This is a genomic window from Ralstonia sp. 1138, assembly GCF_040544795.1.
In the GTDB taxonomy this organism is placed as follows: Bacteria; Pseudomonadota; Gammaproteobacteria; order Burkholderiales; family Burkholderiaceae; genus Ralstonia; species Ralstonia flatus.
The window spans coordinates 1,010,611-1,108,028 of record NZ_JBEPKQ010000002.1 but is presented as its reverse complement, the minus strand read 5'-3'; the positions used below and the strand labels follow the sequence as shown (position 1 = coordinate 1,108,028).

At 64.6% G+C, this 97,418-nt stretch carries 89 protein-coding genes (1 of these 89 running past the window's edge); 41 read left to right on the top strand and 48 right to left on the bottom strand.

Annotated features, from left to right (window positions below):
• The 3 genes from ABIC76_RS12905 to ABIC76_RS12895 form a co-directional block, all read right to left on the bottom strand.
• Positions 1 to 587: electron transfer flavoprotein subunit beta/FixA family protein (locus tag ABIC76_RS12905; RefSeq protein ID WP_354534199.1), on the bottom strand; the 587-nt coding region annotated here is incomplete at its 3' end.
• 20 nt (positions 588 to 607) lie between these two features.
• Complete coding sequence (locus tag ABIC76_RS12900; protein ID WP_354534198.1) at positions 608 to 1,993, bottom strand: FAD-binding oxidoreductase; 1,386 nt, start codon at positions 1,991 to 1,993, stop codon at positions 608 to 610.
• Positions 1,990 to 3,327, bottom strand: a complete 1,338-nt coding sequence (locus tag ABIC76_RS12895; protein WP_354534197.1) for an MFS transporter — start codon at positions 3,325 to 3,327, stop codon at positions 1,990 to 1,992. Before ABIC76_RS12895 ends, ABIC76_RS12900 begins: the two co-directional genes overlap by 4 nt.
• Positions 3,328 to 3,452: 125 nt before the next feature.
• Here ABIC76_RS12895 and ABIC76_RS12890 point away from each other — a divergent pair, with 125 nt between their 5' ends.
• Positions 3,453 to 4,388, top strand: a complete 936-nt coding sequence (locus tag ABIC76_RS12890; RefSeq protein WP_354534196.1) for a LysR family transcriptional regulator — start codon at positions 3,453 to 3,455, stop codon at positions 4,386 to 4,388.
• 74 nt (positions 4,389 to 4,462) lie between these two features.
• On the opposite strand, the gene ABIC76_RS12885 is transcribed toward ABIC76_RS12890, so the two are convergent.
• Entirely contained in the window at positions 4,463 to 5,443 is a 981-nt protein-coding gene (locus ABIC76_RS12885) for a LacI family DNA-binding transcriptional regulator (RefSeq protein WP_354534195.1), read from the bottom strand.
• Between the two features lie 286 nt (positions 5,444 to 5,729).
• Here ABIC76_RS12885 and ABIC76_RS12880 point away from each other — a divergent pair, with 286 nt between their 5' ends.
• Positions 5,730 to 7,088, top strand: a complete 1,359-nt coding sequence (locus tag ABIC76_RS12880; RefSeq protein ID WP_354534194.1) for an MFS transporter — start codon at positions 5,730 to 5,732, stop codon at positions 7,086 to 7,088.
• Between the two features lie 51 nt (positions 7,089 to 7,139).
• Positions 7,140 to 8,297, top strand: a complete 1,158-nt coding sequence (locus ABIC76_RS12875) for an L-talarate/galactarate dehydratase (RefSeq protein WP_354534193.1) — start codon at positions 7,140 to 7,142, stop codon at positions 8,295 to 8,297.
• Between the two features lie 453 nt (positions 8,298 to 8,750).
• On the opposite strand, the gene ABIC76_RS12870 is transcribed toward ABIC76_RS12875, so the two are convergent.
• From ABIC76_RS12870 to ABIC76_RS12845, 6 genes are all read right to left on the bottom strand, one after another.
• Positions 8,751 to 9,752, bottom strand: a complete 1,002-nt coding sequence (locus ABIC76_RS12870) for a transketolase family protein (protein ID WP_354534192.1) — start codon at positions 9,750 to 9,752, stop codon at positions 8,751 to 8,753.
• Positions 9,749 to 10,600: a transketolase gene (locus ABIC76_RS12865; protein WP_354534191.1), complete on the bottom strand. Its 852-nt coding sequence runs from the start codon at positions 10,598 to 10,600 to the stop codon at positions 9,749 to 9,751. The genes ABIC76_RS12870 and ABIC76_RS12865 overlap by 4 nt, the downstream gene beginning before the upstream one ends.
• A 49-nt stretch (positions 10,601 to 10,649) precedes the next feature.
• Positions 10,650 to 11,975, bottom strand: a complete 1,326-nt coding sequence (locus ABIC76_RS12860) for an MFS transporter (RefSeq protein WP_354534190.1) — start codon at positions 11,973 to 11,975, stop codon at positions 10,650 to 10,652.
• Between the two features lie 92 nt (positions 11,976 to 12,067).
• Complete coding sequence (locus tag ABIC76_RS12855) at positions 12,068 to 12,817, bottom strand: SDR family NAD(P)-dependent oxidoreductase (protein WP_096745282.1); 750 nt, start codon at positions 12,815 to 12,817, stop codon at positions 12,068 to 12,070.
• A 149-nt stretch (positions 12,818 to 12,966) separates the two neighbouring features.
• On the bottom strand, positions 12,967 to 13,860 hold the full coding sequence (locus ABIC76_RS12850; protein ID WP_096745283.1) for a LysR substrate-binding domain-containing protein: 894 nt from the start codon (positions 13,858 to 13,860) through the stop codon (positions 12,967 to 12,969).
• A gap of 355 nt (positions 13,861 to 14,215) precedes the next feature.
• On the bottom strand, positions 14,216 to 15,178 hold the full coding sequence (locus tag ABIC76_RS12845; protein ID WP_354534189.1) for a LysR family transcriptional regulator: 963 nt from the start codon (positions 15,176 to 15,178) through the stop codon (positions 14,216 to 14,218).
• Positions 15,179 to 15,315: 137 nt separating this feature from the next.
• Here ABIC76_RS12845 and ABIC76_RS12840 point away from each other — a divergent pair, with 137 nt between their 5' ends.
• Positions 15,316 to 16,050, top strand: coding sequence for an SDR family NAD(P)-dependent oxidoreductase (locus ABIC76_RS12840; protein ID WP_354534188.1), 735 nt, complete (start codon positions 15,316 to 15,318; stop codon positions 16,048 to 16,050).
• Positions 16,051 to 16,131: 81 nt separating this feature from the next.
• The gene (locus tag ABIC76_RS12835) at positions 16,132 to 16,620 is read left to right on the top strand and encodes a RidA family protein (protein WP_354534187.1); all 489 of its coding nucleotides are present in this window, start codon (positions 16,132 to 16,134) and stop codon (positions 16,618 to 16,620) included.
• 98 nt (positions 16,621 to 16,718) lie between these two features.
• Here ABIC76_RS12835 and ABIC76_RS12830 read toward each other — a convergent pair whose 3' ends face one another.
• Positions 16,719 to 17,288, bottom strand: coding sequence for a TetR/AcrR family transcriptional regulator (locus tag ABIC76_RS12830; RefSeq protein WP_354534186.1), 570 nt, complete (start codon positions 17,286 to 17,288; stop codon positions 16,719 to 16,721).
• A gap of 133 nt (positions 17,289 to 17,421) precedes the next feature.
• Here ABIC76_RS12830 and ABIC76_RS12825 point away from each other — a divergent pair, with 133 nt between their 5' ends.
• On the top strand, positions 17,422 to 17,889 hold the full coding sequence (locus ABIC76_RS12825; protein ID WP_354534185.1) for a nuclear transport factor 2 family protein: 468 nt from the start codon (positions 17,422 to 17,424) through the stop codon (positions 17,887 to 17,889).
• A 413-nt stretch (positions 17,890 to 18,302) separates the two neighbouring features.
• Here the strand turns inward: ABIC76_RS12825 and ABIC76_RS12820 are convergent, their stop codons facing one another.
• Positions 18,303 to 19,202, bottom strand: coding sequence for a LysR family transcriptional regulator (locus tag ABIC76_RS12820; RefSeq protein ID WP_354534184.1), 900 nt, complete (start codon positions 19,200 to 19,202; stop codon positions 18,303 to 18,305).
• 103 nt (positions 19,203 to 19,305) lie between these two features.
• On the opposite strand from ABIC76_RS12820, the gene ABIC76_RS12815 reads away from it, so the two are divergent.
• Together ABIC76_RS12815 and ABIC76_RS12810 are read left to right on the top strand one after the other, a co-directional pair.
• Entirely contained in the window at positions 19,306 to 20,169 is an 864-nt protein-coding gene (locus tag ABIC76_RS12815) for an SDR family oxidoreductase (protein WP_354534183.1), read from the top strand.
• Positions 20,170 to 20,418: 249 nt separating this feature from the next.
• The gene (locus ABIC76_RS12810) at positions 20,419 to 21,921 is read left to right on the top strand and encodes a GGDEF domain-containing protein (protein WP_354534182.1); all 1,503 of its coding nucleotides are present in this window, start codon (positions 20,419 to 20,421) and stop codon (positions 21,919 to 21,921) included.
• Positions 21,922 to 21,946: 25 nt separating this feature from the next.
• On the opposite strand, the gene ABIC76_RS12805 is transcribed toward ABIC76_RS12810, so the two are convergent.
• Positions 21,947 to 23,209: a hypothetical protein gene (locus tag ABIC76_RS12805; protein ID WP_354534181.1), complete on the bottom strand. Its 1,263-nt coding sequence runs from the start codon at positions 23,207 to 23,209 to the stop codon at positions 21,947 to 21,949.
• Positions 23,210 to 23,675: 466 nt separating this feature from the next.
• On the opposite strand from ABIC76_RS12805, the gene ABIC76_RS12800 reads away from it, so the two are divergent.
• Positions 23,676 to 24,593, top strand: coding sequence for a LysR family transcriptional regulator (locus tag ABIC76_RS12800; RefSeq protein ID WP_354534180.1), 918 nt, complete (start codon positions 23,676 to 23,678; stop codon positions 24,591 to 24,593).
• Positions 24,594 to 24,641: 48 nt separating this feature from the next.
• On the opposite strand, the gene ABIC76_RS12795 is transcribed toward ABIC76_RS12800, so the two are convergent.
• The 3 genes from ABIC76_RS12795 to ABIC76_RS12785 form a co-directional block, all read right to left on the bottom strand.
• Positions 24,642 to 25,424 (bottom strand): substrate-binding domain-containing protein, encoded by a 783-nt coding sequence (locus ABIC76_RS12795; RefSeq protein ID WP_354534179.1) that lies wholly within the window; start codon positions 25,422 to 25,424, stop codon positions 24,642 to 24,644.
• Positions 25,425 to 25,486: 62 nt separating this feature from the next.
• A complete protein-coding gene (locus tag ABIC76_RS12790; protein ID WP_102064622.1) occupies positions 25,487 to 26,782 on the bottom strand; it encodes an MFS transporter in 1,296 nt (431 codons plus the stop codon).
• A gap of 132 nt (positions 26,783 to 26,914) precedes the next feature.
• Positions 26,915 to 27,943 carry a GlxA family transcriptional regulator gene (locus ABIC76_RS12785; RefSeq protein ID WP_354534177.1) on the bottom strand — a complete coding sequence of 343 codons (1,029 nt, stop codon included), beginning with the start codon at positions 27,941 to 27,943 and terminating at the stop codon, positions 26,915 to 26,917.
• An 83-nt stretch (positions 27,944 to 28,026) separates the two neighbouring features.
• On the opposite strand from ABIC76_RS12785, the gene ABIC76_RS12780 reads away from it, so the two are divergent.
• Positions 28,027 to 29,127 carry a DJ-1/PfpI family protein gene (locus ABIC76_RS12780; protein WP_219588308.1) on the top strand — a complete coding sequence of 367 codons (1,101 nt, stop codon included), beginning with the start codon at positions 28,027 to 28,029 and terminating at the stop codon, positions 29,125 to 29,127.
• Between the two features lie 149 nt (positions 29,128 to 29,276).
• Here the strand turns inward: ABIC76_RS12780 and ABIC76_RS12775 are convergent, their stop codons facing one another.
• The gene (locus ABIC76_RS12775) at positions 29,277 to 30,863 is read right to left on the bottom strand and encodes an isocitrate lyase (protein ID WP_027678070.1); all 1,587 of its coding nucleotides are present in this window, start codon (positions 30,861 to 30,863) and stop codon (positions 29,277 to 29,279) included.
• Positions 30,864 to 31,305: 442 nt separating this feature from the next.
• On the opposite strand from ABIC76_RS12775, the gene ABIC76_RS12770 reads away from it, so the two are divergent.
• Positions 31,306 to 32,550 carry a saccharopine dehydrogenase family protein gene (locus tag ABIC76_RS12770; protein ID WP_354534176.1) on the top strand — a complete coding sequence of 415 codons (1,245 nt, stop codon included), beginning with the start codon at positions 31,306 to 31,308 and terminating at the stop codon, positions 32,548 to 32,550.
• A 30-nt stretch (positions 32,551 to 32,580) separates the two neighbouring features.
• Here the strand turns inward: ABIC76_RS12770 and ABIC76_RS12765 are convergent, their stop codons facing one another.
• On the bottom strand, positions 32,581 to 33,630 hold the full coding sequence (locus tag ABIC76_RS12765) for an AI-2E family transporter (RefSeq protein WP_102064619.1): 1,050 nt from the start codon (positions 33,628 to 33,630) through the stop codon (positions 32,581 to 32,583).
• 252 nt (positions 33,631 to 33,882) lie between these two features.
• Here ABIC76_RS12765 and ABIC76_RS12760 point away from each other — a divergent pair, with 252 nt between their 5' ends.
• The 3 genes from ABIC76_RS12760 to ABIC76_RS12750 all read left to right on the top strand — a co-directional run bounded on the left by ABIC76_RS12760 (position 33,883) and on the right by ABIC76_RS12750 (position 37,102).
• On the top strand, positions 33,883 to 34,164 hold the full coding sequence (locus ABIC76_RS12760; protein WP_354534175.1) for an antibiotic biosynthesis monooxygenase family protein: 282 nt from the start codon (positions 33,883 to 33,885) through the stop codon (positions 34,162 to 34,164).
• Positions 34,165 to 34,490: 326 nt separating this feature from the next.
• Positions 34,491 to 36,248: a GGDEF domain-containing protein gene (locus tag ABIC76_RS12755; RefSeq protein ID WP_102064618.1), complete on the top strand. Its 1,758-nt coding sequence runs from the start codon at positions 34,491 to 34,493 to the stop codon at positions 36,246 to 36,248.
• Between the two features lie 185 nt (positions 36,249 to 36,433).
• Positions 36,434 to 37,102, top strand: coding sequence for a glutathione S-transferase family protein (locus tag ABIC76_RS12750; protein ID WP_102064617.1), 669 nt, complete (start codon positions 36,434 to 36,436; stop codon positions 37,100 to 37,102).
• 30 nt (positions 37,103 to 37,132) lie between these two features.
• Here ABIC76_RS12750 and ABIC76_RS12745 read toward each other — a convergent pair whose 3' ends face one another.
• Positions 37,133 to 38,935, bottom strand: coding sequence for a methyl-accepting chemotaxis protein (locus tag ABIC76_RS12745; RefSeq protein ID WP_102065135.1), 1,803 nt, complete (start codon positions 38,933 to 38,935; stop codon positions 37,133 to 37,135).
• A 228-nt stretch (positions 38,936 to 39,163) separates the two neighbouring features.
• Here ABIC76_RS12745 and ABIC76_RS12740 point away from each other — a divergent pair, with 228 nt between their 5' ends.
• Together ABIC76_RS12740 and fghA are read left to right on the top strand one after the other, a co-directional pair.
• Entirely contained in the window at positions 39,164 to 40,270 is a 1,107-nt protein-coding gene (locus ABIC76_RS12740; RefSeq protein ID WP_102064616.1) for an S-(hydroxymethyl)glutathione dehydrogenase/class III alcohol dehydrogenase, read from the top strand.
• A 22-nt stretch (positions 40,271 to 40,292) separates the two neighbouring features.
• Entirely contained in the window at positions 40,293 to 41,156 is an 864-nt protein-coding gene (fghA, locus tag ABIC76_RS12735) for an S-formylglutathione hydrolase (protein ID WP_102064615.1), read from the top strand.
• Between the two features lie 18 nt (positions 41,157 to 41,174).
• On the opposite strand, the gene ABIC76_RS12730 is transcribed toward fghA, so the two are convergent.
• Positions 41,175 to 41,687: a hypothetical protein gene (locus ABIC76_RS12730; RefSeq protein ID WP_102064614.1), complete on the bottom strand. Its 513-nt coding sequence runs from the start codon at positions 41,685 to 41,687 to the stop codon at positions 41,175 to 41,177.
• Positions 41,688 to 41,924: 237 nt separating this feature from the next.
• Here ABIC76_RS12730 and ABIC76_RS12725 point away from each other — a divergent pair, with 237 nt between their 5' ends.
• From ABIC76_RS12725 to ABIC76_RS12710, 4 genes are read left to right on the top strand one after another with little or no spacing between them, the layout of a single operon-like run.
• Complete coding sequence (locus ABIC76_RS12725) at positions 41,925 to 42,704, top strand: paraquat-inducible protein A (RefSeq protein ID WP_102064613.1); 780 nt, start codon at positions 41,925 to 41,927, stop codon at positions 42,702 to 42,704.
• On the top strand, positions 42,701 to 43,438 hold the full coding sequence (locus tag ABIC76_RS12720) for a paraquat-inducible protein A (protein ID WP_027678083.1): 738 nt from the start codon (positions 42,701 to 42,703) through the stop codon (positions 43,436 to 43,438). The genes ABIC76_RS12725 and ABIC76_RS12720 overlap by 4 nt, the downstream gene beginning before the upstream one ends.
• On the top strand, positions 43,435 to 45,078 hold the full coding sequence (locus ABIC76_RS12715) for a PqiB family protein (protein ID WP_027678084.1): 1,644 nt from the start codon (positions 43,435 to 43,437) through the stop codon (positions 45,076 to 45,078). Before ABIC76_RS12720 ends, ABIC76_RS12715 begins: the two co-directional genes overlap by 4 nt.
• A complete protein-coding gene (locus tag ABIC76_RS12710; RefSeq protein WP_354534173.1) occupies positions 45,075 to 45,743 on the top strand; it encodes a PqiC family protein in 669 nt (222 codons plus the stop codon). The genes ABIC76_RS12715 and ABIC76_RS12710 overlap by 4 nt, the downstream gene beginning before the upstream one ends.
• A gap of 14 nt (positions 45,744 to 45,757) precedes the next feature.
• On the opposite strand, the gene ABIC76_RS12705 is transcribed toward ABIC76_RS12710, so the two are convergent.
• Entirely contained in the window at positions 45,758 to 47,221 is a 1,464-nt protein-coding gene (locus ABIC76_RS12705; protein ID WP_354534172.1) for an aminotransferase-like domain-containing protein, read from the bottom strand.
• Positions 47,222 to 47,438: 217 nt separating this feature from the next.
• On the opposite strand from ABIC76_RS12705, the gene ABIC76_RS12700 reads away from it, so the two are divergent.
• Positions 47,439 to 47,780: a hypothetical protein gene (locus ABIC76_RS12700; RefSeq protein WP_354534171.1), complete on the top strand. Its 342-nt coding sequence runs from the start codon at positions 47,439 to 47,441 to the stop codon at positions 47,778 to 47,780.
• Positions 47,781 to 47,993: 213 nt separating this feature from the next.
• Here the strand turns inward: ABIC76_RS12700 and ABIC76_RS12695 are convergent, their stop codons facing one another.
• Positions 47,994 to 48,299: a hypothetical protein gene (locus ABIC76_RS12695; protein WP_354534170.1), complete on the bottom strand. Its 306-nt coding sequence runs from the start codon at positions 48,297 to 48,299 to the stop codon at positions 47,994 to 47,996.
• Positions 48,300 to 48,450: 151 nt separating this feature from the next.
• Here ABIC76_RS12695 and ABIC76_RS12690 point away from each other — a divergent pair, with 151 nt between their 5' ends.
• Together ABIC76_RS12690 and ABIC76_RS12685 are read left to right on the top strand one after the other, a co-directional pair.
• A complete protein-coding gene (locus ABIC76_RS12690; RefSeq protein ID WP_354534169.1) occupies positions 48,451 to 49,038 on the top strand; it encodes a hypothetical protein in 588 nt (195 codons plus the stop codon).
• Positions 49,039 to 49,177: 139 nt separating this feature from the next.
• Positions 49,178 to 49,810 (top strand): hypothetical protein, encoded by a 633-nt coding sequence (locus ABIC76_RS12685; protein WP_027678091.1) that lies wholly within the window; start codon positions 49,178 to 49,180, stop codon positions 49,808 to 49,810.
• 54 nt (positions 49,811 to 49,864) lie between these two features.
• Here the strand turns inward: ABIC76_RS12685 and ABIC76_RS12680 are convergent, their stop codons facing one another.
• The 3 genes from ABIC76_RS12680 to ABIC76_RS12670 form a co-directional block, all read right to left on the bottom strand.
• Complete coding sequence (locus ABIC76_RS12680) at positions 49,865 to 52,048, bottom strand: TonB-dependent receptor (RefSeq protein WP_102064607.1); 2,184 nt, start codon at positions 52,046 to 52,048, stop codon at positions 49,865 to 49,867.
• An 87-nt stretch (positions 52,049 to 52,135) separates the two neighbouring features.
• Positions 52,136 to 52,552 (bottom strand): hypothetical protein, encoded by a 417-nt coding sequence (locus tag ABIC76_RS12675; protein ID WP_354534168.1) that lies wholly within the window; start codon positions 52,550 to 52,552, stop codon positions 52,136 to 52,138.
• Positions 52,553 to 52,657: 105 nt separating this feature from the next.
• Complete coding sequence (locus tag ABIC76_RS12670; protein WP_027678094.1) at positions 52,658 to 53,644, bottom strand: DUF6685 family protein; 987 nt, start codon at positions 53,642 to 53,644, stop codon at positions 52,658 to 52,660.
• Between the two features lie 230 nt (positions 53,645 to 53,874).
• Between ABIC76_RS12670 and ABIC76_RS12665 the strand changes: the two genes are divergently transcribed.
• A complete protein-coding gene (locus ABIC76_RS12665) occupies positions 53,875 to 54,033 on the top strand; it encodes a hypothetical protein (protein ID WP_354534167.1) in 159 nt (52 codons plus the stop codon).
• A 25-nt stretch (positions 54,034 to 54,058) separates the two neighbouring features.
• On the opposite strand, the gene ABIC76_RS12660 is transcribed toward ABIC76_RS12665, so the two are convergent.
• On the bottom strand, positions 54,059 to 55,273 hold the full coding sequence (locus ABIC76_RS12660; protein ID WP_354534166.1) for a cyclic di-GMP phosphodiesterase: 1,215 nt from the start codon (positions 55,271 to 55,273) through the stop codon (positions 54,059 to 54,061).
• A gap of 343 nt (positions 55,274 to 55,616) precedes the next feature.
• On the opposite strand from ABIC76_RS12660, the gene ABIC76_RS12655 reads away from it, so the two are divergent.
• Complete coding sequence (locus ABIC76_RS12655) at positions 55,617 to 55,958, top strand: hypothetical protein (RefSeq protein ID WP_027678096.1); 342 nt, start codon at positions 55,617 to 55,619, stop codon at positions 55,956 to 55,958.
• 73 nt (positions 55,959 to 56,031) lie between these two features.
• Here the strand turns inward: ABIC76_RS12655 and ABIC76_RS12650 are convergent, their stop codons facing one another.
• From ABIC76_RS12650 to ABIC76_RS12640, 3 genes are all read right to left on the bottom strand, one after another.
• Positions 56,032 to 56,547, bottom strand: coding sequence for a MarR family winged helix-turn-helix transcriptional regulator (locus ABIC76_RS12650; RefSeq protein WP_354534165.1), 516 nt, complete (start codon positions 56,545 to 56,547; stop codon positions 56,032 to 56,034).
• 73 nt (positions 56,548 to 56,620) lie between these two features.
• Positions 56,621 to 57,754: an ABC transporter substrate-binding protein gene (locus ABIC76_RS12645; RefSeq protein WP_354534164.1), complete on the bottom strand. Its 1,134-nt coding sequence runs from the start codon at positions 57,752 to 57,754 to the stop codon at positions 56,621 to 56,623.
• Positions 57,755 to 57,794: 40 nt separating this feature from the next.
• Positions 57,795 to 59,060: a flavin-dependent oxidoreductase gene (locus ABIC76_RS12640; protein WP_354534163.1), complete on the bottom strand. Its 1,266-nt coding sequence runs from the start codon at positions 59,058 to 59,060 to the stop codon at positions 57,795 to 57,797.
• Between the two features lie 175 nt (positions 59,061 to 59,235).
• Here ABIC76_RS12640 and ABIC76_RS12635 point away from each other — a divergent pair, with 175 nt between their 5' ends.
• The 4 genes from ABIC76_RS12635 (at position 59,236) to ABIC76_RS12620 (ending at position 63,566) form a co-directional block, all read left to right on the top strand.
• Positions 59,236 to 59,952, top strand: coding sequence for a GntR family transcriptional regulator (locus ABIC76_RS12635; RefSeq protein WP_027678100.1), 717 nt, complete (start codon positions 59,236 to 59,238; stop codon positions 59,950 to 59,952).
• A 48-nt stretch (positions 59,953 to 60,000) separates the two neighbouring features.
• A complete protein-coding gene (locus ABIC76_RS12630) occupies positions 60,001 to 60,678 on the top strand; it encodes a DUF2848 domain-containing protein (RefSeq protein ID WP_354534162.1) in 678 nt (225 codons plus the stop codon).
• A gap of 27 nt (positions 60,679 to 60,705) precedes the next feature.
• Positions 60,706 to 62,064, top strand: coding sequence for an amidase (locus tag ABIC76_RS12625; RefSeq protein WP_354534161.1), 1,359 nt, complete (start codon positions 60,706 to 60,708; stop codon positions 62,062 to 62,064).
• 179 nt (positions 62,065 to 62,243) lie between these two features.
• Entirely contained in the window at positions 62,244 to 63,566 is a 1,323-nt protein-coding gene (locus tag ABIC76_RS12620) for an MFS transporter (RefSeq protein ID WP_102064601.1), read from the top strand.
• 328 nt (positions 63,567 to 63,894) lie between these two features.
• On the opposite strand, the gene ABIC76_RS12615 is transcribed toward ABIC76_RS12620, so the two are convergent.
• Entirely contained in the window at positions 63,895 to 65,307 is a 1,413-nt protein-coding gene (locus ABIC76_RS12615) for a methyl-accepting chemotaxis protein (RefSeq protein WP_102064600.1), read from the bottom strand.
• Between the two features lie 162 nt (positions 65,308 to 65,469).
• Complete coding sequence (locus tag ABIC76_RS12610; RefSeq protein ID WP_180815158.1) at positions 65,470 to 68,193, bottom strand: sensor domain-containing protein; 2,724 nt, start codon at positions 68,191 to 68,193, stop codon at positions 65,470 to 65,472.
• A 170-nt stretch (positions 68,194 to 68,363) separates the two neighbouring features.
• On the opposite strand from ABIC76_RS12610, the gene ABIC76_RS12605 reads away from it, so the two are divergent.
• The gene (locus tag ABIC76_RS12605) at positions 68,364 to 69,539 is read left to right on the top strand and encodes an alpha-D-ribose 1-methylphosphonate 5-triphosphate diphosphatase (RefSeq protein WP_102064598.1); all 1,176 of its coding nucleotides are present in this window, start codon (positions 68,364 to 68,366) and stop codon (positions 69,537 to 69,539) included.
• An 8-nt stretch (positions 69,540 to 69,547) separates the two neighbouring features.
• Complete coding sequence (locus tag ABIC76_RS12600; protein WP_354534160.1) at positions 69,548 to 70,336, top strand: DUF1045 domain-containing protein; 789 nt, start codon at positions 69,548 to 69,550, stop codon at positions 70,334 to 70,336.
• Here the strand turns inward: ABIC76_RS12600 and ABIC76_RS12595 are convergent.
• The 3 genes from ABIC76_RS12595 to ABIC76_RS12585 all read right to left on the bottom strand — a co-directional run bounded on the left by ABIC76_RS12595 (position 70,326) and on the right by ABIC76_RS12585 (position 72,944).
• Positions 70,326 to 71,138 carry a hypothetical protein gene (locus ABIC76_RS12595; RefSeq protein ID WP_102065134.1) on the bottom strand — a complete coding sequence of 271 codons (813 nt, stop codon included), beginning with the start codon at positions 71,136 to 71,138 and terminating at the stop codon, positions 70,326 to 70,328. The genes ABIC76_RS12600 and ABIC76_RS12595 overlap by 11 nt on opposite strands.
• Positions 71,139 to 71,157: 19 nt before the next feature.
• Positions 71,158 to 71,547 (bottom strand): hypothetical protein, encoded by a 390-nt coding sequence (locus ABIC76_RS12590; RefSeq protein WP_102064596.1) that lies wholly within the window; start codon positions 71,545 to 71,547, stop codon positions 71,158 to 71,160.
• A gap of 212 nt (positions 71,548 to 71,759) precedes the next feature.
• Positions 71,760 to 72,944 (bottom strand): MFS transporter, encoded by a 1,185-nt coding sequence (locus ABIC76_RS12585; protein ID WP_354534159.1) that lies wholly within the window; start codon positions 72,942 to 72,944, stop codon positions 71,760 to 71,762.
• A 156-nt stretch (positions 72,945 to 73,100) separates the two neighbouring features.
• Between ABIC76_RS12585 and ku the strand changes: the two genes are divergently transcribed.
• From ku to mobB, 4 genes are all read left to right on the top strand, one after another.
• Positions 73,101 to 74,015: a non-homologous end joining protein Ku gene (gene ku / locus ABIC76_RS12580; RefSeq protein WP_343549865.1), complete on the top strand. Its 915-nt coding sequence runs from the start codon at positions 73,101 to 73,103 to the stop codon at positions 74,013 to 74,015.
• A gap of 18 nt (positions 74,016 to 74,033) precedes the next feature.
• Positions 74,034 to 76,637, top strand: a complete 2,604-nt coding sequence (ligD, locus tag ABIC76_RS12575; RefSeq protein WP_354534158.1) for a DNA ligase D — start codon at positions 74,034 to 74,036, stop codon at positions 76,635 to 76,637.
• A gap of 139 nt (positions 76,638 to 76,776) precedes the next feature.
• Positions 76,777 to 78,315 (top strand): D-alanyl-D-alanine carboxypeptidase/D-alanyl-D-alanine endopeptidase, encoded by a 1,539-nt coding sequence (dacB, locus tag ABIC76_RS12570; RefSeq protein WP_102064592.1) that lies wholly within the window; start codon positions 76,777 to 76,779, stop codon positions 78,313 to 78,315.
• On the top strand, positions 78,312 to 78,839 hold the full coding sequence (gene mobB / locus ABIC76_RS12565) for a molybdopterin-guanine dinucleotide biosynthesis protein B (protein WP_354534157.1): 528 nt from the start codon (positions 78,312 to 78,314) through the stop codon (positions 78,837 to 78,839). Before dacB ends, mobB begins: the two co-directional genes overlap by 4 nt.
• 182 nt (positions 78,840 to 79,021) lie before the next feature.
• On the opposite strand, the gene ABIC76_RS12560 is transcribed toward mobB, so the two are convergent.
• The 11 genes from ABIC76_RS12560 to ABIC76_RS12510 all read right to left on the bottom strand — a co-directional run bounded on the left by ABIC76_RS12560 (position 79,022) and on the right by ABIC76_RS12510 (position 90,059).
• Positions 79,022 to 80,068 (bottom strand): SGNH/GDSL hydrolase family protein, encoded by a 1,047-nt coding sequence (locus ABIC76_RS12560; RefSeq protein ID WP_102064590.1) that lies wholly within the window; start codon positions 80,066 to 80,068, stop codon positions 79,022 to 79,024.
• Positions 80,069 to 80,230: 162 nt separating this feature from the next.
• Complete coding sequence (locus ABIC76_RS12555) at positions 80,231 to 81,235, bottom strand: L-threonylcarbamoyladenylate synthase (RefSeq protein WP_354534156.1); 1,005 nt, start codon at positions 81,233 to 81,235, stop codon at positions 80,231 to 80,233.
• Between the two features lie 14 nt (positions 81,236 to 81,249).
• Positions 81,250 to 82,485 carry a 5-(carboxyamino)imidazole ribonucleotide synthase gene (locus ABIC76_RS12550; protein ID WP_354534155.1) on the bottom strand — a complete coding sequence of 412 codons (1,236 nt, stop codon included), beginning with the start codon at positions 82,483 to 82,485 and terminating at the stop codon, positions 81,250 to 81,252.
• 19 nt (positions 82,486 to 82,504) lie between these two features.
• Positions 82,505 to 83,014, bottom strand: coding sequence for a 5-(carboxyamino)imidazole ribonucleotide mutase (purE, locus tag ABIC76_RS12545; RefSeq protein ID WP_147214432.1), 510 nt, complete (start codon positions 83,012 to 83,014; stop codon positions 82,505 to 82,507).
• 15 nt (positions 83,015 to 83,029) lie between these two features.
• Complete coding sequence (locus tag ABIC76_RS12540; RefSeq protein WP_354534154.1) at positions 83,030 to 84,004, bottom strand: phosphoribosylaminoimidazolesuccinocarboxamide synthase; 975 nt, start codon at positions 84,002 to 84,004, stop codon at positions 83,030 to 83,032.
• A gap of 70 nt (positions 84,005 to 84,074) precedes the next feature.
• Entirely contained in the window at positions 84,075 to 85,139 is a 1,065-nt protein-coding gene (gene fba / locus ABIC76_RS12535; protein ID WP_027678119.1) for a class II fructose-bisphosphate aldolase, read from the bottom strand.
• A gap of 87 nt (positions 85,140 to 85,226) precedes the next feature.
• Complete coding sequence (gene pyk / locus ABIC76_RS12530) at positions 85,227 to 86,666, bottom strand: pyruvate kinase (RefSeq protein WP_027678120.1); 1,440 nt, start codon at positions 86,664 to 86,666, stop codon at positions 85,227 to 85,229.
• 48 nt (positions 86,667 to 86,714) lie between these two features.
• Positions 86,715 to 87,926, bottom strand: coding sequence for a phosphoglycerate kinase (locus ABIC76_RS12525; RefSeq protein WP_354534153.1), 1,212 nt, complete (start codon positions 87,924 to 87,926; stop codon positions 86,715 to 86,717).
• A 119-nt stretch (positions 87,927 to 88,045) separates the two neighbouring features.
• Positions 88,046 to 88,942 carry an EamA family transporter RarD gene (rarD, locus tag ABIC76_RS12520; RefSeq protein ID WP_354534152.1) on the bottom strand — a complete coding sequence of 299 codons (897 nt, stop codon included), beginning with the start codon at positions 88,940 to 88,942 and terminating at the stop codon, positions 88,046 to 88,048.
• A gap of 2 nt (positions 88,943 to 88,944) precedes the next feature.
• Positions 88,945 to 89,268, bottom strand: a complete 324-nt coding sequence (locus tag ABIC76_RS12515) for an AzlD domain-containing protein (RefSeq protein WP_354534151.1) — start codon at positions 89,266 to 89,268, stop codon at positions 88,945 to 88,947.
• Entirely contained in the window at positions 89,265 to 90,059 is a 795-nt protein-coding gene (locus ABIC76_RS12510; protein ID WP_354534150.1) for an AzlC family ABC transporter permease, read from the bottom strand. Before ABIC76_RS12510 ends, ABIC76_RS12515 begins: the two co-directional genes overlap by 4 nt.
• Positions 90,060 to 90,384: 325 nt before the next feature.
• On the opposite strand from ABIC76_RS12510, the gene ABIC76_RS12505 reads away from it, so the two are divergent.
• From ABIC76_RS12505 to ABIC76_RS12485, 5 genes are read left to right on the top strand one after another with little or no spacing between them, the layout of a single operon-like run.
• Entirely contained in the window at positions 90,385 to 90,582 is a 198-nt protein-coding gene (locus ABIC76_RS12505) for a zinc-finger domain-containing protein (protein WP_343549856.1), read from the top strand.
• A gap of 49 nt (positions 90,583 to 90,631) precedes the next feature.
• Positions 90,632 to 91,657, top strand: coding sequence for a lipopolysaccharide heptosyltransferase II (gene waaF, locus ABIC76_RS12500; protein ID WP_354534149.1), 1,026 nt, complete (start codon positions 90,632 to 90,634; stop codon positions 91,655 to 91,657).
• Between the two features lie 25 nt (positions 91,658 to 91,682).
• Positions 91,683 to 92,123, top strand: a complete 441-nt coding sequence (locus tag ABIC76_RS12495; RefSeq protein ID WP_009239042.1) for a YybH family protein — start codon at positions 91,683 to 91,685, stop codon at positions 92,121 to 92,123.
• A gap of 34 nt (positions 92,124 to 92,157) precedes the next feature.
• Complete coding sequence (locus ABIC76_RS12490; RefSeq protein ID WP_354534148.1) at positions 92,158 to 93,234, top strand: YheT family hydrolase; 1,077 nt, start codon at positions 92,158 to 92,160, stop codon at positions 93,232 to 93,234.
• A complete protein-coding gene (locus ABIC76_RS12485) occupies positions 93,227 to 93,808 on the top strand; it encodes a DUF2946 family protein (RefSeq protein WP_354534147.1) in 582 nt (193 codons plus the stop codon). The genes ABIC76_RS12490 and ABIC76_RS12485 overlap by 8 nt, the downstream gene beginning before the upstream one ends.
• Positions 93,809 to 93,823: 15 nt before the next feature.
• On the opposite strand, the gene ABIC76_RS12480 is transcribed toward ABIC76_RS12485, so the two are convergent.
• Complete coding sequence (locus tag ABIC76_RS12480) at positions 93,824 to 95,521, bottom strand: beta-barrel assembly-enhancing protease (RefSeq protein ID WP_354534146.1); 1,698 nt, start codon at positions 95,519 to 95,521, stop codon at positions 93,824 to 93,826.
• Between the two features lie 105 nt (positions 95,522 to 95,626).
• On the opposite strand from ABIC76_RS12480, the gene moaC reads away from it, so the two are divergent.
• Positions 95,627 to 96,103 (top strand): cyclic pyranopterin monophosphate synthase MoaC, encoded by a 477-nt coding sequence (gene moaC / locus ABIC76_RS12475; RefSeq protein ID WP_354534145.1) that lies wholly within the window; start codon positions 95,627 to 95,629, stop codon positions 96,101 to 96,103.
• Positions 96,104 to 96,164: 61 nt separating this feature from the next.
• Here moaC and ABIC76_RS12470 read toward each other — a convergent pair whose 3' ends face one another.
• Positions 96,165 to 96,674, bottom strand: a complete 510-nt coding sequence (locus ABIC76_RS12470; protein WP_354534144.1) for a pilin — start codon at positions 96,672 to 96,674, stop codon at positions 96,165 to 96,167.
• A gap of 148 nt (positions 96,675 to 96,822) precedes the next feature.
• Positions 96,823 to 97,418 carry the end of a PglL family O-oligosaccharyltransferase gene (locus ABIC76_RS12465; protein ID WP_354534143.1) on the bottom strand. Its footprint extends 1,171 nt past the window's final position, so the window shows 596 of its 1,767 coding nt (coding positions 1,172–1,767); the start codon falls outside the window, past its right edge; the stop codon is at positions 96,823 to 96,825.

The following is a 97,418-nucleotide window of genomic DNA, read 5'->3' as shown; positions in this document are numbered from 1 at the left end:
TTCTTCGCCTTCATGATGTTCGGCAGCGTCACGTAGCGCGGCTCGTTCAGGCGCAAGTCGGTGGTGACCACGGCCGGCAGCTTGACCGACAGGGTTTCCAGGCCGCCGTCCACTTCACGCGTGACCGAAGCCTTGCCGTCAGCAATCTGCACCTTCGAGGCAAACGTGGCTTGCGGCAGGCCAGCCAGTGCAGCCAGCATCTGGCCGGTCTGGTTGGCATCGTCGTCAATCGCCTGCTTGCCGAGGATGATCAGTTGCGGCTGTTCCTTGTCGACCAGCGCCTTGAGCAGCTTGGCGACCGCCAGCGGCTGCAGCTCTTCAGTGGTTTCGACCAGAATGCCGCGATCGGCACCGATGGCCATGGCGGTGCGCAGGGTTTCCTGGCACTGCGTCACGCCGCACGAAACGGCGATCACTTCGGTAGCGACGCCCGCCTCTTTCAGGCGAACCGCCTCTTCCACGGCGATCTCGTCGAACGGGTTCATGCTCATCTTGACGTTGGCCAGATCGACACCGCTGCCGTCCGTCTTCACGCGAACCTTCACGTTGTAATCGATCACGCGCTTGACTGCGACCAGGACTTTCATCGTGCTTCCCCTCTTGCTGTTTATAGAATCCGGCCGCTGTTGAGAATCGAATTCGGGTCGAACAATGCCTTGAGGCTGCGCATCAGCGAGATTTCCTCCGTGGACCGGCTGTTGTGCAAGAACGCCTTCTTGATGACGCCGATGCCATGTTCCGCAGAGATGGAGCCGCCCACGTCCCGAACCGCGGTGTAGACGATGTCCTCGACGCAATGCAGGTTCTCGTCTGTCGAATGGGGGCCCGACAGAACGTGCAGGTTGCCGTCGCCGATGTGTCCGAAGAACAGATGCTGCTGATCTGGGAACCTTCGCGTCAAAACCTCTCGGGTCGAACTCACGAACGTCTCCATGGCGGCCATCGGGATTCCCACATCAAACGCAGCGTGGGGTTTCATCTGCGCCAGAAGTTCGCCGACAGTTTCCCGGTATTGCCACAGCCGTTCCTTGTCATCGAGCGACTGCGCAACGATGACGTCCATCACCGTCTCCGCTTCCAACGCGTCGCCCAGGAAGGTCTCGAGTTGCCGACGCTCTTCATCCTCGTTGGCACCCTGCGTTTCAATCAGGACGTAGACGGGCGCCTCTGCTGTAAATGGCTGGCGAAAGGATGCAATCTGGATAGCCGCTGCCATGAAATCGGCCCACATCACCTCAAATGCCGAGAGGCTTGGCAGCGCCATACGCGCTTGTTTAAGGAGTCGAGCGGCGGACGAGAATGAAGGCAGTGCGCACAACGCGGTGCACGAACTGGTCGGCTTGGGGGTCAGCTTCAAGACGAGCCGCGTGATGACACCCAGCGTCCCCTCACTGCCAATGAAAAGATGCTTCAGGTCGATGCCGGTGGTGTTTTTCTCCACTCGGTTGAGCATCGTAAGGAGGGTGCCGTTGGGCAACGCAACCTCGATGCCCAGCACCATCGCGCGCATGGTTCCGTAGCGGATGACGCGGTTTCCCCCCGCATTGACGGCCGCGTTTCCGCCCAGTTGGCAGGATCCTCGCGCACCGAGGTCCAAGGGGAATGACCACCCGTGCTCTTCAACGCTCTTCTGCAGCGCTTCAAGGACCACCCCAGCTTGTACGACGGCGATACCGCCAACCGCATCGATCTCTTCAATGCGGTTCAGCCGCGAGAGCGAAAGCGCAATCTCGCCCGGGCGCGGCGTGCCTCCACCGGCAAGCCCGGTCAGGCCGCCTTGCACCACAACAGGCTGCGAAAAGCGCGAACACACGTCGAGCGCCGCCGCCACCTGTTGCGGCGTTTGCGGCAGCAGAACCAGTCCGGGCAACTGCCTTGGCGCTTCGCTCCAGTCGCCGGCGTACGCCGACACGAGGTCCTCGTCACGGACGATGCAAGCCTCTCCGAGCACGTCGACCAGGGCGGCGTACAAGTCTTCTAGGTGGTGTTTCATGATGCAGATTCCTGATTGAGCAGGCTGGCAGCGGCCTTGTGCGACTGGTCTCGAAGCGCGAATACGATGGCGCCCGACGCAAAGAGACATCCGGCAATGACGTAGAGCGCCAGGTTCGTACTGCCGGTGTGATCGACAATCCAGCCGACCATGTAAGGGCTCAGGAAGCCGGCGAGATTGCCCACTGAGTTGATCAACGCGATGCCAGCAGCGGCTGCAACGCCGCCCAGCAGGGAAGTTGGAATTCGCCAGAACACAGGCGCAAGACACTGCAGACCCATGCAAGCCAGCGTAAGCGCCACAATTGAGACGGCTCGATGATCGCTATATGCAGCACTCAAGGCCAACCCGGCCGCTCCCGCAATCGCCGCCACCAAGTAGTGCCAACGATGCTCGTTTCGATGATCGGCACTGCGTCCGACAACGAGCATGGCCGCAATACCAAACGCATACGGAATCGCGGACAGCAGCCCGACTTCAGAGGGCGACTTCACACCCAGATTTTTGATGATGGAAGGAAGCCAGAACCCGAATCCGTACTGGCCCATGGCTGCCCCGAAGTAGACGAGTGCCAAGACCCAGACAAGGGGTCGTCGAAACGCAGCAGACAATGAAACCGTCGTTTTGCGTTGGCTATCCGCTTGAATGTTGGCAACCAGCAGTTGCTGCTCCGCCGGGGTCAGCCATTTGGCGGCATGAATGCTGTCGTCGAGATAAAAAAGGGCGGCGATGCCAATGACGAGCGAGGGAACGCTTTCGACAAGAAAGAGCCACTGCCAGCCGGCCAACGCGTGATAGCCGTCGAGCGCAGTCAGGATCCACCCCGATAGCACACCCCCACTGACCCCAGCGATCGGGATGGCCGTCATGAAGATGGCGATCACGCGGCTCCTTCGGTTGGCGGGATACCAGTAGGTCAGATACAGGATGATGGCGGGAAAAAACCCCGCTTCGGCCGCCCCGATCAAAAAGCGCACTACGTAGAACGCCGTGGTGGAGTGTGCGAACGCCATGACGCCTGTGAGCAACGCCCACGTGATCATGATCCGCGCGATCCAGCGCCGCGCGCCTACGCGATGCATGACGAGGTTGCTCGGAACCTCGAACAGGAAATAGGCGAGAAAGAAAATGCCGGCACCGAAGCCATAGGCCTGCTCGCTCCATCCCAACTGGGAGACCATCTGAAGCTTGGCAAAAGCAACATTGACGCGGTCTAGAAACGCGATCACGAAGCACAGGCAAAGAAACGGGACCAACCGCCACGTGACTTTTCTGTAGGTGCGTTCTTCAGAATCGCCCGTCGTGGCGAGGGCCGCAATGGTGGGGGGCGCCATGGTGTCTCCTTGGGTGGAATCGCTTATTTTTTCTTTGGACTGGCGCGAGCATGCGGCACGACATAGAACAACACAATCGATGAATAGTGGCCTATTATGAAGCTTGTCTTATTAATCGGTCGAACATGTCTCAAGCGCGTTTCACCCCGCGACAACTCAGCGCCTTCCTGACCGTTGCCGACGTTCGTAGCTTTGCCAAAGCGGGTGAGCGAATGAGTCTGTCAGCCTCGGCGATCAGCCAACTCGTGGCGGAACTCGAGGCGGCGGTGGGTTTTCGACTGTTTGATCGGACGACCCGCAGCGTGATGCTGTCCCCAGCGGGACGCGAGTTTTTGGCGCCGGCCAGAAGCGTGCTCAAGCACATTGAACTGGCCCAGTCATCCGCGGATGACATCCGCAATCGCGCGGCGGGCATCGTGCGCGTCGCTGCGCCCCTGGTGGTTGCCAGCACCATCCTGCCCGCGGCAATCAAGGCCTATGTGAAAGATCACCCTAAGGTCGTGATTCGCATCCGCGACGCGGCGGTGGACGATCTCATCAACATGGTGGTCAATGCTGACGTTGATCTCGCCATCGGACCTGACCAGGGGGTGTCGGAGGATGTCGCGAGCGTCGGCCTATTCCAAAGTCCTTGGGTGCTTTGGTGTGCGCGCAGCCATCCACTCGCCAAGCGGCGGGAAATTGCATGGGCAGACTTGCGTCATCAGCCGCTCGTTGCGGCGGGGCGGGACTACGAACGCAACGTATCCCTGATGCGAGCCGGCGCAGACGAACACGAGCGCATTGCACCCATGGATATCGTGGACAACATCAGTACAGCGCTGGGGATGGCGGCCGAGGGGTTGGCGCTTACGCTTGCACCGGCCTATGTTGGCCTATTGGGCCGCCCGCTTGGTCTGGTGATGCGACACATCGTCGATCCAGAGGTGATGCGGCAAGTGTGTCTCTACCATTCCACTAGCCGGACAGTGTCGCCTGCGGCTGAAGGGTTTCGCGATCATCTAGTCGACTGGCTCATGGGCAAAGACGATCTCGGGATGGCGGCGAGCAAAGCTAAATGATCTTTCGCTAGACGCTGGCAGCCGAGAATCTTCCAGTTATGCGATCGTGTCGCCGCACCCGGACGATTGCTGCACTAGGCACTCTCCCGATCAATGATGGAGAAACCGGTATCGATGCACACCGGGCCTCGGGCGGCGGCCATCTGGAACCGTTCAAGCAAAGCTGCTGCCGTCCGCTTGCCGATATCCGCACCGCCGACCTTGACCGTGGATAGCGCGGGGTGCAGTTGCGCCGCCATGGTCAGATCGCCGAAACCCATTACCGCCAAATCGTCAGGCACGTGCATGCCCCGGCTGGCTGCTTCCATCAGGACGCCCTCAGCAAGCGTGTCGGAGCTGCAGACGATGATGTCAGGCCTTGTGTATTCGAGCATGCGCCACAGCCCGCGCCGCCCGCCCTCAAGCGTTGCCGGTGCGGGCAGTGTTTCGAACGGACAGTCGCTGATGCCTTGTCTCGCAAGCTCTGCCTTGAAGCTTTCACATCGCCGCAAGCCGCGTGGGTCGTTGACCGAGATGACGCCGAAGCGGCGATAGCCCTTCTTCACTAGGTGGCGAGCAACGTCCCGTCCGACCTGTTCGTGTGAGAAACCGATGGCCATATCGATGGGCTTCTCGGTCAGATCCCAGATTTCCACGACGGGGATGCCGGCCCTGGTCAAGCGGTCGACAGTCGTGCTGGTGTGGTCGGTTCCCGCGAGAACGATGGCATCTGGCCGACGCCCTAGCAGTGCCTCGACCAAGGCTTCTTCACGACTGGCGGAGTAGCCCGTCAAACCTATCAGCGTCTGGTAGTTCGCCACCGACAATCCATCCATCAATGCCTGGACTGTCTCGGCAAAGATGGAGCTGGCAATGGTAGGCAGCAGAACAGCCACCAACCGGCTGCGGCTGCTGGCAAGGCCGCCGGCAAGCATGTTTGGCACATATCCCGTTGCCCGCACAGCCGCCAATACCTTCTTCTGCGTCTCCTCTCGGACGAGTTCAGGACGATTCAGAGCGCGCGAAACCGTCATGGGCGCGACGCCGGCCATACGAGCCACATCGATGAGTGTCACGCTGGACGTCCCGTCGGCAGACGTGCCTTGCGACCGGCTTTTCGGCTTTCTGGCCATATTGCCCTCCCGGCAGAGTCAGTGGGGGATGGAGGGAGGACGTTTTCGTCACCCTCGGTAACCGCAGGGTAAACGAGGATGATTGCGCAATCAATTCCGCTTGAATGATTGCGCAATCATCTAATAATGGCTTCGTCGGGTGCCGTATTTCACATGACACCGAAGGCGGCCCCGCAAAGAAAGATCTCGCTCAATTAGAAGCGAGCCTGGCATCCCACAGGAGACCCGTATGACCGTGCCAACTCAACTCGCGCATCGAACCCGGGTGCGATGGTTCATCTTGTCGATGATCTTCATCGTGACGGTATTCAACTATGTGGACCGCGCCACGCTGTCTATCGCGGCACCCGCGATGCGCCACGACCTCGGCTTTGACGCAATGGCCATGGGCATCGCGTTTTCGGCTTTCGGATGGGCCTACACGGCAATGCAGATCCCCGGCGGCCTGCTTCTCGACCGGTTCGGTGCGCGAATCGTGCTTGGAGTCAGCCTGCTTACATGGTCTGCCCTGACATTCCTCCAGGGCTACGTGCACCTGTTTGCTGCGTCAGCCTTCATCGTCCTCTTCGCGCTGCGCTTCCTGATGGGAATAGCCGAATCGCCAGCGTTCCCTTGCAACAGCCGGCTGACGGTGATGTGGTTTCCCACGCAGGAACGGGGGCTAGCGACATCAGTGTTCCAGTCAGCCCAGTACTTCGCGCTGGCAGCATTCACGCCCATCATGACGTTCACCGTCAGTACATGGGGATGGCAGTACGTCTTTTTCACTACGGGCGCCGTAGGTGTTTTGCTCGGACTGGTATGGCTACGCGTCGTCCGTGAACCATCCAGGCATGCCCGGGTGAACGCCGCAGAACTTCAGTACATCTCCACCGGCGGCGGCCTGCCCACCATGACAGATGGTCCGAGTCCGTTCAGCTGGCGTCAGTTGAAAGCGATCTCGGCCAATCGCATGATGGTGGGCATCTATATCGGTCAGTTCTGCCTGACGTCTATTACGTGGTTCTTTCTGACATGGTTCCCGACCTACCTCATCGAGGCGAAGGGCATGTCGATCTTGAAGGTGGGCGTGGTGGCCGCGATTCCCGCCGTTGCCGGTTGCCTGGGCGGAATGATCGGGGGCCTGTGGTCTGACTGGATGCTCAAGCGTGGCTTCAGTCTGACCGCTGCCCGCAAGATCCCGATCATTACCGGGCTGGCCCTGTCCAGCAGCATCGTCATTGCCAACTACGTGCAGTCGACCGCCATCGTGGTGCTCGTGATGTCGATCGCCTTCTTCGCCAAGGGTATTGGAAATCTCGGCTGGTGCATCGTGGGCGATGTCTCGCCCAAGAAAGCCATGGGCGTCAGCGGCGGCATCTTCAACCTGTGCGGCAATCTCGCAAGCATCGTTACGCCGTTGGCCATCGGTTGGATGATCAAGCAGACCGGTTCATTCGAGGCTGCGCTCACCTACGTTGCAGGCGTCGCTCTGGCGGGTGCGTTCTCTTATCTCTTGGTGGTCGGCAAGCTTGAGCGCCTTCCCTCCGAAGCCGCACCCGATATCAATTCGATTTCATCAACGGCTGCCGCGAAATCGTTGCCCTGATCTCGATGTAGCAGCAGTCAAACTTTCCATTTCTTCTCTTTAGCAATCACCATGAATCATCCTGACAGCCTTCTTACCCGCCAGCTCGCTCGCGACCGCATCGAGCACATTCGCATCAGTTCTGTTTTCCTGCCCCTTGCTGCCCCAATCAGCGACGCGAAAGTCCTCACCGGCCGCCAAAGGCCGATGACGGAAATCGCCATCCTGTTTGTCGAGATCAGCACGGCAGACGGCCATCGCGGTCTGGGCTTCAGCTATTCCAAACGTGCAGGTGGGCCAGGCCAGTTTGCGCATGCCAAAGAGATCGCGCCAGCACTCATCGGCGAAGATCCGAATGACATCGCGCGCCTGTGGGACAAGCTCGCTTGGGCTGGCGCATCGGTGGGCCGAAGCGGCTTGGCTGCCCAAGCTATCGGCGCCTTCGATGTCGCCTTGTGGGACATGAAAGCGAAACGTGCCAATTTGTCGCTTGCAAAGCTACTGGGTGCGCAACGTGATTCCGTTCGCTGCTACAACACCTCGGGTGGGTTCCTGCATACCCCACTTGATCAGTTGCTCGTCAATACCGACATCTCGCGCGCCAAGGGCATCGGGGGTATTAAGCTCAAGGTTGGTCAGCCGGATCGCGCCTTGGATGTGAAGCGTGTCGAAACGGTGCGGAAGCATCTCGGCGATGACTTCCCGCTCATGGTGGACGCCAACCAGCAGTGGGACCGACCGACTGCACAGCGTATGTGCCGCACCTTCGAGCAATTCAACCTGGTTTGGATCGAAGAACCGCTTGATTGCCATGACGCAGAGGGCCATGCCGCCCTGGCCGCACAGTTCGACACGCCGATCGCCACGGGGGAGATGCTGACCAGCGTGCCAGAGCACTGGGAATTCATCCGACAGCGCGGGGCGGATTACCTCATGCCGGATGGCCCGCGCGTTGGAGGCGTCACCCCCTTCCTCAGGATTGCCGCGTTGGCGGACCACGCGGGCCTCATGCTTGCGCCGCACTTTGCAATGGAACTACACGTTCACCTTGCGGCGGCATATTCCCGGGAACCGTGGGTCGAGCATTTCGAGTGGCTGGAGCCCCTGTTCAACGAGAAGCTGGACACCCGCGATGGGCGGATGATTGTCCCCACGCGCCCGGGCCTTGGGTTGTCCTTGAGCGAGCGGGTCGCAGGTTGGACCGCTCAGGCGACTGAAATCACAAATTGACAATAGAGGAAGTAGGACCCGCGTTCTTCCGGAATGGAAACGACGCCATCCTGTGAGCGCGGGGAGAGCGATATTGTTGCTAGAGGTCTTATCGATCCGATCTTTTGCCATAAACGAAGAAAGGCAGGGAAGCGACGGGAGAAGATTCCGCCCCGCGAAGCACTCTTGCAAATGCTCGCGATGCAACAGTCAAAGACGGTTCAGCGCGAGTGTCGGCGTTGTCGGGACTGTAAATGTGACCCCTTCGAGGACTTGCCACGACTGCTTACGCGGCGCCAACCTCGCTTGGCATAAGTTGACGAACGTTATCGCCAAGCGATGAAAGCCAGCAAACTGAAACTTACGAAGGCGAAATGCGCTTTCGTCGCGTCAGATACTCAGTATCCGACGAATGCGAAGAAATTCGACCCTGAATGGCAAAGACGCCTCCACCGACGGGCGGAGGCGTTTTTGTTAGTCCAGCCATCCCCGAATCGTGGATGCCATGACATTGGTGGAAATGCCGTAGCGGTCATGCAGCGTCGGCAGTGCACCGGCATCCAGGAACGCATCCGGCAGTCCCACCTGGCGGAACGGCACGCTGACGCCGGCGCGCATCAACGTGCCTGCGACCGCCTCGCCCAGCCCGCCGATCACGGTGTGGTTCTCTGCCACCACCACGAGCCGGCCTGAGCGTCGTGCCTCGCGCAGGATCGTCTCCGTATCGAGCGGCTTGATCGTCGGCACGTGCAGGACGCCCACGCCAATGCCATCGCCCTCCAGCGACTTGGCCACTTCGAGCGCGCGCATCGTCATGATGCCCGACGAGATGACGAGCACCTCGGCGCCGTCGCGCAGCAGCTTGGCCTTGCCCAGCTCGAACTGATAGCCGTATTCGTCAAGCACCACCGGCACGTTGCCGCGCAGCAGGCGCGCATAGACAGGCCCTTCATGCGCCGAAATGGCCGGCACCATCTGCTCGATCTCCAGCGCGTCGCATGGGTCGATGACGGTCATGTTCGGCATGGCGCGCATCAGCGCGAGGTCTTCGGCGGCCTGGTGGCTCGGCCCGTAGCCGGTGGTCAACCCAGGCAGCGCGCAGATGATCTTTACGTCGAGGTTGTCTTCGGCAATCGTCTGGTGCATGAAGTCGTATGCGCGACGGGTGGCGAAGACAGCGTAGGTCGTCACAAACGGCTGTGCACCTTCATTGGCCAAGCCGGCGGCGGCGCCCATGAGCAACTGCTCAGCCATGCCCATCTGGTAGTAGCGGTCCGGAAATTCCTTGGCGAAGATGTGCAGATCGGTGTATTTGCCCAGGTCCGCGGTCATGCCGATGATGTTCGGCTTTACGCGCGCCAACTCGGCCAGCGCATGCCCAAACGGTGCTGGGCGGGTTGCCTGCCCTTCCCCGGCGATCGACGCGATCATGGCCGAGGTCTTCAGCTTGGGCTTGTTGATGACGGTGCTGCTCATGCGGTCCTCCCGGCTTCCAGTGCTTGCAGCGCGAGCTGCCATTCGTGCGCATCAACGCGGATGAAGTGATTCTTTTCGCGTTGCTCCAGGAACGGAACACCGCAACCCATGCGGGTATCGCAGATAATCATGCGCGGCTGCGCACCCTTGTGTGCGCGCGCTGCATCGAAGGCGGCCTTGACCGCATCGATGTCGTTGCCATCCACGCGCTGGGTGAACCAGCCGAACGCTTCAAGCTTCGGCAGCAACGGCTCGAACGCCATGATCTGCGTCGACGGGCCGTCGGCCTGCTGGTTGTTCACGTCCACCACGGCGATCAGGTTGTCCAGCTTCCAATGCGCGGCGGACAGCAACCCCTCCCATACGGCACCCTCGTCCAGCTCGCCATCTGAGAACAGCGTGTAGACGAACGCGTCGGAGCCCTTGCGTTTGAGGCCGAGGCAGCGGCCGACTGCAATCGTGAGCCCCTGCCCCAACGAGCCACCAGACATCTCCATGCCGGGCGTATAACTTGCCATGCCGGACATGGGCAGCCGGCTATCGTCACTGCCGTACGTCGCCAGCTCTTCGGCCGGCAGGATGCCGGCTTCGAGCAGCGCGGCGTAGAGCGCAATCGCATAGTGGCCGTTGGAGAGCAAAAAGCGGTCGCGGCCCTCCCAGTCGGGGTCTTCGGGCCGGTAGCGCATGGCGCCGAAGTAGGCGACGGCCAGCACGTCGGCAATGTCCAGCGCTTGTCCGATGTAGCCCTGGCCTTGCACTTCGCCCATCAAGAGCGCGTTGCGGCGGATGCGGTAAGCGCGCTCGGCCAGGGGCACGGCGTCGGTTGGTGGCAATGATGTGGAAGTCATGATTGTTCCTGGATTGATGCGGAAACATGAGGCACAGACAGCAGCCAACTCAGCGGTTGACGGCCTTGGCCGGCACAAAGAACACCAGCACGGCGCCGAGCACGATGGCCGAAGAGATGAAGATCAGCCCCGCTGTTGATTTGCCCGTCAGATCGTTGAGCCAGCCGACAATGGCCGGAGAAAAGAACCCTGCGAGGTTGGCGAAGCAGTTGACTGCAGCGATGCCTGCAGCGGCCGACATGCCGCCCAACATGGCGGTGGGCAACGACCAGAACTGCGATGACGAAGACAGGATCCCAGCGGCAGCAATGCTCAGGCAGACCAGCGCGGCGCCTACGTTGCCAATCAACGGCAGCGCTGCGAACCCGGCGGCGGCCACCACCATCGGCACGGCAAGATGCAGGCGGCGCTCGCGGTGGCGATCAGCGCTCATGCCGATCAGCGGCAGCGCGACGATGGCGCATACGTAGGGCACGGCGGTGAACACGCCCACCAACAGCGGATCCGCCACGCCAGCCTTGCGGATCAACGTCGGCAGCCAGAACGTTAGCCCGTATTGCCCAAGCACCACGCAGAAGTAGATGGCGGCCAGCAGCCACAGGCGGCGGTCTGCGATGAAGGCGCCCACCGAACCATGTGCGGTTTTCTGTGCGTTGTCGCCGGCGACGTTGCGCTCGAGCAGCGCCTTTTCCGCATCGGTCAGCCACTTGGCGTTGGCAATCCCGTTGTCGAGATAGAAGAGAATCGCCACACCCAGCAGCAGCGAAGGCAAGGCTTCGATGAGGAACAGCCACTTCCAGCCGGCCAACCCCGCCGCACCGTGGAACGTATGCAGGATGTAGCCCGACAGCGGCCCGCCGACGATGCCTGCCAGCGGGATCGCCATGAAGAACATCGACAATGCCTTGGCCCGGCGCTGCGACGGGAACCAGTACGTCATGTACAGAATGACGCCCGGCGCGAAGCCCGCTTCGGCGACCCCGAGCAGAAAGCGCAGCACGTAGAACGACGTCGGCGTGCTCACGAACGCAAAGCCCGCTGAGATGACGGCCCACGTCAACATGATGCGCGCCAGCCAATTGCGCGCGCCCACCTTGTGCAGGATCACATTGCTTGGCACTTCAAAGAGAAAGTAGCCGAGAAAGAAGATGCCGGCGCCCAAGCCATACACCGTCTCGCTGAACCGCAGATCATTGAGCATCTGGAGCTTGGCGAAGCCCACGTTGACGCGGTCCAGATAGGCGCCTAGGTAACAGATCATCAGGAAGGGAATGAGCCGACGCGCAACCTTGGCGTAGGTGCGGGACTCGAACGTGGCCGCATCCGCGCGCGCCGACTCGTCGCCCGGCAAGGGCGATGCAAACTTCGTGGTCATGGTGTCTCCTACCATGTGCCCCGGGTGGGCCCGGGTGCCTGTGTCTCGAAGAAGTCCACGGCCGGTATGCCAGCCATGGCGGTGTGGGTCGTTCAGTGGATCAGCATGCCGCCGTTCACGTCGAGCGTGATGCCTGTCAAGTAGGCAGACAGATCGCTGATGAGGAACAGGCACGCGTTGGCAACGTCGGCCGCATCGCCAAGCCGGCCGAGCGGAATGCCCTTGATGATCTCCGCGCGCATCTCGGGTGTGAGCTTGTCCCCGGTGATGTCGGTCTGGATGAGCCCCGGCGTGATGGAGTTGATGCGGACATTGTCGCCACCAAATTCCCGTGCCATGGCCTTGGCCAGCCCCAGCACGCCCGCCTTTGCGGCGCTGTAGTGCGGGCCACCGAAAATACCGCCGCCACGCTGTGCGGATACCGACGACATGCAGACGATGCTGCCGCCCTTGTGCGCCTTCATGTGCGGCAACACAGCCTGCGACATATAGAGCGTGCCGCGCAAGTTCACATCGACCACAGCGTCGAAATTGCCGGCCTGGATGTCCAGCGTGCGCAGCGGCTGCGTGATCCCGGCGTTATTGATGAGACCGTCAATGCGGTCGTATTTGGTGAGAGCGGCTTGCACAGCGGCATCGCAGGCGCTGCGATCGGTTACATCGCAGGCGAGGCCCAGATGCCCTTCCCCCAGATCGCGCGCCGCCTGCTCTGCATCTTCAAGCCGCAGATCCAGCACCACCACCCGTGCACCGTGTGCAGCAAGCGCCTTCGCCGTCGCCTTGCCGATACCGCGGGGCGAGGCCGCCCCGGTCACGATGACTACCTTGTTCTCGAGCAACATCGTTGTCTCCTGCTTGTTGGAATCTTGTTGGCTGCAGTGTTGTTCCCGCAGGCCATTCGATCAACGCAGTTGGATTCAACTATGGCTGAGAAATTTTCAGATATGGGCCGCGGCGGCCTTGGTGCGCGGCACCAGACAAGCCCGCGGCGCTATGTCGTCGGATGCAGCGTCAGTTGCCGGTCGACCCAGGCAAGAAAGCGCTTCACGCGGGGCAGGTCGGCGTTCTGTGGTGGAAACACGATGTGGTGTCCAGCGACCTCAAGCGCGTGGTCGTCGCCAAACACTGGCGCCAGCCGTCCCTGCGCCACGAGGACCGAGGCCAGCAACGTGCTCTCCAACGCCACGCCAAGCCCGAGTGCCGCGGTCTCAAGCGACATGTATGAGCGGTCGAACGCAAAGTCGAACGCCACATGCATGTGTTCAACGCCCACACGCGCGAACCACTGTTGCCACTGCACAAGCGGCGTTTCGGATCGAATGAGTCGATGCGCGAGCAAATCCTCTGGGGATGACACCGGGTGTTTGTCTAGATATGCGGGCGACGCCAGCGGGACAATGCGTTCGCCGCGCAGCGTCTTGATCTGGACGTCGCGCCAATGTGCGTGTCCATAGCGGATATCGATGTCGTAAAAGCCGCTGGTAAACGAGACATCCTCATACGAACACGAGACATTCAAGCGGATGTCGCTGTGGTCCTCCTGGAACGCCGCGAGCCGGGGCAACAGCCACATCAGGCCGAAGCTCGGGCTGGAGTGCACGCGCAAGATCTCGACTTCGGCGCGGCTGGAGGCGCGCTCAGTGGCACGGCCCAAGTCGGCAAGCGCCCCCGTGATGTCACGCAAGTACTGCTCGCCTACGGGCGTCAGTACTAAGCCGCGCCCTTGCCGGAAGAACAAAGGCTGGCCAATCGCCGCCTCCAGATTGCTGATCTGGTGGCTGACAGCCGAGGCTGTCAGGCCAAGCTCTTCGGACGCGCGATTCACGCTCTTCGTCCGCGCGACGGATTCGAATGCGATGATCGCCTTCATTGGGGGAATACGCATGTTTGGCATCGCGGGCCGCGGCGAGCAGTTGACGAAATACGAAGCCTAGCCTCTTTTGCTGTGCGGCATGGACAGTTCCACACTCGGTTGTCGGCTAATCCCTGCTCTCTTCCACTGTTTCGATCCCGAGAGCGTGCCAGACAGCTTGGGACTTGTGCTCGCCTAGTGCGTCGGATTTCCGGAGAGGTTGTATCAGGACGTCCGGGGCCGACGGGCACCCGCAAAAATTCAGAGTTGCGTGAACGTCCGGCAACCGCTTCAAAAATCCAGGGGGAGATCCGATCGGGATCCGTTCGGGCCGAACCAGCGGCACGGATTCCACTGTCGGAACGCAACCTTGGCGCAAGCAAGACCTCTATTTCCGCTTGCTTCGAACCCGCGCCGCAGCTGCACGCTGATGCGCCAGCGCCGCAGCCCGCTCCACCAGAAACTCCACGAACACCCGCACGCGCAATGGCAACAAACGGCCATGCGGGTACACCAGACTGACTGGCCGAGACCTGCCTGCATACGCCTGCAGCACTTCCACCAGCGTGCCATCGGCCAGGTCTTTCTCGACGATGAAGCGATAGGTCTGGAACAACCCCGCACCGGCCCTGGCCAGGGTCACGCCGGCCAATACGTCTTCGGCACACAGGTAATGGCCTTCGGTGGGCAGCACCTCCCGATCCCTGCCTTCATCCGAAAACAACCACGCGATCGGCCGGCCGCTGCTGGGCAGATCGAACTGGATGCACTCGTGCTGCTTCAGGTCCTCCAGCGTGTGAGGGCGCCCCGCTCGCTGAAGGTAGGCGGGACTGCCGACCACGACGAGTTCGGCGTCCTCCAGATGGCGCGAGACCATGGTCGAATCCGGTTGCGTGCGAAACCGGATCGCCACGTCAAAATTTTCCTCATGAAAGTCGATATTGCGGTTGCCGATGTGGAGTTCGAACTTGAGCAGAGGAAATGCCTCCCGCAGTGCGGGCAGCAACGGCAGGAGCCGGTAGTGCCCATACGTGGTCGGCGCACTGATGCGCAGGGTGCCCGACGGCTGCACCTGTTCGCCCGTCACCTTGCGCTCCGCCTCGATCAGCTGGTTGAGCGCGGCGCGGCATTGCTCGAAGTAGTCTCTGCCGCCTTCGGTCAGACGGAGACTGCGCGTCGAGCGCACGAACAGACGTACGCCCAGGCGTTTCTCCAGACGCGCGATCGAGCGGCTCACCGCTGCCGGCGTCACCCCTGCGGTGTTGGCCGCCGCAGTAAAGCTGCCGGCCTCGGCGGCCAGGCAAAACAGCTCGATGCTGCCAAGCAGGATGTCGTCGAATTGCCGGTGCATATTTGTTACCCCATGTAATAGGACAAGTGTAGCCGACCCTATTTTTTGCTTTCCAAGGCGGCAATACAGTGCATTCCACCGGCGGCGCTCTTCCAACACGGCGCCGGCCCCATCACCCCATGCACTGGAGATTCATCATGAGCAACGCACATCCCACCGTCATCATCACGGGCGCGACAAGCGGCATCGGCCTTGGTCTGGCCGAAGCTTTTCTCAACGAGGGTTACAACGTCGTCGGCTCGGGTCGCTCGGCGCAACGCCTGCAGTCGGCTGCCGACCGCCTGAACGCCGGCGATCGCTTCCTGGGTGTGGCTGGGGATGTCGGCAAGCCCGAATCTGCGCGCGAGCTTTTTGCCCAGGCCATCGCCCGCTTCGGGCAGGTCGATGTGCTGGTGAACAATGCCGGCATCTTCGCTGCCAAGCCCTTCGTGCAGTTCACGCCCGAAGAAATCGAGGAGCAGATTTCCACCAACCTGAAGGGCACGTTGTACGCGTCGCAGGAAGCCGCCAAGCACATGAGCGAGCGCAAGCGCGGCAAGATCATCAACATCACCGCCTCGCTGGCCATGCAGCCGCACGGCAGCGTGCCGGCACTCCTGGCGGTAGCCCTGAAGGGCGGCATCAACCAGGCAACCCGTGCCTTGGCGCTTGAGTTGGCGCCCCTCGGCGTGACTGTGAATGCGGTGGCCCCTGGCGTGACAGACACGCCGATGCATCCGGCCGATACACATGCCGCACTCGGCAGCATGCACCCACTGGGCCGCATCGCACGCATCGATGAGGTCAGCGCAGCCGTGCTCTACCTCGCCAACGCAGAGTTCGTGTCGGGCACCGTGCTGCCCGTAGACGGTGGTTTCAGCGCCGGCCGCTGAGGCCTTGCACCTACCACTGACTGAAGACCGAGGACTGCCGTGAAGGTATCGCGGCAGCCCCGATCAACAAGGAGTCGCGTCATGAGCAACGCAACCGCTTTTGAGTCGTCCGTACAGCAACGGCTTGCAGCGCGCGGGCTGGCCTTGCCCGATCCGCCCAAGCCGTTGGGCAGTTACACGGCCGTCGATCAGGCAGGCCATCTGCTGTTCATTTCTGGGCAATTGCCGCTGGCCGAGGGCAAGGTCGTCTGGCAAGGCCAAGTCGGCAACCATCTGACTCTGGATGAAGGCCGACGCGCGGCCGAGCTTGCGGCGTTGAATGTGCTGGCGCAGATCCATGCCCATCTGGGCGGTCTCGAACGACTGGACCACATCGTGCGGCTGGAAGGCCATGTCACAAGCGCTGAAGGCTGGCTGCAGCAGCCCGCCGTCATCGACGGGGCATCGGATTTCCTGGCGGACGTGCTTGGCCCCCGGGCCGGCCATGCACGGGCGATCTATTCGCATTTCCAGCAGCCGGCCAACGCAGCCGTGATTCTGGTGGCGATTGCACAGGTTCGCGGCGCTTGAACCTTCCATAACTTCGGGGCTGCACGGCTGCCGCCATCGTTGCGCCACTCAAACTCTGCTGACCGGCTCTTCCAGCCGTGTGCAGCTGAGACACAGGCCTACGCTTTCCCCTTGAGGAGCGGCTCAGCAACCAGCTTGAGCGCCTCGAGAACGGTACGCAAAGGCTGCCCCATCTGAGCGTGGATGATGGCGCCATCCACGGCCAAACTCAGCGCTCTCGCCCGAGCCGGTCGTCCTGCTCCGTGTAGCAGAAGCGTCTCGAACGCCGCGGTCATTTCCTCTTTGTGGCGCCTCGCCAATTCAACCGCTTCTGGAAGTTCGACGGCGGCGTTGATGAACGCGCAACCGCGAAAGTCCGGGTGACGCCACCACTCATTGAAGGTCGCCAGCAAGGCATCCAGCGGCGGGCTTCCCGAACCGAGATGTCGCTCCAACGTTGCCCGAAGCCACCGCATCCAGTTGTCGTGGCGGAAATCCAGATAAGCCGTGATGAGGTCGTTCTTGCTCGGGTAGTGCCGATAAAACGTCGCTTTCGCAACCTGGGATACCTCAATGACGCGGTCAATCCCGGTTGCACGAATGCCTTCACGATAGAAGAGGTCGTGCGCAGTCAACAGGATGCGCTCACGGGCAGAGAAATCGCTGGGGGCACGGGTTTCAGAGGTCATAGGGGCATTGTAGACAAGTTTGTCTGCCCCAACCGTGTAGCGGCAATCTCGACCTAGACAGATCTGTCTCTATGCGCTACCTTCGCACATAGACAGATCTGTCTACATCCACCAACAACCGCATGGAGTTGCCATGGAAGCGCGCCCGCCCCTCCCCCCCTTCACCCGCGAGACCGCCATCCAGAAGGTTCGGCTGGCAGAAGACGCGTGGAATACACGTGAACCCGCCCGCATCGTCCTGGCATACAGCCTGGATACCCGCTGGCGTAACCGTACGGAGTTTCCTGTCGGTCGAGAACAAGCGCAGGCGCTCCTCGAGCGGAAGTGGAAGCGCGAACTCGACTATCGCCTGATCAAGGAGTTGTGGGCGTTCGAAGGAAACCGTATCGCCGTGCGCTTTGCCTACGAGTGGCACGACGACGCTGGTCAGTGGTATCGCAGTTACGGCAATGAGAACTGGGAATTCGACGAACAAGGCCTGATGACGCATCGCCATGCGAGCATCAACGACCTCCCTATCAAGGAAGCCGACAGGAAGTTCTTCTGGCCCCTTGGGCGCCGCCCGGAGGATCATCCCGGTTTGTCTCAACTGGGGCTCTGAGTTTCGCGAGGGCGACGATCTTGCCGAGTGTGGCCGCACTGGTAGGGCGGCCAGCGCATGTTGTGACGATGGTCGGCAACTTCACTCCCAAACAGTGAAGTTCCACTCTCAAACACTGGCGCTTCACCCTCAAACACTGAAGCTCCACCCTCAAACACTGAAGCTCCACCCTCAAACACTGAAGCTTCACCCTCAAACACTGAAGCTTCACCCTCAAACACTGAAGCTTCACCCTCAAACACTGAAGTTTCACCCTCAGACACTGAAGCTTCACCCTCAGACACTCGAACCCCACGGTCCAAGCCTCGCGTTCCACGCTTAAACACTGGCGCAGCGAACGGGAAGCCCGTCACCCATTTCGTCTTCAAGGCCGGCGTCTCCTGGAACTGCCGTGGCAGCTTGCCACCCGCGTTTTAAGGCGACGAACGGATAAAGGCCGCCAGCTCTTGCGGCTCGCCCGTCGGGAACGCGTCTTTGAGATGGTCGAGAAAAGCGGAAACGCGGGCGCTCAGCAACCGTCTGGACGGATACAGCGCCCAGACCGAGATATCAGAACCCTCCACATCGCCCCAATGCACCAGCGTGCCGGCCTCCAGGTCCTGTGCGACCAGTGACACCGGCAGGCAGGCGGCGCCCACGCCCAGACGGACCGTGTCGCGCACCATGATGAGCGACGACAACTGCGCGATCGGCCTGATGCCGATGCGCGACTTGCCCTCCGGCCCAGTGATGTCCCAGGCGGCGGTCCCACTGCCCGGGCCACGGACAACGGCTGGCGTCACGGCTTGCCCCGACGGGCGCTCCAGTGCGGGCGCGGCTACGACGACCAGGCGGTCATGCAGGAACACGCGTCCGATCAGGCTTTCGTCCGGGTCCGGGTTGACACGGATCACAAGGTCATACCCCTCTTCGATCATGTCGACGCTGCGGTCTTCGGTCGTCACCTCCAGCTGCACCTCGGGATACTTCAGCGCAAACGTGGCCACCAGCTTGCCCATGGCGACCTGCGAAAACAGCATGGGCGCGCTGATGCGCAGACGTCCGCGCGGCTGTTCGCTGCCCGATGCAATTGCCGCGGCGGTTTCCGCGATCTCGGCGAGCAGCGTGCCCGTGCGCTCATACAGCGCATGGCCCTCCTGCGTCAGCTTGAGCCCGCGCGAACCGCGCTCGAACAGCCGCAGATCGAGACTGCCCTCCAGCTCCGAGACCCGGCGAGAAAGCGTCGCCTTCGGCCGCCCCGTCGCCCGGGCGGCCTCGCCAAAGCTTCCATGTCGGGCAACGAGGTTGAAATCCGCAAGCGCCAGCAAATCCATGTGTTCCACCTTTGAGACACGCTGTCTATTTATAGCATCTTCCGGACCATAGATGGATCACCTACCTTAGCTGGGAACCCAACCCACTCAAGGAGTGAACATCATGACCATCCTCGTTACTGGTGCTACGGGCCGCGTCGGCCGCCAAGTCGTGCATCAACTGGCCAACCGCGGTGCGGACGTGCGCGCGCTGGTTCGCGACCCCGCAAAAGCCGACTTCCCGGGCGGCGTGAACGTCGTGCAGGGCGACATGCTCGATCTGGACTCCCTGCGGCGTGCCTTTGCCGGTGTCCGGACCCTGTTCCTGCTCAATGCGGTCGCCGGGGACGAATTCACGCAGGCCTTGCTTGCGCTGAACGTGGCACGCGAATCCGGCGTTGAGCGCGTCGTCTATCTGTCGGTCATGCACGCCGAGCGTTTCGTGAACGTGCCGCACTTTGCAGTGAAGTCCGGCGCGGAACGCATGATCGAGCAGATGGGCTTCAGCGCCACCATCCTGCGTCCGGCCTACTTCATGGACAACGAACACATGGTGAAGGACGTCATCGTCAACCATGGCGTCTACCCGATGCCGATCGGCAGCAAGGGCGTTGCGATGGTCGACACGCGCGACATCGCAGAAGTCGCGGCCATCGAGGTGATCCGCCGGGATGCGGCGCCGGGCAAGCTGCCGATCGAGACCATCAACCTTGTGGGGCCGGATACGCTGACGGGCCCAGAGCTGGCCTCGATCTGGTCAGAAACGCTCGGCCGCCCCGTGGCCTACGGCGGCGACGACCCGACCGGATTCGAGCGCAACCTGACGAACTTCCTGCCCAAATGGATGGCTTATGAGATGCGCCTGATGGCCGAACGGTATGTCAGCGACGGCATGGTTCCGCAGGCGGGCGATGTCGAGCGTCTGACCACCCTGCTGGGCCGGCCGCTGGGCTCGTATCGTGATTTCGCTGCAGCGCTCGCAGGTTGAGCCGGGTGCGGATGTGGGCGGACCGACGCCGACTGGCGAGCGGCGGATGCCCCGCCCGCCTCCGCACTTTGTGTCCGGCGGGCTGGGCTTCCAACAGAAACCGGTCGCTGGACTGCAGTTTTGCTGTCTTGTGCCGATAACCAGCGGTGACGGCGTGCCCCACACCTATCAATACCGTCCCCAAGATCGACCGCACGATGCCCCGTCGACCCGGCAGCGTTGCGGTTTGTCGTCGCCCAAGACCACGACATGCCCCTTCGTCCCTTTGCCCAACGGCTGGCCACATTGGCAGGCCACCATCCCCTGATCGTTGGTGCACTTGGAACGTTGCTGACATTCATTGTCCTGGCAATCAGTGTGCTGACGCTGTGGGCCAATCGGGAAACGGCCATCGAGCATGCTCACGACACCTCGAAGAATGTCGCCGCCGTTCTGGCCAGCCACATCTCGCGCACCGTTGAGTCGGCTGATCAGTCATTGCAGACGCTGATCGCTGCGCTCGATAAACCCGGCATCCGCAACCTCGATCCGGAGGTCCGGCACGATCTGCTGTTCAGCCCGACGGCTTCTGCCCGGTACGTCACCGGCATGGGCGTGACCGACGACAAGGGCCGGCTCGTGGACGGCTGCTGCTCCTTGACGCACCGGTGGGATTTCAGCGACCGCGACTACTTTCTCGTCCATCGCGACCACGCAAACGTTGGCCTCTACGTGTCCGCCGTCTACAAGGCCCGGTCACGCGCGGGGGTGGAGGCCATCGCCTTGAGCCGAAGGATGAACCGACGGGATGGGACGTTTGCCGGCACCGCGCTGGTGGCGATCGACCTCGACTACTTCCGGCAGCTTCTTGAAAAGCTCGATGTCGGGCCGCGCGGCGTCACGGCCATCGTCCGCACGGACGGAACGCTGGTGGCGAGAAATCCGCCGCCCAGCGCAGCGCGCGCGCTCAATCTCAACAAGTCGCTGACGTTCCCGCGCATGGTCAACCAGGAGTCCGGCTTCTATGTGGCGCCGTCGGCCAGCGACGGCGTGCTCCGCCTCTATACGTTCCAGCGCGTGCCGGGCACACCGTTCATCGCCGTGGTCGCGCCGGCCATGAGCGATGCGCTTGCCCCCTGGCAGCGGCTGTCGTGGATCGTGGGGCTGTCGTCGCTGTCGGTGAGTCTTGCGTTCTGTGCAGGTGTCTGGCTCCTGGCTTTTGCGCTGCGGGGCCGCGTGATGGCGGAAGACCACCTGCGGGAGCTTACGCAAACCGACCCGCTCACCGGGCTGAAGAACAGGCGCGCTCTGGATGTCGCGCTGGAAAACGAGTGGGATCGCCTGCAACGCAATGACAGTCGGCTCTCCGTGCTCTTTGTCGATGCCGATCACTTCAAACGCTATAACGACGAGCACGGCCATGCTCAGGGCGACATCGCGCTCCAGTACCTCGCCCAGTGCATCTCCAAGCATGCGCGACGACGCGGCGATCTCGCGGCCCGATATGGCGGTGAGGAATTCGTGGTGCTGTTGCCCGATACGGGCGAGGCCGGCGCCACGCGCATCGCAGAAGCCATCCGTGCCGAAGTGGAAGGCACAGGCGCGTCCGTGGGCAACACAGGCTTGGCCCCGTTCACCGTGAGCGTCGGTTGCGCGACCGCGCGGCGCTCGAGCTTCCCGTCGCTGGCCGCATTGACCAAGGCTGCGGACGATGCGCTCTACGAAGCCAAGCGCAAAGGCCGCAACCGCGTTGACTACGCCACGGTTGCCTAGCCTCGCATGAGCGCCGCCCGCCCGGTTATTGCAGGGTGGCGCCGCCCCCACCGAGATACAGACCGAGCAGCCGCGCGAACTGGCCGCCGTCGGTGTTGATCGTCGTCTGGTACGTGCCGCCCGAGCCAAAGACGATGGCAAAGGTATGGCCGGTGCCGTATTCCTGCGTGTTGCGCAGCATGTAGTCGACGCGGTTGTCGCGGTAATGCTGATTGGTGCCGCCCGGCGTGCTGGACGGCACGCCCAGCGGCGTCTGCCACCACAGAATGGGCAGCCCATTCCCCAACGCAGTCCGATAGTCCAGGTAGCTGGTTTGCGACTGATGGAAATTGGGCGTGTTGACGTTGTTCTCATCCCAGTAGAACGTACCGCCGCGGCCCGTGCACTCCGACACGGCGGCAGCTTCCAGGCAGCCGGCGTCACGGTCGCTGGTCTGGGCGACGATGAAGTCAGCCTGGTGCGCGGCCGCAGCGCGCATTTCCCCCGCAACCGCAGTCGGCGATCCCGACCAGAACGCGGGCGGGAATCCGATCAGCGCCTTGGGTGCAATCTGGCGGGCCATCTGCACCAGGCACTGCCCGATGCCGGCGGCCGTGTTGGGCAGGCTGCTGCATTCCGGCTGGCTGTTCACCACCGCCGCCATCTGCGTTGGATCATGGCTCGGGGCCTGCGCCCACACATAGCCCCAGAAGTCGGGCTCGAGGTTGATCAGCACGGGCGCATTCAGCGCAGCGATGCGTTGATACATCAATCGCGCCTGGCTCCAGTACGTGTTCATGAACGTCGCATCGGTGATGCCGCTCAGGTTGCCGTCCCCGTTCTGCGCCATCTGATAGAAGGTGAACATCGGGGTGGCGCCATAGGTCTGGGCAGCTTGCGCGGCATACGTGATGTACGCGCCGTCAGGGCTGTTCCAGTAGGGCCACGAACCCGGCCCGGCCCCGACGAGGTAGACGTCGATGATGTCAGGCCGAATGCCCTGGCTCTGCATATCCGAAATCGACTGGCCCGAACCCAGGCCGACGAGCACGCGCGAAGGCTTGCCCATCTTGGCGACGAGCGCGGCGCTTGCCGACAGGCTGGGCGTGCCGCCGCCGGTGTTTCCGCCGCCATTCCCGCCGGTCTGGCCGCCAGGGCTGCCTCCGTTAGTGCCCCCGTTGGAGCCGCCTTGCGTCCCCGTGCCACCACTCGCGCTGCTGGCCTGCGTGCTGTCGGATCCGCCGCCACACCCCGCGAGCGCAAATGCAATCGCTGCGACGGCAATCCATCGTTGAGAAAACACGATCATCAAAGACATCCTTGAAAGAAGAGATCCATCTGGTATCTGGTTGCTCGGCCTCATCGAGCCCGCAGTCGTCAATTCGCCATGCGCAAGGCCGTCTGTGCAACGCTCTCTTCCAACAGTGGTGCCCCGGACACCCGCTTGTTTCGCATACACCCTCCCAACGTTTTTGTTGTCGTCGAACCGTGCGCAAGGCTGCACGAACCGTGCCATACCCCCCTACGAAAGAGGGGTGACGTGGCTTGGTGCGACATGTGACACGAAGCGTCGGCGCATTTCAACGCATTGGCAGGTTTGATGAGCTTTTTTGATAAAGCGCTCGCGCGCTGTCGGGCGTGGCCGCTTGCAATCTGCACCCCGTTTCGGTGCCCAGCACGCAACTGATCGAGCCATGCCGTGCGCCGCTGGAGACGTGTCACCCCTGCGATAAATCGCGCAAAATGCTGCGCATCTGGGATGTGGAGGCTGGCCGGTGGGCATCAATTTCGATTTGACGGACTTGCAGGCGTTTCGCGCGGTGGTGGAGTTGGGCAACTTCCGCAAGGCCGCCGAGGCGATCAGCATTTCCCAGCCCGCGTTGAGCCGTCGAATCGACAAGCTCGAAAGCGCGCTCGGCGTGCCCCTGTTTGAGCGCACCACGCGCAGCGTCACGCTCACCACCGTCGGCCGCGTGTTCGCCCGCAGTGCCGAACAACTGCTCGACGACCTCGACGTCGCGCTGCTGGGCATCCGCGATGTTTCATCGAGCCGCCTGGGGCAAGTGACCATCGCCTGCGTGCCGTCAGTGGCCTACTACTTTCTGCCGAACCTGATTGCGCGCTATCACCGCCGCTTTCCGCGCATCCGTGTCAAGCTGCTGGATGCAAGTGCGAACGAAGTGCTGGGCGCCGTCATCAGCGGCGAAGCCGACTTTGGCCTGAGCTTCATGGGCAGCCAGGAGCCCGAGATCGAATTCAAGATGCTGCTGCAGGAGCGGTTTGTTGCCGCCTGCCGGCGCGATCATCCGCTCGCCCGAAAGAAGCGCGTGACGTGGAACGAGCTTTACGCGCACGACTACGTGTCGGTGGACAAGACCTCGGGCAACCGGCTGCTGCTCGATCAGGCGCTGTCGGCTGTGGCTCCGCGTGCGCCCAGCGTCTGTGAGACGCGGCACGTGACGACCATGCTGGGATTGGTGGAAGCGGGGCTGGGTGTCGCCGCAGTGCCCTCGATGGCCATGCCGGGGCATGACCATCCGATCCTCACGAGCGTGCCTCTGGTGGAGCCTGTCGTGAAGCGGCGCGTGGGCATCGTGAAGCGGCGCGGCCGGGCATTGACGCCCGCCGCGGAGGAATTTCACCAGATGATCATTGAAGCGAAGCGCAGCGGCGTGACGGCAGGCGATGCATGAAGAACAAACAAACGCGCTTGGCTTGACCCGCCGCGCGGGCGCGCCATCTCAATGCGCCGGCACGGAATCGAGCCCGGTTGATTTCACATCGGCCTGCACGGCGGGCGAAGCGAGGTAATCAAGAAGCGCCTTGGCTTCCTTCGGATGCTGTGCGCCAACGGGGATGCCCGCAGCAAAGCGCGTCACAGATTGGAGCGACTCGGGAATCTTCCCGACGAAGGTTGCACCCGGCACCGGCAGCAGTTCGCTCACTTGCTGGAAGCCGATTTCGTAGTCGCCCGTCGCCACCACCGACGCCACCGGAATACGCGGAATCATCTTCGCCCTTGCCTTGACCTGCTCTTCAATGCCCAGCTTCTTGAACAGCTCGCGCTCGATATAGACGCCGCTTGCGCTGTCCGAGTAGGCGATCGACTTGGCATGCAGCAGCACTTGCCTGAGGGCCTCGGGTGAACTGATATCGGGCTTGGCGGCACCTTCGCGCACCACCATGCCGATGCGCGAGTCGGCCAGTTCCACGCGCGAATCCGGGATGACCTTGCCTTGCTTGATCAGATCGTCGAGTGCGTAGCCGACCATGATCACGGCATCGGCAGGTTCGCCGCGTGCGAGCCGATTCGGAATCGCTTCGGGCGACTTGCCCATCGACGGGCCGAGTGCAGTGTCGAGCGTGTTGCCCGTCTGCGCGGCGAACTTGGGCCCAAGCAGCTTATAGGCGGCCGTAAAGCCACCGGAACTCATGACGTGCAATTCAGCAGCGTGGACGGTGGCTGCCACCGCCGAGGTTGCGACGAGCGCGGCTGCGCACAGGTTCCGAAACAGAGTCTTCATGGTGAGGGTCATGCCAGGTCGTACGTGTTTGTGAATAGGCGGGGCGCGGGATACGTTGGGCGTCAGTGCGCCGGCACCAGTGTCACTGCACGGCGGCGATAGAGCATCAACGTCGCCAGGAGCGCGCACGCGGCGGCAAGACTCATCCAGTAGCCGGGAGCGGCCTTGTCGCCGGTCATATGGATGGCCGCTGTGGAGATGGCCGGTGTAAAGCCGCCGAACACCGCCGTGGCGAGGCTATAGGCGAGCGAGAACCCGGCAACGCGCACCTGCACGGGCATCACTTCGGTAAGCGCGACGACCATCGCGCCGTTGTAGATGCCGTACATGAACGACAACCACAGCAGCACGAGCAGCATGTTCATGAAGCTGGGCGCGTGCGCGAGGAACGAAAGCGCCGGGTATGCCGTGGCGATGGTCAGCACCGTCATGCCGATCAGCAGGGGCCGACGGCCGATCCTGTCGGAAAGCGCACCGCCAATCGGCAGCCACACAAAGTTCGACACCCCGACGCACAGCGTCACGAGCAGGCTGTCGGCCGTACTCAGATGCAAGACGGTTTTGCCGAACGTCGGCGCATAGACAGTGATGAGGTAGAAGCTCGTCGTGGTCATTGCCACCAGCATCATCCCGGCGAGCACGACGCCCCAGTTTTGCAGCAGCGTGCCGAACACCTCCTTCATGCTCGGACGATGCTTGCGCGCCTTGAACTCCTGCGTTTCTTCAAGATTGCGGCGCAGCACGAAGATGAACGGCACGATCATGCAGCCGACGAAGAACGGCACACGCCATCCCCATGCGGCGATGGCCGGTGCGCTCAGCCATTGGTTGAGCGCGAAGCCCAGACCTGCCGCCACGACGATGGCGACCTGCTGGCTGGCAGACTGCCAGCTCGTGAAAAAGCCCTTGCGGCCCGGCGTGGCCATCTCGGCCAGATAGACCGATACGCCGCCCAGCTCCGCACCAGCCGAGAAGCCTTGGAGGAGACGCCCCAGCAACACGAGCGCCGGTGCCAGGAGACCAATCGTGGCGTAGCCGGGAACGAACGCGATCAGCACCGTCCCGCTTGCCATGATGGACAGCGTGACGATGAGCCCCTTGCGGCGGCCAACGTCGTCAATGTAGGCGCCGAGCACGATCGCGCCCAGCGGCCGCATCAGAAAGCCGGCGCCAAAAACAGCGAACGTCATCATCAGCGAGGCGAACTCGCTTTCGGTCGGAAAGAAGACGTTGGCGATCTGCGTGGCGTAGAAGCCGAACAGGAAGAAGTCGAACTGCTCCAGGAAATTCCCGGCGGTGACGCGGAAGACCGCAGCGGCCTTGGATTGCCCGGTCGACAGGCTGGACGGGGGGTGCATCGAGGTGTCTCCTGGAAGCCAAAAAAAAGAATACGCCGTTGGACGGCGTTTGTCGTTTTGGCAATGTTCGCCGGGAGACCGACAAACGAGAAGTGCAATTTTCGGAAGGATTGATGTGCTTTGGTTATCAATCTATCCATCGATTGGGGCAGCGGTGCGCCGCGCTTGCCGCACGCTGAAGCGCTCCCGATACAGACCTGGCGTGATGCCAAGCCGCTTCTGGAACACCCGGTGCAATGCGTGGACGCTGCCAAAACCGGCGCGCTCGGCGACACGCGCCAAGGGCCAGTCGGACGTTTCGAGCAGGGCCTTGGCACGCCCGATTCGTGCGGATTCGACGAACTGGGCCGGCGTCATGCCGATTTCCTTGCGGAACGCGCGAGAGAACGTCCGCTCGCTCATATCGACACGCGCCGCAAGCGCGGGACCCGACAGATCGCCGGTCGGATCTTCCACAATCCTGGTCGCCAGATTGCGCAAGCGCGGCACCGCTGCAGCCTGCATGGTCAGCGCCGAACTGAGCTGGGACTCGCCGCCCGGCCTGCGCATGAAAAGCACCATTTGCCGCGAGACCGCCAACGCTGTTTGTGCATCGCAATCCGCTTCGACCAACGCCAGGCACAGGTCGATGCCGGCCGTGATCCCTGCCGAGGTGTAAATGGGCGGTTCGGCCACGAAGATGACATCCGACTGCACGTCGATCTGCGGACGCAGTTCCTTCAGGAGCGCGAGCGAGTTCCAATGTGTCGTAGCGCGCTTGCCGTCCAGGAAGCCGCCTGCAGCAAGGACAAAAGCGCCCGTACAGACACTTGCAAGGCGGCGGACTTCGGGCGCACGCGATTTCAGCCACGGAATCAGTTCGGTTTCGAAGATGACCTTTCGGAGCCCCTCTTCGCTTCCGCCCGCGACGATGACCGTATCGATATCGCTCGGCAGGTCGGCGAGCGCCACCGTATCGCCAAGACAGAGCCCGCCCGCTGAACTGCAAGTCACGGCACCGCCTGCAGGAGAAGCAAGAGCGATCTCATAGGGCGCGACGTGCTGCGGCTTGTGATGGTTTGCCATCGCGAAAACTTCCATCGGCCCGACAACGTCGAGGGCCTGCACCCCGTCGTAGGCAATGACGGCGATGCGCCTTGGCTTGAGAGTCCACGCGTGCATTGGCGAAAAATGCGATCAATTTGTCGTTTCGGGCGGCAGTGCTCAGCCGCTAGAGTGGCGGTCCTGCTCTCCGGAATCTTTCCATGTACCGCAGACTTCTGAAAGCCGCTCTGCTCGCTCTCATGGTCATGCTGACGCTCATGCATGGCACGAAAGCCGCGCCTGCCGTGACCAATGACCTCCGGTTACCACCGCTCAAGGCAGGACGAACCCGGCCGCTGATTGCGATTGTGGCCGACAACGCGGGCACGGAGACCACTGATCTTCTTGTTCCTTACGGCGTGCTGAAAGAGGCGGATGTTGCGGATGTCGTCATCGTGTCGACGCACCCGGGAGCGGTGAACCTGATGCCCGCGTTGAGAATCGAGACCGAAAAAACCCTGGGGGCATTCGACTCGGCACATCAAACCGGCGCGGACATTGTAGTCGTCCCCGCCCTGCACGATGACCGGAATGAAACCGTCATCCGCTGGGTCCGCACGCAGGCAGACAAAGGCGCATTCGTGCTTTCCATCTGCGAAGGTGCGTGGATTCCGGCGCGAGCGGGCCTGCTTGAAGGACGCTCGGCCACGACGCACTGGTACGCATTCGACAGCATCTCCCGAGCCTTTCCGCAGGCACGTTGGACTCGAGACCGGCGCTATGTTGTCGACGGCAACATCATGACGACAACCGGTGTCTCGGCCTCCATTCCTGCAAGCCTCTCGCTTGTTGAAGCGATGGCCGGACGCGCGAAGGCGGCCGCAGTGGCATCAACGCTGGGCATCGACGGTTGGGGGGCTGAGCACGACTCCAGCGCGTTCCATCTCACGGCCGGGCGCATGGGGTCCATTGCCAGAAATGCCGTCTTGTTCTGGAAGCATGAAACGTTGGCCATCCCGATCGCAGACGGTGTCGATGAAATCGCCTTGGCGCTGACCGCAGACGCATGGTCCCGGACATATCGGTCACAGGCGATTGCGGTGTCCCCTCAGACGATCGTTCGATCGCGCCAGGGGCTCACGCTGCTACCAAGCGACACGTCTGCGAATATGTATCGTCAACTTGCGCTTCCGAAATCCGCATCGGCGGGCGCGTTGCAGGAAGCGTTGGGCGCAATCGCCAGCCGGTACGGCAGCGCGACCGCCGACATTGTCGCGCTCCAGTTGGAGTACGGGCGCGAGGCCCAGACGGCGGCGAAGTGACTGACCCTTTGCGGATCGCTCAGCACGCCGGGCGCTGTTCCTTGACCCACCACAATGCTGGCTGGCGTGTCGCTGCTGGCCTGTTCGCAAAAAAAACGCCAACCCGCAATGGGTTGGCGTTGTGCTTTGGGTAGGACCTTGGCCGTGAATCAGTGGAACTGGTTCATGGTGTTGTCTTTACCTGCCGCCTTCAGCGCCGCTTCGCCGCTGAAGTATTCCTTATGGTCGTCGCCGATGTCCGAGCCCGACATGTTCTGGTGCTTGACGCAGGCGATGCCTTGGCGGATTTCCTTGCGCTGCACGCCGGCCACGTAGCCGAGCATGCCCTGGTCGCCGAAGTATTCCTTGGCCAGGTTGTCGGTCGACAGCGCGGCGGTGTGGTACGTCGGCAGCGTGATCAGGTGATGGAAGATGCCGGCTTCGCGCGATGCATCGGCCTGGAACGTACGGATCTTCTCGTCGGCGAGCTTCGCCAGTTCGCTGTCGTCGTACTCGGCGCTCATCAGCTGGCCGCGCTCGTAGGCCGACACGTCCTTGCCCGCTTCCTTCATCGCGTCATACACCTGCTGACGGAAGTTCAGCGTCCAGTTGAACGACGGGCTGTTGTTGTACACCAGCTTGGCGTTCGGGATGACCTTGCGGATTTCCTTGACCATGCCGCCGATCTGGCCGATGTGCGGCTTTTCGGTTTCGATCCACAGCAGGTCCGCACCGTTCTGCAGCGAGGTGATGCAGTCGAGCACGCAACGCGCTTCGCCCGTGCCGGCGCGGAACTGGAACAGGTTGCTCGGCAGGCGCTTCGGACGCAGCAGCTTGCCGTCGCGCTTGATGACGACGTCACCGTTGCCGAGTTGGTCGGCCGACAGTTCTTCGCAGTCGAGGAACGAGTTGTACTGGTCGCCCAGGTCGCCCGGCGTGTTCGTCACGGCGATCTGCTTGGTCAGGCCGGCGCCCAGCGAATCGGTACGGGCGACGATGATGCCGTCGTCCACGCCCAGTTCCAGGAACGCGTAGCGGATCGCGCGGATCTTGGCGAGGAAGTCCTCGTGCGGCACGGTGACCTTGCCATCCTGGTGGCCGCACTGCTTTTCGTCCGACACCTGGTTTTCGATCTGAATGCAGCAGGCGCCGGCTTCGATGAACTGCTTGGCCAGCAGGTACGTGGCTTCTGCGTTGCCGAAACCAGCGTCGATGTCGGCAATGATGGGCACGACGTGCGTGACGTGGTTGTCGATCTTTTCCTGGATGGCGGCCTTGGCAGCGGCGTCCTTGGCGGCGTCCAGCTCGCGGAACAGGCCGCCCAGTTCACGGGCATCGGCCTGACGCAGGAAGGTGTACAGCTCGCGGATCAACGCGCTGACCGACGTCTTCTCGTGCATCGATTGGTCCGGCAGCGGGCCGAACTCCGAGCGCAGCGCAGCGACCATCCAGCCCGACAGGTACAGGTAGCGGCGTTCGGTGCTCTTGAAGTGCTTCTTGATGGAGATCATCTTCTGCTGGCCGATGAAGCCGTGCCAGCAACCGAGCGACTGCGTGTACTTCGACGGATCGGCGTCGTAGGCGGCCATGTCGGCACGCATGATCTTGGCGGTGTACTTGGCAATGTCCAGACCCGTCTTGAACTTGTTCTGGGCACGCATGCGGGCCGCGTACTCGGGGTTGATCGCATTCCATGCGCTGCCGTGGGTTTCTTTCAGACCGGCAACTGCCTTGATGTCGTCTTGATACTGGGCCATGTCAATTTCCTGGAAATAAAGCGCGTTTGAGAAGAATCGGTTGCGTGTGCAGCTACGGATTTCGAAGCGAGCAGCATGGATTTATTGTAGGTCGGCTTTGACGCGTCGCAGCAAGGTCTTATATAAGACATAAGAGTTAGTTTTTCTTTATTTATCAATGAGATAGACCACTTATTTTGCGATGCGGAATGGTTTTTCAGCAAACGGGACGGCCGGAGCGAAGAATTTCCAGCCAAATTCCACAATGTGAAACGACCTTTCAGGTGCTGGAGGCGGCCAAATTTGGCGGCGCAGAAGAAGGTAGCGGCGGGATCGCCTAGCAAGGCGAGGCCCAGGCATGCAGTTGCTCGTCGGGCTCAGCCCCTTCACTATTTGCTGCCGGTAACGCCACAAATGGCGCAGGCCAGCACCCTCATCCGCCCACACAAAAAAGGGAGACTCCATGCCCGCTCCGGACTATGACGTCGTCGTCTTTGGCGCCACCAGCTTTGTCGGTCAGATCCTGACCCGCTACTTGGCCGAACACTTTTCGGGGGATGCGGAAACGCTGCGCTGGGCCATCGCCGGACGATCCGAAGCGAAGCTCCAGGAGGTCAAACGTTCGCTGGGTGCGGCAGGCGGGTCCGTCCCGATCATCGTGGCGGATGCCGCCAACGAGGCGCAGTTGCAGGCCCTGTGTGCGCAGACGCGGGTGGTGGTCTCCACGGTCGGCCCCTATGCCCTATATGGCGAACCGTTGATCAAGGTCTGCGCCGAAAGCGGGACGGACTACTGCGACCTCACCGGCGAGACGCAGTGGATCAAGCGCATGATCGGCAAATATGAAGCGACGGCGCAGCAGTCCGGCGCGCGCATCGTGCATTGCTGCGGGTTCGACTCGGTGCCGTCGGACATGGGCGTCTACTTCCTGCAGCAACACGCCATGCGTCAATGGGGGACGCCCGCCACGCAGGTGAAGTTGCGCGTCAAGACGCTAAAGGGCGGCGCATCGGGCGGCACGATCGCCAGCCTGATCAACGTCGTGCAGGAAGCCGCAGCCGACCCCGCCTTGCGCAAGGAGCTGGCCGATCCCTACGCGCTCTGCCCCAAGGGCCACGGCTTCACGGCACGCCAGCGCTCTGTCCGGGGCGCGGCGTTCGATGCCGATTTCGATGCGTGGATTGCGCCGTTTGTCATGGCCGCCATCAACGAGCGCGTGGTGCACCGCTCCAACGCCTTGTCCGGCAACGCCTACGGCAATCGTTTTTTCTATGACGAAGCGGTGATCACCGGGCACGGCCTGAGCGGCCGCATGAAAGCCATGACCATGGTGGCCGGCCTGGGCGCATTCATGCTCGGCATTGTCATCAAGCCCGCTCGCATCGTGATGCAGCGCTTTCTGTTGCCCAAACCCGGCGAAGGCCCCACGCCGGCGGCGCAATTGGCAGGCCGCTACGACCTGCGGCTGTTCGGCCGAACCGATCAAGGCAACACCTTGCGCGTGAAGGTGACCGGCGATCGCGACCCGGGCTACGGCTCGACCGGCAAGATGCTCGGTCAGGCCGCTGCGAGCCTCGCGCTGGACCACGTGAAAGACGGCATCAAGACCGGGCGCCCGGGCGGCTTCTGGACGCCGGCCACGATGTTCGACGAACGCTTCATCGAGCGCCTGACCCGCCACGCAGGTCTGCGTTTCGAACGGATATGAGGGCAATGGGGCATCCGACGGCCCGAAGCCTCATTCGTTCTGCCCGCGCGCAAAGATGTCCCAGCTGGCCATGAACAATGCGGCGACCAGCGGCCCAATCACGAAGCCGGTGATACCGAACAGCTCCATTCCGCCCAGGGTGGAGATCAACACGACCCAGTCGGGCATCTTGGTGTCCTTGCCGACCAGCAGCGGGCGCAGCAGGTTGTCGACCAGGCCGATCACGCCGCCGCAGAACGCGACGAGGATCACGCATTTCCAGATCGCCCCCACCATCAGGAAGTAGACCGCGACCGGAATCCACACGAGGCTCGCGCCAATCGCCGGCAGCAGCGACAGGAACGCCATCAGGGCGCCCCACAGCACCACGCCGTCAATGCCAAGGATCCAGAAGATGAGCCCGCCGAGCGCGCCCTGCACCAGCGCCACGGCAATGTTGCCTTTGACGGTGGCGCGCACGACGGTCGTGAACTTGCTCAGCAGCAGGCGCTTGTGCTCTTCGTCCATCGGCAGCGCGCGGCGCACGCGGCGGCCGATCTCCGTGCCATCGCGCAGCAGGAAGAACACCATGTACAGCATCACGCCAAAACCCACCACGAACTGGAACGTGTTCTGCCCGATGCTCAGCGCCTTCGTGGCGGCAAACTGGCTGATCTGCGCAGCGCCATCGGCGAGCTTTTTCTGGATGCCGGGAATGTTCGTCAGGCCGGCTTTGGCAAGCATCTGCTGCACCCAGGTCGGCAGTGCATGCACCGCTTCAGACAGGTATCTGGAGTAGTTCGGCTGCGCGCTCTGGACCTCCTGATAGGCGACGCCGATTTCCTGCACGATGGTCGCCGCCACAAAGATCACGGGCAGGATCACGATGAGGATGATCAGCGTGAGCGTGGCGAGCGCAGCCAGGTTGCGCCGCTTGCCCATCCGGGCGACGAGCGCGCGCTGCACGGGCTGAAACAGGATCGCCAGGATGACACCCCAGAAGACCGCGCCAAAGAACGGCGAGAGGATCCAGCAGAGCCCGAGGGTGACGACAAACAGCAGGAGGTAAAAGAATTTCTGGTGGCCGTTTCCGCTATCCATGGATTGCTTTCGCTTGAAGGTGACGTCTGAAGAGCCCGAGCAGGATCCGGGCCAAGGCAATGAAATCCGAGTATGCCCGCGCAGCCGCTGTTGTCATAGGGGCCGCGGGCGGGCAGACAGACGTTTGGAAGCCACCCCAACGTGGGCGCCGCGCGTCAACAACCCCGATACAGGCCAGGCGATGGCGAAACCGATTGCCGGCTATAGTCTGCTCACCCATCCAACCGAACGGAGCACAACGTGGTATTCGAAATGGCCCACATTGAAATTCTCGCCGGCAAGCAGCGCGAGTTTGAAGCCGCTGTCCAGCAAGCCCTGCCGCTGTTTGCGCGCGCCAAGGGCTGCCACGGCGCCGAGTTGCACCACATCGTCGAGCGTGACACCAGCTACGTGCTGCTGGTGCGCTGGAATACCGTGGAAGACCACATGGTCGATTTTCGCGAGTCCGACGACTTCCAGGAATGGCGCAAGCTGGTGGGGCCGTTCTTTGCCAAGGCACCGGAAGTCGTGCACTCCGAGATCGCGGTTAGGTAATCAGCCGCACAGTCAATCCAGCACCCTCCTGGACCGGGGATGCGCAGCGCTCTGCAGGCGCGTCCCCTTTCCACCCATGCCGAGACAATCGAATTGAAGGGTCTCGTTTCGATACCGCGGCCTGAACATCCCGTAAGAATCCTTTTTCATTTGTTTGCAGTCTGCCCCGCGGGCGAGGGTCCAATGGCGCGGTAAAGATGCGCCCGATGCTGCCGTTAGCCAGACATGCGTGCTGCGCGCGGCGACGCGCGTGGGCGCGTGTGCAATCCATTCACAACTGCCCGCCAAGACGCTCCACCCCTCCGTTCATGTCTTCAGAAACGTCGATGGACCGGCGCTTTGGTGTCGGCGTCGCCATCGTCCTCGTTCCGGTGCTGTCGTTGTCGTGCTGGCTGTTGGGCTACGCATGGCTGGGCTACGGCCGTGCCGACGATGCGGCGCGCAGCGTCCAGGCATTGCGCCTGGCGTTGCTGACCATGGAGAAGGTGTCGGCCGAGCGCGGCCCGACCAACGGCGTACTGGGCGAAGACCTACCGCTGCCGCCCGAGCGCAGCGCGGCCCTGCAACGCATGCGCGCCGCCAGCGACGAACACGTCGCCCGGCTGCTCGACGCGCTGGGCCCTGAACATTGCCCCGGCTGCGAGGCCGACATCAACGCAGCGCGGCGCGCCCAAACGCTTCTGGCCGCTGCCCGCGCCAACATCGACCGCCTGACCGCCCTGCCCCTGCGCTCCCGCAGCAGCGACGAACTGGCCGACGGCGTCAACCGCATGATCGCCGTGATCCCGGAATTCCTGCCCATCGTCAACGCCCGCACGGCCAACATCACGCGCGGCGACCCAGATGTGCTCAACTGCCTGACGCTCGCCCGGCTGGCGGCCGATCTGCGCGAATATGCGGGCCAGCTCGGCTCGCGCTTCACCGGTGCGCTGGCCATGCACCGCGCGCTCACGTTTGAAGAGCAGCTCGCCATCGAACGCACGCAGGGCCGCATCGACCAGCTGCGCAGCATGATCGAGACCCGTGTGGCAGCGCCGTCCACCTTGAACGAGCGTGCCGTCGCCACGCTCGGGGCACAGTACTTCGGCGATGGGCTGCGCTACGTGGCCGCCGTGCGCGCCAAGGCCAGCCAGGCCGGCGGCGTCGATATCACGCCCGCGGCATTCGCCGAGCGCTACGTGCCCACGATGCGCGCCATCACGGATTTCCGCGACATCGTGCTGGGCCTGGCGGATAGCGACATCCGCGAACACCGGCGCGAAATGCTGCTGGTGCTCCTGGGCTCGGCGGCCGCGGTGGTGTCGGTCCTGGGCGCGCTGGTATGGATGACACTCTCGTTCCGCCGCGACGTGGTGGGGCCGTTCGTCAACGCTACGCGGCTCATCGACGGGATTGCGCGCGGCAATCTGAGCGTGCACATCCCGACCAGCTTTGCGCGGCGAGAAATCCGCGCGATGTTTGAAGCGATCCGCGTGCTGCGCATCAACAGCATCGAGCGCCGCAGGCTGGAGGTGGAACGCGCGCACCTGATGCAGGAACTCGCGCGCATGGCCGAGACCGATCCGCTCACCCAACTGCTCAACCGCCGCGCGTTTGAAGACCGCGCCAGCGCAATGTGCAACGCCCCGCATCCGAAGGCGCGGCTCGTGGCGCTCGTCATGTTCGACATCGACCACTTCAAGCGCATCAACGATACCTACGGCCATGCCGTGGGCGACGAGGCGTTGCGCACCGTTGCCGGCCTGTGCCGCACCGAGGGCCCGTCCGCCGACATGGTGGCGCGCATCGGCGGCGAGGAATTTGCGGTGATGGTGTGGGCGGATAGCCTCGCACAGGCGCGCGCGGTGGCCGAGCACCTGCGCCAGCGCATTGCCGAGGTCGCCGTGCCCACCGGCACCGAGTTGCCCTGCCGCATGACGGCCAGCTTTGGCGTGGCGGTCGCGCCCGCCGCCGATGGCCCCAAACTGGCATCGCTGCTGCGGCGGGCAGACCACCTGCTCTATGCCGCCAAGCTGGCGGGACGCAACTGCGTGATGACAGATCGCCCGCCCGGATCGCCAGACCTGACCGTCGCGGCCGATTGATCCGAGGGGCCGCCAGGCCTCCATCGGGACGACATGGCCAGCGCGGCACCCGGCTGGTCATGATTCCGCGTCAGAAACCCTGCCGCGATGATGCACCGCCGCAGCGGATTTCCAAGACGGACGCGGCTCCACCGCCTAGAGTGGCAAGCTGTCATCCACCCATTGACCGCACACCGGAGCCGACGATGCCGCAAGACCGCCACCTGATCCTCTATCACTCGCCACGCAGCCGCTCGCGGGGCGCGCGCATGCTGCTCGAAGAACTCAGCGCCGACTACGAGGTGCATGCCTTCGACCTGACCATCGGCGAGCACAAGAGCCCGGCGTTTCTCGCCGTCAATCCGCTGGGCAAGGTGCCGACACTGCGCCACGGCGATGAAGTCATCACCGAGCAGGTGGCGGTGTATCTGTATGCCGCGGAGCTGTATCCGGAAGCCGGGCTGTCGCCGGCCGTGGGCGATCCGCTGCGCGGCGCGTACCTGCGGTGGATGGCGTTTTATGGTGCGTGCTTCGAGCCGGCCATTGTGGATCGCTCGATGAAGCGCGAGCCGGCTGCGTATTCGATGTCGCCGTATGGCAACTTCGACACCATGCTGGGCACGCTCACGGCCCAACTGGAGAAAGGTCCCTACCTGCTGGGCGAACGCTTTACCGCGGCGGATGTGCTGTGGGGTGCCGCGCTGGGCTGGACGACGATGTTCAAGCTCATCGAGGAAACGCCATTGATACGTGGCTACATTGATCGCGTCATGGCGCGGCCTGCCGTGCAGCGCGCACAAGCCGCGGACCTCGCGCTTGCCGAAGCGCAGGACAAAGCAAAGGCCGAGGCAACCAACGCCGCCCCGGCCTCTTGACGCTGCTAATGCGTGCTGTTGGCGTCGTACTTAGTGCGACAGGCGGAATTGCCCCACGGCCTCGTTCAGGTTGTGGGCCTGCTCCTCCAGCGATTCCGCTGCGGCGGCCGCCTGCTCCACCAGCGCGGCGTTCTGCTGCGTCACCTGGTCCATCTGGTTCACGGCCTGGTTGACCTGCTCGATGCCGCTGCTCTGCTCTTCCGACGCTGCGGAGATCTCGCCCATGATGTCGGTCACGCGCTTCACCGCATCGACGATCTCCGCCATCGTCACGCCGGCCTGGTCCACCAGCGCCGTGCCGTTGGACACGCGATCCACCGAGTCGTGGATCAGCGCCTTGATTTCCTTGGCCGCGCCGGCTGAACGCTGCGCGAGGCTGCGCACTTCGCTGGCCACCACGGCAAAGCCGCGGCCCTGCTCGCCGGCACGCGCCGCTTCCACCGCGGCGTTCAGCGCCAGGATGTTGGTCTGGAACGCGATGCTTTCGATCACGCCGATGATGTCGGCAATCTTCTTGCTGCTCTCGTTGATGCCGCCCATGGTCTGCACGACCTGGCCGACCACATCGCCGCCGCGCGTGGCAACGTCAGACGCCGTCACGGCAAGCTGGCTGGCCTGACGCGCGTTGTCGGCGTTCTGCTTCACGATGCTCGTCAGCTCTTCCATGCTCGATGCGGTTTCTTCCAGCGAGCTGGCTTGCTCTTCCGTGCGCTGCGACAGGTCTGCGTTGCCGGCGGCAATCTCCTGCGCGGCCGAGCGCACCGAATCGCTGCCCAGGCGGATCTGCTGCATGACGGCCGTCAGCTTGTCGGCAAATGTGTTGAACGAACGTGCGATCTGGGCCACTTCGTCTTCGCCGTCGGACGGCAGGCGCTTGGTGAGGTCGCCGCTGCCCGAGCCGATGTCGTCCATAGCATCGCGGATCATCGACAGGCGGCGGAACGCGCGTGCCGTCATCGCACCCACGATGAGTGCCGCAACGATGGCCACGCCCACCAGCGCGCCAATCGACGTCATCACCAGCGAGCGCATGCCAGCCGTGGCGTCGGACTTATCGAGTGCCACGACCAGGCCCCAGTCGGTGCCCTTCACGCCCTGGCGGTAGAGCAGCTTGGGCGCGCCATCCACCGACACTTCCACCGGCTTCTCAGCCTGTGCCAGCGATGCCAGCGTGGCCTCGTTCAGCCCGGCCGACAGATCGGTCGCCGGCTTGAGCGTCAGCTTGTCATTCGGATGCGCCACGATCTTGCCGGCCGCATTGACCAGGAAGCCGAAGCTGGCCTGCGTCGGATGAATGGCCTTGACGTTGGCGATCACGCTGTCCATCGCCACGTCGCCGCCGATCACGCCCTTGAGCGTGCTGCCTTCCAGGATGGGCACGGCGAAGGTCACCACGAGCTGGCCGGTGCTGGCGCTCACGTACGGCGGCGTTACAACGGGCTTGCCCGCATCCACGGCTTGCTTGTACCAGGGGCGGGCGGTCGGATCGTACGTCGGCGGAATGCCTTCGGGGTTGGAGAATTTGTACGACTTGTCGGGATAGCCGACGTAGACGTTGATGAAGCCGCCAGCCTTGTGCACGGCCTTGAAGACCGGGATCGGGTCGGCGGACACCGCCACGTCCTGCAGCGAGACCATCATCTGTGTCTTGGAAGCCACCCAGTCGTCGATGCCGGCAATGTGGCCACGTGCAACGGACTGTAGGTTCTGGCGAATGGACTCTTCGTTGTACGAACGCGTCACGAGATAGTTAAGACCGCCAGCGAAGGTCAATGCGCCGACCACGATGGCAACGCAGGTCAGCAAAATGCGAGTACGGATGGATGCAAGCACGGTATGGTTTCCTACGAAGCCCATGGCGGGGGTTCCGCCATGTAAGGCATGCGGCACGCGGCCCTGTCGGCCTGCCGTCGCACAAGAAACGGCCGTCGTAAGAAAATCTGAAGTCTGATGTGTGGAACATGACGTGGCTGTCACGTTGCCCGAGCAGCCAACGTTCTACAATCGCCCTCCCTACGCTGCCCAGGTCGGGCAGGCTCCACTTCAAGAAAAGGAATGCGCATGAAAACGAAAGCCGCCATCGCCTGGAAAGCCGGTGCTCCGCTCACCGTGGAAGAAGTCGACCTGCAGGGCCCGCGTGCCGGCGAAGTGCTCGTCGAGATCAAGGCGACCGGCATCTGCCATACCGATTACTACACGCTCTCGGGTGCCGACCCGGAAGGCATCTTCCCGGCGATCCTCGGCCATGAAGGCGCGGGCGTGGTGCTGGAGGTGGGCGCGGGCGTGACGTCGTTGAAGGCGGGCGACCACGTGATTCCGCTGTACACACCGGAATGCCGCCAGTGCAAGTTCTGCCTGTCGCGCAAGACGAACCTGTGTCAGGCGATTCGCGCCACACAGGGCAAGGGCCTGATGCCGGACGGCACGTCGCGCTTCTCGCTCGATGGCAAGCCGCTGTTCCACTACATGGGCACGTCAACGTTTGCGAATCACATCGTAGTGCCGGAAATTGCGCTGGCGAAGATCCGCCCCGACGCACCGTTCGACAAGGTCTGCTACATCGGCTGCGGCGTGACGACGGGCGTGGGCGCGGTGGTCTACACGGCCAAGGTGGAAGCCGGCGCCAACGTGGTCGTGTTCGGCCTGGGTGGCATCGGCCTGAACGTGATCCAGGGCGCCAAGATGGTCGGTGCCGACAAGATCATCGGCGTGGACCTGAACCCCGCGCGCGAGGCGATGGCACGCAAGTTCGGCATGACGCATTTCATCAACCCCAACGATGTGGAAAACGTGGTGGACCACATCATCCAGCTCACCGACGGCGGCGCAGATTACTCGTTCGAATGCATCGGCAACACGAAGGTCATGCGCCAGGCGCTGGAGTGCACGCACAAGGGCTGGGGCCAGTCGATCATCATCGGCGTGGCCGAGGCCGGCGCGGAGATCAGCACACGCCCGTTCCAGCTCGTGACGGGGCGTGAGTGGAAGGGTTCCGCATTCGGCGGCGCGCGCGGCCGCACGGACGTGCCAAAGATCGTCGACTGGTACATGGAAGGCAAGCTCAACATCGACGACCTGATTACGCACACGCTGCCGCTGGAGCGCATCAACGAAGGCTTCGACCTGATGAAGCGCGGTGAGTCGATCCGCTCGGTCGTGCTGTATTGAACGTTGAAGACGGAGCCCGACGATGACGATTCCCGTACCGCCACTTGAACTGCTCTCGGAGCATGCCTGCTTTGGCGGCGTGCAGCGCTTCTATCGGCATGCCTCGACCGCGATCGGGCTGCCGATGCGCTTCTCGGTCTACCTGCCCCCGCAGGCGCTGGCCGGCACGCGGTGCCCTGCGCTGTTCTATCTGGCCGGGCTGACGGCCACGGAAGAGACGTTCGCCATCAAGGCCGGCGCGCAACGCGTGGCCGCGCGCGAGGGGCTTATCCTGATCGGGCCCGACACCAGCCCGCGCGGCGCAAACGTCCCCGGCGAAGCCGACCACTGGGATTTCGGCGTCGCCGCCGGTTTTTACCTGGACGCGACGCAGGCCCCGTGGCGCGAGCGCTACCGCATGGAAAGCTACGTCGCGGACGAGCTGCACCACATCGCGCGCGTAGCGTTTCCCGTGGCACCCGGACGCATCGGAATCTTTGGGCATTCGATGGGCGGCCACGGCGCGTTGACGCTCGCCCTGCGCCATCGGGAGCGCTTCGCTTCGGTGTCGGCATTTGCACCCATCGCGCATCCGTCGGTGTGCCCGTGGGGCATCAAGGCGTTCACCGGATATCTCGGGGAGGACCGCACCGTCTGGGCGGCGCACGACGCTACGCAATTGATGCGGCTGGCCTCATGCCCGTTTCCGGGCGGCATCCTGATTGATCAGGGCGAGGCGGACAAATTCCTCGCAGAGCAGTTGTATCCGGAAGACTTTGCCGCCGCGTGCGCCGCAGCCGGGCAGCCGCTGCAACTGCGCCGCCACCCCGGCTACGACCACGGCTACTACTTCATCGAGACCTTCATCGAAGATCACCTGCTGCATCACGCAGCGCAACTGCGTTAGCAGCGGGTTAGCGCGCGGTTAGCGGCCGCTCCCACCGCCGCTGCCGCCCGCGGCCCCGCCGGCGCCCCCGCTGCCTGCTCCGCCACCGACGCCGCCACCGACACCGCCCGAGCCGGCAGCACCGCCGCCATTACCGCCGCCCGGCGCGCCCATCGAGCCGCCGGTACCAGGGGCGCCGACCCCGACCCCACCCGAACCGCCGCCGGTCGTGCTGCCCATCGAATCGTTCGCACTGCCGCCATAGCCGCCGCTGGAACCCGAGCGCGACGATGTATTGCCGGAGCGCCCTTGCTTGCCGGTGGCATTGCGATTGCGGGTGGCGTCCCGGCCGTTGCCCGTCGAACCGCCATTGACGGCGGCGCCCCCCGTGCCCGTGGCGGTTGCGTCGGTGCTGGTACCGCCGGCCGGCGACAGGGTGCTGCCCCCCGCCGTGCTGTTGGATTGGGCCGCCCCCGTCTGGGCATACGCCGCCGCGGTACCGCCTGCCAGCGCCAGCGCGACTACAAGAGAAGATGCACGGAGATACGTCATGAATGGCTCCTTTGAGGTTGAGGATGTGCCCTTCCAACTCAGCAAGGGCCGTTCCGCCATCACCCGGCGCCATCGTCGAACGCGCTGATTGGCGGGATATTTGCTTGTGACCGTGCGTCAAAATGCGGAAGCCGGCACTCAGCTATACATTCAACCCTGTATGTATAATCGCCTGCCCGACTGTCGGTGCGCCGTCCCGCGTGAATTCAACGCTGCCGCTGCGCCTTCAGCCCGACGATGGAGCTGTTAACCGTGAAATTCCCCTTCCCGCTGCCGCGATCATGGCGTGCGGCGGGCGATGCCCTCAACGCCAAGGCCGCCCCGGTCGCGCAACCGCTGCCGGGCGATCCGGATGCCTGGATCGCCTGCGAGCATTGCGACACCCTGCATCGCCACGAAGTCATTGCGCTCGATGAAGAGGCGCACTGCACGCGCTGCGGCGTGAAGCTGTACCGCAACCAGAGCGAGCGGCTGTCGGTACTGCTGCCGCTGGTGGTGACGGGCCTCATCGTCTACATCGTCGCGAACATCTTTCCGATTGCCGAGATGAACGGCGGCGGCAACCGGCACGCCACCACGCTGTGGGGTGCCATCGTGGCGCTGTATGACTACGACATGCTGTTCGCTGCCGTGCTGGTGGCGCTTACCACGGTGTTTTTCCCGCTGATGTACATGTCGGTGCTGGCGCCGCTGCTCATCGCGCGCTTGCGCGGGCGGCGACATCCGGCCGCCGCGCTGGTGCTGCGCGCGGCAGCGTTGATTCGCCCGTGGGCGATGGTCGAGATCTTCATGCTGGGCGTGGTGGTGGCGCTCATCAAAGTGGCACGCATGGTGTCGCTGGAAGCCGATGCGGGCTTGTGGGCGTTTGCCGCGCTGACCGTGTTCCTGACGGTGGCGTTGTCGATCGACCTGCGGCCGTTCTGGCGCGAGATCGGCCTGACGCTGCCGCCGGGCTCGCAAGTCGACGCGCCCACGGGCGTGGATGCCGCCGCGCGGCCTGGGGAGAAGCGCTCATGAGCAGCGCCACCACGCCTGCCTCTGCACAGCCGGCGCAACAAGCCCGCCCGCTGCGCGCCGCCGCACACGGCCTGGTGACATGCGAGCGCTGCGGCCTGCTGGCGCGCATGCCCGAATCCGAGGCCGCCACGCGAGCGGTGCTGACCCACGAAGACGCGCCCGACGAAACCGCCCCAGCGCCAGTCTGCCCGCGCTGCATGTCGCCCCTGCACGTGCGCAAGCCCGACAGCCTGGCGCGCTGCTGGGCGCTGCTGATTGCGGCGGCCGCCATGTACCTGCCGGCCAACCTGCTCCCGGTGATGATTACCGACACCCTGCTCGGCACGCAGCAGGACACCATCATGAGCGGGATCGTCTACCTCTGGACGTCGGGCTCGTGGCACCTGGCCATCATCGTGTTCATCGCAAGCTTCCTGGTGCCGCTGGCCAAGCTCGGCATCCTCGCGGTGCTGTGCCTTTCGGTGCAGCAACGCTGGCACTGGAACCCGCGATTGCGCACGCGCCTGTATGCGCTGGTCGAGATCATCGGCCGGTGGTCGATGCTCGATGTGTTTGTGGTGACGCTGCTCGCGGGTCTTGTGCACCTGTCGACGCTCGCCATCATCAAACCCGGCCCCGGTGTCGGCCCGTTTGCCGCCGTGGTGGTGCTGACCATGTTCGCCGCCCGCTGTTTTGATCCCCGCCTGATCTGGGACGTCATCGACGAGCCCGATCCCGAAGAGACCGATGTATGACCGACCCCGTCGATAACGAAAACATTCCTGCGCCGCGCCGCACGAAGCGCAAGCGCTGGCTGCCCTCGCTGATCTGGCTGGTGCCGATCGTGGCGCTCGTGGTGGGTGCCACACTCATGGCGCGGGTGATCCTGGCGCGCGGCGCGCAGGTCACCGTCACGTTCAGCTCGGCCGAGGGCATCGAGGCCGGCAAGACGCGCGTCAAATACAAGAGCGTCGATATCGGCGTGGTCAAGGCGGTCGGGCTGACCGACGACCGCTCCGGCGCCGTGGTGCTGATCGAACTGACCCATGACGGCAAGGCGTTTGCCGCATCGGACACGCGCTTCTGGGTGGTGCGCCCGCGCGTGGCGGCCGGCAGCATTTCGGGGCTCGGCACGTTGCTCTCCGGCGCCTATATCGGCGTGGACGGCGGCCGCTCGCAAGAGAAGAAATCCGTCTTCAGAGGCCTCGACACACCGCCGGCCATTTCGGCCGACGCGCCCGGCAAACAATTCACGCTGCACGCACCCGACCTGGGCTCGCTCGACATCGGTGCGCCGGTGTATTTCCGCCGCGTGCGCGTGGGGCAAGTCACCGCCTACGACATCGACGCCGACGGCAAGGGCGTGACGTTGCACATCTTCGTCAACGCGCCGTTCGACAAATTTGTGGCACGCGGCACGCGGTTCTGGAACGCCAGCGGCATCGACCTCAAGCTCGACGCCAATGGGCTGAAGGTCGATACGCAATCGCTGCTGACCGTGGCCCTCGGCGGCATCGCGTTCCAGACGCCCGAAGAGGCCGATCACGAACCGGCTGCCTCCGATGCGCAGTTCCAGCTCGTGCGCAACGAAACCGCGGCGCTGAAGGACCCGGAACACCTGTCACAGACCGTGGTGATGTACTTCCACCGCTCGCTGCGCGGGCTCAACGTAGGGGCGCCGGTGGAGTTCAAGGGCATCAACGTGGGCGAGATCAAATCGATCGGCATCCATTACAGCAAGAAGCGCCACGAGTTCGTGCTGCCCGTCACGGCCACGCTGTACCCGACCCGCTTCGGCATGGACATCCGCGACGACAATCCGCAGCACGCCGCCGAGGACGTCCGCACGCAGTTCGACGTGCTGGTGAAGAACGGCATGCGCGCGCAGCTGAAGAGCGCAAGCCTGCTGACGGGCCAGCAGTTCGTGAACCTCGACTTCATCGACGCGGCCGATCGCGACAAGACCCCGCCGCGCTTCGGCATGCGTGATCGAGACGGCGCGTACGTCTTCCCGACCGCCGACAATCCGACCGACGACATCGAAGCGCAGATTGCGGGCATCGCCAAGAAGCTCAACAAGGTGCCGTTCGAGCAGATCGGACAGGACGTTCACCGCACGCTGACCACGCTCGACGCCACGCTCAAGCAGACCGAGCAGCTGGCCAAGACCGTCAACAGCGATCTCGCTCCGCAGATGAAGGAAACGCTGGCCGAGGCGCGCCGCACGCTGGATTCCGCGCGCCAGGTCTTCTCTGACGATGCCCCGCTGCAACGCAATGCGCGCGATACGCTGGAACAGGTGGCCAAGGCCGCCGCGTCCGTGCGCGTGCTGACCGACTATCTGGACCGCCACCCGGAAGCGCTGATCCGCGGCAAGGCAAAGGACGCGCAATGATGCCGATGCAAACGACGATGCTGTCTTCCTCTCTTCGCCTGGCGAGCGCCGCTACCGTGGCTGTGCTGCTTGCAGCCTGCGCTTCGCCCGAGCCGACGTTGCATACGCTGTCGGTGCGCCCCGAAGCCACGGACACCGGCCGCTTCCAACGCGCCTTCCGCCTCTCGGGCGTGCGGGTGCCCGATCGCCTGGACAAGCCGCAGATCGTTTTGCGTACGTCCGACAGCGAAGTGGTTGCGCTTGAGCAGCAGCGCTGGGCCGCGCCGTTCGGTTCTGAACTGCGCGATGCGCTGTCTGCGAACCTGGCGACATCGCTGTCGGCTGTGGACGTCGGGAGTGCTGCCCCGCCGGCGGGCGTACCGCTCTACCGCATCGGTGCCGAGATGCGCAGCTATGACGCGCGGCCCGGACAAGGCGTGACGGCGCTGGTGACGTGGCGCGTATCGCGCGACGCGGCAAACCAAGGGGCGGCGCCCGCAGCCCTCACCTGCCAGACGACGCTGGCCCTGCCCGTCAATGGGCAAGCCGCGGGTACGGATTCAGAGGCTGGCGTGAACGCGGTGGTGTCGTCCACGCAACGCCTCGTGCAGCAGTGGTCGCAACAGATTGCGCAAAGCGTGCAGGGTCTGGAAACCCCTTCCGCGGTGCCGGCGTGGTGCCGGTGAGGTGAGGCGATGCGTCAGCGCTCGGCCAGTTCCTGCGTGAGCCGGCCGAGCGTGGCCAGCGCAGCTTCAAGGTTGGCCGAAGGCGGTAGCCCGAAGCAGATGCGGAAGAAATGATCGAAGCGGTTCAGGTTCGAGAACATCGTGCCCGGCGCAATGCGGATGCCCTGTGCCAGCGCCGCATCGAACAGTTCCATCGACGACACGTTCGCGGGCAACTCCACCCACATCGCCAACCCGCCTGAGGGCACCGACAACCGCGTGCCGGCGGGAAAACACCCCGCAATCGATTCAGCCATGCGTTCGCGCTGTTCGCGCAGCGTCTGCCGCAGCGTGCGCAGGTGACGGTCGTACGCGCCGGACGCGATAAAGCGCCCCGCCAACACCTGCGACCACGAATCGTTCGGCCGCGACTGCGCAAACTTCAGCATCTGCACGCGCCCGTGCCAGCGGCCCGCGGCCATCCAGCCCAGGCGCAGGCCGGGCGCCAGCACCTTGCTCAACGACGCGCAATAGATGACGTTGCCCGTGCGGTCCCATGCCTTGAGCGCCTTGAGCGGCGTGGGGCTGTCGCCCAGGGCGCTATACGTATCGTCTTCAATCAGCGCGATGCGGTTGGCGTCACAAAAGGCGGCCATCCGGCGCTTGGCGGCGTCGGGCATGATGCTGCCGAGCGGATTCTGCAGATTGGGCACCACCACCACGGCGCGAATGTTGCCGTAGGCCTGCACCGCCATCTCGAGCGCTTCCAGCGACATGCCGGTGCGCGGGCTGGTAGGAATTTCCACCGCGCGCATGCCCAGGCTTTCTAGCACCTGCAGCAGCCCGTAGTAGGTCGGCGATTCCACCGCCACCGTATCGCCCGGCTGCGCCACGGCGCGCAATGCCAGGTTCACCGCCTCGATGCAGCCGTGGGTGACGATCACATCGTCCGGCGCGACCTGCACGCCCATGTCGAGCGCACGCCGCGCCACGGCGGTCTGCAGCTCAGGATGACCGTTCGGGATGACGGCCTGCGTCAGCAGCAACGGATACCGCCGCAACACCTGCGACGCGATCCGATTGAGCGCCGCTGCCGGATACAACGCAGCCGCCCCGCTTGCGCCGGATAGATCGACATGCACGGTGGCTTGCTGCCCGCGCGCCACGATGGCCGACACGCGCGCATGCACGCCCACGTAGGCAGCCGGATCCGGCGTCGACACTTCGGGTTCCTTGACGGGCGCCAGCAAGGCTCGGCGCGGCTGGCGCACAAAGTAGCCGGAACGCTCGCGCGCTTCGAGCCAGCCTTCCGTCTCCAGATGCCGACATACCTGCAGCGCGGTCGACAGACTGACGGCGTGCGTGCGCATCAACGTGCGCACGGATGGCATGCGCTCGCCCGGCGCCAAGACCCCGCTGCGGATCGCGCCAAGGTAATGATCGGCAAGCGTCCGATACAGCGGCTGCGCGGGCGGTGGAGTCAACTCGGTGACGGACATGGCGGCGAGGGGCGGCGGGGGCGGCAACAAGCGGCAAGGAAACGTGTCCAGCACATCATGCCGGCAAGACCGCGACCGCAACAGATACAGACGACGTCAAACTGTACCGCAACAGATTGTCACGAACGCAGCGGTGTTGCGGCCCATGTTGCGTCGCTCTGTGTCTGTTGGGAAGGGCGGGAGGTGCCTACGCTGAAGCCATGTTCAGGAGATCGACATGACTGCGACGACACCCACATCCGAACCGGAATGGCTGGCGCTGGGCTCTGGCCAAACACGCCTGCATTGGCTGGGCGCCGGCACCACCCTTGTGGCACTGAAAGGCACCTTGCGCCTTGAGCCACCGTCGCGCTGGGGAGCCGTGGCGCGTTATACGCTCGGCGCTGGCCACGCGCATGTGGTGGAAACCTCGGGGTGGTGGCGCCTGCATGCCGATGCCGGCATCGACGCGCACTTGCGCATCGTCGTGCCGGCGCTTCGCCCACCGCACCGCGCATGGCCGGGAATGTGGCGGTGGCTGGCACACTGGATTCAGCCGCGCCAGACATCGCGCGGCTGAATCCACGGCGGAACCGTCAGCCACGCTCCCCCGGCTTTGGGCTCGGCGCGCGGGGGCGTTTCCCGTCGTCGGGGCGGATCGAAGCGTTTTCGAAGTCGCCCGGGTCCTCCTCGCCTACGCCACTTTCGCTCGGGATGGCCGGTGCAACGGGCCGGGCGGCGTCGCCCGAAGGCGCCTTGGCTTTGTCGTTATCCCGGGGTGAATGGGTGCCGCTCATGGCTGCTTCCGGCTGTTCTGGTGCTGCCCCAGGCGCTGCTGGTTTTGCGGCATCTGCCCTTCCTGTGCGGCGGCACGGCCATCTTCGGCCGGCACCGGCATCGGGCGCTTGGCCGACTGGTCGGTGCCGTGCTGCATGGAGTTGCGCTCGGCGCGGTCCGATTCGGCGCGCTCCCGGTTGCCGCCGCGCCCTTGCTGCGCCTGCGCGTTGTGCTCGCCCTTTTTGCCTTCGCTCTGTCGGTTCCCCGCCTTTTCTCCCGCCTGCGCTGCGGGCTTGTGCGGTTGCTGTGCGTCTTGCTTCATCGTCAGCCTCCTGGTTTCGGTTACGGGCAGCTCGCCCGCGTCGAAGAGGGTCGCAACGAGCGTGCCGCAAACTGCTGCGCGCGCGCAGGTATCCGCCTTGCTGCATTCGCTGTGTCGCGCCTTGGCGCACAAGCACGCATGGAGAATCCACATGGCAACAAGCAACCTGTATCGCACGGGCGAAGCACCCGCACAAACCGGCAAGGGGCACGGCACCGATGCACTCGGCCCCTCCGACAGTTCGGACTCGGGCAGCGACGTGGTCGGCGGACCGGGCCTGGGCAGCGACGTTGAAGATCGCTTTGACGACGATCCCGCAGTCCACCCGCACGGCAACGCGGCCAACCGCACAGCCGGCGCGGACCTTGGCGACGTCAATCTCGACAGCGACACCGACTCGACCGGCACGGGCGAGCGCCGCGCGGCCGGGCACGAACCCGTCATACGCGAAGGCGGCGACCTGATGCCCGACGCCATACATGACCTGCATGACCCGGAAGTCGACACTCCCATCGACGATGAGAACTTCGAACACGCCACAGGCTTGGCCGGTGAAAACGATGACGCAGATGCCCCCGACGCCGTCGAGCTGGACGAAGCGCCGATCGACCCGCACCCCGGCAGCCGTGATGTGCCGGTGCAATCGCCCACCGGCGGCGGCACCGACTGGTCTGACAACATGCGCCGCAGCCGCCCAACGTACAAGGGCAAGCGCGTGCCGGGCCAGCATCGCAGCTGAGGGGGGGTCGGATGCATGCGGACCGCGCCTGCACGTCAGCGCGGTCCGGTCTAGACTGGCGGCTGCCCAGCGCGGCGCAGAGATGCGCGCATGCTGGCCCGCCGCGCCCACGTTTGGGTGAATCTCACGCGCTTGCTCAATGACACGTCTACGCTTTTCCGCCCGTACTGCCGCAGCCGTCGCTCTTGTGACTGCGGTCCTTCCACTCGCCGCGTCTGCGCAAAGTACCGCCGCGCCCACGCGCGTGCGGGCCACCATCAACGCGGTCCACAGCACCGCTGTCGACGTGACCGACACGTCCGGCAACAAGGCCACCGTGACGCTGCCGGTGGACCTCAGCGTCACGCAAGTCGCGCCGATCGAGCCGTCGGCCATTCGCGCCGGCAGCTATATCGGCACGGCCGCGGTCAAGGAGCCGGACGGCACGCTGCGTGCGCTCGAAGTGCACGTGTTTCCGGAAGCCATGCGCGGCACCGGCGACGGTCACCGGCCTTACGACCTGGGGCCGAACAGCAGCATGACGAACGGCACGGTCGAGCAGGCAGGCGCTGTCACCGGTGCGCAAGGCCGCACGCTGTCGGTCAAATACAAGGATGGGGAGCAGCGCATCGTGGTGCCGCCGCAAGTGCCGATCGTGACGTTCGAACCGGGTCGGCGCGATGACCTGAAAGCCGGCGCGCACGTCGTCATGTTCGTGCGCGCCGATGCGCAGGGCACGCTGGTCGCGCAGCGCGTGCTGGTCGGCAAGGACGGGATGGTCCCGCCCATGTGACGACGATTTGATGGATGGGACATCGGGCCAGCCACATGTGCTGGCCCGATTTGCTTAGAACGGCTTGCTGACCGACAACAGGAACGTACGGCGCGGCGCAAACTGCGGCGCCCCCACGCCGATGCCCGTGCCATCGCGCAGCTGGTAGCTGCGATCGAAGATGTTCAGCACGGTCAGGCGCGTCTTGAACTTGCCCAGCGTCGGCAGATTGAAGTCACGCGCGGCACCCACATTCATCTGCCAGTAGGCCGGCAGGTGCTCCGTATTGGCAAAGCCATTGCGCAAGCCCGTTCCGAACAGCACATCACTCGTATACGTCGTGCCGGCATACCGATACGACACGCCGGCCGATGCGGTCAGGCGCTGGTCGTGATCGAGGTTGACCCAATGGTTGTTGATGTAGGCCAGCTCGTCGGCATCAAAGTTGAACTGGCCGGTCTCGATACCCTTGCCTTGCGCGCGCGACACCGCCAGGTTCAGGTAGGCCCCGAAGTTGCCGTTGCGATAGTTCGCACTGCCTTCCAGGCCGTAGATGCGGCCACGCTCGTAGTTGAACGCCGAGTACAGCAGCGCGTTGCCGAACTGCCCTTCGTCCTGCAGGTGGCGCACGTCGCGGTAATACGCATCCAGGCCCAACGTCAGGTGCGGCGTGAGCTGGTGCGAAATCCCGAGGTCAAAGTAGTTCGAGCGCTCCGACTTGACGGCCGTGTTGGCATCCGACGGCAACGCGTTGGTCGTGCCGGCAAAGGCCTGCACCGACGTGGTGTCGAACTTCTCCGTGGGCGGCGGCGTGAAGTAGCGCGCGTAGCCGGCATGCACGCGGGTGCGCGGCGTCAGGTCGTACGTCAGGCCAAGGCGCGGGCTTAGTTGCTGCTCGCTGACGATGGTGTTGACGCGGTCGTAGCGTGCGCCGTAGTTGACGGTGAGCTTGTCGGTGGGCTTCCACTCGTCCTGCAGGTAGACGCCCAGGGTCGTTCCGCTGCCGCTGTGGTTGTCGACGATGGTGAACGGCGTGGTGCTGGTCTGGGCACCGGAGTCGTCGGCGGCAAACACGCTGGAGGTGTTGTTGGCCACATAGCGCTCGCGCTGGACGAACACGCCGGCACGCAGCGTGTGCTTGTCGGTCAGCTTGTAGCTCGCATCGCCCTGCAGGCCGTAAGCCTCGTTGCGGCGCGTAATGTCGGCGGCCACGCCGTTGTAGACCAAATCTCCGATCGGATCCGGCATGTAGTCGATGCGGCTTGCGCGGCGGAACACCGACACCTGGTAGTCGAGCTTGGGCGACACCTTCTGCTGATACGTCAGGATCTGGAAGTCTGTCTTCTCGCGCTGATTGGCGTTGAGCGCCTCCGACGCCGGCGGCACCGCGCCATCGAGCGTGAACTGCGGCGTCAGGCCCGGGCGCGTCGGAATCTGGAAACGGCCGTTCGACGTGCCGAACATGAAGCTCACGCGGCTGTCGTTGTCGAGCAGGTACGAGAGCATGCCGAACGACTTGTTTTGCGTGGTGTGGTCGTGCGTGGCGTTGCGGTTGCCCGTCGGGTTTTCAATGCCGAGGTTGTTTTCCAGGAACACGCCCGACAGGTAATAGCTGAAGCGGTCTTTCGTGCCCTGAATCTGCGCATTGACCTCGTGCGTGGCATTGCTGCCCAGCACCGTGCCGATCTCGCCGCCGAAGGCCTTCGGCTCGCCGTCCTCGTCGGCAGACGCGCCCTTGGTGGTGATGTCGACAATCCCGGCTGTGCGGTAGCCGTATTGCGCAGGCAGCGCGCCGGTCAGCACGTTGATCTGGTTGGCGAAGCGGGTATCGAGCATCTGCCCGAAACCGCTGATGGGCTCCGGAACGATCACGCCGTTGATGCGGTATTGCAGGTTGGAGTGGTCTCCGCGCACGTGCAGTTGCCCGTAGGAATCCTGCACCACGCCCGGCGCCTGCAGCAGCACCTGGTTCAGCGGCGTGGCATCGCCCAGCGGCAGGCGGGCGATGTCATCGGTGTCGAACTTGTAGACGGAGCTGCCGGTATCCGGCGACAGCGCATTGCGTGCAGCATCCAGGCGCTTGGCCGTGACGCGGGTTTCGCTGAGATCGCGCACGTTGGTGGCGGGTGCCGTCGTGGCGGGCGTGGAAGGCGTGGCGGCCGGCGGTGTGGCCTCCTGAGCCAGGGCGGAAACCGAGGCGACGGACGGCAGGACGGCGGCAAGCGCCATCACCAGCTTGCGGGGCTGGAACGGAATCATGGAAAAACCTTTGAATCGAGCGGATGCGTTAGACAGCGGCACGCGCATGCATCAACACAACGCGCGCGCCGAGGGGCAAGGCAGGAATCAAAGGCGGATGGGAGGATCGCGCGAACACACGGCCACCGGAAACACCGGTGCGCCCGCATGAAAGCCGATGCGCGGAAAGTGCCAGCGCCGCGTATGCGCCAGGCGCAGCGACACCAGCATCGGCAGGGCAGCCGCCAGGGCGGCATAGGCCGCGCACTGCAAGCACGCGGCGTGTTCCTGCGCGGGCTGACTGCGCTCGGCGCTGGCCGGCTTGGCCGTGGCAGCGGCGCTGAACTCGACGCCGGTCGCTTCGCTGAATTCACTCCAATGCGAGAGCGCATGCCGCAGCGCGCCCTGCTGACCGAACAGCAGGAACACGGTCAGCAGGCAAGCCAGCCAACGCGGATGGAGGAAGGAGGAGCGGAAGGAACGCAAGATCGGGCGCAGGTGCCGGCGCACAATATCACCCGACATTGTGCGCCCCAATGCAACTAAGTTGCGAATTCTGACACCAGCCGCCTGATTCAGCAATCCGTCAGGTGGAGGGGCAGAACAACCCCTGAGCGTAGCGCCCTAGTATTACAAGCGCGTGTGCGCAAAACCCGGCATGAGACCCGTCGGCACGCCCAGGGCCGGCACCGGCACGCGCTTCCAGTTCGACCGCGTCTTGCGGGCGGCCTCGGCGCGTTGGGCGGGAGCGCCCACCTCGGTGGCATCGTGCAGGCTGGCCAGCCAGGCGCCATAGTCGAACCAGCCGTCGCGCACGAGCTGTTCGCCCACGCAGTTGGCAAAGCGATCCGACTTGGGCAGGAAGCACAGCTCGAAGCCTTCGGCCTCGCGGCGACCATGCATCCAGCGGTGCGGCACCTGGTGGCTGGCCAGCGCTTCTGACAAGCGCGTGCCGTAGCGTTGCTGCCCTTGGCGCCGCGCACCGATCACGTAGAAGCCGTCAAGCAACCGCCGCAGCCCCAGCGCAGAACGCGCGTGGCGCACCTCGGCATCGACCAGCAGCTCTCGGTTCTGCGTACGCGCCTGCAACGCCAGCGCGGCGAAATGGTGCGCGCCCCACTCGTTCATGTAGAACAGCTCGCCGCCAGCAAAGTCGTAGGCACGGAACACGTTCGCCTGATCTGCGTAACGGAAGACGTGGCGCCGGTTGGCAGCAAAGTCGGCGTCCGTGCTGTGCGGAATGCGGCGGCAATGCTGATGCGCAAATACCAGCATGCTCGGAAACGAATGCACCGAGCACGGCGACTGCGCCAGCCCGGTCACCGCGCGGATATCGATCTTGCAGTGCTCGCGGCGCACGCCCACCAGCTGGCTGAGATGGTGGTGCAGCTCGTCCACCCAGTCGGCATGCGCAAGATGCTTCGGAAACAGCTGGTGCGCGGGTTCGGCCAAGCCGCCCTCGAGCAGGAACGGCACGCTCTTGTGCCAGATATCGAGTTTCCAGTGCGACAGCGCATCGCTGGGCGTGCGATGGTGTGCAACCGATTGCGTGACATTGAAGGCGCGCGACTGGACGACCCAGTTCGACGCCGCATGCAGCAGATTGGAAACGTTCATGTCACCCCCCGGAAGACTGAATCGTTTGTTTGCGGATTGCCGACGTCGCTCTAAATGTGTGGCGATTGTTCAGCAATGTAAAAACCAACGACTCAAACGTACCCCACTTTAGAGGGGTGTGCCATGAAGTTTGTTGAAGTCCGTGTTAAGAAAAATACACATGAAACGTAGGGGCTTGCCCGGGCGCGCCGCATGCTGGAAGAGAGGCATCTGCTGATCAGGAGACCGCGATGTCCACCCAGCCAGGCCGTTCCGAAACCGATACGACGCAGCCCGAAAGCCCGAAAAGGCAACCCGAGCCCGCCCAGCGCAAGCCCGGTGAAGCGGTGCCACGCGACACCCGCCCGGACCCGGCGGAGCAGAAAGAGCCGCCGGTGGAAGACTTCTGACGTCGTCTGACACTGGGCCGCCGCGTCAGACCAGGCACATGTCGGACACTTCCTCGTCCGACAAACCCCACGTGGTGGCGTCTTCCACGGTGACGATCGAATCGTCGGACTTGCCCAGGCTGATGCGCTCCGGGCGCACGCGCGTCTTGGTGTTGCCCGAATAGAAAACCACCACATCCGGCTTCAGCGCAGACGCCTCGTTCTGGTGAACGACCACGGCCAACCGGTTGGTCCGCAGCTTGACCAGCGTGCCGACCGGGTAGATGCCCACGCTGCGCGTAAAGGCCTGGAAGACGGTGCGATCGAATTGCGTGTCGGTGCGCGCCATCATGTATTTCAGCGCCTGCGCCGGCGACCACGCATGGTGGTAAGGGCTGCTCGACGTGAGCGTGTCGTACACGTCGCAAATGGCGCCCATCTTGGCCCACAGGCTGATGCCGTCCGCCTTCTGGGCGTCAGGGTAGCCGCTGCCGTCGATGCGCTCGTGGTGGTGCAGGCAGATTTCGCGCGCGATCTCGCTGAACTGCCCGGTGCCCTGCAGCAGATGATGGCCGCCCACCGCGTGCGTCTGCAGCAGCGCCAGTTCGTCCTTGGTCAGCGCCGTGCTCTTGTCGAGCAGCGTGCGCGGCATGGCCGATTTGCCGATGTCGTGCACCAGCCCGCCCAGCCCGCATTCGCGGATCTCGTCTTCAGGCAAGCCCAGCGTCTTGGCCAGCGCCACCATCAGCGCACACACCGCAAACGAATGCAGGTAGGTGTAGTCGTCCTTGTTCTTCAGCCGCGCCAGGGCAATCAGCGCATAGGAGTTGCGTGCCAGCGAGTTGGACACGTCGTCCACCAGCAGCAGCGCCTTTTCGGTTTCCAGCGCACGGCCCATGCGCGCTTCGGAAAACATGTGGCCGAGCGTCGCCTTGCCGTTCTGCATCAGCTGTTGGGCGTGCTTCCACTCTTCCTTGAGCGACGTCGGCGTGATCGGCGGTCGGGCGGCCACGGTCTCGCGCGTGAGCGGCTCGGGTGCGGGCGCCGGAGCCGGCGTGGGCATCAGGGTCTCGGACATGACGTCTTCGCCGCGCTCGGGGTCGATCCAGATATCGGTGATACCCGCTTTGCGGATGTCGTCGATCTGGCCCTGGTGCGACAACTGGAATTGCGCACGCCAGAACGGATGCTTGAGCCAGGACCCGCCCAGCTTCATCACAAACATGCCGACACGCAATTGGCTCGCATCGATTCGCTTCATACCCTGCCTACCTCGGCTCAACGTCCGGTTTTTTGATTGAATGAGGGGAGCGGCGTGCCAGCCGACACTGGCTCGTGTTTCGCAGTCTAGGCGTTTTAAGCTGCTGGATGCTCTGGTCCTTCAGCGCGCCAAACCGCGCTTGGCTTATCGGCAAGCCTGCGCAAAACTTGAGGCGGATGTGGATTGGGCGGCGCGCGGCATACCGCAGCCGAGGCAAACAAACGGCGGGACACCGGCTGTGGCAGCGGTCGAATCAAACAGGTGGTGCGTCAAGACCCTCGCCGGTCGGGCTGGCGGCCCGGCGCGGGAGGGGTACACTAGACCTCAAGGATGCGCATCCGATATGACCCAAGATCCCACCTCTCAACGCAAGCAGCAGAACGCCGATGACTTCGCGCTCAACCGCGACGCCATCCGCTGGCTCGCGTCCCTGCCCGACGAGGTGCGGCCGATCGAACTCGGCCGGAAGTTTCCGCGCATCATCAACACGATCGCCGCCAAGTGGGCGGATTTCATCGGCTGCCGGCGCTACCTGAACAGCCTGCAGATCGACGACCGGGGCGGCCGCCAGGGATTTCCGTTCGAGATCGTCCAGGAAATCTGCACGCTGCGCGAGTACTTCGACTCGCTGTATCCGCCGGACAAGGACCTCTGGCAGAAGGCCATCGACGCCAACAAGCGCTGACGCACCAGCACCTCCACCAAAGCAAAGCGGCCCACCTTCGGGCCGCTTGTCATTTGCACGCGCAGTCTGCCGGTCAGCCGGCGGAATCCGGCCCCGATGCCAGCTTGTTGAGCAGGGCCAGCAGCGTGTGCCGCTCGTCCGGCGAAAGATGCGCTGTCACGCGGGCGTCGTGCGCGGTGACGGCGCGGGTGATTTCGTCGAGGGTGGTGGCGCCCTTGGCCGTCAGCACGAGCCGGAACGCGCGCTTGTCCTTGGGCGACGGCTGCCGCTCGACCATGCCCATGTCTTCCAGCGTATCGACCAGCAACACCGCACCGGAGCGCGCCACGCCCAGGATGTTGGCCAGTTCGGTCAGCTTGAGGTTCGGGTTGTGCGCGATCACGGTCATGGCCGAGAAGCGCGGCGGCGTGATGTTCCACGCCTGCAGAGACCGCACGAAATCTTCGTAGATGTGCAGCTGCGCCCGGCGCACCGCATAGCCGACGAGGCCGTCAAGCGCGCCATACTCCACGTCCGCCAGATGCGGGTTGAAGTGCCCCGAGGGGGCTACGGCGGGATACAGGTCGTCGGCTTTGGGCGTGCGCGGCATAGCGGTGTCGATGGTGAAAGACCCCTCGATTATCGTCGGCGATGCGCCCGCCGGCCACGCACGCGCGCGCGTTTCAGTTCAACAATTTCCACTTGCCGTGGTCGATGGTCAGCAGCACGCGGCCGCGCGCGTCAAAGCCGAAATGATCCGCGGCCGTGTAGTTGAGCACGCCATGCGAAACGACGATGTCGCGCTCCGATTCCAGCGCGCCCTTCAGCGCCTGGCGGAACTCCGGCGTGCCCGGCTTGGCCTTCTTGAGCGCCACCGGCACGATGCGCTGGAGCACCTGCAGCGCATCCCACGTGTGAGCACCGAACTGCGTGCGCGTGTCGGGGCCGTTGGCTTTCTCATAGCGCGTCACGTATTCGAGCGCGGTCTTCTTGCTCGGGTGGCTGTCGGGCAATTGCTCGGCCACGATCACCGGCCCGGCCGGCAGGATGGCCCCGTCGACCGTCTTGCCGCCAATGCGGATCAGGTCTTTCGTGGCCGCACCGTGCGTCTGGTAGATCAGGCCCGCATAAACGCGATCGCGCAATGCGGTGTGCGGCAGCGCTGCGCCGGTGCCCGCGCCGGCCACCAGGATCGCATCGGGCTTGATGCTGACCAGCTTGGCGACCTGCCCGGTCACGCTGGTATCTGCACGGGCGTAGCGCTCGACGTCGACGATCTTGATGCCGCGCGGCGTGGCGGCAGCCGTGAAGTCCTTCAGCCAGCTCTCGCCGTACGCATCCGAAAAGCCGATGAAGCCGACGTTCTTGACGCCCGACGCCGCCATGCGCGTGGCAATCGCCTCGGCCATCAGCGAGATGGGCTGCGCAAGCCGGTAAGTCCAATCGCCCTTGCCCGGCTTCAGCTCCACCGGCGCCAGCGCCAGTTGCGGCGTGTGCGATTCGGTGGCGACTTCGGCAATCGCAATCGACGGTGCCACGGCCGATGAGCCCACGATGATGTCGACGTGGTCTTCCGTGACAAGCTTGCGCGCCAGGCGCGTGCCGGTGCTCGGGTCGGAGGCGTCATCCACCACCACGAGGCGCAGCTTTTCCCCGGCGATGGCATCCGGATAGAAGGCCAGCGAATTCTTCTGCGTGATGCCGAGCGACGCTGACGGCCCGGTCGTTGACAGGCTCACACCCACGACGATGTCGGCATGGGCGGCGGTGGCAAGCAACAGCGCGGCAGCGGCGCAGATGGTGCGGCGGATGATCATGGGTCCCCTCTTTTTTTTGGCGTTTGAACGTACCGGCGTTTCAGGCGCGGCGCGGCATGGGCGGCTGATCGCGCAGCGACTGCGGATCGAAGCCGGCCAGTTTTTTATAGCGCATCGCAATCCCTTCCAGTTCGGCGCGCGGGATCACGTCGTCGATGCGCGAAAAGCCTTGGGGCGCGCGTTCATGCGCGAGCTGCATGACCTGCTCCGGCCCATTGAGGCGGTTGCGCAGCACGATGCCCGCGGTGCGCGGCAGGCGATCGGCCTCGTACTCGCGCAGGGCAACGCCGGTGTCGCGTGTGGCGAGCAGGCAGTCGACCAACGCGCGCGCATCGAGAATCGCCTGGGCGCTGCCGTTCGAGCCGATCGGATACATCGGGTGCGCAGCATCGCCCAACAGCGTGACGCGGCCGAAGGTCCAGCGCGGCAGCGGGTCTTTGTCGACGAGCGGGAATTCGTACACGGCCTGGGCCCCGTCGATCAAGGCCGGAATGTCGATCCAGTCCCATTTCCAGTCGGCAAAGGCGCTGCGGAAGATCGCGCGGTCGACCTCGCGGTTCCAGTCGCTGCGCGGCGGCGCCTCGTCGGGCACGCGCAGTTCGGCAATCCAGTTGATGCGCGAGCGGCCCTGCTGGCGCAGCGGTTCGGAGATCGGATAGGCGACGAACTTCTGGTCCTGGTGGCCGGCCATGAACATGGTGCGGCCATCGAGATACGGCGCGGCCTCGGTGACGGCGCGCCACAGCATGCGGCCCGCAAAGCGCGGTGCATCGCCCGTCGGGTAGAAGTGCCGGCGCACGGCAGAGTGGATGCCATCCGCGCCGATCAGCACGTCTGCCGAGGATTCGACCACAGCGTCGTTGGCACGATCACGCAGGGTGAAGCGCACGGGACCGCCCTTCTCCCCCGTCGACTGGACCGCCTCGAAGCTGTGACCCAGGCGGACGCAGTTCGCACCGAGCCGCTCAATCACGGCATCGGCCAGGGCCATCTGGAATTCGCCGCGATGGATGGAGAACTGCGGCCAGTCGTACCCGGCGGCCAGCCCGCGCGGCTCGTGCCAGATCGGCTGGCCGAAACGGTTGTAGTACGCCAGGGCAGAAGTACGAATCGCCAGCGCGCTCAAGGTGTCTTCCAGCCCCAGTTCGCACAACTGGCGCGCGGCGTGCGGCAGCAAATTGATGCCTACACCCAGCGGCCGCAGCGTCTGCACGGCCTCCCACACTTCGACCTCAAAGCCTTGGCGCTCGGCCATCAACGCGAGCGTCAAGCCGCCGATGCCCGCCCCGATGATGGCGATCTTCATGGCTGTCTCCCTGAAATTTGTTGCAGTCTATAACGAATTGCGAGGCCCTCCCGCCGGGGGCATATCAGGGCAAATACCTAGACGAAGACGGCTGAATGCGGCGCGTTGACCGCTTGACGCTCTGTGAGATATCACAATACCATCACTCGACTTTTACGAGATTCGAGGCCGCCCCATGTCGCGTCCCATCAAGCTGGTTTCCGGCGCCGCCAAGCCCGCCCCTGCACCGTTTGCCGTTGAGCCCGCAGCGCATGCGCCCAAAGGCGCCGCCATGCGTGAACTCGCCTACAGCGAGATCAAGCGCCGCATCATGGCGTGCGAATTCCGCCCCGGCGAGCCGCTCAACGAAGCGCAGCTCGGCACGATCCTGGGATTGGGCCGCACGCCCATCCACCAGGCGCTGCATCGGCTGGAGGTGGAAGGGCTGGTGCAAATCCTTCCGCGCAAGGGCGTGCTGGTGACGCCGCTGTCGCTCAACGACGTGCTCGACATGATCGAGGTGCGCGCCACCAACGAGATCCTGTGCGTGACGCTGGCCGCCGAGCGTGCCCACCCGGCGGATTTCGAAGCCATGCGTGCCATCGTCGATGCATCGCCCGCGCTGATCGAACACCGCGACATCGCCGCGCTGGCGGCGCTGGACCTCAAGTTCCACCTCGCCATTTCCGCCGCGTCGCGCAACCGCGTACTGGCCGAATTGCTGCGCGGCCTGCACGAGAAGCAGGCGCGCTTCTGGTTCCTCTCGCTGTCAGAACCGCAACACCTGCAGAACGTGTACGACGAGCACCTCGCCGTGCTCGATGCGCTGGAGCGCCGCGATGTGCCCGCAGCGCGCGAAGCGATTCGCGAGCACATCGACGAATTCCGCCGCACGATCATCCGCACGCTCTGATCCGAGCCCGATTTCCCCGTTCGTTTTACCGCCTCTTCCGGATTCCGCATGACCACGCTGCACCTGAACCTGATCGGCCACGGCCCCATCGACGTGACCGTGGACCACCTTGTCATTGCCGGCTGGACCGGCCGCGATGCCGACGCCGTCGAACACCACATCGCCGAGCTTGAAGCGATCGGCGTGGCGCGTCCGGCGCGTGTGCCATGCTTCTACCGCGTGTCGGCCTCGCTGCTGACCACCGATGCCACCGTGGAGATTCCCGGCGCCGACTCCTCCGGCGAAGCGGAGTTCGTGCTGTATTCCACGCCGATGGGCCTGCTGGTCGGCATTGGTTCCGACCACACCGACCGTAAGGTCGAAGCCTATGGCGTGACGGTCTCCAAGCAGATGTGCGCCAAGCCCGTCAGCCGCGACGTGTGGCGCTTTGAAGCACTGGCCGACCACTGGGACAGCCTGCAGATGAAGACCTGGCGCACCCGCGACGGCCAGACCGCGCTGTACCAGGAAGGCGGCGTGAAGCGCATGCTCGACCCGCGCGACCTCATCCGCCGCTACACCGGTAACGACACGCTGCCGGTCGGCACCGCCATGTTCTGCGGCACGCAGCCCATCATCGGCGAACTCGGTTTTGGCGAGGCCTTCGACATGGCCCTGATCGACCCGGTGTCGGGCACTGAATTGCGCCATCGCTATGCTGTCGACACGCTGCCTGTTGAAGGCTGAAGCGCCCCACCTCACGGAGACCACCGCATGATGACGCCCCGCCCGAACATGATCCGCGCGCTGGCCGCTGAACTGGCCGCCGGCCGCACCACCAGCGTCGCGCTGACCGAGGCTGCCCTGGAGCACGCCGCAGCGCACCGCGCCGCCGGCGGTGCTGCCTACGTAAGCATCGACGAGCAGGCGGCGCTGGCCATGGCGCGCGCCGCCGACGCCGCGCGTGAGGCAGGCAACGTGCCCTCGCTGCTGGCGGGGCTGCCGGTGTCGATCAAGGATCTGTTCGACGTGGCCGGCCAAGTGACGTCTGCCGGTTCGCGCGCCCTGGCCGATCAGCCACCCGCCACCGCCGACGCTGCAGCGGTGGCGCGCCTGCGTGCTGCCGGCGCCGTGCTGCTGGGCCGCACCAACATGAGCGAATTTGCGTTCTCGGGTCTGGGCCTGAACCCGCATTACGGCACACCGCGCACGCCGGCCGATGGCGCACGCGCGGCAGGCGGCTCCACGTCGGGCGGTGCCGTCACCGTGGCAGGCGGCATGGCCGTGGCGGCATTGGGCACGGATACCGGCGGCTCGATCCGCATCCCCTCGGCGTTCTGCAATCTGACGGGCTTCAAGCCCACCGCCCGCCGTGTGCCGATGACGGGCGGCGTGCCGCTTTCCACGTCGCTCGACTCGGGTGGCCCCCTCGCCAACTCGGTCGACTGCTGCGCAATCGTCGATGCCGTGTTGAGCGGCGAGTCCGGCAACGATGCGTTCGACACCACCGCAGTACCGCTGGCAGGATTGCGCTTCGGCATCACGCAGGACTTTGTCGGCGCGGATCTCGACAGCACAGTCGCCGTTGCGTTCGAGCGCGCTGTCGAGCGGCTCGAACGTGCCGGCGCGCACATCGTGCGTTTCGAATTTCCCGAGCTGCTGCAACTGCCGGACATCAACAGCGGCGGCGGCTTCTCGGCCGCGGAATCCTGGGCATGGCATCGCGCGCTGCTCGCGCGTGCCGAAGCGCAGTACGACCCGCGCGTCGCCACGCGCATCCGCCGTGGCGAACAGATGAGCGCAGCCGCCTACATCGACGTGATCAACGCGCGCGTGCGCATGATTGCCGCCGCACGCAAGCGCCTGGGCAACTTCGATGCATGGCTGATGCCGACGGTGGCCATCGTGCCGCCCGAAGTCGCACCGCTTGAGGCTGACGACGCGGCGTTCTTCCGCGTCAACGCCCTCGCGCTGCGCAATCCGAGCGTGATCAATTTCCTGGACGGCTGCGCGTTGACGCTGCCGGTACACGCTTCCGGCGAACTGCCGGTCGGCCTGTCGCTCTGCGGTCTCGCCAACGACGACGCGCGCATCCTGCGCGTCGGCCGGGCGGTGGAGGCTGCCCTGCGTTGATCGACTAGCCAGAACATTCGCCGCCAGCGTCCGGGCCACGCAGGCGGCTCCCCAAGCCAAGCCAAGCCAAAAAAAGAAAAGGCGCGCTGTAGACGCGCCAGGCCCAACGCATGCCTGCGTTTCGTAAAACAGAGCAGCACACGAAGCGCCGGCGCCCTCACACGCTATTGGAGGAAACCATGTCGCAAACCCAAGCCCTGCCGGCCAACCCGACCGACCCGGCCAGTCGCCCGCTTCCCAGCACCGAGCTGGATGCCACCTACCGCCGCATTGCGTATCGCCTGGTGCCGTTCCTGGTGGTGTTGTTCATCCTCGCGTGGATCGACCGCGTCAATGTCGGTTTCGCCAAGCTGTCGATGCTGCAGGACCTGCAGTTCAGCGAAGCGGTGTACGGCCTGGGCGCCGGCATCTTCTTCATCGGCTACTTCCTGTTCGAAGTGCCGAGCAACCTGCTGCTGGAAAAGATCGGCGCACGCAAGACGCTCGCGCGCATCACCATCCTGTGGGGCCTGGCCTCAATGGCGATGATCTACGTGAAGACGCCGACCTCGTTCTACGTGATGCGCTTTCTGCTGGGCATCTTTGAAGCGGGCTTTTTCCCGGGCGTGGTGCTGTACCTGACGTACTGGTTTCCCTCCGCACACCGGGCGCGCATCAACGGCCTGTTCATGACGTCGTTTGCGATTGCCGGCGTGGTGGGCGGCCCGATTGCCGGTTTCATCATGAGCCGCATGGAAGGCGTGGGCCATCTCGCCAACTGGCAATGGCTGTTCCTGCTCGAGGGCATTCCGTCTGTGCTGGCCGGCTTTGCCGTGCTGGCTTGGCTGCCCGAAACGCCGCGTCAGGCGAAGTGGCTCTCCGCCGCCGAGCAAGACGCCGTCGTGCGCGCCGTTGAAGTGGAAAACCGCGACCCCGCCAAGCACGCCTCGTTCGGCGCCGCGCTGGCCAACGCCCGCGTGTGGATCTGCGCAGCCATCTACTTCTGCGTGGTCAGCGGCAACGCCACCATCGCGTTCTGGACGCCGTCGATCATCAAGGAGCTGGGCGTGCAGGGCAATTTCCAGATCGGCCTGATCGCAGCCATTCCGTTCATCGCCGGCACGATTGCAATGGTCTGGAACGGCGCGCATTCCGATCGCACGGGCGAGCGCCGCATGCACTGCGCCATCGCCGCCGTCATCGCAGCCGCCGGCCTGGTCGCAACAGGCGCACTGCTCGGCTCGCCGGCGCTCGCGCTGATCTCGCTCACCGTCGCCGCCATCGGCATCCTCGCCGCGTTCCCGGTGTTCTGGTCGATTCCCGCCGTGTTCCTGGCCGGCACCGCAGCCGCAGGCGGCATCGCCCTCATCAACTCCATCGGCAACCTCGCCGGCTTCGTCGCGCCGTACATGATCGGCTGGCTGAAGACCAGCACCGGCCACCTCTCCGCCGGCCTCTACTTCGTAGCCGCGCTGGAGCTAGGCGCCGCCGTCCTGGTCATCCTGGGCACGCGCAAACACTAAGCCCCAACAGCAAACGAACCATCGTGGCGCCAACCCCCGCGCCGCGACGGTTTGGCCGTACCCTGCCCTAGATGGCGCCTTGAATTTCTGTAAGCGGGCGGAACAAAGACGGGGAACTGTCTGAGCGAAGCGAGTTTTCCCCGTCTCCGCCCGGTTACAGAAATTCAAGGAGTCTTTCGCCATCTCGGGCGCGCCTTTCTTTGCTTACCTTTCTTTGGCCAGACAAAGAAAGTAAGTCGGCCCCGCCAGGGGACGAAACAACGGATGCACCATCAACAAAAAAACCCCGCCAGCAAGGTCCCAAACCCCACCCCCACCGTCACGAACCTTAACCGGCCACCTTGTAACCCATCCGGAACCCACCCCAGTGGCGGCCCCTGACGTAAATCGGCGCCGACACATCCTTCATCATCGCGAACGTCCCGTTCCCCATATCGCGACGATAGGTCTGCAACAGGAACGCCTCGGTATTGCGCGCCGCCCCCAGCCCCGTGCGATCGGTAAACAGCCGGCGGTTCCGGCTGTTGGCCGCATTCCAGACGGGGTCGCTGCCCTGCGGCTGCGAGAACTTCAGGTTGTGCGTCGGCAGATAGCCATTGGTGTCGACCGCCGCACAGAACACCACGCGCGGATCCAACTGGAGCAGCGGTTCCTGCACCGCAGGCAACACGCGGTCCGTGAACGCCGTGAACCGCGCCATATGCTGCGGCGGGTCGGTATTCGGCACGGGCACATAGGCGCGATCAAACAAATCGCCTTCGCTGATATCGCCGCGCGCCAGTGCCGATTCGAACAACGCGCTGATCTTGCCGGCCGCCGCTTGCACCGCTTCGATGAACGGCGTATCGGCACTCTGCACACCGGTTGAAGCCGTCAAGCGGATCAACGTTTCCGAGGCGCCCAGCAACCCCGAGAGCTGCCGCTGTGCGTTGTCGATGTTGTGGCTCGATTGCTTCACGCCCTCGGCCATGGCATCCACCTCACGCGCGAGCGACGCACATTCGTCTTCGATGGCGGCAGTGGATTCCGCAATGCTCGTCGCCTCGACATCGAAGCGCGCGATCGCCTCGCCCGCCACGCCGATCACCGCACCAATCGCCTGCGTGCCGGCATCCACGCGCTGCGCGCGCGCCACGTTGGCGCTGCTGTCGCCGATGAGCTTGTCGGTCTGGCCGGACAAATCCGCCAAGGTGGTTTCGATACGCTGCGTCGCTTCGGCGGTCTGCCCGGCGAGCTGCTTCACCGCACCCGCCACCACGGCAAAGCTGCGGCCCGATTCCCCCGCACGGGCAGCTTCAATGGCCGCGTTGATCGCCAGCAGATTGGTCTGCTTGGCAATCTGCGAAATCTGTTCGGACGCCTGCGCCACCTGGATCAGCGCTTCACGCAGTGCAGCAATCTGCTGCTCCATGCTCGCCACCCCAACGGCCAGCTCGCGAATGTCGCGCAGCGATGCGTCGACCGTTGCGCGCGACCCGCTCACCTCTTCGCTGGCATGCGATGCGACTTCGCGCGCATGCCGCGCGGCGACAGCGATGTCGTGGTTGCCGCGCATGGTCACATCGGCGGCGTTGCGCAACTGGTCGAATACGCTGGCCTGCCGGCGCAGGCGCACGGCCACGTCTTCCACGTTGCCGGAGACTTCACAGATGCCCATGCCGACGCGGCCGGCCTCTTCGGCAATGCGGGCAACAAGGTCGGGGGAGGCTTTCGGGCCGCGGCCCCAGGCGAATGGCTTCACGTGCGGTTGTCTCCGGTTGTCGTTGTTGTGTGTGCCTTCGCACGAATGGCGAAGCGGCCCTCTACGGGGTGTATCGGCACGGGTGAATGCGCGCTTGAGCGACGCTAACCGCACTGACTTACGCGGGCATTACAGGCGCTTTGCGCGCCACGAGGCCTAGGCCTAGGCCTGCGCGGGTCGGTTGCGGCGCAGCCGCGCCTCATAGGCGCCGGCCGTCATGGGCGGGCCAAACAGGAAGCCCTGCAACTTGTCGCACCCTGCGGCTTGCAGGAACTCGGCCTGCTCCAGCGTCTCGACCCCCTCGGCGGTGACCGTCATGTCGAGCGATGCGGCCATGGCGACGATGGCGCGCGAAATCACCACTGAATCGCGGTGGCGCGGAATGCCCGAGACGAACGAGCGATCCACTTTCAGGTTGTCGATCGGGAAGCGCTGCAGATACGACAGCGACGAATACCCCGTGCCGAAATCATCGATCGAGATGCGGATGCCCAGTGCCGTGAGCGCGTCGAGCACCGGCATCACAGCCGCGGTGTCGCGCATGAGCAAGCCTTCGGTAATCTCCATCTCCAGCGCGCGCGCGGGCAAGCCGGCTTCGGCCAGGCAGCGCGAGATGGTCGGCACCAACCCCTCGCCAAACTGGCGCGGCGACAGGTTCACGGCGACGAAGAAATCCGGCATGCAGGTGGCGCGCCAGTGCGCGGCCTGATGACACGCCTGCGCCAGCACCCATTCACCGATGTCGCCGATGAGCCCGGCGTCTTCTGCCACCGGAATGAACTCGGCGGGCGACACCTCGCCCAGCTCGGTGCTGTGCCAGCGCAGCAGCACTTCAGCACCGACGATGTCCATCGATGTGGCGTCGACGATGGGCTGGAAGCGCAGCGACAGCTCGCCCGCCGCCAGGGCACGGCGCAGGTGGTACTCCAGCTGGAAGCGCCGCTGCGCCCGCTGTGACAGCCGCGCGGTGTACACGCGATGCTGGTTGCGGCCGTTCTGCTTGGCGTTGTACATGGCGGCATCGGCGCAGCGCAGCAGCGTGGCGGCATCGTTGCCGTGTTCCGGGTACACCGCAATGCCGATCGACGCGCCCAGGTAGTACTCGGTGCCGCCCGTCGAAAACGGCTGCGCGATCGAATGGACGATGCGCTTGGCCAGGCGCTCCGCCTCGCCCAACGAGCGCACGTTGTCGAGCAGCACGACGAACTCGTCGCCGCCGAGGCGCGCCAGCGTATCGCTCTGGCGCACGCAGGCCGACAGGCGTTGCGCGACGATGCGCAGCAGGTGGTCGCCCGCTTCGTGGCCGGCCGTGTCATTCACCTTCTTGAAGCCGTCCAGGTCCAGGAACAAGACAGCGACCTGGCGTGCCTCGCCGGCCTGGCTGGCGGCCTGCTCCATCACCGCCTGCATGCGCTGCGAGAAATACGCACGGTTGTACAACCCGGTCAGCGCATCACGCTGCGCAAGGAACGTGAGCTGCTGCTGTGCGGCACGCGCCGGCCCGATGTCGTTGAACGAGATCAGCACGGCGGAGGGAGCATCGTCGCCAGGGCGCACGATGGGCAGCACGTTTTCATGCACCCACACCACGTCGCCGTCCACGAGTTCCAGGCCGACGGTCAAGCCGAGCAGCGGGCGGCCAGTGGTCAACACGACGCGCGTGGGGCGCTCGTTGAGCGGGATCTCGCTGCCGTCTTCGCGCAACGAGCGCCGCATCAGCGCCAGGTGGCTGGTGCCCACGGGCGACAGGTTGCCCGCCCGCAGAATGCGCCGCGCGCTCGGGTTGCACGCAAGGATGGTGCCGTCGGCGGCCTGCACGACGATGCCTTCGGTCAGGTTGTCGACGGCCAGACGGTAGCGTTCTTCGCTCTCCTGCAGATCGCGCGCGATATGCGCCTTCTGCACGGCCACGCCGATGATGTCCGTAATGCCGTCGAGCAGCCCCATGGCGTCGCGCGTGGGCGCACGCGGCGTGTCGTAGTAGATGCCCATCGCACCGATCATCTGCGCGTTGTCGCCGCGGATGGGCGTCGACCAGCACGCACGCAGGCCCAGCGGCGCGACGATGTCGCGGTAGCCGTCCCAGAGCGGGTCGGCGTCGATGTCTTCCACCACCACGGTCTTGTTCAGGAACATGGCCGTGCCGCACGAACCGACCGCAGGGCCGATCGCGATCCCGACCAGCACCTGCGAGAGCATGAACGGTAGCGACGGCGCCACAGCCTGCGTGATGTGCTCGCCGTCGCTGCTCAGCAGGACCGAACACATGGCGCCGTCGTCGAGCAGTGCCTCGACGAGCCGGCACACCTCGGCCAGCAAGTCCGGCAGCGGCACGTTGCGCGAACTGAGTTCGAGTACGGTCTTTTCGCAGCGCAGCAATTCTTTGGCGCGTGCGGTTTCGGCGGCCAGGGCGCGGTAATTGGCTTCGGAATCGCGCAGCGCCTGTTCGGCCTGCTTGCGCTGGGTGATGTCGCGTGCCACCACCTGGATGGCGGTGCGCCAGCCAAGCTGCACCGGGGCGGAAAGCACCTCGACTTCCACGGGCGTGCCATCGCAACGCAGCAAGGTCTGCTCGACAGGCGGCAAACCGGCCCCGTGCGTGACCATCCACTCGCGGCGCTGCCGTGCGAGGTGCATCGAGTTGTCGTGCACAAACTCGTCCAGCTCGTGGCCGACGATATCGCGCGCGGACTGCGCCCCAAACAGACGAACGCCGGCCTCGTTGACGAAAACGATGATGTCGTCCGCCACGATGTACAACGCATCCGGCATTTGCCGGACGAGCGCTTCGTAGCGGTCGTCAGCGAGCGGCAGCGGCCGTGGGCTGTCCTGTTCGATCACATCCGGTTCAGGACGGTCAGGCCGCTCAGCAGAGGTGGCGTCCATATTTGGGGTGTTTTTCACGATATCGACCATCGTGTCGGGAAAGTTAAGGCGTTTGGCTGCCTTTCCCCACTTCAGAGTGGGGCAAATGGCCGATGTGCGGATCAGCGGCACGCAGGTTGCGGCACAATGCCCGCACAACGTTCCTGCGCATCTGATCGCACATTGGCCTTATGCAATCGTTTTCGTCTTCCGTCGGCCACGTGGCTGGCCTGATTTCGCGACGCACCCTTTTACCCGGGGGCGTGGCGGAGGCTGCCGTGCAATTTCGCGACGGGCAGATCGCCGCGTGTGACGCCAACCCGACGCCCGGCATGATCGACTGCGGCGACCTGCTCGTCCTGCCCGGCATCGTCGACCTGCACGGTGATGCCTTCGAACGCGCCGTCATGCCGCGCCCCGGTGTGGCCTTTCCCTACGAAACCGCCCTGGCCGATGTTGACGGCCAATTGCTTGCCAACGGCATCACCACCGAATTCCATGGCGTGACGTATTCGTGGGAAGGCGGCCTGCGCGGCCGCGCCTATGCGGTGCGCATGTTGGACACCCTCGACGCGATGCGCCCGCACCTCGGCGCGCAGCACCTGATGCACCTGCGCTTCGAACTGCACCACGCCAACGGCGTTGCCGATGCGCTGGCCTGGATGGACGCCGGCCGCGTGCATTTCCTGTCGTTCAACGATCACCTGCCGGGGATGCGCAACAAGCTGGGCGACGCGCGCAAGCTCGCACAATACGCCGATCGCGCCGAGTGCGACATCGACACATTCCTCGCGCGTTTGAATGCCGCCGCAGCCAACGCGGCGAAGCTCGCCGAGGTGACCGGCACGCTCGCGCGTGCGGCGCAGCAACGCGGCATCTGCATGGCTTCACACGATGAGCCCGACATCGCCACGCGCAACACCTTCCACGCGCACGGCTGCACCGTCACGGAGTTTCCGTTGACCGAGGAGGTTGCGCGGGCAGCGCGCGCCCATGGCGGACATACCGTCTTCGGGGCGCCCAACGTAGTGCGCGGCGGCAGCCACAACGGCGCACCGAATGCGGCGGCCATGGTGGCGGCGGGGCTGGGTACCGTGCTGGCTTCGGACTATTACTACCCGGCGCTGCTGGCAGCGCCGTTCAAGCTGGCCGAGCGCGGCGTGGTGCCACTGCACGAGGCCTGGGCGCTAGTCGCAGCCAACCCCGCCGAAGCCGCGGGCCTGGCGGATCGTGGCACGCTCGCGACCGGCCTGCGCGCCGACGCCATCGTAGTGGATGATCGCCGCCCAGGCCTGCCGCGCGTGGTGGCGGCCGTGGTGGGCGGACGGCTGCGCCATGCCGCCGCACAGCTGCCGCTGATCGGCTGAGCCGCGCCATGGAGCAGGCGCCGGCACCCTCGCCGCAGTCGATACCGGCCGCCTGGCGATACGCGCTGTACCTGCTGCCGCCCGAGCCTTGGTACGGGCTCGGCACACGCTGGCTTGGCCGCTGCGCGCGCACCAACACCGCCATCTCCGCAGATCAACGCGAGGCGTTTGTGCGCGAAGCCGGCATCGACCTTGCCACGCTCGACCGCTGGACTGAAGCGCCGCGCCAGTACGGCCTGCACGCTACGATCAAACCGCCGTTCCGTCTGGCAAGCGATCGCACGGTCGATGAACTCGACACCGCGCTACGCCGTTTTGCACTGCAGCAGCACGCCTTCACGATCGAGCCGGCCCTGCAGACACTGCGCGGCTTCCTGGCCTGGCGGCTGCGTCATGGTGATCCTGCCCGCGACACGCTGCATGCATTCGCCGATGCATGCGTCAGCGAATTCGACGGCTTCCGCGCGCCGCCACCGCCTGCAGAACTCGCGCGACGCCGGCGCGTCGGCCTGTCCGATGCGCAGGAGCGTCATCTGCAGCGTTGGGGCTATCCATATGTGTTTGGCACGTTCACGTTCCACATCACGCTGACGGGCCGGCTCGACGCTGCCGAGCAGCTCGCCTGCTATCGGGCGCTGGAGGCCACGCGCGTGGTGCTGCCCGCCGCCATGCCCATCGACCACATCGCATTGTTTTCGCAGGCTGCGCCGGAAGCGCCGTTCAACGTGGCACGTGTGTACCGGTTTGATGGCAGCACCGAAGACTTGGGCCCTGCCGGGGCGACGCCTAGCGCTTGAGTTCGACCACGTCGATCACCTGCGTCTGGCCGTGCTGCTCAACCTCCTGGCGCATCACGACGGCCGCTTCGGGGCAATACCAGTCGGTGATGTGCGCCACGGTGGGATCGGGCTCGAGCGTTTCATTGCCCAGCCGCAGCACCCCCAGGCGCGCCGTGCGCGTGTAGCGGATCGGTCGGCACTGCAACTGGCCGACCACGGTGTTCATCGGCTGCGGCGGTCCGACCTCGCGCTCCGACACCTCCACCTTGGCGCGCTCGGCCCGCATGCGCCCGACCGAAATGCCAAGCCGCGGCGACACCACATCGAAATCGAAACTGGATTCGTACGTGTCGCCCGGCAGCATCTGCGCTTCGGGCGCCAGGCCCGCCCCATACAGGAACATGCCCGAGATGGCGGTGCTGACGGTGCCGACCAGATCGGCATGTTCGCTTTGCGCAAATACGCGGCCATTGATGCTGACAATGCGCGTGACCACGCCGGCTTCGTCCACCAGCAGCTGGTGCTCCTGGACCGTCTCGATGGGGCGGCCACCCAGCGCCACGAGGCCGGATTTGGCGTAGATGTGTAGGCCAATCTCGCAGCCGTCCTGCATGTCGCGATTGACATCGTGCAGCGTGAACTCGACGATCATCGGCGTCTTGCCGTTGCCGTCCAGGCGCACGCGGCTGCCGTCATGCACCCACGGCGCGGAGCACAGCCCCGCCGCATGCGCGGGTAGCGCCAGCGCAAACGCCGCCACAGCGGCGGCGTTCCACAAAGAAAAACGCCGATGCATCGGGCGATGCATCAGCGTCTTCATGAACCCGATCGGCACGGGCTTACTGCTTGGGCGCGTCCTTCTTGTTGGCGCCCTCGCTGTACGGGTCGAACTTGCCGCCAGCCTTGGCACCCTGGCTATACGGATCGAACTTCTCGCCGGCCTTGGCGCCCTGGGTGTACGTGTCGTACTTGCCCTTCTCCACATTGGCAGGCTGGGCGCCCGGGTTGAGCGCGCTGGCAGTGCTGTCGTTCTTGTTGGCGCCTTGCGAATACGGATCGAACTTGTCGCCGGCCTTCGCACCCTGTTGGTACGGATCAAACTTGTCGCCGACTTTTGCGCCTTGGCTATAGGGGTCGAACTTCTTTTGGTCGGTCTGCGCGTAGGCCGCGGTGCCGACGGCGGCTACGACAGCGACCGCTGCCACGAGGGTAAGACGTTTGTACGGCATCTGAAGCTCCTTTCCTATGGGTCGTTTGGGCTGATCAAATCAAATGGTGCAGCCTCGTTTTGAACGCATCCCGATGCCGTGCGCAACTGGCACATTGGCGCCGACGCCGGGAAACCCCCTCTCCTCGTCGTACGCTATGGCAAGCGCACAGGAAAGTCAACGCACAGGAACTGCATATTTTTTGGGCAGACGCCTGCTGCAGCGCGGGGTAATCAGCGACGTTCCGGCGGGCGGATCGCCCGAGGCCCCGCCACCGCAATCAACGCCATGGTGAGCGCCACCACCGACAGGCCCCAGCGCAGGTCTGAGCGATGCGCGATCAAGCCGATGATGACCGGACCGATCAGCAGGCCCACGTAGGCAAAGCGCGCCACGGCGGCAATGCCTTCGGCGGCCGGCACCCCCGGCAAGCGCGACGCGGTAATGAAGAAGATCGGCACCATGTTGGCGGCGCCCACACCCATCAGCGCAAAGCCTGTCAGGACAGCCATCGGCGCGGGCCACAACAGCGCAAGCAGGATCCCGCCCGTGGCCAGCACGCCACTGGCGCCGAGCACACGCATGTTGCCCCAGCGCCCGCGTGCAAAGTCGCCGCCGAAACGCGCCAGCGCCATCCCGCCCGAAAACGCTGCGTATCCCGCGCTGGCAACGGCTTCGGGCGATTGCGCGATCTCGCGCATGTACACGGTCGTCCAGTCGTACATCGCGCCTTCGCCGACCAGCCCGAAGAACGCCAGCACGCCCAGCACGAACAGTGTGCGGCCCGTGGTCGGATGTGCGGATTCGCCTTCAGCATGCACGTGGTCCGGCAGCATGAACGGCCCGGCACACAGCGCTGCCGCCATGGTGACGAGCGCCATGCCGCCGCAATGCACGGCCGGCGGCACGCCCAGTTCCAGCAGCACGCCACCGACGGCCGCACCCACCATGCCGCCCAGGCTGAACATGCCGTGCAGCGAGGAAATGATCGGCTTGTGATGATTGGCCTCGACCGTGGCCGCTTGCGCATTCATGGCGACATCGAAGCCGGCGTTGGTGATGCCGAACAGCAGCAGTACCGCCAGCAGTGCCGGGTAGGTCGGCATCAGCATGATGAGCGCGGTCATCACGCCAAATGCCACGCCGCCCTGCACGCTCGCGCGGCGCGTGCCGACGCGCGCGGCCCACTGACCCGCGAACTTCATCGCGACGATGGCGCCGGCCGCCACCATGAACATCGCCAACGACAGCGACGCCTCGGACAGCCCGAAGCGCGCTTTCACCGTCGGAATGTGAATGCCCCACGTCGCAAACGTTGCACCGTTGGCGAAAAAGAGAGCCATCGTCGCCGCGCGGGCCGACAGGGGAAGCCGGCGGGGCCGCAGCGCGCCGGCAGATTGGACGTATTCGGAAGACATGAAGGACAGCTGGGAAAAACGCGCAGCGCGAACGGGTCACGCCGCAAAGGTCTCATGCTACCGCGCTCTGCTGATGAACGTATGACGCCGCCCCGCGCCACGCAGGTATGCGGCTTGCGTCACCACGCTCGAATCCACCGCATCGGGAGACCTGCCATGCCCCGCGTGATCTGGAAGGGCGCCGTGAGCTTCGGCCTCGTCCATATTCCCGTTGCGCTGTATCCGGCCACCCGCAGCGACGACCTCGATTTCGACTGGCTCGACCGTCGCACCATGGACCGCGTCGGCTACAAGCGCATCAACAAGACCACCGGCAAAGAGGTGCCGCGCGAGCAGATCGTGCGCGGCTATGCCTACGAGAAAGACCGCTACGTGATCCTCACCGACGAGGACATCCGCGCCGCCAACCCGGTCTCGACGCAAACCGTCGATTTGCTGACCTTCGTGGATGCGGCGGAGATTCCGTTCCTCTATCTCGATACGCCGTACTTTCTTGCGCCCGACCGGCGCGGGGAAAAGGTCTATGCGCTGCTGCGCGAGGCGTTGACGCGCTCGCAGAAGATCGGTGTCGCCAACGTCGTGCTGCACACCAAGCAGCATCTGGCTGCGCTGATCCCGATGGGGCCGGTGCTCGTGCTGCATACGCTGCGCTGGTCCAACGAAGTGCGCGACTGGTCCGAACTCGACTTGCCGGAAGAAGGCGCCAAGGCGGCCAAGCTCACGGCCAAGGAAATCGACATGGCCGAAAAGCTGATCGACGACATGAGCGGCAAGTGGGACCCCGCCGAGTATCACGACACCTTCCGCGACGACATTCTCACGCTAGTCGATCGCAAGGTGCGCGAAGGCCGCACGGAGTCCGTCGAGCCGATGGAAGCCGAAACCGCCGCACCGCGCTCCGGGAACGTGATCGATCTGACCGACCTGCTGCGCCAGAGCCTTGCCAAGCGCGGCAAGGGTAAAGCCGCGTCAAACGACGAAGCGGAAGACGAACCTGCCCCCCGCAAGCGTGCACCGCGCAAGGCCGCCGCCAAAACCGCGCGCAAGACCGCCACACGCAAGCGCGCATGACACGACGGAGCCGACGCCATGCCACGCCATCTCGCCGACTACCGCCGCAAGCGCGATTTCACGCAGACACAGGAACCCGCCGGCGCGCGCCGCAAAGCCGACGAGCGGCGTGACAACGGCGCGCTGCATTTCGTGATCCAGAAGCACGACGCCACGCGGCTGCATTACGACTTCCGGCTCGAGCTTGACGGCACACTCAAGAGTTGGGCCGTCCCCAAGGGCCCGAGCCTGGACCCCGCCGACAAGCGCCTCGCCGTGCATGTTGAAGACCACCCGCTGGACTACGCCGATTTCGAAGGCCACATCCCCGAAGGCCAATACGGCGGTGGCGACGTGATCGTGTGGGACCGCGGCACGTGGCATCCGCATGGCGATCCGCGCAAGGCGTACCGGGAGGGCAAGCTCAAGTTCGATCTCGACGGCGAGAAGCTGCACGGCGCGTGGGCGCTGGTGCGCACGCACCTGCATGGCACCGGCCGGCATCCGAAAGAACAGTGGCTGCTGATCAAGGAGCGCGACGATCAAGTCCGGCCATCCAGCGACTACGACGTGACGCAGGCCTTGCCCGCGAGCGTGATCACCGGCGAGAACGTCGGCGTGAAACCCAAGGCCAAAGGAAAGGCGAAGCCCGATGATGGCAAGACGGAGCGCTCCGAACCGGCGCAAGTCCAACCGCCCGCCGGCGCCGTGCCCGCCACGTTGCCCAGGACGCTGGAACCCCAACTCGCCACGCTGGTCGATGGGCCGCCTGCACAAGGCGAGTGGGATTACGAAGTGAAATTCGACGGCTACCGCATCCTTGCGCGCATCGACGGCAACACCGTGCGCCTGTTCAGCCGCAACGGCCGCGACTGGACGGCCAAGCTGCCCCGTCAGGCGCGCACGCTGCAGGCGCTGGGCCTGCGCGAGGCGTGGCTCGACGGCGAAGTCGTGGTGATGGGCGAGCGCGGCGTGCCCGACTTCCAGGCGCTGCAGAACGCCTTCGAAACCGCGCATGCCGAGCACATTGCCTACTACCTGTTCGACATCCCGTTCTGCAACGGCATGGACTTGCGCGGTGTGCCGTTGCGCGAGCGGCGGGCGCTGCTGCAACGCATTCTGCAGGCGGCCCCGGGCGATCTCGACCGCGAGGCGGTGCTGTTCTCAGGCACGTTCAACGCGGCGCCCGAAGACCTGCTGTCTTCCGCGTGCAGCATGTCGCTCGAAGGCGTGATCGGCAAGCGCGCCGATGCGCCGTACCGCGCCGGCCGCAGCCCCGCGTGGATCAAGCTCAAATGCGGGCAGCGGCAGGAGTTCGTCATCGGCGGTTACAGCGCACCCAAGGGCAGTCGCAGCGGCTTCGGCGCGCTGCTGCTCGGCGTGTATGACGACGCGGGAAAGCTGCGCTATGCGGGGCGCGTCGGCACCGGCTTCAACGAGACAAGCCTGCACGCTTTGCATCACGAATTGACGGGGCTGACCGTCGACACGCCGCCCTTTGCGAACCCGCCTACCGGCAGCGACGCGCGCGACGTGCAATGGGTCAAGCCGGAACGCGTGGCCGAAATCGCCTTTGCCGAATGGACGCGCGAAGGCATCGTGCGGCAAGCCGTCTTCCAAGGTTTGCGCGACGACAAACCTGCGCGCAACATCGTGCGTGAACAAGCCAAGCCGCCCAGCGCTGCCGCTCGCAAGGAGACCCGCGCCGTGAATGCTGCCGAACGCAAGGTGCGCCCCGGTGCCGAACGCATCGCCGATGTGGACGTCACGCATCCGGATCGCGTGATCGAGAAAGCCAGCGGCACCACCAAGGCTGACCTCGCACGCTATTACGCGAGCGTGGCCGAGTGGATGCTGCCGCATCTGCACAACCGGCCGACGTCGCTGGTGCGCGCGCCCGATGGCATCGACGGCGAGCGCTTCTTTCAAAAACATTCCGCGGCGCTCAAGCTGCAGGGCATCACGCAACTGGACCCATCGCTTGATCCGGGGCATCCGTCGCTGCTGGCGATCAATTCGGCGGAGGCGCTGGTCGGCGCAGTGCAGATGGGCACGGTGGAGTTCCACACGTGGAATGCGCTGGCCGATCGCATCGAACAGCCTGACCGCATCGTCTTCGACATCGACCCGGACCCGGCGCTGCCTTTCGCGCGCGTGATCGAGGCCACGCAGCTCATGCTGGCCATGCTCGATGAACTTGGCTTGAAGGCCTTCCTGAAAACCAGCGGCGGACACGGCATGCACGTGGTGGTGCCGCTCACGCGCCGCGAGGCTTCCGGCTGGGACACGCTCAAAACCTTCGCGCAGGCCGTGGTGCAGCACATGGCCGCGACCTTCCCCGACCGCTTTGTCGCCAAGATGGGCCCGCAGAACCGCGTGGGCAAAATCTTCATCGACTACCTGCGCAACAACTGCGGCGCGAGCACGGTGGCCGCCTATTCGGTGCGCGCGCGGACGGGGTTGCCGGTGTCGGTGCCGATCCGGCATGACGAACTCGAGGGGCTGCAGTCGTCTGCCCAGTGGACGCTGCGTACGCTGCCGGATCGGCTCGCCAAGCTCAAGGGCGACCCGTGGGCCGACTATGCCGGCACGCGCCAATCGGTGACGGCCGACATGCGCAAACGCGTCGGCGCCAATGACTGAGCCGTCACACCTGCGGGATTCGCAAAGAATTGGGCGGTGAACGCCCCATTGCTTGTCGGCCGAAGTGTGGGGTCGCTGCGTTAACATGCCTGCGTCTGCACTTGGCGCACGCGTGTGCGCCCCACTCTGCCCCCCGCCGATGGCCCGAATTCGTCCGACCCGTTTGCTCAACCTGTCGCGCAGTGCGCTTGCCTGCGCGGTGCTTCTCGCCATTGCGGTATCGCCGCTGGCGCATGCCAAGAAAGCCAAGGCCAACGCGGCCCCGCGCGCAAGCGCCGCGCAGGCACGCCAGGCGGCGCACAACCCTGCCGGGTTGCCTGCCAACGTGGCACTGGCCTTTGCGCGCGCGCATATCCCGCTGGATGCGGTGAGCGTGTTCGTGATCCGCACCGGCACCGCCACGCCCATCCTGCAATGGAATGCCGACGCCGGAATGAACCCGGCGTCGACCATGAAACTGCTGACCACCTTCGCGGGGCTGGACCTGCTCGGCCCGGATTTTCGCTGGAAGACCACCGCCTATGCCGACAGCGCTCCCGTCAACGGCACGCTCAACGGCAACCTGTACCTGCGTGGCCAGGGCGATCCGAAGCTGATTCCCGAAGAACTCGTCAAGCTGGTCACCGACGTGCGCCGCGCCGGCGTGGATGAACTGGCCGGCAACATCGTGCTGGATCGCACCTACTTCGAGGGCGGTCTATCGGAAGCGCCGCCGCTGGACGGTGACAGCGCACGCGCCTACAACGTTGCGCCCGACGCGCTGCTGTATTCCTTCAAGACACTGACGTTCACGCTGTCGCCGGATGCCGGCAATGGCGCGGTCAACATCGATGTCTCTCCACCGCTGGCGCAATTGCAGATCGACAACCAGCTGCGCACCACGCGCGGCGGCTGCGGCGACTGGAAGACCGCCTCCGGCGCCAACATCTCCACGCAGACCGACGGACGCGTGCTCGCCAGTTTCGATGGCCGCTATGCCGCCGCGTGCGGCGAACGCGTTTTCAATATCGCCGCGCTCACGCATGCCGACTTCATCTGGGGCGGCTTCCTCGCGCTGTGGCAGCAGGCCGGTGGCACGACGCGTTTCACGCCGGGCCTGCGCGAAGGCAAGGTGCCGCGTCAAGCCGTTCTGCTGGCCACGCACTACGGCCCGCCGCTGTCGGAAGTCGTGCACGACATCGACAAGTATTCGAACAACGTGATGGCGCGGCAGCTCTTCCTGACCATCGGCGCGGAAATCGGCCGCAAGCCGGCATCGGTGCGGCAGTCCACCGAGGTCATCAACCGCTGGCTCGCCAAACAGAACCTGACGATGCCGGAGCTGGTGCTGGAAAACGGTTCCGGCCTGTCGCGTGTTGAGCGCATCAGCGCACGCAACATGGGGCGCCTGCTGCAGCAGGCTGACGCCAACCCGAACGGCGGCGTGCTGCGCGATGCGCTGCCCGTTGTGGGCGTGGACGGCACCATGCGCAACCGCCTCACGCGTGCAGGCGTTGCCGGCAACGCCGAGATCAAGACCGGCACGCTCAACGACGTGCGCGCCATCGCCGGGTATGTCGAAGGCGAAGGGGGCCAGCGCTTCGTGGTGGTCAGCATGATCAACCATCCGAACGCCAGCGGCGGCCAGGCCGCACACGATGCACTGCTGCAATGGATTTACCAGGGCGCACAGCGATGATTTCACGCAAGGCATTGCTTGGCATCACCGGCACGTCGGGCAGCGGCAAGACCACGCTCATCGAGCAGCTCATCTCGCGTTTTGTGCGCGACGGGCGCCGCGTAGCCGCCATCAAGCACACGCATCACGGCTTCGATCTCGATTCACCGGGCAAGGATTCGCACCGCATGCGAGAAGCCGGCAGCGCCGAAGTCGTGCTTGTGGGCGGTGAACGACTCGTGCTGATGCGCGAATACGCCAACGCGCTGGAACCTGAACTCGACGACGTGCTCGCGCTGCTGTCACCGGCCACCGACCTCGTCATCGTTGAAGGCTACAAGCGCAGTACCTTTCCGAAAATCGAGGTCTTCCGCCCTTCGCTTGGCCGCCCGCCGCTGTGGCCGGAGATTGGGGGCGTTGTCGCTGTCGCAACCGATGGCCCCGATGCCGTACACCCCCCGGAAGGCGTGGCCGTGCTGGATTTGAACGACATCGATGCGGTCTATGGATTTGCCGTACAGCAACTCGCCAGCGCGGCCATATGAAGCGCTCTTAACCTCCGGGCGAGGCAGCTTGGCTATGATGGGGCGATCCAGTTTTCGCCAGCCCCCTCCCAAGAATATGTAGTCCCGTCGATCGGCCGCGCTGCTTGGCGCGGCTTTTTTTTTGCGCCTCGCCATAACAAAAACGCCCGCTTCGCGCGGGCGTTTTGCTCGGTGGTGCTCGATCAGTGGGTGACGCCGTCGGCCAGCAGGCGTTGCAGCACGTTGCTGGAGATCAGACGATGGCCGCCGGTGGTGGGGTGCACGCCGTCGGCGAACAGGTAAGTCGTGTCTGCACCTGCAGTCACCAGCGTGTTGGCAGAGCAGAACAGCGAGCTGCCGCCTGCACCCGGGACGAGCGTGTTGATCTTGGTCGCATCGCAAGCCGGCACGCTGGTATTGCTGAAACCGAACGTCGCACCGTTCTGAATCACGGCCGTCAATTGCGAATTGAAATCGATCACGCGAGCACCGGTACCGGCAAGCCCAGCCTGCAGCGTGGTGTTGAACGCGCCCACCAGCGCATGCAGCAACGCCTGGCCTGCCGCACCGCCCGCCACGCCTTGCGGCGTCAGGCTGCTGTCGGGCAGGTTGAACACGTAGAGCTGCGTCGCGTTCTTGCTGATCATGTCCTTGACGTAACCGACCAGCTCAGTCGCGGCCTGCTGCACCTGTGCGGTGGCGATGGCGGGCGTCACTCCCGAATTGGGTGTCGCAACGGCGGCAGCCCAGTAGAAGATGTCGTTGTTGCCGCCAAAGACGAACACCACGTCGTTGTTGCCATTGAACGTGTTGTTGCTGGCCGCGTAGAAGTTGGCGAGCTGCTGCTTGACCGGGTACGTGAGCGCCCCGGCGCCACCGTTGTGACCGATACCGTTCGGGTCGGTCACACGCGAACCGCCTTGCGCGTAGTCGAAGCAACCGGGTTTCGGGCAGCTCTGCACCGAGTTGGCATAACCCATCACGGCCGGTGTGAGCGCCACACCGAGTTGCGCCGCCACCGTTTCCGCCCAGACCGGGCCGGGGTTGGTGGTGAACTTGCCGCCGCCCACGGCAGCCGCTGCCGGGGTGTAGGTACCAGCGTCGCTCAGGCTGTCACCGAACACCACCATGCGCTGCACTTTGGCGACGTTGGGGTTGCCGCTCTGATCGCTTTCACCGCCGCCGCAAGCGGCGAGGCTCAAGGCCAGGGTCGCCGATGCGACGACGCCCATCCATTGACGCAACTTCATGATGTCTGTCTCCGTGTGGAATTTTTATGGTTTGTGGTGCCGCGGTGCGTAACCTCGCCGTGCGCGTTTGAAGCACGCGGAACGACACAACGCCCAAGTGTAGCGAGGTTGCCGGGCGCACGGCGAACGCGCGGCCCGTAAGAATTAGAGGTCCGACTCGAACTACGCGGTGAACGCGGCGGCCGCGCGACGCAGGCGATCGTTGACCGCAGCCCAGGCGGGCGTGTCGGCTAGGGTTTCCACCCAGATGGCGTCGTAACCGCCGCGATCGAGTTCGCGCAACAGCGCATAGAGCGCATTGGCATAGGCGGCGGGTGTGGAAGGGGCGACGCGCTGGTCGCAGCCGTCACGCAGTGCCACGGGGGCACCGAGCCACACGACGCGCTTGTCCGCGGGCAGTGCAGCGAGGCGCGCAGGCACCTCGGCGGCCGACAGCAGATACAACGGCGTGCGCGGCGCGTAGTGCGCCTTCAACGTGCCCGAAGCACGCGGTGCAGCGGCATCAGGAAGCGCCGGCAATTCGCCTGTCACGCGCTCGATGTCTTCAGGCGTGATGGCGCCCGGGCGCAGCAGCACGGGGCCAATGCCCTGATCCAGCCGCGACAGATCGATGATGGTCGATTCAATGCCCACATCGACGCCATCACCTTCGAGCACGAAGACGGCATCGCCGAATTCATCGCGCACATGCTGCGCGGTGGTCGGGCTGACCTGGCCGAACTTGTTGGCCGACGGCGCCGCAATGCCGCCGCGCCCACGCTTGAAGCGCGACAGCAACGCCTGCGCCACCGGATGCGAGGGGCAACGCAGCCCGATGCTGTCTTGCCCGCCTGCCACGGCGGCCGGGATGTGCGGCGCACGCTTCAGGATCAGCGTCAGCGGCCCCGGCCAGAAGGCTTCGATGAGCTGCAACGCGATGCCCGGCACCTCGTCGGTCCAATACGAAATATCGGCGCCATCCACCACGTGCACGATGACGGGGTGATTGGACGGCCGGCCCTTGGCCGCATAGATCTTGGCGATGGCCTGTGGGCTTTCGGCATCGGCGCCGAGTCCGTACACGGTCTCGGTCGGGAAGGCGACCAGCTCGCCCGCCTCCAGCCTGCGTGCGGCCTCATCAAGGCGTTCGCGCGATGGCATGACGTAGGGGGTGGTCGACTTGTGCATGATGACGCTCGCAATCAGTCCGGCTGCAAACCGAGCACGTGCGCGGCGTGGCGGAACGCTTCGTCCACCACTTCCGGCGAGGTGCCGACGCAGTTCACGTGGCCCATCTTGCGGCCCGGGCGCGCATCGGCCTTGCCATACAGGTGGACCTTCGCACCGCTGTGTCCCATCACTTCGTGCCACGCGGGCGTACGTTCCAGGCCGTATTCGAACCACACATCGCCCAGCACATTCAGCATGCGCCCCGGTGAATGCTGCCGCGTGCTGCCCAGCGGCAGGCGGGCCATGGCGCGCACCTGCTGCTCGAACTGGCTCGTCTCGCACACATCCATGGTGATGTGGCCGGAGTTGTGCGGACGCGGCGCCATTTCGTTGGCAACCAGCGAGCCGTCCTGCAGCACGAAGAACTCTATGCACAGCACGCCGACGTAGCCCATTTCTTCGGCGATCATGGCGGCGGCGGCGCGGGTGCGCGTGGCAATGTCGTCCGACACGCTGCGCGACGGCATGATCGTCGAAAACAGGATGCCGTCACGGTGCACGTTCTCTGCCAGCGGCCACGTGGCCGTGCTGCCATCGGCGCCGCGCGCGGCCAACACAGACACTTCGTAGGCCAGCGGCAGCATCTTCTCCAGCACGCACGGCACGTGCTGCATGGCGGCCCAGGCTGCGCGCAGCTCGTCAACCGTCGAGACACGCGCCTGGCCCTTTCCGTCGTAGCCCATGCGCGCAATCTTCAGGATGCCGGGCAGCAGGTCGGCGGGCAGTTGTTCGATGTCGGCTTCGTGCTCGATTACCCAGCTCGGTGCGGGGTGGATGCCGGTGCGCGCGGCGCACAGCGCGAAGAATTTTTTCTCGGCGATGCGGTTCTGCGCGATCGAGACGCAGTTGGCACGCGGCGCAACGAACGCGCCGAGCTGCTCCAGGCGGTCGAGCGCCATGGCCGGCACGTTCTCGAATTCGGTCGTGACGGCCGGACACAGTGCAGCCATCTCGGCCAATGCGGCTTCATCGGTATAGCCGGCGCACAGGTGGCGCTCGGCGATGGTGCCGGCCGGGCTGTTCGGGTCCGGATCGAGCACGCAGACCTTGTAGCCCATGGCCTGCGCGGCGTGCGCGAACATGCGGCCGAGCTGGCCACCGCCGAGCATGCCAAGCCAGGCATCGGGCAGGATCGCGTTGGGAACGTTCAGCGCGCGGGATTCCGCGGTGTGGGCTTGCGCCAGGCGCGGGTTCAGGTCGTCGGCCATGAATCGGGTCGTAGGTTACTTAGGCGCCGTGCACAGGGAGCGTCATGCCGCGTGCGACTTCGGTCTGCTGGGCGCGGAAGGCTTCGAGCTTGTCGGCCAGGGCCGCATCGGTGGTGGCGATGGTGGCGATGGCGGCCAGCGCTGCGTTGGCCGCACCGGCTTCGCCAATCGCGAATGTCGACACCGGAATGCCCTTGGGCATCTGCACGATGGAGAGCAGCGAGTCTTCGCCGCGCAGGTACTTGGACGGCACCGGCACGCCAAACACCGGCACGATCGTCTTCGCGGCAATCATGCCCGGCAGGTGCGCCGCCCCGCCGGCACCGGCGATGATGGCGCGCAAACCGCGGCCGCGCGCGGCTTCGGCGTAACGGAACATGTCGTCCGGCATGCGGTGCGCCGAGACGACCTGCGCCTCGAACGGAATGCCGAACTGCGTGAGCATGTCGACGGCGTGGCGCATCACTTCCCAGTCGGAGCTGGAGCCCATCACCACGCCAACGAGCGGAGCGGATTGCTGTGCGGTCATTGTCATCGCTCCGGTTTAACGCAGGGATTCACCGGTCAGGCGGGTCAGCGCTTCGCGGTATTTGTCAGCGGTTTTTTCGATCACGTCGGCAGGCAGCTGCGGCGCCGGCGCGGTCTTCGGCCACGGCTTGCCGTCAATGCGCACCGCTTCGAGCCAGTCGCGCACGAACTGCTTGTCGAACGACGGCGGGTTCGTGCCGACCTGGTACGAATCGGCCGGCCAGAAGCGCGACGAGTCTGCGGTCAGCGCCTCGTCCATCAGCGTCAGCGTGCCGTTTTCGTCCAGGCCAAACTCGAACTTGGTGTCGGCGATGATGATGCCGCGTGTGGCGGCAAAGTCGGAGGCTTCCTTGTACAGGCGGATGCTCACATCGCGGATCTGCGCGGCGAGGTCCGGGCCGATGCGGCGTTCGACTTCATCGAAGGAGATGTTCTCGTCGTGCTCGCCCATCTCCGCCTTGGCGGCGGGGGTGAAGATCGGCTCGGGCAGCTTCTGCGCGTTCTGCAGGCCAGGGGCCAGATGCACGCCGCAGACGGCGCCGGTGGCCTGGTAATCCTTCCAGCCGCTGCCGGCCAGGTAGCCGCGCACCACGGCTTCCACCAGGATCGGCTTCAGGCGCTTGACCACGATCGCGCGGCCGCGCACCTGGTCGACTTCATTCGGGGCCACCACGGTTTCCGGGGCGATGCCGGTCTCGTGCGTCGGCACGATGTGGCGCAGCTTGTTGAACCAGAAATCCGACATCTGCGCGAGCACACGGCCCTTGTCCGGAATCGGCTGGCCGAGAATCACGTCAAACGCCGAGAGGCGGTCGGTGGTGACCATCAGCAGCTTGTCGTCGCCGACAGCGTAGTTCTCGCGCACCTTGCCACGGCCGAGCAACGGCAGGCTGGTGATCGACGATTCGTAAAGGGCGGACGATGCAGGGTTGTTAGTTGCGGCGGACACGGCGGAACCCGGAGGAGATAAGAAAACGTGGAAGGCCAGCATTATACGTGGCCCATGCAATGCAAAACGGCTGGCGCAATGCCAGCCGTTTGCTCAATGTGACGCCAAATGCTTATTGCACCACTTGGGCCAGATCGCCGCTTTGGTACTTCTGCGCCATCACCGACAGGCCGATCGGCTTGATCTTGCCCGCCTGGCCTTCGCAGCCGAACTGGATATAGCGTGCCTTGCAGATCTGCTTGGCGGCTTCGCGCGCCGGCTTGAGCCATTCGCGGGCGTCGAACTTGTCCGGGTTTTCGGCCAGGAACTTGCGCACCGCGCCCGTCATGGCCAGGCGGATGTCGGTGTCGATGTTGATCTTGCGCACGCCGTACTTGATGGCTTCCTGGATTTCCTCAACGGGCACGCCGTAGGTTTCCTTCATCTTGCCGCCGTACTGGTTGATGATGGCCAGCAGCTCTTGCGGCACGCTCGACGAGCCGTGCATCACCAGGTGGGTGTTCGGGATACGCGCGTGGATTTCCTTCACGCGGCTGATCGCCAGGATGTCGCCGGTGGGCTTGCGCGAGAACTTGTAGGCGCCGTGGCTGGTGCCGATGGCGATGGCCAGCGCGTCGAGCTGCGTCGCCTTGACGAATTGCGCGGCCTCTTCCGGATCGGTCAGCAGGGCCGAGTGGTCGAGCTTGCCCTCGGCGCCGATGCCGTCTTCCTCGCCGGCCATGCCGGTTTCCAGCGAGCCCAGGCAGCCGAGTTCGCCTTCAACCGTCACGCCGACCTTGTGGGCCATCTCGACCACGCGGCGCGTCACGTCGACGTTGTAGTCGAAATCGGCGGGCGTCTTGCCGTCTTCGCGCAGCGAGCCGTCCATCATGACCGAGCCGAAGCCCAGGTCGATGGCGCCCTGGCAGATGGCCGGGCTTTGGCCGTGATCCTGGTGCATGACCAGCGGGATCTCCGGATAAGCCTCGACAGCGGCCTGGATCAGGTGCTTGATGAACGATTCGCCGGCGTATTTGCGGGCGCCTGCGCTGGCTTGCAGGATGACGGGTGCGCCGGCTTCCTTGGCGGCTTCCATCACGGCCTGGACTTGTTCCAGGTTGTTCACGTTGAAAGCCGGCAGGCCGTAGCCGTTTTCAGCGGCGTGGTCCAGCAGTTGGCGCATCGAGACGAGTGGCATGGTTTTCTCCTATGGATCGATCTGTATTCGGTCTCTGGAACGCGTGGTCGTCTGGAAGAGCTAGCAAACGGCGTTCCGTCGTGGGCGTCAGTGCATGCCGACGCGAACAATCTTGAGCGTGTTGGTGCCGCCGGCCTGGCCCATCGGCTCGCCCACGGTCAGGACGATGAAGTCGCCGCGCTGCACGACGCCGCGCGCGACCAGCAGTTCTTCGGCCTGGTGCAGCGCTTCGTCGCGATCGGTGCTGTTGGCCAGCGGGAGCGACTGCACGTTGCGGTACAGGGCCATCTTGCGCTGCGATGCCACGTTGGGCGTCATCGCATAAATAGGAATGTTGATGCCGTGACGGCTCATCCAGAGCGCCGTGGCGCCCGAATCGGTGAGCGCGGCAATCGCCTTGACCTGCAGGTGGTGCGCCGTGAACAGCGCGCCCATGGCGATCGACTGGTCGATGCGGCTGAACGTCTGGTCGAGGAAGTCCGCATCCAGATGCACGGTTTGCGACTTCTCGGCTTCCACGCAGATGGCGGCCATGGCTTCGATGGTTTCGACCGGGTAGCGGCCGGCCGCCGTTTCTGCCGACAGCATCACGGCATCGGTGCCGTCGAGCACGGCGTTGGCGACGTCCGACACCTCGGCGCGCGTCGGCACCGGGTTGACGATCATCGATTCCATCATCTGCGTGGCGGTGATGGCCAGCTTGTTGGTTTCGCGGGCCAGCTTGATCATGCGCTTCTGCAGCGCCGGCACGGCCGCGTTGCCCACTTCCACGGCCAGGTCGCCACGCGCGACCATGATGCCGTCGGAGGCGGCCAGGATCTCTTCGAGCACGCCTGGGCGAATGGCCTCGGCACGCTCGATCTTGGCGATCATGCGGGTCTTGTGGTTATGCGGTGCGCCGGCCACGGCGGCCAGTTGGCGCGCCATTTCCATGTCGGTCGCGTTCTTGGGGAAGCTGACCGCGACGTAATCGGCGCCCAGCGCCATCGCGGTCTTGATGTCTTCCATGTCCTTGGCGGTCAGCGCCGGCGCCGACAGCCCGCCGCCCTGGCGGTTGATGCCCTTGTTGTTGGACAGATCGCCGCCGATCTTGACGATGGTCTCGATCTCTTCGCCCACCACGCGCTCGACTTGCAGCACGATCAGGCCGTCGTTGAGCAGCAGCAGATCGCCGGGGCCCACGTCGCGCGGCAGTTCCTTGTAGTCGAGGCCGACGCGCTCCTGGTTGCCCAGCTCGCAGCGGGCGTCGAGCGTGAAGCGATCGCCGGGTTCGAGCGTGATCTTGCCGTTCTCGAACTTGCCGACACGGATCTTCGGGCCCTGCAGGTCGGCCATGATGGCCACCTCGCGGCCCACCGAGCGCGCCACTTCGCGCACCAGCTGCGCGCGATCGATGTGGTCTTGCGCCGCGCCGTGCGAGAAGTTCAGCCGCACCACGTCGACCCCCGCAGCGATCATGCGGGTCAGGACTTCCTGCGTGCTGGACGCGGGGCCGAGCGTTGCGACGATCTTGGTAGCGCGGGTCATGGGCGGCGGTGTCTCGTTGTTGTGGTGGGGATGTTGGCGGCGTTTGCGTCAGGCCACAGCGGCCTGGTTCTGCGCGCGTTGCTCCAGGATTTCGACGGCCGGCAGCGTCTTGCCTTCCAGGAACTCGAGGAACGCACCGCCGCCGGTGGAGATATAGCCCACCTTGTCGGCAATGTTGTACTTGGCGATGGCAGCCAGCGTGTCGCCGCCGCCGGCAATCGAGAAACCCGACGAGGCAGCAATCGCCTCGGCCAGCACCTTGGTGCCATTGCCGAACTGGTCGAATTCGAACACGCCGACCGGGCCGTTCCAGACGATGGTGCCGGCGCTCTTCAGTTGTTCGGCCAGTTGCGCAGCCGTCTTCGGGCCGATGTCGAGGACCATGTCGTCGTCGGCCACATCGGCCACGTCCTTGACGGTAGCGGCCGCGGTGGCGCTGAATTCCTTGGCGCACACCACGTCGACGGGAATGGGTACCGACGCCCCGCGCGCCGCCAGCATGTCGATGATGGCCTTGGCGTCGCCCACGAGGTCGGCTTCGGCCAGCGATTTGCCGATCTTCAGGCCGGCAGCCAGCATGAACGTGTTCGCAATGCCACCGCCCACGATCAGGTTGTCGACCTTGTCGGCCAGCGATTTGAGGATGGTCAGCTTGGTCGACACCTTCGAGCCGGCCACGATGGCCACCAGCGGACGCGCCGGCTGACCCAGCGCCTTGCCCAGCGCATCCAGCTCGGCAGCCAGCAGCGGGCCTGCGCAAGCAACGGGAGCAAACTTGGCGATGCCGTGCGTGGTGGCTTCCGCACGGTGGGCGGTGCCGAAGGCGTCGTTGACGTAGATGTCGCACAGCTTGGCCATCTTCTGGGCCAGTTCGTCGCTGTTCTTCTTCTCGCCCTTGTTCACGCGGCAGTTTTCCAGCAGTACGACCTGGCCGGGCGCGACCTCCACGCCATCCACCCAGTTCTGGACGAGCTTCACGTCACGGCCCAGCAGTTCGGACAGGCGCTTGGCAACCGGTGCGAGCGAATCTTCCGGCTTGAATTCGCCCTCGGTCGGGCGGCCCAGGTGCGAGGTCACCATGACGGCGGCGCCCGCGTCCAGCGCGGCCTTGACGGCCGGCACGGAAGCACGGATGCGCGTGTCTTCGGTGATGTTGCCGGCATCGTCTTGCGGCACGTTGAGGTCGGCGCGGATGAACACGCGCTTACCGGCAAGCTTTCCTTCGGAGATGAGATCGGACAGACGCAGGACGTGAGGCATGGCAGCTTCGGAAGAAATCGCGGAAAACAGCGATTTTACCCGATGCGCCTGGTCAAAACGTGCGTTTCTCGGCGGAGTCCTCCGGGCTCGGCCGTCTTGCCGAGGCCGATCGGCGGGGACTACGCCGGCAGCGGCGTGCGGCGGCGCAGTTGCATCCAGCTTTCGGCCGAATACACGGCCAGACCTGCCCAGATCAGCACATAGCCGGCCACCTTGGGGCCCGCAAACGGCTCGTTATAGAGCCAGACGCCGAGCAGCAGCTGCAGCGTCGGGCTCACGTACTGCAGCAAACCCAGCAGCGACAGCGGAATACGCCGCGCGCCGGCACCAAACAGCAGCAGTGGCAGCGCCGTCAGCGGGCCGGCCAGCGCCAGGAGCAGCTGCGTGCCCGGCGATGCGGCCAGGAAGGCGTTCTGATGCTGCGAAGCCAGCCAGCCGAGGTAGGCCAGCGCCAGCGGAAACAACAGCAGCGTTTCCAGCGTCAGCCCTTCCAGCGCACCCAGCGGCGAAGTCTTGCGCAGCAAACCGTAGAACCCGAACGAAAACGCCAGCGCCAGGGCTATCCACGGCAGCGTGCCAGCCTGCCACGTCAGCCATGCCACGCCCGCGGCGGCCAGCGCCACCGAGACCCACTGCACCGGCCGCAGCCGCTCGCCCAGCACCAGCGCGGCGAGCATCACCACCACGAGGGGGTTGATGAAATATCCGAGGCTGGCTTCCAGCACATGATCGTGGTTGACCGCCCAGATGTAGGTCAGCCAATTGGCGGCCAACAGGCTGGTGCTGGCGGCGTAGCGCCCCACCACCCGCGGTTGCTTGCGCAATGCCCACAACCAAGTGCCGTGCCGCTTCACGAGCAGGATCACCACCATCACCGCCAATGACCAGATCACCCGGTGCGAAAGAATCTCGACCGGCGACACCGCCTTGAGCAGCTTGAAGTACAGCGGAAACAGGCCCCACATCGTGTAGGCCAGAAACGCGAAGATCACGCCGTTGCGATTGGAAGCCGACATGTTCATCCCCAGAGACGCAGCACGGTAAAGACGCCCATGCCGACGAAGATCATGCCGAGCATGCGCCGCGTGGCAACGTAGAACGCGGTGGCGGCAACGCCGGCCATCAGGCGCGGGTTGGTCCAGCTCGCGTCGAAGTGCCCCTGGTTCCAGAGGAGGTCGGGCAGCACGATGGCGACGAGCGCGGCAGCCGGCGCAAAGCGCAGCGCGTGCTGCACGCGCGTGGGCAGGGTCATGCGGTTGCCCACGATCAGGAACAAGGAACGCGTGACGATGGTCACCAGGGTCATGCCGGCAATGACCAGCCAGATTTCCAGCGCGCTCATGCGTCGTCCTCGTCAGCTGTTGCCTGCGCGGCCCGTCGGCGCTGCCATTGCAGGCGCGCGGCCGCTTCGTCTGCGGCCAGGCCGGCGGCCATCGCGCCGGTGACGGCAATCACGAGGCTCAATCGATACGGCAGCTTGAAGGCAACCAGCGCCAGCACCGCCGCCACAGCCACCGCCATGAGCGTGGCACGGCTACGAATGGTCGACACCATGACAGGAATGAGCGCAAGCGTCCCGGCCAGCGCCAGGCCCCACGCATCCGGAAACAGGCTCGCCGCGACGATGCCCAGGATGGACGACACCTGCCAGCCCACGAAGCTCAGCAGGACCATGCCCCAGTAATAGCCCTCCTTGCCCCCCTGAGGCGCGGCCGAGGGGTACTGCTGGGTGAACAGCACGAACGGCAGATCGCCGTTGAACACACCCAGGACCACCCGCCGCATGAACGGCAGGTGCCCGAAATGCTGCATCAGCCCGGCGCTGAAGATGATGAAACGCACGTTCACGATGAAGGCCGTCAGCAGCGCCGTCCAGATCGGCAACCCCGCCGCCAACAGCGGCAGCACGGCCAGTTGCGACGACCCGGCATACACGAAGATCGTCATGCCGATGGCCTGCGGGATGGTGAGCACCGACTTGCTCATCGCCACGCCAGTCACCAGCCCCCAGGTCAGCACCGGCGGCATCGACGGCATATAGGCGCGCACGCCGGCAAAGAAGCCCGCGCGTTCTGTTGGATCAATAGCCTCCCAGCGGCGCTGCAATGCCGCCGCCCAGCGGACTAGCGCCATGGCGCCCCCAGAAGTGGCGAATCAGACTCTTTTTGATGCGGCGGGCAGAGGCAGCCGGCAGCGCGGGCGCGCAGGAACGTCGGGGGCGACATGGGTGGCTCGTAGGAAACACACGATTATACTTTTGATGTTAAGCATCCGCTTAACGACAAAGCGGGCGCGTCCCACGATTGAACGATTCATGCCGGGCGCCACGCACTGCAACAATCGGCGTTGGCGCGCCTGCGCCCACCCCTTACAATTTCGCCTTTGTCGGTTCTTGAACCTGCGGCCCATATCACGGCGTGGCTGACTGCTCAGACCGCGCCGGCATTCCTCACTGACCATGACCACGCAAACCGCACCCACGATCGAAATCGGCGCAGACGACCTGCCGCTGCACTGCCCGACCGCCAAAACGCCGGCCTGGAACTACCACCCGCGCGTTTTCCTCGACATCGCCGACACTGGCGAAGCCAAGTGCCCGTACTGCGGCACCATTTACAAGCTGGCCCCCGGCGTTGAACTGAAGGGCCACCATTGAGCCCGATTCACCTGCAGTACACCGGTCGCCGCACTCGCCTGGCGATTCGATGATGCGCAAGATCCTCGTCGTCGCCCCCAACTGGATCGGTGATGCGCTGATGGCGCAGCCGCTGTTCGTGCAGCTCAAGGCGCGGCACCCGCGCGCGCAGATCCACGCGATCGCCCCGAAATGGGTGGCGCCCGTGCTCGCGCGCATGCCGGAAATCGCCCGCGTGCTGCCGACCGAACTCGCCCACGGCAAGCTGCAGCTCGGCAGCCGCACGATGTTCGCCCAGCAGCTCAAGGGCGAAACGTTCGATGCAGCGTACGTCCTGCCGAATTCGTTCAAGAGCGCGCTGATCCCGTGGCTGGCCGGCATTCCGCTGCGCATCGGCTACAAGGGCGAGTCGCGCCTGGGCGTGCTGAACGTGCGCTACCCGAATCCGCCCAAGAACGCGCGTCCGCCGATGGTGCAGCACTACGCGGCGCTGGCTTTCAAGCCGCACGCCAAGCTGCCCGACACGCTGCCCGATCCGAAGCTGGACGTCGATGTGCAGCGCGTGGCCGCCACGTCCGCCAAGTTCGGCATTCCGGGCAACGCGCGGCTGATTGCCTTCTGCCCCGGCGCGGAATACGGCCCCGCCAAGCGCTGGCCGGCCGAGCATTTCGCAGAGCTGGCGCAGATGCTGCGCCGCTCGTTCCCGTACGCGCAGATCGTTGCGCTCGGTTCAGGCAAGGACCGCGACATGGCCAACGCCATCGTCGAGCGCGCGCCGTTCGTGCGCAACCTGTGCGGCGAGACCTCGCTCGACGAGGCGATCGAACTGCTTGCCCGCGCCGAAGCCGCCATCTGCAACGACTCCGGCCTGATGCACGTGACGGCTGCCCTGGGACGCCCGCAGGTGGCCGTATTCGGCTCCAGCGACCCCCGCCACACGCCGCCGCTGTCGCCCGCTGCGAGTATCATGTGGCTCCATCTGGAGTGCAGCCCGTGCTTTGCGCGCGAATGCCCGCTGGGCCACTTGCGCTGCCTGCGCGACATCGGCCCCGAGATGGTGTTTCATGAATTGCGCCGGCTGCTGCAGCCGCAGTAACACGCTCTCCTCAACTTTCATCGCCATGCCACGATTTGCCCGCCTGTTCGAAGCCGCCGAGGACATCCTCGAAGCCTATCGCGATGCGCTCAAGCGCCGCGATGCCGATGGCGCGCTCAAGCTGTGGCTCGACGAGGATTCGGTGAGCTTCATCCTGCCCGACGGCCAGCGCCTGCACGGCCACGAGCAACTGCGCGGCTGCCTCGATGCGCTGGTCGAGAAGAACCCGGTCTGGATCGAATGCCTCTCGCAGCAGGTGCATTCGTCCCTGGGCGTGTCGATCTTCGAAGCCACCGAAGCGCTGCGCTTCTCGGCCACCGCCACCGAGGCCGATCTGTACGTGCACACGACCTACGTGCTGATGCAGAACCACGAAGGCTGGCGCATCGCCCATGTGCATTCCAGCCAGGCCGCCGAAGAACGCGTGGCTGCGTCCATCGCCAGCGTCACGCACTCTCTGCACTAAGCTGCCGCGCTCGGCGTGGCCGCCGTCTCTTTCGATGACCCATCCGTCTCGCCACGCCACTCCCCTTGAACTGAATCTGAGCGCCCTGCTGGCAGGGCCGTTCGAGCCGCACGCGTTCCGCTCGCCGTGGTGGCTGATCGGCGGCAATGCGCAGACGATCGTGCCCGCGCGCCTGTGGCGCTTTCCGCGGATTGCGTATCGGCGCGAACGCTGGGACACGCCCGACCACGACTTCATCGACCTCGACTGGACCACACACGAGACCGACGCGCACGCGCCGCTCGTCGTCATGTTCCACGGCCTGGAGGGCGATTCACGCAGCCATTACGCGCGGCTGCTGATGGACGCGCTGCGCGCGCGCCGCTGGCCCGGCGTCATTCCGCACTTTCGCGGGTGCTCGGGCGAGATGAACCTCGCGCCGCGCATGTACCACTGCGGCGATGGCGCCGAGATCGCGTGGATCCTCGAACGCCTATATCGGACGGTTTGCCAGCCGCAGGGCCGCAAGCTGCTGGTTGTCGGCATCTCGCTGGGCGGCAACGCGCTGCTGCGCTACCTGGGCGAACACGGCGCCGATGCCCGCTACGTGACCGCGGCTGCGACGGTCTCCGCACCGCTGGACATGCGCGCCGGCGGCGCAGCGCTGTCCAAAGGCTTCAACATGGTCTACACGCGCATGTTCCTGCGCACGCTCAAAGCCAAGGCCAATGCGAAGCTCGACCAGCACCCCGGCCTGTACGACCGCGACGCCATGATGGCCACGCGCACGTTGGGGCAGTTCGACAACCTCGTCACCGCGCCGCTGCACGGTTTTCGCGACGTGCTCGACTACTGGACGCGCGCGTCGTCGAAGCCCGTGCTGCGTGACGTGCGTGTGCCGGCGCTGGTGCTGAACGCACGCAACGATCCGTTCCTGCCCGGACAGCATCTGCCGGGCGTGGCCGACGTGTCACCCGACATCACGCTGGACCAGCCGCTGCACGGCGGCCACGTCGGCTTCCTGCTGCGCCATGGCAAGACGGGCCGCGTCGATTGGATGCCTGCACGCGTCCTGCGCTTTTTCGATGATGTGCTGGGCCGCCAAACCAACGCGGAGGATGCTCATGGATGACATCGTCCGCCAGGCCATGGCCAAGTGGCCGAACGTGCCGAATTGCTTTGGCTGGCTGGCGCTGGATCGGCGCGGCCAATGGCGCATGCGCAACGAATATGCGCAGGCCAACAAACTGTCCGGCGAGCCGATTCGCCACACGGCGCTCATCGACTTCATCGTGCGCAACTACGCGCATGACGATGCTGGACGCTGGTTCTTCCAGAACGGGCCACAGCGCGTGTTTGTCGAACTCGATTACACGCCCTGGGTGGCGCGGCTGTCGGCCGATGGCGCACCGCCAGCGTTCACGACGACCACAAGCGCTGCGTTCTCACCGACCGGCTGCTTTGTCGATGAACAAGGTAGCGTGCTGCTCTCGGGCCGCGTGGCGGGATTCGAAGCAGAGGAAACCATCGCCCTGCTGCACGATCATGACTTGGAGCCGTTTTCTTCGTTGGCCAACTGGCACGGAGAGGCGTGCGGAGCCGCGCTGGGAACGCTGACGCTGAGTGACCGGACATTCGACATTGAGCCGATTGCGCGCGCGGAAGTCGCAAAGCGCTATGGCTTTGTGGCCCAGCCAGCGGAATAGGATCGACTGGGCGCCCTACTTCGGCAGCGCCTTGTCTTCCGCCTTCTCTTCCCGGTATTGCCGCTCCATCTGGTGCAAGCGCGCATCGACTTCGGATAGCGTGTAGAAATCCGCATCCCCCGCATCGCGGGCGAGCTTCAGTTGCTCCACAGCCGATCCCCACGCCCCATCCCGCGCGTATTTCTCCGCCAGCGCGCGATGCTGCTCAACGCGCTTGCCCTTGTCGGCGTAAGCCCGGGCGAGCATGTCCCACCAGATCGGCTGGGCAGTGTCTTCACGGGTCTTGTCTTTCAGATACGGAATCGCGTCATCGGTCCGACCGGCCGAGAGTAGCGTTTGCGCATAGGTGATGCCCACCGCGCGCGACAGCGGATACGCAGCCAGCGCCGCGCGTGCCAACGTCAGCGCCTCGGGCGCACGGTTACGCGCGCGTGCCAGTTCGATGGCGGTGACATCCAGCTCGACGCTGCCCGACGTGATGCCGGGAATGTTGCCGTACAGGCGTCGCGCTTCCTGCAGCGCTTGTTCAGCGTCGTCCAGCCGCCCGGCCATCTGATTGGCAACCGCCACGCCGTACCACAGCGCCGCGCGCTTCTCGACCGGCGCATCCGGCGCTGACGACAGCTGCGAGCGCATCGCATTGCGCACGTCGATATAGGCGCTCGTCGACGTTTCCTGCAGCACGCGCGCGCGCACCTTCGCAAAGCCAAATTCCGGGCGACGCGGTTGGCGCGGATGCGGCAAGCCACGCGCGCGGTCCTCCATGTCGGCGATACGCTCGCCGGTCAGCGGGTGGGTGCGCGCATAGCCGGGAATCACGCCCGTATCGGCAATGTTCGTGACGCGCTGCAGGCGACGGAAGAAGTCCGGCATGCCGTCCGGGTTGTAGCCCGCGCCCGTGAGCAGCGTGAAACCGACGCGGTCGGCTTCGCGCTCCGCGCCACGCGAGAACGCGAGCTGGTTCGACACCGCCGCCGCCTGCCCGCCCATCGCCAAGGCCTGCGCGGCGTCCCCGCTCTTGGTGGCCGCCAGACCCGCCAGCAGGATCGACGCCAGCGCAATCCACATCGACTCACCCGATTTATCAATGCCGCGCGCAATATGCCGCTGCAGCACGTGACCGATTTCGTGGCCCAGCACCGAGGCCAATTCCGATTCGCTCTCGGTTGCGACCAACGTCCCCGTGTTCACACCGATGTAGCCGCCCGGCAGCGCAAACGCGTTGATGCCGGGATCACGCACCGCAAACAACTCGAAGCTCGACGCCGACGTGCTGCCCGCCACATGCTGACGGCGGGCCGCTTCGATCAGCTTGTAGCCGATGGTGTTGAGGTAGTCGGTAATGAGCGGATCGGGCACGAAATCCGGATCGCGACGGATCTGGCGCATCACGCGGTCGCCCAGGCGGCGCTCCATCTCGGGCGACAACGACGCCGTCGACGGATCGCCCATATCGGGCAACTCGTACGTCGGCGCGTCAATGACGCTCGGCTCCTTCGGCAAATACGGCGACTGCCGGCCGATCTGCACGCTGCGATTCAGGTTGCTCTGCACCTGATCGGCAGCCGCGGCGGAACCCAGCCCAGCGTTGATCGAAGCCGCCGGTGCGGACGCCTGCGCCAGCACAGGCAACGGCAGGGGCGCCAGCCACGTCGACAACAACACAGCGGCCGTCAGCTTGCGGACGCGCGGCCGAAAAAGGGAAAGCGTCATACGGAAAGCACGGAGAGCGGAATCAGCGCGGCAACATCGCCGCAAGCCGGGTGCTTGCTATCATAAAACGCTTCGTACCCTGCCCCGCAAAACGCGCTGTCACTCATGTCGCAACTCACCCACTTCGATTCCGCCGGACAAGCCCATATGGTCGACGTCGGCGACAAGGCCGTCACGCACCGCGTGGCCGCGGCCACCGGCACGATCCGCATGCTGCCCGAGACATTTGCGCTGGTGCGCGATGGCAACGCCAAGAAAGGCGATGTGCTGGGGATTGCGCGCGTTGCTGCGATTCAAGGCTCCAAGCGGACGTCTGATTTGATTCCGTTGTGTCATCCGTTGGCGTTGACCAAGGTGGGGGTCGAGTTTGCCTTGGATGAGGCCGCAAGCACTGTCCGCTGTACGGTTCGCGCGGAGACGCGTGGGCAGACCGGCGTGGAGATGGAAGCGCTGACTGCGGTCCAGGTGGGGCTGCTGACGATCTACGACATGTGTAAGGCTGTGGATCGGGGGATGGTGATTGGGGATGTGCGGCTATTGGAAAAGCATGGGGGGAAGTCGGGGGATTGGGTGGCGGAATAATCCTGTCCCGCACAAAAGAAAAGAGCGTCTTTTTGACGCTCTTTTTCATCTCCCGCCGGTATCAGCGACACTCGCTCGGCGCAATTCGTGGATCCAGGGTGGGAGTCGACGCCGGTCCCACTGAGTTCGTGCGAGCGGCGACGCCACTGGCATAGCAATCCCACCGAATTGCCCCAACGGGCCGCTTATCGGTGCTCAGCGCAACACCGTTCACGGTCGGCTTGAGCACCAGCGTATTGGCACCGTCATCCGCCACATTCGACGCGTAGGCGATCTCGATCTCCCCGTTCGCTTGGTTAATCCTGACACCGCTTGCAACGACGTTACGGGTCGCCCCGTTGGCTGTGTAGCCCTGGTCCAGCGAAACGCCGGCAGCGGCATTCTCCGCCACCGCTGTCTTGGCGGACGCGGCCAGGGCCAGCCCTTCTGTTACACGCGAGCGGGAAACGTAGTCTTGATACGCCGGCACGGCAATCGCCGCAAGGATGCCAACGATTGCGACGACGATCATGAGTTCGATCAGGGTGAAGCCCGCTTGGGCCCGATTCCGTACACTGCTCCTCAACCGCATTGATTTCTCCTCTTTCGTTGCTCCAGATATTCAATTGCCGATTTCTTCTGCAATTGAAAGAGAAGACTAAGCGAGTTGAGGAGACCTGATAGCCAGCGCAACGATTTTTGATTCTTCTAATAAAAAGCGCCCAAAATGGGCGCTCAAATTATTGCGAGGCAGGTAGCTTTTTTTCAGCCGACGGCTTTACCGTCGATACGAGCAGATTTTCCGATTTAAACCGCACACAAAGCGTCTTCAGCTTGCCATCGCCTTGCTTTTCACAGGCTTGCGTGAAAATCCAAGTCTGTGAGGCGTAGTCGGCGGGATAACTGGCCCGCATACGGCGCGCATAAACCATAGCGTCATCGGTCCGCCCTAAATACGCCAGCGCCAGCACGTAGCGTTGGACCGTCAGAGACCCGGGATAAAACTGCATGGCGTGGAATTCGAGCTTCTCCAAGGAGGACGCCATCTCGGGGGTCACGTTCCATTGAATCGCGAACGCTAGATTCTCGTAGGGCAGCAACAACGTCGGCCCGTGCCCACCGTACCTAGCGATTTCTTTCTTCCCGCCGTCGGGCGAGTAGTGAAGGCGCTCCACGGCCTTGTAATCGCCCCAAAGATGGGCCATCAGCGCGACGCTGCCGATGGAAATGGCAGCAGTGGACACGAAGACCATGCCACTGGACGGCGCCCGCAAATTGCGTTCGTCGGCATAACCGAGGGCAAAAGCCAGTGGGAGCAGGAAAAACAGGTAGTGCA

Bases quoted from the DNA above. Each gene is read 5' to 3' on its own strand.
- ABIC76_RS12670 (WP_027678094.1), bottom strand. From the start codon at position 53,644: ATGAACGTTTCCAATCTGCTGCATGCGGCGTCGAACTGGGTCGTCCAG.
- ABIC76_RS12860 (WP_354534190.1), bottom strand. From the start codon at position 11,975: ATGACCACGAAGTTTGCATCGCCCTTGCCGGGCGACGAGTCGGCGCGC.
- ABIC76_RS12620 (WP_102064601.1), top strand. From the start codon at position 62,244: ATGTCGCAAACCCAAGCCCTGCCGGCCAACCCGACCGACCCGGCCAGT.
- ABIC76_RS12750 (WP_102064617.1), top strand. From the start codon at position 36,434: ATGCCGCAAGACCGCCACCTGATCCTCTATCACTCGCCACGCAGCCGC.
- ABIC76_RS12680 (WP_102064607.1), bottom strand. From the start codon at position 52,048: ATGATTCCGTTCCAGCCCCGCAAGCTGGTGATGGCGCTTGCCGCCGTC.
- pyk (WP_027678120.1), bottom strand. From the start codon at position 86,666: ATGACCCGCGCTACCAAGATCGTCGCAACGCTCGGCCCCGCGTCCAGC.
- ABIC76_RS12485 (WP_354534147.1), top strand. From the start codon at position 93,227: ATGGATGACATCGTCCGCCAGGCCATGGCCAAGTGGCCGAACGTGCCG.
- waaF (WP_354534149.1), top strand. From the start codon at position 90,632: ATGATGCGCAAGATCCTCGTCGTCGCCCCCAACTGGATCGGTGATGCG.
- ku (WP_343549865.1), top strand. From the start codon at position 73,101: ATGCCCCGCGTGATCTGGAAGGGCGCCGTGAGCTTCGGCCTCGTCCAT.
- ABIC76_RS12835 (WP_354534187.1), top strand. From the start codon at position 16,132: ATGAGCAACGCAACCGCTTTTGAGTCGTCCGTACAGCAACGGCTTGCA.
- ABIC76_RS12900 (WP_354534198.1), bottom strand. From the start codon at position 1,993: ATGAAACACCACCTAGAAGACTTGTACGCCGCCCTGGTCGACGTGCTC.
- ABIC76_RS12525 (WP_354534153.1), bottom strand. From the start codon at position 87,926: ATGCCTCACGTCCTGCGTCTGTCCGATCTCATCTCCGAAGGAAAGCTT.
- ABIC76_RS12785 (WP_354534177.1), bottom strand. From the start codon at position 27,943: ATGCACGCGTGGACTCTCAAGCCAAGGCGCATCGCCGTCATTGCCTAC.
- ABIC76_RS12630 (WP_354534162.1), top strand. From the start codon at position 60,001: ATGACCACGCTGCACCTGAACCTGATCGGCCACGGCCCCATCGACGTG.
- ABIC76_RS12495 (WP_009239042.1), top strand. From the start codon at position 91,683: ATGCCACGATTTGCCCGCCTGTTCGAAGCCGCCGAGGACATCCTCGAA.
- ABIC76_RS12550 (WP_354534155.1), bottom strand. From the start codon at position 82,485: ATGGCCGACGACCTGAACCCGCGCCTGGCGCAAGCCCACACCGCGGAA.
- ABIC76_RS12605 (WP_102064598.1), top strand. From the start codon at position 68,364: ATGCAATCGTTTTCGTCTTCCGTCGGCCACGTGGCTGGCCTGATTTCG.
- ABIC76_RS12740 (WP_102064616.1), top strand. From the start codon at position 39,164: ATGAAAACGAAAGCCGCCATCGCCTGGAAAGCCGGTGCTCCGCTCACC.
- ABIC76_RS12685 (WP_027678091.1), top strand. From the start codon at position 49,178: ATGACACGTCTACGCTTTTCCGCCCGTACTGCCGCAGCCGTCGCTCTT.
- ABIC76_RS12470 (WP_354534144.1), bottom strand. From the start codon at position 96,674: ATGCGGTTGAGGAGCAGTGTACGGAATCGGGCCCAAGCGGGCTTCACC.
- ABIC76_RS12490 (WP_354534148.1), top strand. From the start codon at position 92,158: ATGACCCATCCGTCTCGCCACGCCACTCCCCTTGAACTGAATCTGAGC.
- ABIC76_RS12850 (WP_096745283.1), bottom strand. From the start codon at position 13,860: ATGCGTATTCCCCCAATGAAGGCGATCATCGCATTCGAATCCGTCGCG.
- ABIC76_RS12610 (WP_180815158.1), bottom strand. From the start codon at position 68,193: ATGGACGCCACCTCTGCTGAGCGGCCTGACCGTCCTGAACCGGATGTG.
- ABIC76_RS12855 (WP_096745282.1), bottom strand. From the start codon at position 12,817: ATGTTGCTCGAGAACAAGGTAGTCATCGTGACCGGGGCGGCCTCGCCC.
- ABIC76_RS12870 (WP_354534192.1), bottom strand. From the start codon at position 9,752: ATGAGCAGCACCGTCATCAACAAGCCCAAGCTGAAGACCTCGGCCATG.
- ABIC76_RS12830 (WP_354534186.1), bottom strand. From the start codon at position 17,288: ATGACCTCTGAAACCCGTGCCCCCAGCGATTTCTCTGCCCGTGAGCGC.
- ABIC76_RS12560 (WP_102064590.1), bottom strand. From the start codon at position 80,068: ATGAAGTTGCGTCAATGGATGGGCGTCGTCGCATCGGCGACCCTGGCC.
- ABIC76_RS12770 (WP_354534176.1), top strand. From the start codon at position 31,306: ATGCCCGCTCCGGACTATGACGTCGTCGTCTTTGGCGCCACCAGCTTT.
- ABIC76_RS12710 (WP_354534173.1), top strand. From the start codon at position 45,075: ATGATGCCGATGCAAACGACGATGCTGTCTTCCTCTCTTCGCCTGGCG.
- rarD (WP_354534152.1), bottom strand. From the start codon at position 88,942: ATGTCGGCTTCCAATCGCAACGGCGTGATCTTCGCGTTTCTGGCCTAC.
- ABIC76_RS12880 (WP_354534194.1), top strand. From the start codon at position 5,730: ATGACCGTGCCAACTCAACTCGCGCATCGAACCCGGGTGCGATGGTTC.
- ligD (WP_354534158.1), top strand. From the start codon at position 74,034: ATGCCACGCCATCTCGCCGACTACCGCCGCAAGCGCGATTTCACGCAG.
- ABIC76_RS12730 (WP_102064614.1), bottom strand. From the start codon at position 41,687: ATGACGTATCTCCGTGCATCTTCTCTTGTAGTCGCGCTGGCGCTGGCA.
- ABIC76_RS12815 (WP_354534183.1), top strand. From the start codon at position 19,306: ATGACCATCCTCGTTACTGGTGCTACGGGCCGCGTCGGCCGCCAAGTC.
- ABIC76_RS12640 (WP_354534163.1), bottom strand. From the start codon at position 59,060: ATGAAGATCGCCATCATCGGGGCGGGCATCGGCGGCTTGACGCTCGCG.
- ABIC76_RS12725 (WP_102064613.1), top strand. From the start codon at position 41,925: ATGGAGCTGTTAACCGTGAAATTCCCCTTCCCGCTGCCGCGATCATGG.
- ABIC76_RS12600 (WP_354534160.1), top strand. From the start codon at position 69,548: ATGGAGCAGGCGCCGGCACCCTCGCCGCAGTCGATACCGGCCGCCTGG.
- dacB (WP_102064592.1), top strand. From the start codon at position 76,777: ATGGCCCGAATTCGTCCGACCCGTTTGCTCAACCTGTCGCGCAGTGCG.
- ABIC76_RS12790 (WP_102064622.1), bottom strand. From the start codon at position 26,782: ATGCACCCCCCGTCCAGCCTGTCGACCGGGCAATCCAAGGCCGCTGCG.
- ABIC76_RS12795 (WP_354534179.1), bottom strand. From the start codon at position 25,424: ATGAAGACTCTGTTTCGGAACCTGTGCGCAGCCGCGCTCGTCGCAACC.
- ABIC76_RS12845 (WP_354534189.1), bottom strand. From the start codon at position 15,178: ATGCACCGGCAATTCGACGACATCCTGCTTGGCAGCATCGAGCTGTTT.
- ABIC76_RS12660 (WP_354534166.1), bottom strand. From the start codon at position 55,273: ATGAAGCGAATCGATGCGAGCCAATTGCGTGTCGGCATGTTTGTGATG.
- ABIC76_RS12690 (WP_354534169.1), top strand. From the start codon at position 48,451: ATGGCAACAAGCAACCTGTATCGCACGGGCGAAGCACCCGCACAAACC.
- ABIC76_RS12775 (WP_027678070.1), bottom strand. From the start codon at position 30,863: ATGGCCCAGTATCAAGACGACATCAAGGCAGTTGCCGGTCTGAAAGAA.
- ABIC76_RS12765 (WP_102064619.1), bottom strand. From the start codon at position 33,630: ATGGATAGCGGAAACGGCCACCAGAAATTCTTTTACCTCCTGCTGTTT.
- ABIC76_RS12805 (WP_354534181.1), bottom strand. From the start codon at position 23,209: ATGATCGTGTTTTCTCAACGATGGATTGCCGTCGCAGCGATTGCATTT.
- ABIC76_RS12505 (WP_343549856.1), top strand. From the start codon at position 90,385: ATGACCACGCAAACCGCACCCACGATCGAAATCGGCGCAGACGACCTG.
- ABIC76_RS12515 (WP_354534151.1), bottom strand. From the start codon at position 89,268: ATGAGCGCGCTGGAAATCTGGCTGGTCATTGCCGGCATGACCCTGGTG.
- ABIC76_RS12585 (WP_354534159.1), bottom strand. From the start codon at position 72,944: ATGTCTTCCGAATACGTCCAATCTGCCGGCGCGCTGCGGCCCCGCCGG.
- ABIC76_RS12665 (WP_354534167.1), top strand. From the start codon at position 53,875: ATGTCCACCCAGCCAGGCCGTTCCGAAACCGATACGACGCAGCCCGAA.
- ABIC76_RS12595 (WP_102065134.1), bottom strand. From the start codon at position 71,138: ATGAAGACGCTGATGCATCGCCCGATGCATCGGCGTTTTTCTTTGTGG.
- ABIC76_RS12895 (WP_354534197.1), bottom strand. From the start codon at position 3,327: ATGGCGCCCCCCACCATTGCGGCCCTCGCCACGACGGGCGATTCTGAA.
- fba (WP_027678119.1), bottom strand. From the start codon at position 85,139: ATGCCACTCGTCTCGATGCGCCAACTGCTGGACCACGCCGCTGAAAAC.
- ABIC76_RS12635 (WP_027678100.1), top strand. From the start codon at position 59,236: ATGTCGCGTCCCATCAAGCTGGTTTCCGGCGCCGCCAAGCCCGCCCCT.
- ABIC76_RS12625 (WP_354534161.1), top strand. From the start codon at position 60,706: ATGATGACGCCCCGCCCGAACATGATCCGCGCGCTGGCCGCTGAACTG.
- ABIC76_RS12540 (WP_354534154.1), bottom strand. From the start codon at position 84,004: ATGCTGGCCTTCCACGTTTTCTTATCTCCTCCGGGTTCCGCCGTGTCC.
- ABIC76_RS12720 (WP_027678083.1), top strand. From the start codon at position 42,701: ATGAGCAGCGCCACCACGCCTGCCTCTGCACAGCCGGCGCAACAAGCC.
- ABIC76_RS12675 (WP_354534168.1), bottom strand. From the start codon at position 52,552: ATGTCGGGTGATATTGTGCGCCGGCACCTGCGCCCGATCTTGCGTTCC.
- ABIC76_RS12555 (WP_354534156.1), bottom strand. From the start codon at position 81,235: ATGCACAAGTCGACCACCCCCTACGTCATGCCATCGCGCGAACGCCTT.
- ABIC76_RS12590 (WP_102064596.1), bottom strand. From the start codon at position 71,547: ATGCCGTACAAACGTCTTACCCTCGTGGCAGCGGTCGCTGTCGTAGCC.
- ABIC76_RS12700 (WP_354534171.1), top strand. From the start codon at position 47,439: ATGACTGCGACGACACCCACATCCGAACCGGAATGGCTGGCGCTGGGC.
- moaC (WP_354534145.1), top strand. From the start codon at position 95,627: ATGTCGCAACTCACCCACTTCGATTCCGCCGGACAAGCCCATATGGTC.
- ABIC76_RS12820 (WP_354534184.1), bottom strand. From the start codon at position 19,202: ATGGATTTGCTGGCGCTTGCGGATTTCAACCTCGTTGCCCGACATGGA.
- mobB (WP_354534157.1), top strand. From the start codon at position 78,312: ATGATTTCACGCAAGGCATTGCTTGGCATCACCGGCACGTCGGGCAGC.
- ABIC76_RS12715 (WP_027678084.1), top strand. From the start codon at position 43,435: ATGACCGACCCCGTCGATAACGAAAACATTCCTGCGCCGCGCCGCACG.
- ABIC76_RS12890 (WP_354534196.1), top strand. From the start codon at position 3,453: ATGTCTCAAGCGCGTTTCACCCCGCGACAACTCAGCGCCTTCCTGACC.
- ABIC76_RS12655 (WP_027678096.1), top strand. From the start codon at position 55,617: ATGACCCAAGATCCCACCTCTCAACGCAAGCAGCAGAACGCCGATGAC.
- fghA (WP_102064615.1), top strand. From the start codon at position 40,293: ATGACGATTCCCGTACCGCCACTTGAACTGCTCTCGGAGCATGCCTGC.
- ABIC76_RS12875 (WP_354534193.1), top strand. From the start codon at position 7,140: ATGAATCATCCTGACAGCCTTCTTACCCGCCAGCTCGCTCGCGACCGC.
- ABIC76_RS12695 (WP_354534170.1), bottom strand. From the start codon at position 48,299: ATGAAGCAAGACGCACAGCAACCGCACAAGCCCGCAGCGCAGGCGGGA.
- ABIC76_RS12840 (WP_354534188.1), top strand. From the start codon at position 15,316: ATGAGCAACGCACATCCCACCGTCATCATCACGGGCGCGACAAGCGGC.
- ABIC76_RS12650 (WP_354534165.1), bottom strand. From the start codon at position 56,547: ATGCCGCGCACGCCCAAAGCCGACGACCTGTATCCCGCCGTAGCCCCC.
- ABIC76_RS12810 (WP_354534182.1), top strand. From the start codon at position 20,419: ATGCCCCTTCGTCCCTTTGCCCAACGGCTGGCCACATTGGCAGGCCAC.
- ABIC76_RS12480 (WP_354534146.1), bottom strand. From the start codon at position 95,521: ATGACGCTTTCCCTTTTTCGGCCGCGCGTCCGCAAGCTGACGGCCGCT.
- ABIC76_RS12510 (WP_354534150.1), bottom strand. From the start codon at position 90,059: ATGGCGCTAGTCCGCTGGGCGGCGGCATTGCAGCGCCGCTGGGAGGCT.
- purE (WP_147214432.1), bottom strand. From the start codon at position 83,014: ATGACCGCACAGCAATCCGCTCCGCTCGTTGGCGTGGTGATGGGCTCC.
- ABIC76_RS12865 (WP_354534191.1), bottom strand. From the start codon at position 10,600: ATGACTTCCACATCATTGCCACCAACCGACGCCGTGCCCCTGGCCGAG.
- ABIC76_RS12645 (WP_354534164.1), bottom strand. From the start codon at position 57,754: ATGATCATCCGCCGCACCATCTGCGCCGCTGCCGCGCTGTTGCTTGCC.
- ABIC76_RS12755 (WP_102064618.1), top strand. From the start codon at position 34,491: ATGGACCGGCGCTTTGGTGTCGGCGTCGCCATCGTCCTCGTTCCGGTG.
- ABIC76_RS12760 (WP_354534175.1), top strand. From the start codon at position 33,883: ATGGCCCACATTGAAATTCTCGCCGGCAAGCAGCGCGAGTTTGAAGCC.
- ABIC76_RS12705 (WP_354534172.1), bottom strand. From the start codon at position 47,221: ATGTCCGTCACCGAGTTGACTCCACCGCCCGCGCAGCCGCTGTATCGG.
- ABIC76_RS12780 (WP_219588308.1), top strand. From the start codon at position 28,027: ATGTACCGCAGACTTCTGAAAGCCGCTCTGCTCGCTCTCATGGTCATG.
- ABIC76_RS12825 (WP_354534185.1), top strand. From the start codon at position 17,422: ATGGAAGCGCGCCCGCCCCTCCCCCCCTTCACCCGCGAGACCGCCATC.